Source organism: Campylobacter sp. CNRCH_2013_0855 (genome assembly GCF_025773025.1).
Classification (GTDB): domain Bacteria; phylum Campylobacterota; class Campylobacteria; order Campylobacterales; family Campylobacteraceae; genus Campylobacter_D; species Campylobacter_D jejuni_C.
Genome location: NZ_JAKMTE010000001.1, coordinates 1 through 115,343, shown reverse-complemented (window position 1 = coordinate 115,343; position 115,343 = coordinate 1). Strand labels below are relative to the sequence as shown.

113 protein-coding genes, 1 tRNA gene and 2 pseudogenes (1 of these 116 running past the window's edge) are annotated in these 115,343 nt (G+C 29.7%); 77 read left to right on the top strand and 39 right to left on the bottom strand.

Going from position 1 to position 115,343, the window contains the following annotated elements; genetic code table 11:
* Together L8X40_RS00575 and L8X40_RS00570 are read left to right on the top strand one after the other, a co-directional pair.
* A protein-coding gene (locus tag L8X40_RS00575; RefSeq protein ID WP_263667083.1) for a capsular polysaccharide biosynthesis protein crosses the window boundary here: on the top strand, positions 1-568 show its 3' portion. It extends 1,460 nt beyond the left edge of the window; the window shows 568 of its 2,028 coding nt (coding positions 1,461-2,028); its start codon lies beyond the left edge, outside the window; the stop codon is at positions 566-568.
* The gene (locus L8X40_RS00570) at positions 565-1,743 is read left to right on the top strand and encodes a capsule biosynthesis protein (RefSeq protein ID WP_087700332.1); all 1,179 of its coding nucleotides are present in this window, start codon (positions 565-567) and stop codon (positions 1,741-1,743) included. Before L8X40_RS00575 ends, L8X40_RS00570 begins: the two co-directional genes overlap by 4 nt.
* On the opposite strand, the gene L8X40_RS00565 is transcribed toward L8X40_RS00570, so the two are convergent.
* A complete protein-coding gene (locus L8X40_RS00565) occupies positions 1,740-3,248 on the bottom strand; it encodes an SGNH/GDSL hydrolase family protein (protein ID WP_263667082.1) in 1,509 nt (502 codons plus the stop codon). The two genes, L8X40_RS00570 and L8X40_RS00565, sit on opposite strands and share 4 nt — an antisense overlap.
* 161 nt (positions 3,249-3,409) lie before the next feature.
* Here L8X40_RS00565 and L8X40_RS00560 point away from each other — a divergent pair, with 161 nt between their 5' ends.
* From L8X40_RS00560 to L8X40_RS00550, 3 genes are read left to right on the top strand one after another with little or no spacing between them, the layout of a single operon-like run.
* On the top strand, positions 3,410-4,540 hold the full coding sequence (locus tag L8X40_RS00560) for a DUF829 domain-containing protein (RefSeq protein WP_214099891.1): 1,131 nt from the start codon (positions 3,410-3,412) through the stop codon (positions 4,538-4,540).
* 9 nt (positions 4,541-4,549) lie between these two features.
* On the top strand, positions 4,550-5,923 hold the full coding sequence (locus tag L8X40_RS00555) for a cytochrome P450 (RefSeq protein ID WP_263667081.1): 1,374 nt from the start codon (positions 4,550-4,552) through the stop codon (positions 5,921-5,923).
* Entirely contained in the window at positions 5,920-6,273 is a 354-nt protein-coding gene (locus L8X40_RS00550; protein WP_039627957.1) for a membrane protein, read from the top strand. The genes L8X40_RS00555 and L8X40_RS00550 overlap by 4 nt, the downstream gene beginning before the upstream one ends.
* Here L8X40_RS00550 and nusA read toward each other — a convergent pair.
* A complete protein-coding gene (nusA, locus tag L8X40_RS00545; RefSeq protein ID WP_039617565.1) occupies positions 6,270-7,361 on the bottom strand; it encodes a transcription termination factor NusA in 1,092 nt (363 codons plus the stop codon). The two genes, L8X40_RS00550 and nusA, sit on opposite strands and share 4 nt — an antisense overlap.
* Before the next feature lie 123 nt (positions 7,362-7,484).
* Here nusA and L8X40_RS00540 point away from each other — a divergent pair, with 123 nt between their 5' ends.
* Genes L8X40_RS00540 through L8X40_RS00515 form a run of 6 tightly spaced genes read left to right on the top strand, consistent with a single transcriptional unit; the run spans position 7,485 to position 11,675 of the window.
* Entirely contained in the window at positions 7,485-7,727 is a 243-nt protein-coding gene (locus tag L8X40_RS00540) for an HP0268 family nuclease (RefSeq protein ID WP_039617566.1), read from the top strand.
* Complete coding sequence (gene miaB, locus L8X40_RS00535; protein WP_263667080.1) at positions 7,724-9,022, top strand: tRNA (N6-isopentenyl adenosine(37)-C2)-methylthiotransferase MiaB; 1,299 nt, start codon at positions 7,724-7,726, stop codon at positions 9,020-9,022. The genes L8X40_RS00540 and miaB overlap by 4 nt, the downstream gene beginning before the upstream one ends.
* Entirely contained in the window at positions 9,006-9,629 is a 624-nt protein-coding gene (locus L8X40_RS00530; RefSeq protein WP_087700341.1) for a lysophospholipid acyltransferase family protein, read from the top strand. The genes miaB and L8X40_RS00530 overlap by 17 nt, the downstream gene beginning before the upstream one ends.
* 5 nt (positions 9,630-9,634) lie before the next feature.
* Positions 9,635-10,600: a hypothetical protein gene (locus L8X40_RS00525; RefSeq protein WP_263667079.1), complete on the top strand. Its 966-nt coding sequence runs from the start codon at positions 9,635-9,637 to the stop codon at positions 10,598-10,600.
* Positions 10,597-11,139 (top strand): hypothetical protein, encoded by a 543-nt coding sequence (locus L8X40_RS00520; protein ID WP_087700345.1) that lies wholly within the window; start codon positions 10,597-10,599, stop codon positions 11,137-11,139. The genes L8X40_RS00525 and L8X40_RS00520 overlap by 4 nt, the downstream gene beginning before the upstream one ends.
* Positions 11,136-11,675, top strand: a complete 540-nt coding sequence (locus L8X40_RS00515; RefSeq protein WP_087700347.1) for a hypothetical protein — start codon at positions 11,136-11,138, stop codon at positions 11,673-11,675. The genes L8X40_RS00520 and L8X40_RS00515 overlap by 4 nt, the downstream gene beginning before the upstream one ends.
* Here L8X40_RS00515 and L8X40_RS00510 read toward each other — a convergent pair.
* Positions 11,662-12,453 carry a membrane lipoprotein lipid attachment site-containing protein gene (locus L8X40_RS00510; RefSeq protein ID WP_087700348.1) on the bottom strand — a complete coding sequence of 264 codons (792 nt, stop codon included), beginning with the start codon at positions 12,451-12,453 and terminating at the stop codon, positions 11,662-11,664. The two genes, L8X40_RS00515 and L8X40_RS00510, sit on opposite strands and share 14 nt — an antisense overlap.
* A gap of 72 nt (positions 12,454-12,525) precedes the next feature.
* On the opposite strand from L8X40_RS00510, the gene lgt reads away from it, so the two are divergent.
* From lgt to L8X40_RS00480, 6 genes are all read left to right on the top strand, one after another.
* The gene (lgt, locus tag L8X40_RS00505) at positions 12,526-13,341 is read left to right on the top strand and encodes a prolipoprotein diacylglyceryl transferase (protein ID WP_087700350.1); all 816 of its coding nucleotides are present in this window, start codon (positions 12,526-12,528) and stop codon (positions 13,339-13,341) included.
* A 77-nt stretch (positions 13,342-13,418) separates the two neighbouring features.
* Positions 13,419-14,198, top strand: a complete 780-nt coding sequence (locus tag L8X40_RS00500; protein ID WP_074692639.1) for a fumarate reductase cytochrome b subunit — start codon at positions 13,419-13,421, stop codon at positions 14,196-14,198.
* The gene (locus L8X40_RS00495) at positions 14,182-16,173 is read left to right on the top strand and encodes a fumarate reductase flavoprotein subunit (protein WP_039617579.1); all 1,992 of its coding nucleotides are present in this window, start codon (positions 14,182-14,184) and stop codon (positions 16,171-16,173) included. The genes L8X40_RS00500 and L8X40_RS00495 overlap by 17 nt, the downstream gene beginning before the upstream one ends.
* On the top strand, positions 16,166-16,891 hold the full coding sequence (locus L8X40_RS00490) for a fumarate reductase iron-sulfur subunit (RefSeq protein WP_012661078.1): 726 nt from the start codon (positions 16,166-16,168) through the stop codon (positions 16,889-16,891). Before L8X40_RS00495 ends, L8X40_RS00490 begins: the two co-directional genes overlap by 8 nt.
* On the top strand, positions 16,869-19,094 hold the full coding sequence (locus L8X40_RS00485) for a dynamin family protein (RefSeq protein ID WP_263667078.1): 2,226 nt from the start codon (positions 16,869-16,871) through the stop codon (positions 19,092-19,094). Before L8X40_RS00490 ends, L8X40_RS00485 begins: the two co-directional genes overlap by 23 nt.
* Entirely contained in the window at positions 19,084-20,901 is a 1,818-nt protein-coding gene (locus L8X40_RS00480) for a dynamin family protein (protein WP_263667077.1), read from the top strand. The genes L8X40_RS00485 and L8X40_RS00480 overlap by 11 nt, the downstream gene beginning before the upstream one ends.
* On the opposite strand, the gene L8X40_RS00475 is transcribed toward L8X40_RS00480, so the two are convergent.
* Positions 20,891-21,475: an NAD(P)H-dependent oxidoreductase gene (locus L8X40_RS00475; protein ID WP_263667076.1), complete on the bottom strand. Its 585-nt coding sequence runs from the start codon at positions 21,473-21,475 to the stop codon at positions 20,891-20,893. The genes L8X40_RS00480 and L8X40_RS00475 overlap by 11 nt on opposite strands.
* A gap of 230 nt (positions 21,476-21,705) precedes the next feature.
* On the opposite strand from L8X40_RS00475, the gene L8X40_RS00470 reads away from it, so the two are divergent.
* From L8X40_RS00470 to L8X40_RS00455, 4 genes are all read left to right on the top strand, one after another.
* Positions 21,706-22,434 carry a gluconate 2-dehydrogenase subunit 3 family protein gene (locus tag L8X40_RS00470; protein ID WP_263667075.1) on the top strand — a complete coding sequence of 243 codons (729 nt, stop codon included), beginning with the start codon at positions 21,706-21,708 and terminating at the stop codon, positions 22,432-22,434.
* 3 nt (positions 22,435-22,437) lie between these two features.
* Entirely contained in the window at positions 22,438-24,159 is a 1,722-nt protein-coding gene (locus tag L8X40_RS00465; protein ID WP_263667074.1) for a GMC family oxidoreductase, read from the top strand.
* Between the two features lie 225 nt (positions 24,160-24,384).
* Positions 24,385-24,714, top strand: coding sequence for a MarR family transcription factor RrpA (gene rrpA, locus L8X40_RS00460; protein ID WP_087700365.1), 330 nt, complete (start codon positions 24,385-24,387; stop codon positions 24,712-24,714).
* On the top strand, positions 24,711-25,163 hold the full coding sequence (locus L8X40_RS00455) for a lipocalin family protein (protein ID WP_263667073.1): 453 nt from the start codon (positions 24,711-24,713) through the stop codon (positions 25,161-25,163). Before rrpA ends, L8X40_RS00455 begins: the two co-directional genes overlap by 4 nt.
* Here L8X40_RS00455 and L8X40_RS00450 read toward each other — a convergent pair.
* The 6 genes from L8X40_RS00450 to L8X40_RS00425 all read right to left on the bottom strand — a co-directional run bounded on the left by L8X40_RS00450 (position 25,160) and on the right by L8X40_RS00425 (position 31,226).
* Complete coding sequence (locus tag L8X40_RS00450) at positions 25,160-26,242, bottom strand: NAD(P)-dependent alcohol dehydrogenase (protein ID WP_263667072.1); 1,083 nt, start codon at positions 26,240-26,242, stop codon at positions 25,160-25,162. The two genes, L8X40_RS00455 and L8X40_RS00450, sit on opposite strands and share 4 nt — an antisense overlap.
* 162 nt (positions 26,243-26,404) lie before the next feature.
* The gene (locus L8X40_RS00445; RefSeq protein ID WP_263667071.1) at positions 26,405-27,448 is read right to left on the bottom strand and encodes a hypothetical protein; all 1,044 of its coding nucleotides are present in this window, start codon (positions 27,446-27,448) and stop codon (positions 26,405-26,407) included.
* A 368-nt stretch (positions 27,449-27,816) separates the two neighbouring features.
* Positions 27,817-28,998 (bottom strand): molybdopterin molybdotransferase MoeA, encoded by a 1,182-nt coding sequence (locus tag L8X40_RS00440; protein ID WP_263667070.1) that lies wholly within the window; start codon positions 28,996-28,998, stop codon positions 27,817-27,819.
* A 1-nt stretch (position 28,999) separates the two neighbouring features.
* Positions 29,000-29,446: a molybdopterin synthase catalytic subunit gene (locus tag L8X40_RS00435; RefSeq protein ID WP_039627992.1), complete on the bottom strand. Its 447-nt coding sequence runs from the start codon at positions 29,444-29,446 to the stop codon at positions 29,000-29,002.
* 3 nt (positions 29,447-29,449) lie between these two features.
* Positions 29,450-29,671 carry a MoaD/ThiS family protein gene (locus L8X40_RS00430; protein WP_087700377.1) on the bottom strand — a complete coding sequence of 74 codons (222 nt, stop codon included), beginning with the start codon at positions 29,669-29,671 and terminating at the stop codon, positions 29,450-29,452.
* A 10-nt stretch (positions 29,672-29,681) separates the two neighbouring features.
* Positions 29,682-31,226: a multicopper oxidase family protein gene (locus L8X40_RS00425; protein ID WP_263667069.1), complete on the bottom strand. Its 1,545-nt coding sequence runs from the start codon at positions 31,224-31,226 to the stop codon at positions 29,682-29,684.
* A gap of 145 nt (positions 31,227-31,371) precedes the next feature.
* Between L8X40_RS00425 and nspC the strand changes: the two genes are divergently transcribed.
* From nspC to putP, 11 genes are all read left to right on the top strand, one after another.
* Positions 31,372-32,535 carry a carboxynorspermidine decarboxylase gene (nspC, locus tag L8X40_RS00420; RefSeq protein ID WP_214099908.1) on the top strand — a complete coding sequence of 388 codons (1,164 nt, stop codon included), beginning with the start codon at positions 31,372-31,374 and terminating at the stop codon, positions 32,533-32,535.
* Positions 32,536-32,671: 136 nt separating this feature from the next.
* Positions 32,672-33,601: a formate dehydrogenase subunit gamma gene (locus tag L8X40_RS00415; protein ID WP_263667068.1), complete on the top strand. Its 930-nt coding sequence runs from the start codon at positions 32,672-32,674 to the stop codon at positions 33,599-33,601.
* A gap of 63 nt (positions 33,602-33,664) precedes the next feature.
* Positions 33,665-34,345, top strand: coding sequence for a molecular chaperone (locus L8X40_RS00410; protein WP_263667067.1), 681 nt, complete (start codon positions 33,665-33,667; stop codon positions 34,343-34,345).
* Between the two features lie 175 nt (positions 34,346-34,520).
* The gene (locus tag L8X40_RS00405) at positions 34,521-34,724 is read left to right on the top strand and encodes a twin-arginine translocation signal domain-containing protein (protein WP_012661099.1); all 204 of its coding nucleotides are present in this window, start codon (positions 34,521-34,523) and stop codon (positions 34,722-34,724) included.
* 16 nt (positions 34,725-34,740) lie between these two features.
* Positions 34,741-37,563 (top strand): formate dehydrogenase subunit alpha, encoded by a 2,823-nt coding sequence (locus L8X40_RS00400; RefSeq protein ID WP_263667066.1) that lies wholly within the window; start codon positions 34,741-34,743, stop codon positions 37,561-37,563.
* Positions 37,564-37,573: 10 nt separating this feature from the next.
* Entirely contained in the window at positions 37,574-38,143 is a 570-nt protein-coding gene (gene fdh3B, locus L8X40_RS00395; protein WP_039662920.1) for a formate dehydrogenase FDH3 subunit beta, read from the top strand.
* A 55-nt stretch (positions 38,144-38,198) separates the two neighbouring features.
* On the top strand, positions 38,199-38,927 hold the full coding sequence (locus L8X40_RS00390) for a winged helix-turn-helix domain-containing protein (protein WP_263667065.1): 729 nt from the start codon (positions 38,199-38,201) through the stop codon (positions 38,925-38,927).
* A gap of 48 nt (positions 38,928-38,975) precedes the next feature.
* Complete coding sequence (gene yedF / locus L8X40_RS00385) at positions 38,976-39,554, top strand: sulfurtransferase-like selenium metabolism protein YedF (RefSeq protein ID WP_263667064.1); 579 nt, start codon at positions 38,976-38,978, stop codon at positions 39,552-39,554.
* The gene (gene selD, locus L8X40_RS00380) at positions 39,551-40,582 is read left to right on the top strand and encodes a selenide, water dikinase SelD (RefSeq protein WP_263667063.1); all 1,032 of its coding nucleotides are present in this window, start codon (positions 39,551-39,553) and stop codon (positions 40,580-40,582) included. Before yedF (L8X40_RS00385) ends, selD begins: the two co-directional genes overlap by 4 nt.
* A gap of 140 nt (positions 40,583-40,722) precedes the next feature.
* A complete protein-coding gene (locus L8X40_RS00375) occupies positions 40,723-44,220 on the top strand; it encodes a bifunctional proline dehydrogenase/L-glutamate gamma-semialdehyde dehydrogenase (RefSeq protein WP_263667062.1) in 3,498 nt (1,165 codons plus the stop codon).
* Positions 44,221-44,237: 17 nt separating this feature from the next.
* The gene (gene putP / locus L8X40_RS00370) at positions 44,238-45,719 is read left to right on the top strand and encodes a sodium/proline symporter PutP (protein ID WP_039617615.1); all 1,482 of its coding nucleotides are present in this window, start codon (positions 44,238-44,240) and stop codon (positions 45,717-45,719) included.
* A 17-nt stretch (positions 45,720-45,736) separates the two neighbouring features.
* Here putP and yedF (L8X40_RS00365) read toward each other — a convergent pair whose 3' ends face one another.
* Together yedF (L8X40_RS00365) and yedE are read right to left on the bottom strand one after the other, a co-directional pair.
* A complete protein-coding gene (yedF, locus tag L8X40_RS00365) occupies positions 45,737-45,964 on the bottom strand; it encodes a sulfurtransferase-like selenium metabolism protein YedF (RefSeq protein ID WP_087700396.1) in 228 nt (75 codons plus the stop codon).
* A complete protein-coding gene (yedE, locus tag L8X40_RS00360) occupies positions 45,961-47,175 on the bottom strand; it encodes a selenium metabolism membrane protein YedE/FdhT (protein WP_263667061.1) in 1,215 nt (404 codons plus the stop codon). The genes yedF (L8X40_RS00365) and yedE overlap by 4 nt, the downstream gene beginning before the upstream one ends.
* Before the next feature lie 191 nt (positions 47,176-47,366).
* On the opposite strand from yedE, the gene L8X40_RS00355 reads away from it, so the two are divergent.
* The 29 genes from L8X40_RS00355 to L8X40_RS00215 all read left to right on the top strand — a co-directional run bounded on the left by L8X40_RS00355 (position 47,367) and on the right by L8X40_RS00215 (position 74,644).
* Positions 47,367-48,260, top strand: a complete 894-nt coding sequence (locus L8X40_RS00355; protein WP_214099917.1) for a PhzF family phenazine biosynthesis isomerase — start codon at positions 47,367-47,369, stop codon at positions 48,258-48,260.
* A 42-nt stretch (positions 48,261-48,302) separates the two neighbouring features.
* Positions 48,303-48,400, top strand: a tRNA-Sec gene (locus L8X40_RS00350).
* Between the two features lie 24 nt (positions 48,401-48,424).
* Positions 48,425-49,675 (top strand): adenylosuccinate synthase, encoded by a 1,251-nt coding sequence (locus L8X40_RS00345; RefSeq protein WP_263667060.1) that lies wholly within the window; start codon positions 48,425-48,427, stop codon positions 49,673-49,675.
* Complete coding sequence (locus L8X40_RS00340) at positions 49,672-50,094, top strand: flagellar FliJ family protein (protein WP_087700404.1); 423 nt, start codon at positions 49,672-49,674, stop codon at positions 50,092-50,094. Before L8X40_RS00345 ends, L8X40_RS00340 begins: the two co-directional genes overlap by 4 nt.
* On the top strand, positions 50,088-50,609 hold the full coding sequence (locus tag L8X40_RS00335; RefSeq protein WP_261529632.1) for a MotE family protein: 522 nt from the start codon (positions 50,088-50,090) through the stop codon (positions 50,607-50,609). The genes L8X40_RS00340 and L8X40_RS00335 overlap by 7 nt, the downstream gene beginning before the upstream one ends.
* 61 nt (positions 50,610-50,670) lie before the next feature.
* A complete protein-coding gene (locus L8X40_RS00330) occupies positions 50,671-51,222 on the top strand; it encodes a DUF507 family protein (protein ID WP_087700408.1) in 552 nt (183 codons plus the stop codon).
* Positions 51,219-52,337, top strand: a complete 1,119-nt coding sequence (gene carA, locus L8X40_RS00325; protein WP_263667059.1) for a glutamine-hydrolyzing carbamoyl-phosphate synthase small subunit — start codon at positions 51,219-51,221, stop codon at positions 52,335-52,337. Before L8X40_RS00330 ends, carA begins: the two co-directional genes overlap by 4 nt.
* Positions 52,334-52,996: a sulfite exporter TauE/SafE family protein gene (locus L8X40_RS00320; RefSeq protein WP_214135702.1), complete on the top strand. Its 663-nt coding sequence runs from the start codon at positions 52,334-52,336 to the stop codon at positions 52,994-52,996. Before carA ends, L8X40_RS00320 begins: the two co-directional genes overlap by 4 nt.
* A 116-nt stretch (positions 52,997-53,112) precedes the next feature.
* Positions 53,113-54,579 (top strand): cytochrome-c oxidase, cbb3-type subunit I, encoded by a 1,467-nt coding sequence (gene ccoN / locus L8X40_RS00315; protein WP_087700414.1) that lies wholly within the window; start codon positions 53,113-53,115, stop codon positions 54,577-54,579.
* 11 nt (positions 54,580-54,590) lie between these two features.
* Positions 54,591-55,256: a cytochrome-c oxidase, cbb3-type subunit II gene (gene ccoO / locus L8X40_RS00310; protein WP_087700416.1), complete on the top strand. Its 666-nt coding sequence runs from the start codon at positions 54,591-54,593 to the stop codon at positions 55,254-55,256.
* An 8-nt stretch (positions 55,257-55,264) separates the two neighbouring features.
* Positions 55,265-55,468, top strand: a complete 204-nt coding sequence (locus tag L8X40_RS00305; RefSeq protein WP_039617636.1) for a cytochrome c oxidase, cbb3-type, CcoQ subunit — start codon at positions 55,265-55,267, stop codon at positions 55,466-55,468.
* Complete coding sequence (ccoP, locus tag L8X40_RS00300; RefSeq protein WP_087700420.1) at positions 55,468-56,346, top strand: cytochrome-c oxidase, cbb3-type subunit III; 879 nt, start codon at positions 55,468-55,470, stop codon at positions 56,344-56,346. Before L8X40_RS00305 ends, ccoP begins: the two co-directional genes overlap by 1 nt.
* The gene (locus tag L8X40_RS00295) at positions 56,346-56,558 is read left to right on the top strand and encodes a DUF4006 family protein (RefSeq protein ID WP_087700422.1); all 213 of its coding nucleotides are present in this window, start codon (positions 56,346-56,348) and stop codon (positions 56,556-56,558) included. The genes ccoP and L8X40_RS00295 overlap by 1 nt, the downstream gene beginning before the upstream one ends.
* Positions 56,559-56,560: 2 nt before the next feature.
* Positions 56,561-56,662, top strand: coding sequence for a hypothetical protein (locus tag L8X40_RS00290; protein ID WP_087700424.1), 102 nt, complete (start codon positions 56,561-56,563; stop codon positions 56,660-56,662).
* Positions 56,659-57,234 (top strand): hypothetical protein, encoded by a 576-nt coding sequence (locus L8X40_RS00285; protein ID WP_263667058.1) that lies wholly within the window; start codon positions 56,659-56,661, stop codon positions 57,232-57,234. The genes L8X40_RS00290 and L8X40_RS00285 overlap by 4 nt, the downstream gene beginning before the upstream one ends.
* Positions 57,235-57,747: a FixH family protein gene (locus L8X40_RS00280; protein WP_263667057.1), complete on the top strand. Its 513-nt coding sequence runs from the start codon at positions 57,235-57,237 to the stop codon at positions 57,745-57,747.
* Positions 57,747-60,134: a PD-(D/E)XK nuclease family protein gene (locus tag L8X40_RS00275; protein WP_263667056.1), complete on the top strand. Its 2,388-nt coding sequence runs from the start codon at positions 57,747-57,749 to the stop codon at positions 60,132-60,134. The genes L8X40_RS00280 and L8X40_RS00275 overlap by 1 nt, the downstream gene beginning before the upstream one ends.
* Entirely contained in the window at positions 60,131-62,875 is a 2,745-nt protein-coding gene (locus L8X40_RS00270) for a RecB-like helicase (protein WP_214135705.1), read from the top strand. Before L8X40_RS00275 ends, L8X40_RS00270 begins: the two co-directional genes overlap by 4 nt.
* The gene (locus L8X40_RS00265) at positions 62,868-63,530 is read left to right on the top strand and encodes a hypothetical protein (protein WP_087700434.1); all 663 of its coding nucleotides are present in this window, start codon (positions 62,868-62,870) and stop codon (positions 63,528-63,530) included. Before L8X40_RS00270 ends, L8X40_RS00265 begins: the two co-directional genes overlap by 8 nt.
* A gap of 79 nt (positions 63,531-63,609) precedes the next feature.
* Entirely contained in the window at positions 63,610-64,035 is a 426-nt protein-coding gene (gene rplM, locus L8X40_RS00260) for a 50S ribosomal protein L13 (RefSeq protein WP_039617653.1), read from the top strand.
* Between the two features lie 2 nt (positions 64,036-64,037).
* Complete coding sequence (rpsI, locus tag L8X40_RS00255) at positions 64,038-64,427, top strand: 30S ribosomal protein S9 (protein ID WP_039617655.1); 390 nt, start codon at positions 64,038-64,040, stop codon at positions 64,425-64,427.
* 247 nt (positions 64,428-64,674) lie between these two features.
* Positions 64,675-65,661, top strand: a complete 987-nt coding sequence (locus tag L8X40_RS00250) for an OmpA family protein (RefSeq protein WP_263667055.1) — start codon at positions 64,675-64,677, stop codon at positions 65,659-65,661.
* Positions 65,662-65,667: 6 nt separating this feature from the next.
* A complete protein-coding gene (locus L8X40_RS00245; RefSeq protein WP_263667054.1) occupies positions 65,668-66,309 on the top strand; it encodes an HAD family hydrolase in 642 nt (213 codons plus the stop codon).
* Positions 66,310-66,425: 116 nt separating this feature from the next.
* Positions 66,426-69,980: a pyruvate:ferredoxin (flavodoxin) oxidoreductase gene (nifJ, locus tag L8X40_RS00240; RefSeq protein WP_263667053.1), complete on the top strand. Its 3,555-nt coding sequence runs from the start codon at positions 66,426-66,428 to the stop codon at positions 69,978-69,980.
* A gap of 3 nt (positions 69,981-69,983) precedes the next feature.
* Positions 69,984-70,307, top strand: a complete 324-nt coding sequence (locus L8X40_RS00235) for a hypothetical protein (RefSeq protein WP_087700440.1) — start codon at positions 69,984-69,986, stop codon at positions 70,305-70,307.
* Positions 70,279-71,670, top strand: coding sequence for a pilus (MSHA type) biogenesis protein MshL (mshL, locus tag L8X40_RS00230; protein WP_263667052.1), 1,392 nt, complete (start codon positions 70,279-70,281; stop codon positions 71,668-71,670). Before L8X40_RS00235 ends, mshL begins: the two co-directional genes overlap by 29 nt.
* The gene (locus L8X40_RS00225) at positions 71,651-71,980 is read left to right on the top strand and encodes a hypothetical protein (protein ID WP_261529498.1); all 330 of its coding nucleotides are present in this window, start codon (positions 71,651-71,653) and stop codon (positions 71,978-71,980) included. Before mshL ends, L8X40_RS00225 begins: the two co-directional genes overlap by 20 nt.
* Complete coding sequence (locus L8X40_RS00220; protein WP_261529492.1) at positions 71,973-73,487, top strand: GspE/PulE family protein; 1,515 nt, start codon at positions 71,973-71,975, stop codon at positions 73,485-73,487. The genes L8X40_RS00225 and L8X40_RS00220 overlap by 8 nt, the downstream gene beginning before the upstream one ends.
* On the top strand, positions 73,484-74,644 hold the full coding sequence (locus L8X40_RS00215; RefSeq protein ID WP_263667050.1) for a type II secretion system F family protein: 1,161 nt from the start codon (positions 73,484-73,486) through the stop codon (positions 74,642-74,644). Before L8X40_RS00220 ends, L8X40_RS00215 begins: the two co-directional genes overlap by 4 nt.
* On the opposite strand, the gene L8X40_RS00210 is transcribed toward L8X40_RS00215, so the two are convergent.
* Genes L8X40_RS00210 through L8X40_RS00160 form a run of 11 tightly spaced genes read right to left on the bottom strand, consistent with a single transcriptional unit; the run spans position 74,641 to position 82,560 of the window.
* Positions 74,641-75,393: a TSUP family transporter gene (locus L8X40_RS00210; protein ID WP_263667049.1), complete on the bottom strand. Its 753-nt coding sequence runs from the start codon at positions 75,391-75,393 to the stop codon at positions 74,641-74,643. The genes L8X40_RS00215 and L8X40_RS00210 overlap by 4 nt on opposite strands.
* A complete protein-coding gene (locus L8X40_RS00205) occupies positions 75,378-76,127 on the bottom strand; it encodes a TIGR02757 family protein (protein WP_263667048.1) in 750 nt (249 codons plus the stop codon). Before L8X40_RS00205 ends, L8X40_RS00210 begins: the two co-directional genes overlap by 16 nt.
* Positions 76,127-77,956, bottom strand: coding sequence for a flagellar hook-associated protein FlgK (gene flgK, locus L8X40_RS00200; RefSeq protein WP_214099933.1), 1,830 nt, complete (start codon positions 77,954-77,956; stop codon positions 76,127-76,129). Before flgK ends, L8X40_RS00205 begins: the two co-directional genes overlap by 1 nt.
* A gap of 10 nt (positions 77,957-77,966) precedes the next feature.
* Positions 77,967-78,401, bottom strand: coding sequence for a flagellar export chaperone FlgN (gene flgN, locus L8X40_RS00195; RefSeq protein ID WP_087700450.1), 435 nt, complete (start codon positions 78,399-78,401; stop codon positions 77,967-77,969).
* A gap of 42 nt (positions 78,402-78,443) precedes the next feature.
* Positions 78,444-78,650, bottom strand: a complete 207-nt coding sequence (locus L8X40_RS00190) for a hypothetical protein (RefSeq protein WP_039625456.1) — start codon at positions 78,648-78,650, stop codon at positions 78,444-78,446.
* 60 nt (positions 78,651-78,710) lie between these two features.
* Positions 78,711-79,076, bottom strand: coding sequence for a rod-binding protein (locus tag L8X40_RS00185; RefSeq protein WP_039617679.1), 366 nt, complete (start codon positions 79,074-79,076; stop codon positions 78,711-78,713).
* Positions 79,076-80,122 carry a flagellar basal body P-ring protein FlgI gene (locus L8X40_RS00180; RefSeq protein WP_087700451.1) on the bottom strand — a complete coding sequence of 349 codons (1,047 nt, stop codon included), beginning with the start codon at positions 80,120-80,122 and terminating at the stop codon, positions 79,076-79,078. Before L8X40_RS00180 ends, L8X40_RS00185 begins: the two co-directional genes overlap by 1 nt.
* 57 nt (positions 80,123-80,179) lie before the next feature.
* Complete coding sequence (locus L8X40_RS00175) at positions 80,180-80,836, bottom strand: RsmD family RNA methyltransferase (RefSeq protein WP_087700452.1); 657 nt, start codon at positions 80,834-80,836, stop codon at positions 80,180-80,182.
* Positions 80,829-81,224: a hypothetical protein gene (locus L8X40_RS00170; RefSeq protein ID WP_263667047.1), complete on the bottom strand. Its 396-nt coding sequence runs from the start codon at positions 81,222-81,224 to the stop codon at positions 80,829-80,831. The genes L8X40_RS00175 and L8X40_RS00170 overlap by 8 nt, the downstream gene beginning before the upstream one ends.
* Positions 81,208-81,912: a hypothetical protein gene (locus L8X40_RS00165; RefSeq protein WP_087700454.1), complete on the bottom strand. Its 705-nt coding sequence runs from the start codon at positions 81,910-81,912 to the stop codon at positions 81,208-81,210. Before L8X40_RS00165 ends, L8X40_RS00170 begins: the two co-directional genes overlap by 17 nt.
* 9 nt (positions 81,913-81,921) lie before the next feature.
* Complete coding sequence (locus tag L8X40_RS00160; RefSeq protein WP_087700455.1) at positions 81,922-82,560, bottom strand: DUF5644 domain-containing protein; 639 nt, start codon at positions 82,558-82,560, stop codon at positions 81,922-81,924.
* Between the two features lie 97 nt (positions 82,561-82,657).
* Between L8X40_RS00160 and L8X40_RS00155 the strand changes: the two genes are divergently transcribed.
* The 5 genes from L8X40_RS00155 (at position 82,658) to fldA (ending at position 86,169) form a co-directional block, all read left to right on the top strand.
* The gene (locus L8X40_RS00155; protein WP_214099935.1) at positions 82,658-83,479 is read left to right on the top strand and encodes a thiamine-phosphate kinase; all 822 of its coding nucleotides are present in this window, start codon (positions 82,658-82,660) and stop codon (positions 83,477-83,479) included.
* A complete protein-coding gene (gene truD / locus L8X40_RS00150) occupies positions 83,448-84,581 on the top strand; it encodes a tRNA pseudouridine(13) synthase TruD (protein WP_261529631.1) in 1,134 nt (377 codons plus the stop codon). The genes L8X40_RS00155 and truD overlap by 32 nt, the downstream gene beginning before the upstream one ends.
* A gap of 84 nt (positions 84,582-84,665) precedes the next feature.
* Positions 84,666-84,983: a DUF2325 domain-containing protein gene (locus tag L8X40_RS00145; RefSeq protein ID WP_087700457.1), complete on the top strand. Its 318-nt coding sequence runs from the start codon at positions 84,666-84,668 to the stop codon at positions 84,981-84,983.
* A gap of 1 nt (position 84,984) precedes the next feature.
* Positions 84,985-85,677 carry a hypothetical protein gene (locus tag L8X40_RS00140; protein ID WP_261544980.1) on the top strand — a complete coding sequence of 231 codons (693 nt, stop codon included), beginning with the start codon at positions 84,985-84,987 and terminating at the stop codon, positions 85,675-85,677.
* The gene (gene fldA / locus L8X40_RS00135; RefSeq protein ID WP_087700459.1) at positions 85,678-86,169 is read left to right on the top strand and encodes a flavodoxin FldA; all 492 of its coding nucleotides are present in this window, start codon (positions 85,678-85,680) and stop codon (positions 86,167-86,169) included.
* Positions 86,170-86,202: 33 nt separating this feature from the next.
* On the opposite strand, the pseudogene L8X40_RS08535 reads toward fldA, so the two are convergent.
* From L8X40_RS08535 to gap, 10 genes and pseudogenes are all read right to left on the bottom strand, one after another.
* Positions 86,203-86,595, bottom strand: a pseudogene (locus tag L8X40_RS08535) (methyl-accepting chemotaxis protein); the annotation flags it as partial.
* 951 nt (positions 86,596-87,546) lie between these two features.
* Positions 87,547-88,200, bottom strand: a pseudogene (locus tag L8X40_RS08530) (cache domain-containing protein); the annotation flags it as partial.
* Positions 88,201-88,330: 130 nt separating this feature from the next.
* Entirely contained in the window at positions 88,331-88,738 is a 408-nt protein-coding gene (locus tag L8X40_RS00125; RefSeq protein WP_087700289.1) for a pyridoxamine 5'-phosphate oxidase family protein, read from the bottom strand.
* Positions 88,731-89,441, bottom strand: coding sequence for an EI24 domain-containing protein (locus tag L8X40_RS00120; protein ID WP_261544978.1), 711 nt, complete (start codon positions 89,439-89,441; stop codon positions 88,731-88,733). Before L8X40_RS00120 ends, L8X40_RS00125 begins: the two co-directional genes overlap by 8 nt.
* A complete protein-coding gene (locus tag L8X40_RS00115) occupies positions 89,438-90,130 on the bottom strand; it encodes a dUTP diphosphatase (RefSeq protein ID WP_214099940.1) in 693 nt (230 codons plus the stop codon). Before L8X40_RS00115 ends, L8X40_RS00120 begins: the two co-directional genes overlap by 4 nt.
* Before the next feature lie 12 nt (positions 90,131-90,142).
* Positions 90,143-90,688 carry an ATP-binding protein gene (locus L8X40_RS00110; protein ID WP_214125874.1) on the bottom strand — a complete coding sequence of 182 codons (546 nt, stop codon included), beginning with the start codon at positions 90,686-90,688 and terminating at the stop codon, positions 90,143-90,145.
* A gap of 125 nt (positions 90,689-90,813) precedes the next feature.
* Positions 90,814-92,448: a hydrogenase small subunit gene (locus L8X40_RS00105; RefSeq protein WP_214125872.1), complete on the bottom strand. Its 1,635-nt coding sequence runs from the start codon at positions 92,446-92,448 to the stop codon at positions 90,814-90,816.
* A gap of 3 nt (positions 92,449-92,451) precedes the next feature.
* A complete protein-coding gene (locus tag L8X40_RS00100; protein ID WP_214099943.1) occupies positions 92,452-93,132 on the bottom strand; it encodes a triose-phosphate isomerase in 681 nt (226 codons plus the stop codon).
* Positions 93,129-94,331: a phosphoglycerate kinase gene (locus L8X40_RS00095; protein ID WP_087700278.1), complete on the bottom strand. Its 1,203-nt coding sequence runs from the start codon at positions 94,329-94,331 to the stop codon at positions 93,129-93,131. Before L8X40_RS00095 ends, L8X40_RS00100 begins: the two co-directional genes overlap by 4 nt.
* Position 94,332: 1 nt before the next feature.
* A complete protein-coding gene (gene gap / locus L8X40_RS00090; RefSeq protein WP_263667044.1) occupies positions 94,333-95,328 on the bottom strand; it encodes a type I glyceraldehyde-3-phosphate dehydrogenase in 996 nt (331 codons plus the stop codon).
* Positions 95,329-95,387: 59 nt separating this feature from the next.
* Between gap and nadD the strand changes: the two genes are divergently transcribed.
* Genes nadD through L8X40_RS00075 form a run of 3 tightly spaced genes read left to right on the top strand, consistent with a single transcriptional unit; the run spans position 95,388 to position 98,661 of the window.
* Complete coding sequence (nadD, locus tag L8X40_RS00085) at positions 95,388-95,933, top strand: nicotinate (nicotinamide) nucleotide adenylyltransferase (protein ID WP_214099945.1); 546 nt, start codon at positions 95,388-95,390, stop codon at positions 95,931-95,933.
* 13 nt (positions 95,934-95,946) lie between these two features.
* On the top strand, positions 95,947-96,276 hold the full coding sequence (rsfS, locus tag L8X40_RS00080) for a ribosome silencing factor (protein WP_012661160.1): 330 nt from the start codon (positions 95,947-95,949) through the stop codon (positions 96,274-96,276).
* A gap of 9 nt (positions 96,277-96,285) precedes the next feature.
* Positions 96,286-98,661 carry a tetratricopeptide repeat protein gene (locus tag L8X40_RS00075; RefSeq protein WP_263667043.1) on the top strand — a complete coding sequence of 792 codons (2,376 nt, stop codon included), beginning with the start codon at positions 96,286-96,288 and terminating at the stop codon, positions 98,659-98,661.
* Between the two features lies 1 nt (position 98,662).
* Here L8X40_RS00075 and L8X40_RS00070 read toward each other — a convergent pair whose 3' ends face one another.
* The 6 genes from L8X40_RS00070 to L8X40_RS00045 all read right to left on the bottom strand — a co-directional run bounded on the left by L8X40_RS00070 (position 98,663) and on the right by L8X40_RS00045 (position 106,770).
* Positions 98,663-99,037: a DUF1090 domain-containing protein gene (locus tag L8X40_RS00070; RefSeq protein WP_263667042.1), complete on the bottom strand. Its 375-nt coding sequence runs from the start codon at positions 99,035-99,037 to the stop codon at positions 98,663-98,665.
* A gap of 49 nt (positions 99,038-99,086) precedes the next feature.
* Entirely contained in the window at positions 99,087-100,439 is a 1,353-nt protein-coding gene (locus tag L8X40_RS00065; protein WP_263667041.1) for a DUF4153 domain-containing protein, read from the bottom strand.
* A 196-nt stretch (positions 100,440-100,635) separates the two neighbouring features.
* The gene (locus tag L8X40_RS00060; protein WP_263667040.1) at positions 100,636-101,010 is read right to left on the bottom strand and encodes an HIT family protein; all 375 of its coding nucleotides are present in this window, start codon (positions 101,008-101,010) and stop codon (positions 100,636-100,638) included.
* Between the two features lie 43 nt (positions 101,011-101,053).
* Positions 101,054-102,445, bottom strand: coding sequence for a class II fumarate hydratase (gene fumC / locus L8X40_RS00055; RefSeq protein ID WP_087700264.1), 1,392 nt, complete (start codon positions 102,443-102,445; stop codon positions 101,054-101,056).
* 128 nt (positions 102,446-102,573) lie between these two features.
* Positions 102,574-104,373 (bottom strand): glutamine--fructose-6-phosphate transaminase (isomerizing), encoded by a 1,800-nt coding sequence (gene glmS, locus L8X40_RS00050; RefSeq protein ID WP_214100746.1) that lies wholly within the window; start codon positions 104,371-104,373, stop codon positions 102,574-102,576.
* Positions 104,374-104,376: 3 nt separating this feature from the next.
* A complete protein-coding gene (locus L8X40_RS00045) occupies positions 104,377-106,770 on the bottom strand; it encodes a nucleotidyltransferase (RefSeq protein ID WP_412175578.1) in 2,394 nt (797 codons plus the stop codon).
* A 76-nt stretch (positions 106,771-106,846) separates the two neighbouring features.
* Between L8X40_RS00045 and mqnE the strand changes: the two genes are divergently transcribed.
* The 8 genes from mqnE to L8X40_RS00005 form a co-directional block, all read left to right on the top strand.
* Positions 106,847-107,911: an aminofutalosine synthase MqnE gene (gene mqnE / locus L8X40_RS00040; RefSeq protein WP_263667038.1), complete on the top strand. Its 1,065-nt coding sequence runs from the start codon at positions 106,847-106,849 to the stop codon at positions 107,909-107,911.
* An 8-nt stretch (positions 107,912-107,919) separates the two neighbouring features.
* A complete protein-coding gene (locus tag L8X40_RS00035) occupies positions 107,920-109,236 on the top strand; it encodes an NCS2 family permease (RefSeq protein ID WP_263667036.1) in 1,317 nt (438 codons plus the stop codon).
* 9 nt (positions 109,237-109,245) lie between these two features.
* Complete coding sequence (locus tag L8X40_RS00030) at positions 109,246-109,686, top strand: phosphoribosyltransferase (protein ID WP_263667035.1); 441 nt, start codon at positions 109,246-109,248, stop codon at positions 109,684-109,686.
* Positions 109,687-109,750: 64 nt separating this feature from the next.
* Complete coding sequence (locus L8X40_RS00025; protein ID WP_263667034.1) at positions 109,751-112,150, top strand: molybdopterin guanine dinucleotide-containing S/N-oxide reductase; 2,400 nt, start codon at positions 109,751-109,753, stop codon at positions 112,148-112,150.
* Positions 112,151-112,152: 2 nt separating this feature from the next.
* Positions 112,153-112,686 (top strand): hypothetical protein, encoded by a 534-nt coding sequence (locus L8X40_RS00020; protein WP_263667033.1) that lies wholly within the window; start codon positions 112,153-112,155, stop codon positions 112,684-112,686.
* Positions 112,687-112,692: 6 nt separating this feature from the next.
* The gene (locus tag L8X40_RS00015; protein ID WP_263667032.1) at positions 112,693-113,850 is read left to right on the top strand and encodes a hypothetical protein; all 1,158 of its coding nucleotides are present in this window, start codon (positions 112,693-112,695) and stop codon (positions 113,848-113,850) included.
* Complete coding sequence (locus L8X40_RS00010) at positions 113,847-114,587, top strand: Tfp pilus assembly protein FimT/FimU (RefSeq protein ID WP_263667031.1); 741 nt, start codon at positions 113,847-113,849, stop codon at positions 114,585-114,587. The genes L8X40_RS00015 and L8X40_RS00010 overlap by 4 nt, the downstream gene beginning before the upstream one ends.
* A 73-nt stretch (positions 114,588-114,660) precedes the next feature.
* Positions 114,661-115,343: cache domain-containing protein (locus tag L8X40_RS00005; protein WP_263667030.1), on the top strand; the 683-nt coding region annotated here is incomplete at its 3' end.

The window sequence follows — 115,343 nt, the reverse complement described above, 5'->3', positions numbered from 1 at the left end:
TTCTATGATCTTAGGTGGTGCAGACTTTGATACCTTAAAACTTTTACAAAGCGTAAGAAAGGCAGATAAAAATGCCTTTATAGTTTTTAAACCTCACCCTGATGTTTTAAGTGGCAACCGCAAAGGTTTAAAAGATAAAAGCATTATTTTAAAATATTGTGATGAGATTATAGAAAATGTCAGCATAGATAGTGCTATAAATGCTTGTGATGAGGTGCATACTATAACCTCTACAAGTGGTTTTGATGCTCTTTTGCGTGGTAAAAAAGTAGTGGTGTATGGCAAGCCTTTTTATACAGGTTGGGGTTTGACAAGCGATTTACATGAAATTTCAAGACGCACAAGAGTGCTTAGTTTAGAAGAACTTGTTGCTGGTGTTTTGATCCTTTATCCAAGGTATATCCATCCAAAAAGTAAAAATTTATGTGAAGTTGAGCTTGCTTTAGATATAATGTTAAAAATGCAAAAAGATTATTTTTCTAAATTTTATTTGCGTTGGTTTATAGATATAAGAATTTATATATTAAGAAAAATAAGAAGATTGATAGAATTTATTTTGATTAGATGAATTTAAGTAAAAAGTTAAAAAAATTTTCTGGTAAAAATGTTTTATTGCTTCAAGGACCTGTGGGAGGGTTTTTTTATAAAATTGCTACAAAAATTCCAAAAGCTAAGGTTTATAAAGTAAATTTTAATGGTGGAGATTTTTTCTTTTACCCTTTTAAAAGCATTAATTACACTAAAAGCTTAGCCGAGCTTGAAGACTTTTATAAAAAGCTTTTTGAAGAAAAACAAATTCAGGTTATCATTATGTATAATGATTGTAGAAAAGTACATGAGATAGCCATTAATGTTGCTAAGCAAATGGGTATTGAAGTATGGATTTTTGAAGAAGGTTATATAAGACCAAACTTCATTACTTTTGAAAAAGATGGAGTGAATGCAAACTCCACTTTACCAAGAGAAAAAGAATTTTATCTAAGTCAGAAAAAATTTGATAAAGATTTTAAATTTAAAACTTTCTCAAGCACTTTTAAAAATATGGCTTTTGCTTCATTTTTATACTGGCTTTTTGCTTTTTTATTTTCTTGGTATTTTAATAATTCTTTACATCATAGAAGTTTAAAGCTATTTGACTTTTTACCTTGGCTTTGTTCAGTATATAGAAAAAACAAATACAAAATTACAGAAAAAAGTTTAAATGAAAAAATTCTTTCCCTAAAACAAAAGTATTTTTTAGCTATTTTGCAAGTACACAATGATACTCAACTCTCCCATCATTATAAAAAAACTACAGAAAAATTTATAGAAGAAGTGATTATCTCTTTTGCTAATCATGCCAAAGCAAAGTCATACCTAGTTTTTAAACACCATCCTATGGACCGTGGTTATAGGGATTACACAAAACTTATAGAAGATTTGAGCTTAAAATACAATGTCGAGGGCAGAATTTTATATGTACATGACTTACACTTACCTACGCTCTTAATCAATGCAAGGGGTACTATAGTCATAAATAGCACAGTAGGATTTTCTGCTTTATATCACAATAGCCCTTTAAAAGTTATGGGAAAAGCTTTTTATGATATAGAAGGTTTGACTTATCAAAAAAGCTTGCATACCTTTTGGAAAGAGTGCAGGGCATATAAACCTGATGCTGTTTTACACGCTAAATTTAGAAATTATGTGATATATAAAACCCAAATCAATGGAAATTTTTTCAAAAATACTAGTTTAGATTAAATTTTCTTTTTATAGTTTTTTGCAATTTTTTTTAGTTTAAAAGGTAAGCTTAAATAGCCTATTTTAAAAGGGGTTCTTGAAGCTTGCAAAAGTGCATTACCTAAAAGATAAGGCAAGTGTGTTTTGGCTATTTGAGCGTGTTTGTAGTCTGCATAGGCTTTTAGCGGTGGTAGATTTTTTTGATCTTTTTGATTTTTAAAATGCTCTTTTTTGACTTTTCTTAGTTCAAAGGGTATTTTAAAGCAATCCAAATAACTTTTGCTATTTTTCATGATAGCTTCCCCAAGTTTATAGCTTAATCTATCTTTTATCCTTAAACTAGCTCCATAAAGTTTATTATTTTGGTGGATGAATATTTCATATTCATTTTTTAAGCCTTTGTGATTTAAAAAACGCAAAAGATTATGATTTTGACTTTGTAAAAATGTTTGTATATCAAGTTTTTTTAGTTCATGGTACTCTAGTGCTAATTCTTTATAAAATGCTATAGGTGGTATTAAAGAATCATGGGTATTTGTAAGATGAATTTTGCATTCAATTTTTTTATCATTATCATTTTCTAAAAGTAAAATTCCTATTAAGTCCACATAATCAAGCCTTGGTGTTTTTTCATTTGCTATGCTTAAACCTGAACTTTCCTCACTTTGCTTGATAATTTGTGTATTAACATACAAAAAGGTTTGCTCATCACAAATTGCTTTTTCATTTTGTATATCTTGAAAAGTATTGATAAGTCCAAAATTTTTTATTAATTTAAAAGATGAGTTTTCAATACTTATAGATGATATAGCATGGGTTGATGAGTTAGTGTGATTCCAAGTATGTATGCCTAAGATTTGATAGTCTTTTAACTCTTTTGGAAAAATAATTTTTTCATTAGCTTTAATCTTTGTAGTTTTTTCACAAAAAAATGAGTTTTTATGCTCTATTTTGGTTAAATTTGAAGGTGCAAAGATATGATATTTTCTTTTTGAGCAAATGATATTTTCTTTGGATTTTTTAAAGTTATGTAAATTTTTAACGATGTTTTTTCCAAGCTCTTGCATAGCTAGTGGCATAGGATGGAATTTATAGCTTTGATCAAAATCATAAAGATTATTTTTTTGGTAGTAAAAGTCTACATCGATTAGATTAAAACCATAATAAGCACAATTTTTCCTATGAGCTTCATTGATAGCTTTTGATTTATCATTACAAGCTGGTATGGGGAGTATAAGTACTATTGTAGTTTTATTTGCTTTGTAAAGTTCTTCGTAAAAATAGTCAATATTTCTAAGTATGATATTTAAATTCATAGGACTTAGATAATCGTTGATATTTGATTCGCTAATGAGAAAATCACTTTTGATTATAGTTTTTTCATGGCGTATTAACTCATAAAGATTTTGTAAAGAAGTGCTAAGCCCTAAAGCGTAATTATGTAGTGTAATGTCTTTATTTTCAAGACCTATTCTAAGACCATTTTTAACTACACTATTGCTACCACCTAGTAAGATTACATCCATAAGTTCTTTCTTGTTTATAAATTTTTATTTATTTTATAAAATATTTTTTAATGAATAATTTCAGAGTAAAAACCCCTCATTTTGCCTTTAAATAAGCATTTGACAAAGATAACAACTTTAGCTATATTTTTAAATTCATTTTGAGTTTATTTGGGATTTTAATGGATAAATTGTGTCAAAAAAGAGATGTTTTTTATATAGCTGGTTATGATCCTAGAGGATATAGGCATTATTATGCTATGTTTAAAAAAAATTTAGCTGAGCAAAATACACTTTTAAATTATGATTATACTTTATCAAAAGCTCAAGTTAATGCATATGCTTTTTGGCAAATTCAAACTCCATATACAAACACCACTTATACTTTTTTAAGCTGGAATGATATAGTCAAAAAAAATTGGTCAGAAGGTATAAAAGATGCTTTGAGTGATTGCTATAGTTTTTTTAGAATTTATACTATAACAGGGCTTTTTTTAAAATTTGGCAAAGAATCCCCGCACCAACTCATCACAGGCTATTATCCATTTTTTTATGTACTTTTGAGTTTGATTTTTACTTTAGTTTGTGCTTTTGGAAGCTTGTTTTATTTGCAAAATTTTCATACTGTTTTGGGAATTTTGGTTTTTATTTTATCATTAGTATTTTTGCCAAAAATGCTTTATAAACTAGGCAAGAAATTAGCTGTTTTTTGGATAGCTAGAATTTGTTCTTTTTGTGCAAACTGGGAGAAAAATTCTCAAGGTGAACTTGAATTAAGAATGGATGATTTTGCTAGAGTTATTTTTGAAAAACTAAAAGAAAATGCAAATGATAAAAACTATGAGCTCATCTTAAGCACACATAGCGTAGGAACGGTGCTTTGCATAAATGTTTTAGCAAAAGTGCTTAGAAAATGTGAAGATGAAAATATATCTTTTGAAAATTTAAAAGTCTTAACTTTAGGTGAATGCATACCTTTAGTAAGCTATCAAAAAAAATCTTTTGAGTTTAGAAAAGATTTAGAGTATTTAGGAAGTAAAAATTTAATATGGTATGATTTTACTTCTATTATCGATGGGGCTTGTTTTGCACAAGTTGATTTCATACGCACAAGCGGAGTAAAAGCACAATTTAGTCCAAAATACCTTTCGGCTAAATTTCATACCTTATATAAAAGCATAGATTATAAAAAAATCAAAAAAGACAAATATAAAGCACATTTTTTATATTTATTTGCCACGCAAATTCAAGGGGTATATAACTTTTTTGAATTTATCATAGGTAAAAATAAATTAGAAGAAAAAATCAAATAGGAGAAAAACATGGGTCAGTGTCCTTTTCATCCAAAGCCTTATAAAAATAAAGCTTCTACATTAACTACTTTTTTACTAAAAAGAAGATCATGGCTTGATGGGCTTTATGAGCGAAGCTATAAGATGATGATGGGTAGAGTAAAAATGCCTGGATTTGATCTATATGTAGTAAATGATCCAAAAGAAGTTAGACGCATTATGGTAGATGAGGTTAGAGAATACCCAAAAAGCCAACTTTTACATGAACTTTTAGAGCCACTTTTAGGTATAAGCATTTTTACAACTAACGATAGAGTATGGGAAAAGCAAAGAGAGCTTTTAAGGCCTTCTTTTGAAATGACAAGGATTTCTAAGGTTTTTGATTTGATGAGTGAGGCGGCTTCTGATATGATGGCAAGATTTGCAAAATATGAAGATAAAGCAGTTATAGAAGTAGATGAAGCTATGACTTTTGTAACTGCAGATGTGATTTTTAGAACTATCATGTCATCAAAACTTAATGAGCAAAAAGGTAAACTTGTTTTGGATGCTTTTGTAACTGTGCAAGAAGAAACAGTTAAAACAGCTATGCGAAGAATGTTTCGCTTCCCAACTTGGCTTTCAAATCTTTTGGGCGAGAGAAAAAGACTTAAAGCGGGTGGAGTAATACGTAAGGTTTTATCAGATATTATAAAACCAAGATATGATAATGCCCTAAATGATCAAGGAAAATATGAAGATATTTTATCATCATTGCTTATGGTGGTAGATGCAGATACTAATGAGAGATTTTCTTTTAATGAAATTTTAGACCAAGTTGCCATGCTTTTCTTAGCAGGCCATGAAACTACTGCAAGCTCGCTAACTTGGACACTATATATTTTAAGTATTTCTTCAAATGAGCAACAAAAAGCTTATGAAGAAATCATGCAAGTTGCGGGTGATGAGGAGTTTAAAATAGAACATATTAGAGCAATGAAATATCTTACAAATGTGTTTAAAGAAAGTTTAAGACTTTATCCACCAGTTGGTTTTTTTGCTAGAGAAGCAAGAAATGAAAGCAAAATGAGAGATAAACTTATTAAAAAAGGTTCAGGCGTAGTAGTAGCTCCATGGCTTATCCATAGACATGATAGTTTTTGGGAAAATCCACATGAGTTTGATCCAAGTCGCCATGAAGACAAAAGCAAGATTAAAAAAGACACTTATATGCCTTTTGGTATGGGAGAGCGTGTGTGTATAGGGCAGGGCTTTGCTATGCAAGAGGCTGTTTTGATTTTAGCTAATATTTTAAGGACTTATAAGTTAGAATTAGAAGAAAATTTTGTACCTGATATTGTAGGAAGACTAACTATAAGATCAGCAAATGGTATGAATATAAGATTTATAAAAAGGCAAAAATGAAAGAAAAATTAGCAGGAACCATACTACTTTGTGCTATCGTTCCTTTAGCAGTGATTAGTTATCTTTTTATTGTTATAGTGGGTACTTTTGGTAATCCTGCTAGGGTTAGACAAGGTGTGAGAGCGCTTGATCATTTTGTCAATGCTACTTTGTTTAATGGCTATGCTTGGGAGTCTTTATCATCTCATGCTTGGAGAGAACGCGATAAAAGATGGGCTAAAATAGTTATTAAAATCACAGATTTTTTTGATAAAAATCACTGCCAAAAGGCAAATAAAAGAGAACAACCTATAGTAGATTTAGTTTTAGAAAGAAAGCTTACCGAACAAACCGTCGGCAAGCAGCTTTAATTTTCTCCAAATAAAGCTTTAAGGTTTTTAAACGCTTCTTCTTGGTTATTAGTTTTGTCTTCATTATTTACTTCATTAAGCTCTATCTCATATCCAAGAAGCATGCTAGCTAAGCGTATATTAATACCACTTTTTCCTATGGCTTTGCTTTTTTGTTCGCTATTTAGCGTTACAATGGCTTTTTTATCTTCAATACTAACTGAGTTTATAATGGCTGGAGCTAGGCTTCTAGTGATTAAAATTGCCATTTCATTAGAATACTCAATGCAGTCAATATTTTCATTTTTTAATTCTTTGCTTACAGCATTGATTCTAACTCCTTTTATACCCACAGTTGCTCCTACTGCATCAACGCTTGGGCTATTAGCTTGTAAGATGATTTTTGCTCTCTCGCCCGGAATTCTTGCACTTGCATAAATATTTATAAGACCATCTTTGATTTCAGGAACTTCAGCTTTTAGTAAAGCTTCTAAAAATTTTGGGCTAGTTCTACTAAGCTCCATTCTCATACCCGATTTATCAATATATACATGTCTAATAACAGCTTTAATCACATCACCTACTTTAAATTTTTCACCTTTGATACGATTTTTTCTAGGTAAATATGCACGAAACTCATCAATTTCTACATAAGTATTTTCTTCACTATCTACTCTTACTACGCTACCAAAAACCATATGTCCTACCATTTTTTGGTATTTTTCATAGATTTTTTCTTCTAAGAGTTTTTGAATGTTATATTCTAATTCTTTATGTAAGATATTTACAGCAGTGCGACCTAAATTTTCTAAAGAACACTCATAAGTTAACTCATCGCCAATTTCTACATCTTTAGCTTCAGCCCTTGCTTTACTTAAAGCGATAAAATGCTCATTTTCATTTTCTAATCTTTCATCATTATCAGCTACTACGATGATTTTTTGATAAAGTTGTAAATTTTTACCTGAATCAACAAAAAATTCATACTTATCACCATAAATTTTCTTAGCAGTATTAATAAGTGCTTTTTTAACTCTTTCTCTTACATCTTCTATTTGTAAATTTTTCTCATTAGCAATGGATTCAATTATATCTGTGATTTTTTCCATAATGACAATACAACCTTAATTTTGGATTTTAAAAGTTTGAAGAATAAAATTATATCTTTAATAAGTTTAATTAAAAGTAAAATTTGATATAATTTCAGATTAAAAAAACTTGAGGATGATGATATGGATTTAAAAATAGCAAGAACCTCTGTTGATGAAAAGCCAAAAAGTATAAGTTTGGAAAGTATTGAAAAGGCTGTAGATAAAGAAGGTCAAAAATTTTTCTATTTTGATAAAGACAATGCGCATAAGCAATTAATTGCTTTAGTAGAGCATTTTGAAAAAAAAGGAAAATGTGTTTATCATAGAACGATCAAATATGGTTTAGATGATACAGATTTTATGTATGAGGTACACATTCTTTGAGTAAAAAACTTTTTATACAAACTTTAGGTTGTGCTATGAATGTGCGTGATTCAGAGCATATGATAGCCGAACTTAAAGAAAAAGAAAATTATGAATTAACTCAAGATGCAAAAGAAGCAGATTTGATTTTAATCAATACTTGCTCAGTGCGTGAAAAACCTGTACATAAGCTTTTTTCGGAAGTTGGAAGCTTTGAAAAAATCAAAAAAAATGGAGCTAAAATAGGAGTTTGTGGTTGTACTGCTTCGCATTTAGGAGATGAGATTTTTAAGCGCGCTCCAAATGTGGATTTTGTTTTGGGCGCTAGAAATGTTTCTAAAATTACAAAGGCTGTAAATACGCCAAAATTTTTAGGTAATGATATAGATTTTGATGAGAGTAATTATGCTTTTGCGGATTTTAGAAATAGTCTTTATAAAACTTTTATTAATATCTCCATAGGTTGTGATAAGCATTGTACTTATTGTATAGTGCCACACACAAGAGGAGATGAAATTTCTATACCTTTTGAGATTATTAAAAATGAAGCACTAAAAGCTGTTTCTAAAGGTGCTAAAGAGATTTTTTTATTAGGGCAAAATGTTAATAATTATGGTAAAAGATTTTCTAATACACATGAAAAGATTAATTTTTCAGATCTTTTGGAAAAGTTAAGTGAAATCGAAAGTTTGGAGCGTATCCGCTTTACAAGCCCACATCCATTGCATATGGATGATAGATTTTTAGAAGTTTTTTCTAAAAATCCTAAAATATGTAAGTCTATGCATATGCCTTTACAGAGTGGTTCAAGTGAAATTTTAAAAGCTATGAAACGCGGTTATACTAAAGAGTGGTATTTAGATAGAGCATTGAAATTGCGTTCTATGTGTAAAGATGTGAGTATTTCTACTGATGTGATTGTGGCTTTTCCAGGAGAGAGCGATAAAGACTTTGAAGATACCATGGATGTGCTTGAAAAAGTGCGTTTTGAGCAAATGTTTTCTTTTAAATACTCTAAAAGACCACTAACTAAAGCTGCAACTATGCCAAATCAAATTCCTGATGATATAGCTTCAAAACGCTTGAGTATTTTACAAGCAAGACATACAGAAATTTTAGATGAAATTGTTGCAAAGCAAAAAGATAAAGAATTTGAAGTTTTATTTGAAGAATTAAGAAGCGAAGGTTTTGTAGCAGGTAGAAGTGATAATAATTTTTTGATTCAAGTTAAAGGTAGTGAAGAGTTATTAGGACAAATGAAAAAAGTAAAAATCACCAATCCTAGACGTATGGTGTTAAATGGCGAAATCCTTTAAGATTAATCTTTTAGCTTTTGGAATTTTTTTATTACAATGGTTAATTTTTTTAACTTGTAGAAAGGTTTATTTAGGACAAAAGCTTCCAAAAAGATCGTGTGTGATACTTTTTTGGCATGGGCGTCTTGCTCTCATGCCTTTTGCTTATCGTAAGATGGGCATTAAAGGAAAAAAAGCTTATGTGATGATTTCACATCATAAAGATGGGGAAATCATTGCTAGAAATATTGCTTTGTTTGGTTTAGATACTCTAAGAGGTAGTACAAGTAAAGGTGCTTTGGCTTTGCTAAAACAATCTTTTAAAATTTTAGATCAAGGTGATGATGTGATTATTACTCCAGATGGCCCAAGAGGACCTTATCATAGTGTTTCTGATGGTTCTGTGATGATTGCTTTGAAAAAAAATGCTCCACTTTTTTTACTAAATTATGAGGCAAGTTCCTTTTGGGAATTTAAAAGTTGGGATAAAATGATTTTACCTAAACCTTTTTCTAAAATTACTTATAGATTGAGTAAAGAAATAAAAATACAAAATTTAAATTTAGAAGAAGCTAAAGTATTGATAAAAGAAAAATTTGATATGATAAGTCAAATAGATAAAGGATAAACATTATGTTATCTTTTTTTAGAAAATATATTTTACAGCTTTTAATTAGTATTTGTTATGATGAAAAACGGTATATTATAAGATGTCATACTTGGAAAAAATCTCAGCCTATTGATACTTTTGAAAAGAGCTTTGAAGATAAAGAAAAAGCTATAGAATATGTTAAGAATTTAGTTAAAGATTTTCAAATTTATTATATTTGTGCTTTTTTTACTCCTATTGCTCAAGGAGTAGTGCCAAGTTTAAATTTTAAGGAACTTTCTAAATTTGGTGTAGATGCGAATAGTGTTAAATGCATTTCTTTTAGCAATAGTTTGTTGTATGTTTCTCATAGTTCTTTAAAATCTTACCAAGAAGATTATGAGGTTTTTGGTGGTTTAGATTTACTTTATTCACCTTTTTCTTTACTTTATTATTGTATAACAAATAGAGGTTTTGAAGAAAAAATAGGCCTTTATGTGTATAGATACCATGATTTTGTTGCGATGTTAATTTGTAAAAATGAAACTATATTATTTGGAAGCTATTTTAATATAGCAAGTCAAAATTATGATGAAGATGATTTTTTTGATGATATTAAAGAAGAATTTGACTTACAAATTGATGATGAAAATCAAGAAGAAGAAAATGAACAAAATTATGATTTAAAAAGTTTAGAAGAAATGAGTCAAGAGCTTGATAAACTTGAAGAATTAGAAGATGAAAAAGAAGATAGACCTATAAATTCTTTAGAAAATTTTAGTTCTGATATGAAAATGATAGAATATATTATTTCAAGTGTTAAAGAATTTTATCATAATCCTTTATATGAAAATAGTTTTTTAGAAGAGATTGTGATTTTTGATGAAGAAAGTTTTAGTTCAACCTCTTTAGATTATTTAGAGAACGAGCTTTTTATCAAACCAAAAATTGAATTTGTAGATACTTTAAATTTAATGAATGATCTCATGGTGAAGGATTTAAGATTATGAGATATAGTTTAATTAAACCTAAGACAAAGCCAATTTTTAATCTTTTTACCAGAATTTGGATTTATTTTACAAGTATTAGTGTAGCTTTAATTTTTCTATTATTCATAATACTAGTTTTTAAAAATTATTCTACACGGCTACAACTAGATAATAAAAAAGAAGAATTGATTCAAACTATAACTCAAATTAATGCTGGTAAAATTAAATACAAGGAGTTGTTGAGACAAAATGATAAAGTAGAATTGATTTTGGGTAGTTTGACAAAAGAAAATAGAGAAGGTAAAAATAAAACACTATTAAAAAGTATACAAAACCTTTTTGCATTAGTTCCCAAGGATATTTCTCTTGATGAGGTTTTAATGGAGAATAATTCTTTAATACTAAGAGGTATTACACCTTCAAAAGAAATGTTCGCATTGTTATTGGAAACACCTTTAAGAAGTATTTTTTCAAGTTCTCAGGTTAGCTATTATCAATTAGAAAATGGTTGGTATCGTTTTGTTAGTGTTAATATTACCATACCAGAGGAAAATTTATGAATAAAAATGATAAAAGCTTAGAAGAAGCAGATGTATTAAAAATATTAATTTATTCTTTTTCTTTTATTGGACTTTGTGCATTATTGATTTTATTTTTAATTATGCCTTTTTTAAAAGATTATAAAATTGAACATTCAAAATTAGCTAAACAACAAATTCAAAATACTAAAGCTTTACATGAATTACAAGCTTTGGAGAAAGTTATTGCTGATTTTCAAAATGCTAATATGCAAAATTTAAATCAAATTAGTACTGATTTTTCTCAAAAAGAATTAATGAATTTTATGAAAAATTATTTTGATGATATAAAAATTAATCTTATTCCTATACAAAAAGAATCGGAGTATTTGAAATATCAATTTGGAGTTAATGTGAAAATGAAAAAACCTCAAGCTTTTTATTCTTTCTTAAATGACCTGAGAAATTATAAAAATTTAATCGAAATTTCAACTCCGATAGAATTTAAAGCAGAGGAAAAGCATATTAACTTAAAATTTAGAATTAAAGTATTTTATGCATCACCTATTCAAAAATAATTACTTCATTATTTTGATAAGGAGTAACTTCTTCTTTATTGCTTTGTTTTGCATCTTGAACTTCTGAGTTTTTTTGTGCTTTTGGCTCTTCTTTGATTTCTTTGATGTTAGTTTTTAAACTAGATGTGATTTCTTTATAAAAAGCAACAAAAACTTTATCAATTTCTAAAGCACTTGCTGCAAGACTTTCATTAAGCTGAGTAGGAACAGCACTGTATACCTCTCTAAAGCTTTCTATGCTTGCTTGACCTTTTATAGGATAATTTAAGATAATAGGATCGTTTAATTTTGCTGAGCTTGTTGTGCTTTGGAAAGTATCTTCTTGATGTAAATTATTTAAATGACTTTGAGCTTCTAAAATAATCATAAAAGAAGACTCTACACTATCACCTCTAAGACTTGAATTTCTTGTAACCTTATCTTCATATAAATTAGCATTAATAACTATATTAAAGGCATAATCAGGATTTTCATTATCTATAATATATCCTTTACTTTGAAGCAATACTTTGCTATCTTCTAAAAGTTGTTTTTTGAGTAATTCTAGGCTTTTATTGATTCTTTGATTTAGAGTAGATTGCTCAAAATATGAACTATAAAAAGTACTTTTTATAATTTCTACATTATTGATTTTGACTTTAGGGTTATTAGCATTTGTGTGGTTGTGTTCTTCAAAAGTGCTTTTAAAATTTGGCATAGAAATATAATATGTTTTTTGATTACCAGTGCAAGCACTTAAAAATAAGATTATGCTAAAAAATAATAATATTTTTTTCATTTTCTCTCCTTGCGATTTTTATAATTATAACAATTTTTTGCTATATTATATGTTTTATAATAAAGGCTTTTTATGGAATTTTGGCAAAATATTTATGCAAATTTTGATGTGGTAGCTTTTGAAATTTTTGGTTTAAAAGTGCATTGGTATGGCATTATGTATGTGCTAGCTTTGCTCGTTGCTTTAATGGTTGCAAAATACTATGCGATTAAAGACAATATGGGAATTTCTAAAGCTATGCTTGATAGCTATTTTATATGGGTAGAAATAGGGGTGATTTTAGGTGCAAGAATAGGTTATATTTTAATTTATGATGCACATACTTTATGGTATCTTACACATCCTTGGCAAATTTTTAATCCTTTTTATAATGGAGAATTCGTAGGGATTAGGGGTATGAGTTATCATGGTGCTGTTGTGGGATTTTTGATAGCAACTTATGCCTTTTGTAAAAAAAATAAGCAAAATTTATGGAAATATCTTGATTTGGTAGCTATTAGTGTGCCATGTGGTTATATTTTTGGCCGTATTGGAAATTTCTTAAATCAAGAATTATTTGGTAGAACTACAGAAGCACCTTGGGGTATTTATGTAGATGGAATATTGCGTCATCCATCGCAGCTTTATGAGGCATTTTTAGAAGGTTTTGTAGTTTTTGCTATTTTACTACTAATAAAAAAATATAAAAAATACAATGGAGAATTAATTGCTTATTATACGATTTTGTATGCTCTAGCACGCTTTGTATGTGAGTTTTTTAGAGAGCCTGATTTTGGTATAGGCTTTGTTGCTTTTGGTATGAGCATGGGTCAAATCTTAAGCTTATTAATGTTCTTATTAGGACTAATTTTATCTTTTTATTTAAGAAATATTAAAAAAAATTTATAAATTTTTATTTATTTTAAGAATAAAAGTTCTATAATTGCTCCGATATTAAAACTTATCAACTTTTAAAAGGAGTAAATATGAGCCAACTCATTGAAGGTTTTTTAGGCAAGAGTGTTGATGGCAAAAAAAGTAAAATGCCAGCAAAACTTGACTATATTCAAAGTGCAACAGGCTTAATCTTAGGTTTGTTTATGTGGGCACATATGTTGTTCGTTTCTACCATTTTGGTTAGTGATGATTTTTTTGATTCAGTGGTTCACTTTTTAGAACTAAAATTTATCATTAATAGCCCTATGATGAGCTACATCACTTCTTTCTTAGCTGCCTGTGTTTTGGTTATTTTCTTTGTGCATGCAGGTCTTGCAATGAGAAAATTTCCTATTAATTTCAGACAATACCAACTTTGTAGAACACACTTAAAATATATGAATCATGGCGATTCTTCTTTATGGTGGGTCCAAGCTGCAACTGGTTTTGTAATGTTTTTCTTGGGTTCTGCACACTTAATTTTTATCATTACTAATGCAGATAAGATTAGTGCTGATATGTCAGGTGATAGAGTAGTAAGCCATTTTATGTGGTTATTTTATATTGCATTATTAATCTGTGTTGAATTACATGGAAGTATTGGTCTTTATAGATTATGTGTAAAATGGGGTTGGTTTGAAGGAAAAGATGCAAAAGAAAGTCGTAAAAAACTTAAAAAAGCAAAATGGTTTATTAGTATTTTCTTCTTAGTTTTAGGTGTATTAAGCTTGGCTGCTTTTGCAAAAATAGGCTTTAATAATTACCAAAACAACTCTGTGGCACAAATAGTAAAAACTTATGATGGAGCTAAATATGAACATACAATATAGTGATGCTTTAGTTATCGGTGGTGGTCTTGCAGGTTTAAGAGCTGCTATTGAAGTTGCAAAAAGTGGTCAAAGTGTAACTTTATTAAGTATTTGTCCGGTTAAAAGATCTCACTCAGCTGCTGTACAAGGTGGTATGCAAGCGAGTTTAGGAAATAGTGTTAAAGGTGAGGGAGATAATGAAGATGTGCATTTTGCTGATACAGTAAAAGGGTCTGACTGGGGCTGTGATCAAGAAGTTGCAAGAATGTTTGCACAAACTGCTCCAAAAGCTGTACGTGAGCTTGCTGCTTGGGGTGTACCTTGGACTAGGGTTACAAAAGGACCTAGAACTGTTGTTATCAATGCTCAAAAAACTACCATTGAAGAAAAAGAAGAAGCACATGGTCTTATAAATGCAAGAGACTTTGGTGGTACTAAAAAATGGAGAACATGTTATATCGCTGATGCAACAGGACATTGTATGTTATATGGTGTGGCAAATGAAGCGATTAAACATCAAGTTAAAATCATCGATAGAATGGAAGCAGTAAGAATTATCCATGATGGTAAAAAATGTCTAGGGGCTATCGCTAGAGATTTAACCAATGGAGAATTAATTGCTTATGTTGCTAGAGGAACTATGATTGCAACAGGTGGTTATGGTAGAATTTATAAACAAACTACAAATGCAGTAATTTGCGAAGGTACAGGAGCTGCTATCGCACTTGAGACTGGACTTTGCAGACTTTCAAATATGGAAGCAGTACAATTTCACCCAACTCCAATCGTACCAAGTGGTATCTTACTAACTGAAGGTTGTAGAGGTGATGGTGGTATCTTAAGAGATGTTGATGGTTACCGCTTTATGCCTGATTATGAGCCTGAGAAAAAAGAACTTGCAAGCAGGGATGTTGTAAGTCGTAGAATGATGGAGCACATTAGAAAAGGAAAAGGTGTAAAAAGCCCTTATGGAGATCATTTATGGCTTGATATTTCTATCCTTGGTCGTGCTCATGTTGAAAAAAATCTTCGTGATGTTCAAGATATTTGTAAGACATTTAATGGTATTGATCCTGCTGATGAGGGTCCAAAAGGTTGGGCACCAGTTTTACCTATGCAACATTACTCAATGGGTGGTATTAGAACTAAACCAACTGGCGAAAGCCAATGGTTAAATGGTCTTTTTGCATGTGGTGAAGCAGCTTGCTGGGATATGCACGGATTTAACCGCTTGGGTGGAAATTCATGTTCAGAAACTGTTGTTGCAGGTATGATTGTAGGGGATTATTTTGCACAATATTGTAAAGAAAATGGTAATGATATTGATACAAATATCGTTAAATCTTTCCTTTCTAAGGAGTATGATTACTTAAAATCTCTTGTAAGTAAAGAAGGAAAACATGATGTATTTGAAATCAAAAATAGAATGAAAGACATTATGTGGGAAAAAGTAGCTATCTTTAGAACAGGTCAAGGTCTTGAAGAAGCGGTTAAAGAGCTTGAAGAGTTATATCATAAATCACTTGATTTAAAAGTACATGATAAAGAATTAAAATGTGCAAACCCAGAGCTTGAAGAAGCTTATAGAGTTCCAAGAATGCTAAAAATTGCTTTATGTGTTGCTTATGGTGCGCTTTTAAGAACAGAAAGCCGTGGGGCTCATTATAGAGAAGATTATCCAAAAAGAGATGACTTAAATTGGATGAAAAGAACAAATACTTACTGGGTAGAAGGTGAAAGTATGCCTAGAGTTGAGTATGAAGATCTTGATATTATGAAAATGGAAATTCCACCTGCATTTAGAGGTTATGGTGCTAAAGGAAATATTATTGAAAACCCATTAAGCGAAAAACGTCAAGCTGAAGTTGATGCGATCCGTGAAAAAATGGAAGCAGAAGGCAAAGGTAGATATGAAATTCAACATGCTTTAATGCCTTATGAATTACAAGCTAAATTTAAAGCACCAAATCAAAGAATAGGAGTTGATTATGAGTAGAAAATTAACAATAAGAGCATTTAAATATAATCCATTAAGTAAAATTTCTAAGCCTCATTTTGTTACTTATGAGCTTGAAGAAACTCCATTTATGACGATTTTTGTGTGCTTAACTCAAATCAGAGAAAAAATGGATGCGGATTTGAGTTTTGACTTTGTATGTAGAGCAGGGATTTGCGGAAGCTGTGCTATGATGATTAACGGTAAGCCAAAACTTGCTTGCAAAACATTGACAAAAGACTATCCAGATGGCGTTATAGAACTTATGCCTTTACCTGCATTTAGACACATAAAAGATTTAAGTGTTAATACAGGTGAGTGGTTTGATGGTATGTGCAAACGCGTTGAAAGCTGGGTGCATAATGAAAAAGAAACAGATATTTCTAAACTTGAAGAGCGTATTGAGCCAGAAGTTGCTGATGAGACTTTTGAACTTGATCGTTGTATAGAGTGTGGAATTTGTGTTGCTTCTTGTGCAACTAAGTTAATGAGACCTGACTTTATCGCAGCTACTGGGCTTTTAAGAACAGCTAGATATTTACAAGATCCACATGATCACAGAACCATAGAAGATTTTTATGAATTAGTGGGCGATGATGATGGTGTATTTGGATGTATGTCTTTACTTGCATGTGAAGATAATTGTCCAAAAGAACTACCTTTACAAAGCAAAATCGCTTATATGAGAAGACAGCTTGTCGCTCAAAGAAACAAATAATCCTAGCCCCCAAGAAAAGGGGGCACTTAAAACCTTACTAAAACAAATTTGGCAAAATCATAGTGTTTATCTTGATACAAATACACTTTTTGATGAAAGTTTAATTGATGTTCAAAAAGCAGCAATTCTTTTAAGTACTAATCTTGATAATTATGAAAGATTTAGCGCTTTAAATGAATTTAAAAATTTGATGAAAAGTTTAAATTTACGCTTAGATCTTTATGGTATACAGTATGCACAGGTTTGTTTTATTAATGCTTTAAATTTGGGAATTTTAGACAAAAACGAGCTTTTAAAAGCCTTGGAAAAACTTCAAAAAATCACCGATAATACTTTAATATGTGCTTTTGTATCTAGGCAAAAAGTTATTCAAAAAGATTACAAGCAAGAAGTTAAAAACTCATATCAAACACTAGATCTCATTAATCAAAACTTACAAGAGCTTTGCGAGGATGAAAAAGCTCAAAAACTCTTACAAGAAGCTTTGGTTAAATTTAGCAATATTGATTTTTCTATCGCGGTAACGGGTGTGGTAAATGCAGGTAAATCAAGCATGCTAAATGCGCTTTTAAAAAAAGATTTTTTAGGTGTATCTAATGTGCCTGAAACTGCAAATTTGAGTGTTTTAAAATACGGCAAAGACCAAAAAGCTAAGATATATTTTTGGAATGATGAAGAATGGCAAGATATTTTAAAAAGCTCTAAAGATAATCAAGATATGCAAGAACTTATAAAACAATTAGAGCAAAATTTCAATCTAAATGAATATATTGAAAAAGAAAATAAAAATATAGAAATAAAAATTGAAGAATTAAAAAATTACACTAGTGCAAAAAACAAAATCTCAGCACTTATTAAAAAAATAGAGCTTTTTGCATCGCTTGATTTTTTAAAAGATAATGTTTGTATAGTTGATACTCCAGGACTTGATGATGTGATCATCCAAAGAGAGCTTTTAACAAAAGCGTATATAAGCAAGGCTGACTTTTTAATCCACCTTATGAATGCTTCTCAAAGTCTTAGCCAAAAAGATTGTGATTTTATTATAGAATGTTTGCTAACTTCAAGGGTAAGTAAGCTTTTGATTGTGCTTACTAAGGCTGACTTGCTTAGTCAAAAAGACTTGCAAGAAGTAATTAGCTATACTAAAAATAAACTCAAAGAAAATTTAGTACAAAAGCAGCTTAGCCAAGAATTATTAGATAATTTAGATTTTGCGTGTATCTCTTCAAAACTAGCCAATGATTTTTATCAAAAAAAAGGTGGAAATTTAGAACAAAGTAATATTTTAACACTAGAAGAACTTATAGCTAAAAGCTTATATGATAAAAACAAAATTGCTCTAAGTGCTTATAAAAAAGAATTATTATTACATTTAGAAAAAATAGAAGAAAAAATTAAATTTTCTAATAAAATGCTAAATTACGAAAGCTTTGAGCTTGATAAACAAAATCAAACTATTATCAATAATTTTAAAGTAAAAAAAGAAAAATTAATGCAAGTAAAAGCAGAACTAAGTGCTATTTTTAACACAAAAGATGAAAATACTCAAGAAATTTTAACACTTTTGCATTTACTAGCTAAAAAATTAAAAGAAAAACTTATAGATGAGTTAAAATATAATCAAAATAATAAAATCAAAAACAACACTCAAAGACTAAATACCATCATCGATACGACTTTAAAAGATGGAATTTTTGATCTTTTAAGAGAGCTAAAACAGCAAAGTGAGTATAAAATTAATGAGCTTAAAAACACTCTAAGTGTGAAATATGATTTTTTAAAAGCTATTTTAGAACAAAATTGTGATGATTTTAAAAGTAAGGTGGAAACAAAAATAGAAAGCATTTTTACCAATGATCTTTTTATGGCATTAAAAGCGGAACTTTTAAAAAATTTAGAATCCACGCAAGATATTTATAAACTAGAAAGCTCTTTAGAAAATCAAATTTTAGAAAAATTACAAACATTTAATATAGAAAAAATTGCCCTAGATTTAAAAAATAATCAAGAATTTTTTGCTAATTTAGAGCTTAGTTTAAATTTATATGAAAAAGAGCAAGAAGAACAAATCAAAGACTTAAAAGACTTGATTTTGCAAATAGAACAAAATGAACAAAATTCCAAAGAGTTTTTAGAAAAAAACAATACAAAATTACAAAGTTTAAAGACTTTAAAAACGGAGCTTTTAAATGCAAAATGATTTGATTAATGATTTTTTAAAAGCTTATGAAAATGCTTATTGTAAAAGCTTTGATGATAGTTTTGAAGGAAAAATCTTAGCAATCAAAAATGCATTTTTGGAACCAAGTTTGCATTTAAATGATGTCTTTTTAAAAGATCTTGAGATGATTATAGCTAGCTATAAAAGAGCCATCAATGTGGCTATTATAGGGCAATTTTCTAGTGGTAAATCTACGCTTTTAAATTTAATTTTACAAAAAGAATGCCTGCCAACAGGCGTGATTCCAGTGACTTTTAAGCCCACTTTTTTACGCTATGCTAAGGAGTATTTTTTAAGAGTTGAATATGAAGATGGCAGTGATGAGATTGTTGATATAGACGAACTTTCTAAATTTAGCGATCAAAGAAATGAGTTAAAAGAAACTAAAAGTTTGCACCTTTTTGCACCTATTGAGCTTTTAAAAGATATCACACTTATAGATACCCCAGGTTTAAATGCAAACACCACCGATACGCTAACTACTTTTAAAGAGCTTTCTTTTATGCATAGTGCTATTTGGCTTAGTTTGATTGATAATGCAGGTAAAAAAAGTGAAGAAGATGCTATAAAAGCAAATGCCAAGCTTTTAGAGCGTGGTGGGATTTGTGTGCTTAATCAAAAAGATAAGCTAAGTCAAGATGAGCTAGAAAATGTTTTAAATTATGCTCATTTAGTTTTTGATAAGTATTTTGAAAAAATCATCGCAATTTCATGCAAAGAAGCAAAAATTGATTTGCAAAAGTCAAATTTACCTTTGCTTTATGAGTATTTAAAAGAGCTTGATTATGAGCGTATTAAAAAAGATTTTATCAAAGAAAAACTTAGTAATTTATGCGAACTTTTATCAAATCAATATGATTTGTTTCAAAATGCACTAGAGCAATTAGAGCTTAAATTTAATACTATTTTGCAAACTTTCAAAGTAAGCAAGCTAGAGCAAAAAATAAAAATTTTAAATCATAATTGTTTAGATAAATTAAAACTTGTTGGAGAAAAAATTTCTCAAGAAATTTTAAAATTTATCAAAGAAAAAGATAGTAGTTATTATAAAGAAGCTAAGGGTTTGTTTAAGAAAAATCTTTATGAAAAAGTTGCTTATAAAGCGCCATATCTTTCAAGTGATGATGCGTTTTTGGCTATGTTTTATAATTCTGAAGCAATGAATAAGGAATTTAAAAGATTAAAAAATGAAATCGCTTTAGAATTTAGTCAAATTAAAGATGATTTTTCCTTATTTTTTACTCATTTAGAAGAGCAAATTTTGCTTTTTAAGGCTCAATTTTCAAATTTACAAAAAGAAAATGCCTTAGAAAGTGAAAAAGAATTTGCTAGTTTTAGAAGCTTTGCTAGTGCTAGTGAGGAGCTTTTTTTAAAAGATTTTAAGCAATTATTATTCAAAAGCCAACTTGAACTTGATCTATTTTTAGAAAAGCTTAATCTAAAAGCTTTGGCAAATTATGAAAGTGCTACTAAGCTTACTTTGGGATTTTTTAGCACTAAAATGAATGCAAGTAAAGAATTTTACGAGCTTGATAGTACTGAGTTTAGCTTGTATCATCCAAAAGCAAGTGAGGTGCATCAAAGAGTATTAACCGAGCTTAATGTATATGAATTTGAAGATTTACTTTTAAATAAGCCTGTAGTTTTAAAAATTTATAAAAATTATATGCAAAGCTTTAATGATTTTGTAGAAGCTAAAAGACAGATTATTTTGAATTTAAAAAGTGAATTTGAGGCTAAAAAATCAATGATTTCTAGCATCAAATCCCAAATTTCTAAGCTTTAAAAATTTTTTCTAGGTGTGTTTTGTAGTTGGTAAAATATTCTTGTATTTGAGGATTTTTGATTACATCATTTACTATGAAAGTAGGTAAAGCACTCATACCTAAGAACTCATGTGCTTTGTGAAAGTGTAAATACACTCCATCAACTCCGGTTCCATTAAAAAATTCATTCTTATCATCAAAAGCTTGCATTGGAGCATTCCAAGTTAGTGAAAGCATGTATTTTTTATTTTTTAAAAGCCCGCCTGTGCCATAATTCTTAGTAGGTTCATTATGACTTCTGCCATCGTTTTTATAAAATACTCCATGTCCTGCTGTGAAAACATCATCAATGTATTTTTTTACTATCCAAGGCTCACCCATCCACCAACCAGGCATTTGCCAAATCAAAACATCAGCATTTAGAATTTTTTCTACCTCATCGTTTGTGTTATAGCCTTGATCTATATGTGTTTGTTGAGTTTGTAAACCAAGTTCTTGTAAAGTTTTAAGTGCAAGCTCGTGTAAGCTTGTATTTAGTTTTCCTTTAGAATGCCCAAAATCTTTTGCACCATTTAATAATAATATTTTTTTCATATTCATCCTTTGTGTTTTTAGAAATTATAATTTAACTATAATTTTATGTCAATACTAAAATTTATGTAAGATACTATACTATAAGAAAGTGTAAAATAAATATGTTACTTTTTATGATTAATTTTTTTAAAATCATATAAAAATAGTATTATTTTTTTTATTTAAGACCATATTAAAAAAGCAAGGAATAGAATGGATATAATGATACTATCAACAAAAAGGAGGAAAATATGCAAGATAATGTCATTGATCGTAGAAATTTTTTTAAATTAAGTCTTTTGGGTGGTGGTGTGGTTGCTGCTAGCACTATGAGTGGTGGAGCTATATTGCATGCTGCAGAATTAACTCATGTGCATAAGAAAACACAGGGAAGCTCAAATAAAATAAGAGGAAAAATGTTTTTTCAAGTACAGACTGATTTTGATAATCTAAGCGCAGCGTGTGAGAGAATTTATCCAAAAGATGAGCAAGGTGATGGTGCTATAGGCTTAGGCGTGCCTTATTTTATTGACAATCAATTAGCTTCAGCTTATGGTTATAATGATAGAGAATATCTACAAGGACCATTTATAGAAGGAATTGCTGAGCAAGGTTATCAAACCCCAATGAAACGCAATGAGATTTTCTTAGAGGGTGTTAAAGCTTTGGAAATAATATCTCAAAAGCGCTATAAAAAAACTTTTTCATCTTTAAAAGGAGTTGAGCAAGATAAAATTTTAGTTGATTTAGAAAAAAATAAAATCGATTTCATAGGATTTAAATCTTCTGAATTTTTTACTCTTTTAAGGGATATGACAATAGCTGGAGTTTTGTCTGATCCAATTTATGGTGGTAATGATAATAAAAATGGTTGGAAAATGATGCAATATCCTGGTGCTCAAATGAGTTATATTGACAAGATTACAAGCGATGAGTTTTTTGACATAGAGCCTATGAGCTTAGCTGATATGGAAGGATAAATTATGGCAGAAGTATTAAAAAAAGCAGATGTGGTAACAGTAGGGGCTGGTTGGACAGGTGGTATAGTTGCAGCAGAACTTACCAAGGCTGGATTGACTGTCTTGAGCTTAGAGCGTGGTATGATGCAAACTACGGAAAATTTTGCGATGATTCACGATGAGTGGAGATATGGTATTAATTATGGTTTAATGCAAGATTGCTCAAAAGATACAGTAACTTTTCGCCATAATGTTAATGGTTTAGCCTTACCATATAGAAAAATGGGATCTTTTTTGCTTGGAAGTAATGTTGGTGGTGCAGGGGTTCATTGGAATGGTTGGACCTTTAGATTTTTACCTTATGATTTTGAGATTAAAACAAAAAGTTTTGAAAGATATGGCAATAAATTAGGTGATGATTATACTTTGCAAGATTGGGGTTTAACCTATAAAGATATGGAACCTTATTATGATAAGTTTGAAAAAACCTGTGGAATTTGTGGAGAAGAAAACCCACTTGCTGAAAAAATGGGTTTGTTTAGATCAAGTCCTTATCCGCAAGAACCTTTAGAAAACACTAAAATGCTTAAACGCTTCGAAAAAGCTGCAAAAGAAATGAAATTGCACCCATTTAGATTACCTGCAGCTAATTCAAAAGGCGGTTATACTAATCCAGATGGTCAAGATCTAGCTCCATGTCAATATTGTGCTTATTGTGAGCGTTTTGGTTGTGAGTATGGTGCTAAGGCTAGTCCTATCAATACTGTCATACCTAAAGCTATGAGCACAGGAAAATATACTATAAGAACTCATAGTAATGTTATAGAAATACTAAAAAAAGATGGCAAAGCTACAGGAGTTAGGTTTGTAGATACAAGAACTATGAAAGAATATATTCAGCCAGCAGATATTGTAGTGCTTACAAGCTATATGTTTAACAATGCTAAGCTTTTAATGGTAAGTGGTATAGGTGAACAATATGATCCAAACACAGGCAAAGGAACTTTAGGTAAAAACTATTGTTATCAAATCAATATGGGAACAACAGCGTTTTTTGATGAGCAATTTAATACATATATGGGTTCAGGTGCTTTGGGTACAACTTGCGATGACTATAATGGGGATAATTTTGATCACTCAAAAGAGAAGTTTTTACACGGAGCTATGATTTATAGTGTGCAACTTGGAAATCGCCCTATCCAATCAGCTCCGCTGCCAAAAGGAACTCCAAGTTGGGGAGCTGAATTTAAAAAAGCTTTAAATTATAATTTTACAAGAGCTATCACAGTAGGAGGACAAGGCGCATCTTTACCACACAAAAGCAATTATTTGAGTTTGGATCCAACCTATAAAGATGCTTTTGGAATGCCACTGGTAAGACTTACTTATAATTTTACAGATCAAGATCGTGCTTTGCATAAATTTATAACAGATAAAACAGCTGAAGTAGCTAAAAAAATGCAAGGAGTGAGATCGATTAAAAAAGGAGCTTATTTAAAAGATTATAGTATAGTGCCTTATCAATCTACACATAATACGGGTGGAACTACTATGGGTGCTAATCCTCAAACAAGTGTTGTTAATACTTATTTGCAACATTGGGATATGGATAATCTTTTTGTTGTTGGTGCGGGAAATTTTCAGCACAATAGCGGATACAATCCTACTGATACAGTTGGAGCTTTGGCTTATCGTTGTGCAGAGGGTATTTTAAAATATCATAAAAATGATAGACAATTAGTATAGATATACGTGAAGCATTTTGCTTCACGTATTATTTTTCGCTACTGTCTTTTTCTTTTTTCTTTTTCCACAAATGAAGCGCAACTCCACATGCACCACCAACAATAGCAGCAATGATAAGATTTGTGATGAAATCCATCGAAATCCTTTTTAATGTGTTTCATTTTGATAAAAAATGATTTTGGATTATAATATAAAAAAGCATAATACTATATTAAAGGAAAGTATATGGAAGAAAAGTGCGATTTTACAGAATGTGGGTTTAACTATACCTTGTCTTTGATTTCGGGAAAGTATAAGATGAGTGTTTTGTATTGTTTATTTCGCTATGAAGTTGTAAGATATAATGAGCTTAAAAGATATCTTGGCAATATTTCTTTTAAGACTCTAACGCATACTTTAAGAGAGCTTGAAAATGATGATTTAATCACGCGTAAAGAATACCCACAAATCCCTCCAAAAGTAGAATACCGCCTTGCTAAAAAAGGACAAAGTTTGATCCCTATTTTACAAGCGATGTGTGATTGGGGTGAGGCAAATCAAAAGGAAGAAAAATGATAGAATTATTAGATGGTATAAATTTAGAAAAATACATGGGTATATGGTTAGAAATGGCTAGAAAACCTGCATTTTTTCAAAAAACTTGCAAAAGTGCTAAGGCAGAATATGAGCTAGAGTATGAAGGCTCTACGCCTATAATTAAAGTCAAAAATATATGCACTAAAGAAAATGGAGAAATCTCTCAAGCAAATGGCAAAGCTAGGGTAAAATCTCCAAGGGCTTTGGCGGTTAAATTTGGTATATTTATGAATATTTTTAACAAGCCAAATTATGAGATTATTTACATTGATACAAATTATCAAGTTTCTATTGTAGGTAGTCCTGATAAAAAATATTTATGGATTTTATCAAGAGAGATTTTAGCAAAAGAGCAAATAAATTCTTTGCTTGAAATAGCCAAGCAAAGAGGTTTTGATACTAGCGATGTGATTTTTGATGAGTATTAATTTTCTGCACTCATATCGATTACATAGCGGAATTTGGCTTTTCCTGAAGTGAGATTTTCATAAGCTTTGTCAATCTCACTTGGTTTGATGATTTCAATTTCAGGATAAATTCCATGTTCTAAAGAAAAATCAAGCATTTCTTGAGTTTCTTTAATGCCCCCAATAAGCGAACCATATACTTTTTTACCTGCTTTATGTACAAAATGAATGATGTTAATGCTAGGACTTACTTCATGTGGAGGTAATCCTACTATAGCCATCTCACCACCAAATTTTAATAAATCCATATAAGCTAGCGGATCATAAGGGGTTGGTATGGTAGAGATGATAAGGTCAAATCTTTCTTTTACTACGCTTTTATCGGTACTAGTATAAAAATTACTCACTCCCATAGCTAGAGCTTCTGCTTTTTTGTTTTCATTTCTTGCAAAAACACTTACTTTTGCGCCCATTTTTACAGCATATTTTACTGCCATCATACCAAGCCCACCAAAACCTGCTACGGCTACACTTGAGTCTTCTTTGATATTTGAAAATTTAAGCGGTGAGTAGGTAGTAATGCCTGCACAAAGTAAAGGCGCTACTTTGTCAAGTGGTGCATTTTTTGGCACATTGATAGCAAATTTTTCACTTACTACGATGTTATTTGAGTAGCCTCCATAGGTGTTTTCATTATCATGAAATACATCTTTGCAGTTATAAGTGTAGATGGTTTTACCATTTTCGCAAAATTGTTCTTGAGATTTTTTGCATGCCTCGCATTCTCCACACGAGTTCACCATACACCCAACCCCAGCAAAATCACCTACTTTAAATTTACTCACATTTTCACCCACTGCGATGACTTCTCCTGCTATCTCATGGCCAGGTACGCAAGGGTAGGTTGCTTCGCCCCATTCGCTTCTTGCAGTGTGTATGTCGCTATGGCAAATTCCTGCGTATTTGATAGCGATTAAGATGTCGTTTTTGCCTACTTTATGGCGTGTAAATTCAAAAGGTGTGAATTTAGAATCTTTGCTAAGCATGGCATAACCTTTGCTTTTAACACGACCATTTTCTAAAAAGATTTTTGAGTCCATTTTCTCTCCTTTGTGATTTTTGAAATTATATTAAAGCTAGGTTTTTATTGCAATAGGGAAAATAAAGTAAGATACTATACTTAAGGTGCGTTTGAGGGTTTTGTAAAAAAACATATAATTTAACTACCGAGTTTTTCTCGGTAGTTGTGAATTTTTCAAAAATTAAAAATTTTTATCTAAAACATATTTTTTATCTATTATAAATGATTTTTCTGTGGATGTATTATTTTCTTTTTTACTTTGTATATAATAAACATCTTTTGCATCCGATAGAATGTGTAAATTTTCTACTTTTATACCTTCTGCATTTTCAATAAAGCTGATATTATTATCTATTAATTTATCTTTTAGAGTTTTATTTTTGCTTAGTAATAATTCCGCGTTAAAATTACCTATTTTTAAATAGGAAATAATATTTTTGTTTAAAGCAAAAAGAGAAAAAATCAAGATGATAGCATTGGCAAGTATAAAAAATTTAAAATCATTAATGTAAAATAAAAAGCTGAATAAAATATAAAAAACAATACAGATAAGAAGTAAATAAAAATAATAATAACAATAATTATCATTAGTTATTTGTGTATTAATAATAACAAGGGCATAAATAAAAGCAATAACTGCATATAATATAAATATTAATATGGTTTGTATTGCGTAAATTTCTATCATGTTTGATGAAATTATATATTTTCTCCCAAAAAACCATAGCATTATATTTGCAACAATTAATACAATTAAAATTAAAGATAAAATTGCTATACTAAGACTGTTTAGTGTAAAAAAAACCATTATTGATGCAGCAATACAAATTATTGCAGGAATACTTTTTGGTATTTTAAGAAAATATTTATGTAATTCTCTTGAAAAAACGAATACTGCTATATAGAAAAAACAAAAAATACCTCCAAATACAATACCTGTTATTGCCAAAGAGATTATCTTTTGGCTATCTATAAAAGGAATAGTTTTTGTTTGTATAAAATGCTGTGTTAGTATGAATATGACTATAAAAAATCCTACGATATTAATCAATGAAAATAAATCTTTTGAATTTTCTAAAACTAATTTTGAAATATTGGTAAAATATTGTGTATCTTTTCTTGTTCTATAAGATTCTTTATATTTTATAAATTTGGATTCAGATTTAAAAATTAACTCTTCTGATTTTTTAAAAATTGATTTTAATGTATTAGTAAAATCTTGCATATATTTTCTTATTCTATGAGATTTTGTAAGTTCGGATTTATGTTTATCGAGCTTTTCTAGTTTTATTTTATCAATATTCTTTACATATAAATTAAAATAAAAATAAATTTCATCTTCTAAATCATTGATTTCATGAGGGTTGTTTTTAAATTTTGTGTATTCTAAATTATTAAAAAATAATATTTCTTTATTTATAAGTTCTTGTAATCTTCTATTTATTATCTTTATATTCTCATGGTTTAAAATTTCTTCTTCTTTTTTAAGTTCTTCAATTAATTCTTGACAATCTTGTAGCTTTTTTTCTTTTGTAGCTAACAGGGTTTCAAAATTCATTAATAATCCTTATTTTATATTATCACAATATAGCATTAAGGCATTAAAACAATATCCACCAAATCATTTTCTTTTATATCATCATGTGCTATCATTAATGCGGCTTTGTTGTTTAAGTTGTTGATGATAGCACTTGAGCCTTGTTTTTTGCCTTTTAAATTGGCATAAATTTTTCCATCTTTAAATTCCACATTACAAGCTACAAATTCTAAATGCGAACTTTTTTTCTTATAGTCAGTATTTGCAAATGCCTTAAATACATAGTCTTTTTCTTGTAAAAGCCAAGCATTTAAAAGTTCTCTTACATATAAATTAAACATCACCATAGCCGAGTACGGAAAACCCGGTAGCGCAAAGATGAATTTATCTTCAAATTTGGCTATTTTGATGTGTTTGCCAGGCTTTACATCGACCTTGTCTATGATGATTTCATATTCTTTAACAGCTTGCTTTAAAAAGTCAAAATCCCCCATGGAAACTCCACCGGTGGTGACTAAAATATCACACGCATTAAGTGCTTGTTTTAAAACACTTGGGGTTTTTTGCATATCATCTTTTAAAAGTGGAAAAATTCTAGCTTCAGCACCAAGTTTTTTTGCCATATTAGCTATGGCTACATGGTTTGATGAGCGAATTTGCGCAGGGTGTTCTAAGCTTTCGCCCAAGTCTTTGATTTCACTTCCACTACTTAGCACACCTATGATAGGTTTAGCAAAAACGCTAATGTGAAAATATCCAAGCTCGGCTAAAAGTGCTATTTCGCTATAGCTTAGCTTTGTGCCTTTTGTGAGTAAAATTTCACCTTCGGTGTAGCTTTCGCCCACCTTTCTCACAGCAAAGCCTTGTGGAACTTTTTCTTTTATATAAACCACACCGTTTTTAACCTCAACTTTTTCCACAGGCACTAAGGTATCACAACCATCACTCATCAAAGAACCTGTAAAGGTTTTAACGCATTCTTTATTTTGTATTTTAAAGCTTGGAAAAACTCCCGCAGGTACTTCGCCTATGATAGACAAAGGCTCATCTTGCTCGCTAAATTTGATCGCATAACCATCCATAGAAGCAGTAGGAAATTGAGGGTTGTTAGTAGAAGCTTTGATGTCTATGGCTAAAATTCTATCTAAGCACTGTGTTAAAGCAATGTTTTCTATCTTTTCATATGTTTGTATGTGTGAATGAAGTATGTCTAAACTTTGGCTATAAGAAGTTAGCATTTTAGTCCTTAGTGCTTAAAATTCCTGCTCCTTGAAGTTTCAAAGAGCGTTCTTTGGCATAAATTTTTTCACCATTAATGATATCATATTTCCATATAGGTGCGCTTGCTTTAAAATCTTCTACAAAATCATTAATTAGTTTTAATCCTAATTTTCTTTGTTTGCTTAAAACCCCAGCAAAATAAGAACTCTCATGCACCTTAACCTCGCCGATAGAGTGAGCAAACATCAAACTTACATTTTCATTTGCAAGTTTTTGGCACCACTTTTCAAACCAAGTTTTTAATAAAGGCTCATATATATCAAAACTCAAAGCCTCAATCTCATCTTCAGCCCTCACTATACCACAAAATGTGATCAAAGCTCCGCAGTTTTTATCTTTAGCATATTCATACCATCTAGCATAAATGCTAGGAATTTCTAAGGCTCCTTGATGTAATTCAAACATAACTCATCCTCCACAAACCGGTGGTAATAAACAAATTTTATCCCCATCTTTTAAGGTAGTTTCATCATCAAAAACCATTTCATCATTTAAGGCAACTGCACAAAGATCAAGCCATTCTTTTAAGCTTTCATCTTGCCCTAAAATTGCTTTTAATTCTTTAAGATTGCTTACGTTTAGTTCTAAGCTTTCTTTGTTAATTGGCCCTAGAAATTCAACTTTTACCATTTTTTTACCTTTATTCTTTGATTTCTAAAATTCCCATCATTCCAAGATCTTCATGCTCTAAAATATGGCAGTGAAACATTCTAATACCGGTAAATTTTTGACTCATTCTAAGTCTTAATTCTTCTTTAGGTCTTACATTAATCGTATCTTGCAATGCTCTGAATTTTGCTTTTGTTATTTTACCCTTAAATTTAGAAGATATGAGTTCAAATTGTGTTCCGTGTATATGGAAAGGATGATCCATATGCGATTTGTTTTTTACTACCCATTCTTCTACCTCATTTAATTTTGAGGTTAAATCCGTTCTATTCATATCAAATGTTTTACCATTGATTAAAAACATAGAAGCAAGGCTTTTTTTGATTTCTTCTTCGCTTTTTTTACTAATACCATGCATTTGCATATGATCTTCGCTCATAATCACTTCTTTAAAGCTTGTAGCTTCTTTTAAAGGTGGAAATTCGCGTAATTTTTCTGGTATGTTTTCTATAGTTTTTTCTATTTTAAGATCAGCTAACATAAGAGTGTAAGGTTTTTCTTTAACAAGCATTTTATCGCGGTCATAATAAGTACTTTCAAGTTTAAAATCGCCCTTACTTGCTTTGATTAGCACTTCTACTCTTGAAGCAGGACTTAAAAATAACTCATCTAATTCAACACCTTTTTCTATAAGCCCTCCATCAGTTCCTACTAAAATAAATTTAGCACCCTTAATGCGTAAATTTAAATATCTTGCCGCACAAAAATTATAAATACGAATTCTTTGAGCTTTATCAAGTGTTATTTTTGGTTTTAATTGTCCATTAATAAGAACTAAATTTCCTTCTCTACCATTTAGCCAATCAAATAAATTATTATCAGGAATTTGTGCGTTTTCATCTAAACGCAAATCACTAATCACCCAATCTTGTTCTTGTAAATGCGACAACGCGTCTTTTTTGGCTTTTACTACAAACACCCCTGCTAAGCCTTTATAAACTTGCTTTGCTGTGGTGTAGTGTGGGTGTGGATGATACCAGTAAGTTCCTGCTGAATTTTCTCCAAGTTTAAAGCGATAAATTCTTTCTCTGCCAGGCATGATAGGATCGTGTGGGTTGCCATCTTGCTCAGGTGGTATGTCAAGTCCATGCCAGTGGATAGTAGTTGGCTCTTTTAAACTATTTTTTACCAAAATTTCCACAGTATCACCTTCATAAACTTCTATTTTAGGTCCAGGTATAGAGCCATTGTAAGTAAAGCATTTTGTTTTTTTACCTTTAATAAGTTCTATTTGACTTTCTTTGATTTCTATACTTGATCTAAAGAAATTTTTCTTTGTACTTGTGTTTTTTAGAAGTTTTAAATTTGCTAATGCTCCTCCGCTAGGAAAGTCTTTTTCATCGAGTAGTTTAATGTTTGGATTTTCTAGTTTTATAAAAGAAGTATTGATTTCTTTTACATCTTTTTGTGTATGTTTTGAGTGCATATTATGATGAGAATGATCTCCCATTGCATAAGCACTGCTAATACTTGCTAAACCTAAAGCATTAAATTTTAAAAATAACCTTCTGTCCATTAAATTTTCACTCCTAAATTAATTTTGATTTGGATTTTGATTATAACTATTATTTGATTAATGATGGTAAATTATAAAAACAAGATATAATTTTAATATGATTTGTTATACAAGTGGTTTTAAATTAAAAAATTAAGGACAAATAATGCTAATTAAAAATCATCTAGATAAAGACTTTCAAACTCCTGCTTATATTTTAGAAGAAGATAAACTTAGAAAAAATTGTGAGCTTTTGGCTAAAGTGAGCGAGCAAAGTGGAGCAAAAGTTTTGCTTGCCCTAAAGGGTTTTGCTTTTTCAGGTGCTATGGATATAGTGGGCGAGTATTTATCAGGTTGTACTTGTAGCGGGCTTTGGGAAGCTAAATTTGCAAAAGAATATATGAACAAAGAAATTCATACTTTTTCACCTGCTTTTAAAGATGATGAAATAGATGAAATCATAGATCTTTCACACCATATAGTATTTAACTCTTTTAATCAGTTTAAAAAATTTAAAGATAAAGCAAGCCACAAATTTCTTGGTTTGCGTTGTAATCCAGAGCTTTCAGTGGCTCCAAAAGAACTTTATAATCCTTGTGGTAGATTTTCAAGATTAGGAATTCGTGCGATTGATTTTGAAAATGAAGATTTAAGTGCTTTAAGTGGGCTTCATTTTCATGCTTTGTGTGAAGAAAGTGCGCATTCTTTAGAGCTTGTGTTAAATGCTTTTGAAGCTAAATTTTCAAAATTTATTAAAAATATGAAATGGGTTAATTTTGGTGGGGGTCATCATATCACAAAAAAAGGTTATGACGCGCAAAAACTAATTGATCTTTGTAAAAAATTTAGCGATAAATACGGTGTACAAGTGTATCTTGAGCCAGGTGAGGCTGTGGGTTGGCAGTGTGGAACTTTAGTCGCAAGTGTGATAGATATAGTAGAAAATGAGAAAAAAATAGCTATTTTAGATACTTCAAGTGAAGCTCATATGCCAGATACTATCATCATGCCTTATACAAGCGAGGTTTTAAATGCTAGAATTTTATCAAGTCGTGATGGACAAAATTACAGCGAGTTAAAAGAAGATGAATTTGCTTATTTACTTGGCGGTAATACTTGCCTAGCAGGAGATATTATGGGTGAGTATGCTTTTAATCAAGAGTTAAAAATAGGACAAAAAATAGTATTTTTAGATCAAATTCATTATTCTATAGTTAAAAACACCACATTTAATGGAGTAAGGCTTCCAAATTTAATGTTCTTAGATAAGAATGAAAATTTATCTATGGTAAGAGAATTTGGTTATGAAAATTATTCAAAAAGAAACTAAAAATTGAGTTTTTTTGTAGTTTTTTGCAAATTTATGTTTTTTAAATAAAACTTTTTTTAAAATAAAAATGGAAACTGAAAATTAACAAAACTACAATGCTAAGCTTTAGCTAGCGTGTAATGTTTAGGAGTAATTTATGCATAGAGTTATACTAGCTCTTTTAGCCTGTTTTAGCTTTCTATTTGCTCAAGAAAATTTTGAAGTTAAAAATACTCAAATTTGGGATGTACAAAGAGTAATGAATATAGAAAGTTATCAAAATTTTGGTGCTTTGTGGACTAAACTGCAAGGTGAGTATATTGCAAGTGCTGTTTTGATTATACTTATAGTGGTAATTTCAGCTTTTGCTTTGCACTATATGGTCATAGGTCCAAAGAAATTTTCCCATGATGGTAAGAAAATTTATGCTTTTTCGGTATTTGAAAGATTGTTTCATTTTGTAGCAGCAATCTCTTGGATTATCCTTGTGCCAACCGGACTTATTATGATTTTTGGATCATATTTTGGTGGTGGATTCTTTGTAAGAATGTGTAAAAACTTACATGGCATTGCTACTATTTTATTTATCATTTCTATCATTCCTATGCTTTTGTGTTGGATTAAAAGAATGCTTCCTGCAAGTTATGATCTAAGATGGATGATGATAGTAGGTGGATATTTAAGCAAAGAGAAAAAACCTGTGCCTGCGGGTAAGTTTAATTTTGGTCAAAAATCTTGGTATTATATAGCTGTTTTTGGTGGATTTTTGATGATAATCACCGGTGCGTTTATGTTTTTCCTTGATTTTAATTCTACTTCTTTGCAGTCTATTTTTGGAATTTCTCATATAGATATTTTAAGAGCTTCAGCTATCATCCATAATATTTTGGGTATTTTATGTGCGGTATTTTTTGCTATTCATATTTATATGGCTGTATTTGCTATTAAAGGAAGTATTCACTCTATGATTAGTGGTTATAAGGAAGAAGAAGAAGTTTATATTTTACATTCTTATTGGTATAAAGAATTAAGCGATAAAAAACAAATCAATCCATCGTTTACTTATGATTCTAAAACAAAAATTTAAAATCTCACTTGATTTTTTTAAATTTTCCTTGTTATAATCAAATAAAAATAACAAGGAAAATTAATGATACAAGATATTGATCTTTCGCGTAAATATTTTTATGAATTTTTTTCAAAAGCTTTTAATTTTATCGATGAAAAAGAGTTTAAAATTTGGCATGAACAAGTTTTAGTTTTAGCTCAAAGTCCTTTAGATGATAGCCTAAAACCTGATTTTGAAAAACTTAGTGCATGCGATTTTGTAAATTTTAAAGAAGAGCAAAATGCGGTGTTTTTTGATTTTTCTTATGTGAATGTACCTATTAGTGCTTCTTTTTACGATGAGGGTAGAGATGATGGTAAAATGAAACTTCAAGCTTGTGAAATCATTAGAAAAACCAAATTTAGAAAAAAAGAAGATTGCAGACAAAGTGAAGATGAATTTGGCTTTTTGTTTGCTTTTATGGCAAGTATTATTGAGCATGATTTAAAAGTTGCACAGCAATTATTTCGTTTTGTGATAAATCCTGTAGTAGATGAGTTTATAGAAAAATTACAAATCCACAAAAACTCAAATTTTTACATTGCTATTGCCAATATTATGAAAGTATTTTTTGCAAATGAAAGAGCTTATTTAGAAGTGCAAGTGCCTATAAAAAAAGAAGGTAAAAGTATAGCAGATGAGGCTTTACAAAGACTTCCTTATGAACCAAGACTTCCTACTAAATTTAGCAAAACAAATATAGAAGAACTTAGCAAATTATAAAAATTAATATGTATTTTGTTACCAAAATACATATTATCAAAATCATCTTTTTATGAAAATAGAAATTAAATAAAATCTTAAGTGAAAATATGCAAAATTTACTCTGTTAAGTGTGTAAATACTTTGAAAATAAGTATTTATAGTTATTCTTTACTTTTATTTCAAAGGAGAGAACATGGAGGCCAATCAAAGAAGGGATTTTTTAAAAAAATCTTTGAAAATTGGTGCTTTAGGGGTAGTAGCTGGGGCAAGTGTGAATGCTTTAGCTAAAGATGATTACCAAGAGCAAAATACCGTAGTTTTAGGAAAAAGTACTAAAAAAGAAGTGCTTTATAAAAAAACTATGCATTGGGAAAAATACTACAAAATAGCTTATTAATTAAGAAAGGAAGAAGATGGCATTAGCAAGAAGAAATTTTCTTAAGCTTGCTGGTATTGCTGGTCTTGGAAGTGCGGCTTTTGGTAGTGAAAACAAAGCTATTAGAGTTGCAAGTGAACAAGAAGTAGCAAATCCTTATCCAGATTCTAAGATTGTTAGAACAATCTGTAGTATCTGTAGTGCAGGCTGTGGAATTAAAGCAGAAGTGCAAGATGGAGTTTGGGTGCGTCAAGAAAACGCTATAGAACATCCTATTTCACAAGGATCACACTGCTGTAAAGGGATAGATCAAATCGATCTTACTAAATCAAAACAGCGTATTAAATATCCTATGAAAAAAGAAAACGGCAAATGGGTACGTTTAACTTGGGAACAAGCTATCAATGAAATTGGTGATAAAATGCTTGAAATCCGTAAGGAAAATGGGCCTGATAGCGTTATGTTTTTAGGTTCGGCTAAATTTAATAACCAACAAGCTTATTATTTTAGAAAATTTGCAGCATTTTGGGGTACTAATAATATAGACCACGTTGCTAGAATTTGACACAGCGCAACAGTCGCCGGTGTGGCGAATACATGGGGTTATGGCGCTATGACAAATCATTTTGGTGATGTGACTAAACATTCAAAAATGATGATTATTTTTGGTGCAAATACTGCTGTGGCTAATCCTATTGGATTTAAACACTTATTGCAAGCAAAAGATCGTAATAATGCTAAATTAGTAGTTGTAGATCCTGTATTTACAAAAACTGCAGTGCATGCTGATGAATACGTAAGAATTCGTCCAGGTACAGATATAGCTTTAGTTTATGGTATGCTTCATTTAATCTTTAAAAATGGTTGGGAAGATAAAGAATTAATCAAAACTAGAACTTATGGGGTTGAAGAAATAAAAGCAGAGGCTGCTAAATGGACTCCTGAGGTTGTAGAAGATGTAACAGGTGTTCCAGCTGCTCAACTTGAAAAAATCACAAGAATGCTAGCTACAATCAAACCTGCTACGCTATTCTGGGCTTTAGGTATTACTCAACACTCAGTAGGTAGCTCTAATACAAGAATTCTAGCTATCTTGCAACTCGTTCTTGGTAATATAGGCAAACCAGGTGCAGGAACAAATATTATCAGAGGTCATGATAATGTTCAAGGTGCTACTGATATGGGTTGTTTAGCTGATACTTTACCAGCTTATTATGGGCTTGATGATAATGCTTGGAATCATTTTTCTAATGTATGGAATGTTGAGAGAGAGTATTTAAATTCAAGATTTTATTCTAAAGAATGGATGCATGAAAAAGGCTTTTCACTAGCAAAATGGTGGCAAGGCGTTTTACATGAAGAAAAAACTTATTCAAACTCACCTATCCGTGTGCTTTGGGTTCAAGGAACGGGTATTACTTCTATGGCGCATACGGTAAAAATTCAAGAAGCGCTTAAAAAACTTGATATGATTGTAATCGCTGAACCTTTTGTAAATGAAGTAGCAGTTTTAGCAGACCGTCCAGATGGAATTTATATTATTCCTGCTTCAACCCAATTTGAAACAGAAGGTTATGTGACTGCGACTAACCGTGCTATGCAATGGCGTTCTCAAGTAGTAAAACCAATTTATGAAAGTAAAGAAGACCAAGAGATTATGTTTGCTTTTGCTAAAAAATTTGGTTTTTATAAAGAATACACTCGTGGTATGAAAATGGAATTAAAAGATCATAAACTTGTGCAAACAAGAGATGATAATGATGATAATTTCATATGGCCTGATGATGCTACAAGAGAAATGAGTAATGGTCTTTTAAGCATAGGCTTAAGAGGTATTTCAGCTGAACGCTTAAGAAAACACCAACAAAATTGGGAACATTTTGATCCTGATACTCAAAGAGGTCTTGGTGGTGAAGTTAAAGGCGAATACTATGGCTTACCTTGGCCTTGTTGGGATGAACAACATCCGGGAACTTCTATATTATGGAATACTGATGTGCCTTATGAAGAAGGCGGTATGGGCTTTAGAAACCGCTTTGGTTTGGAGCATGAAGGGCATTCTCAATTAGCAGATGAAGCCTTTACTCCAAAAGGATGTAAAGTTAAAGGTGGCTACCCACAAATTACTAAAGAAAATATCGAAAAAGTGTTTAATATCAAACTAAGCGATAAAGAAAAAGAATTAATGGGTGCTAGCTGGAGTACAGATATTTCAGGTATAATCTTAGAAAAATGCAGGGAAAAAAGTGCTTGTTGTTTAGGTAATGCAAGAGCTAGAATGAAAGTTTGGGAATTTGCTGATCCTATTCCACTACATAGAGAGCCTATTCACTCACCTCGTTGGGATTTGGTTAAAAAATATCCTACTTGGGGTGATCAAGAGAAAAACTTTAGAGTTGAGAGTAAATTTATCAGCGAGCAACAAAAAACAGATTGGAGTAAAGAATTTCCAACTATTATTTCAAGTATGCGTTTAGTAAATTTAAGTGGTGCGGGTATGCTTGAGCGAACTAGTAAATATCTTGCTGCAATCACACCTGAGATGTTTGCTAATGTACATCCTGAACTTGCTTTAAAATATGGCATAAATGATGGTGATATGATGTGGATTCACTCACCACAAGGCACTAAGATTAAAGTAAAATGTGTGCATAATCATTCAGTTACACCAGATAGAATTTGCTTGCCTTATAACTTTGCGGGTATTATGCAAGGAGTGGATTTAAGTTACAATTATCCTGAAGGTACTAAACCTTATACTATAGGGGAAAGTTCTAACACGGTTACTAACTATGGTTTTGATATAAATACGCAAATTTCTGAGTTTAATGCAGGACTTTGCAGACTTGAAAAGGCTTAAGGGGTAAGTTATGGCTAGAATGAAATTTTATGTAGATAATAATCGCTGTATTTCTTGCTTTGCTTGTCAAGTAGCTTGTTCAAGTGCGCACGAAGTGCCAGTGGGGATTAATAGAAGAAAGGTAATCACTCTAAATGAAGGTATAGAAGGTAAAGAGTTTTCAACAACTCTTGCCTGCCAACACTGTACAGATGCTCCATGTGAGCAAGTTTGTCCTGTAAAATGCTTTTATATTAGAGCTGATGGTATTGTTTTACATGATAAAAAAACTTGTATAGGTTGTGGGTATTGTCTTTATGCGTGTCCTTTTGGTGCTCCACAATTTCCAAGAGATGGTGCTTTTGGTATTAAAGGTGAAATGGATAAATGTACTATGTGTGCAGGTGGTCCTGAGCCTACCAACTCTCATGAAGAAAGAGAACTTTATGGACAAAACCGTATCGCAGAGGGTAAAGTACCTATGTGTGCTGCGGTTTGTTCTACAAATGCACTTTTGGTTGGTGATGCAGCTGAAGTTAGTGCGATGTATAGAAAAAGAGTTTTACTTAAGGGTCAAAATTTAGGACTTGATGCAAAATAACTCAAAGGGTGTTTACAAACACCCTTTTTTACTACTTATAATCCAAGGTTAATTCATGGAAGAGCTAATTTTACAAATTCAAAAAAATCTTGATGAAAATAATAAACTTACTTGTAAAAAAGCGTTAGAACTTTTAAAACAATATTCTAAAGAAGATTTTCAAACTGCTATAAAAGAATTAAGTATAAAAATTTCAGATTGTGAGCTAGGTCAATTTGGAAAGTTAAATAAAAATATAGCAAAAAGTGAAATTTTAGAAAAATTAGAAACAAAACTAGATTCTAAGCGTCGCATATCATGTAAAGATGCTTTAGAATGTGCTAAAAACTTTAATATGGCTGATATTAGAGCTACACTTAAAACTTATAAAATTGATGTTAAACATTGCGAACTTGGTTGTTTTGAAGAAAAAAAAGGTAAAAAATTTCATATAAAAAGTAAAATTTGGGTAGAAAATCCTGATGGAGAATTGCTTTTTGGTAAAGGGAAAACAGATATTTTAGAATTAGTAGGAGAATGTGGAAGTATTTCCCAAGCGGCTAAACAACTAGGGATTAATTATAAAAAAGCTTGGCTTTATATACAGGATTTAGAAAAAAATATGAAAGAAGAATTACTTATTGCTAAAAAAGGAAGGGGAAGTCAATCAGGTAGCAAACTTACTCCTAGAGCTTATGAGTTAATTCAAAATTTTAAAATTTTACAACAAGATGTAGAAGAATACACCAATAAACGCTTTAAAGAATTATTTTTCAAAAAAAATCAAGAAAAAGACAAAACTTAATTTGAATACAAGTTATAACAATATATCATTAAATAAAAAAGGTAAAAAATGAAAATTGATTGTAGAGATTTAGCTTGTCCGCGTCCTGTGATAGAAACAAAAAAAGCTTTAGAAGAGTTAAAAGAAAATGAAAATTTAGAAATTCTTTTAAATTCTCAAGCTTCTAAAGAAAATGTAATGAGATTTTTAAAATCTTTAAATTTGAAATTTAATGTTAAAGATTTAGATGATGAGAGTATTATTAGTATTGTAAAAGATGGCGATATAGTTCATACTCAAGAACAAAATTTACAAGAATACAATGTATTATTTTTAAAAAGTGATAAAGTAGGCGAAGGGGAGCTTGGAAAAAATTTAATGCTAGGCTTTTTAAAAACTTTAAAAGATTTACCTAATAAACCCGCAAAAATCCTTTGTGTTAATGATAGTGTTTTGATGAATATTGATTGCTCTCATATGGCATTTGAAGCTATGAAAGAACTTGAAAATTTAGGAGTTGAAATTTATAGTTGTGGGGCATGTTTGGAATTTTTTGGCAAAAGCAAAGAGCTTAAAATAGGTAAAATAGGTAATGCTTATGAAATTTTAAATGAACTTTTTGGAAAGGCAAAGATTATTTCTTTATGATATATAAAGATCAAAAACTAACTCAATACGTAAAAGCTGCGGGTTGAGCTGCCAAATTAGACTCGGTGGGTCTTGACAAAATTCTTGGCATTTTAAAACCGCATGAAAATATTTTAAGTGGTATTAATAATAACGAAGATGCAAGTGTTTATAAGCTAAATGAAGATTTAGCTTTAGTGCAAACTCTTGATTTTATCACACCTGTGGTTGATAGTGCGTATCATTTTGGCGCTATAGCTGCTGCAAACGCCTTAAGTGATGTATTTGCTATGGGCGCTGAGGCGATTAATGCTTTAAATATTGTAGGCTTTGATACTTGTCATTTTAATAATGAAATTTTACTTGAAGTTTTAGAAGGTGCTAGAGTTAAGGTTGAAGAAGCAGGAGCTGTGCTAGTAGGTGGGCATACTATAGAAAATGATGAATTTATTTTTGGTCTTAGTGTAACAGGTGTAGTTCATCCTAAAAAATTTATAGCTAACAATGGTGCAAAAGATGGTGATGTGATTTTACTTACTAAGCCTATAGGTAGTGGTATTATTAGCACTGCTATTAAGGCTGGTTTGCTAGAAAAAGAAAATATTTTAAAAGCAATAGAGCAAATGAGCTTTTTAAATTTATACGCAAGTCGTATTTTAAGGGAATTTAAAAGTCTTAGTGCTTTAAGTGATGTAACAGGTTTTGGTCTTTTGGGGCATTTAAAAGAAATGTTAAATAAAGAGATTATGATAGAAGTATATAAAAATGAAATTCCTTTGATGGATGGAGTTTTGTCAATGGCTAATATGGGGATTATCCCAGCAGGAGCTTATAAAAATAAAGATAGTCTAAAAAATTGGATTGAAAATTTAAACGAAAAAGATGAGGATATAGTATATTTTGATCCTCAAACTTCAGGTGGACTTTTAGCTATCATAAATGAAAATGAAGCAAATAAAGCTTTAAAAATCCTAAAAGATCACAATATTGAAGCAAAGATTATTGCTAGATGTGTAAAAAATACTCATAATTATTTATTATTACGCTAATATTTTATTTACAATTAAAAATATATGTTTATATTTGTTACTTTTTCACATAAAAAAATAAATTATAAATAAATATATGTTGATTTTCGTTGCATTTTTTGTATCATAAATACATATTAACTATTAAAGTGGAGGAAAAAATGATACAAAAAGCTTTGCAATTAGCTGAAGAATTACAAAGAAAGATAGAAAGTAATATCTCTCAAAGCGAAAAAGAATTTCATGCCAAAATGCAAAAACTTTTAAACAACCCTAAAAATAAAGTAATGTTGATTGAGCTTTTAGATCGCTCTTTTAGATGTAAAGATAAAAGTGCTAGTTTTGAGCTGATAGAATATACTTTAAACAAATATGGCATAGCAGATTTTTTTAGTGCTTTTGAAAAATTTTTACTTTTTTCATTTTTAAATTTTGGAAAATTTGCACCAACTCTTAGTGTGCCATTTTTCATTAAGCATTTAAGAGAAGATACTAAAGCTATGGTTTTAGATGCAAATCCTAGTGTTTTAGAGCCTCATATGCGTAAAAGAAAAGATGAAGATAAAATCACCTTAAATGTAAATTTAATTGGTGAAGAGGTTTTGGGTGAAGCTGAGAGTGCTTATAGGATGAAAAAATACGAAGAAGCATTAAAAACAAGCTATATTACTTATATTTCTATTAAAATTACTACCATTTTTTCCCAAATCAATATTATTGATTTTGAATACTCTAAAGATGAGGTGGTAAAAAGATTGGATAAATTATATGCTCTTGCTTTAGAGGAAGAAAAAAAGCAAGGTGTGTCTAAATTTATCAATCTTGACATGGAAGAATTTAGAGATTTGGAATTAACCGTTGAAGCTTTTATGGAGAGTGTTGCAAAATACGATATTAAAGCAGGTATTGTTTTGCAAGCTTATTTACCTGATTCTTATGAGTATTTGAAAAAACTTTTTGCTTTTTCAAAAGAAAGAGTTTTAAAAGGTATGAAGCCTATAAAAATTCGCTTTGTAAAAGGTGCAAATATGGAAAGTGAAGAAACTATAGCTTCACAAAGAGGTTGGGCTCTGCCTACTTTTTATAAAAAAATTGACACCGATAGTAACTATAAAAAAATGCTTGATTTTGTCTTAGAGGGAGATAATCATAAATATATTAATGTAGGTATTGCAAGCCATAATTTGTTTGAAATTGCTTATGCTTATACTAGAATTTCACAAGCTGGAGCTTTATCATCTTTTACTTTTGAAATGCTTGAGGGTATGAGTTTGCAATGTTCTTATGAACTTTCTAAAATGCATGATCTTATACTTTATGCTCCAGTTTGTGATGAAGCACATTTTAATAATGCTATTGCATACTTAGTAAGAAGACTTGATGAAAATACTAGTGAAGATAATTTCATGAGATATTTTTTCAATCTTAAAGTTAATGATAAAAATTGGCAAATGCAAAAAGAATTATTTATAAAATCCTTAGAAGGCGTTGCTAGTTTGGATAATTCTACTCATAGAACTCAAGATAGAAACAATGAAACAAAGGCTATTAGTTCTTATGAGAGTAAAGAATTTAAAAACGAACCTGATACAGATTTTATCTTAAAAGCAAATAGAGAGTGGGCTAAAAATATAAGAACTAAATATGAAAATTTAGAAAATTATGATGTATATCCGGTTGTAAAAGAGGAAATTAAAAACGAAAATTTACAAGTAGTAGAAGTTAAAGATAAAATCAAAAATCGCACTATAGGTAAAGCATATTTAGCAGGCCAAAAAGAGATTAAACACGCTTTAGATGTAGCTAAGAGCTCAAATTTTAGTGATTTAAGTCATGATGAAATTTATAAAATTTTAGCAAAAACTGCCCAACTTGTTAGAGATCGTAGAGGAGATTTAATAGGTATAGCAGCCTTAGAAGTAGGAAAAACTTTCTTAGAAATTGATCCTGAAGTAAGTGAGGCTATAGACTTTTTAGAATTTTATCCGCATTCTTTGGAAAAACTAAAAGAGCAAAATCCAAATACTACTTTTAAAGCAAAAGGTATAGGTGTGGTGATTGCGCCATGGAATTTCCCAGTGGGTATTTCAGTAGGAACCATAGCAGCACCTTTAGCTGCAGGCAATAGAGTGATATATAAGCCATCATCTTTATCAATGCTAACAGGTTATATGCTTTGTAAATGTTTTTGGGATGCAGGAATTCCTAAAGATGCTTTGATTTTTTTACCTGCTAAAGGTAGTGATATATCAAAATACTTGCTCGTTGATCAAAGTGTAAAATTTTCAGTATTAACCGGTGGGGAAGAAACTGCTTATGCAATGCTCAAAGCCAATCCAACTTTACTTTTAAGTGCTGAAACAGGTGGTAAAAACGCAACTATTGTTTCTAAATTTGCTGATCGTGATAGTGCGATTAAAAATATCATTCATTCAGCATTTTCAAATTCAGGTCAAAAATGCTCTGCTACTTCTTTACTTGTTTTAGAAGAGGAAGTTTATGAAGATGAAGAGTTCAAAAAGACTTTAGTAGATGCTGCTAGTTCTATGGCGGTTGGAAATCCTTTTGCATTTAAAAATAAACTTGGAGCTTTAGCAGATAAGCCAGATGCAAAATTACAAAAAGCTTTAGATGAGTTAGCTCCATATGAAAGTTGGGCTTTAAAACCTAAATTTATAGATGATAATCCTTATCTTTTAACTCCAGGGATTAAGTATGGTACTAAAAAAGGTGATTTTACACACATGAATGAGCTTTTTGCACCAATTTTAACTGTGATGAAAGCAAAAGATTTAAAAGAAGCTATTGATATAGTAAATTCAACAGGTTATGGACTTACAGCAGGATTTGAAAGTTTAGATGAGAGAGAATGGGAGTATTTTCATACTCACATAGAGGCAGGAAATATTTATATTAATAAACCAACAACAGGAGCTATAGTTCTTAGACAGCCTTTTGGTGGTATTAAAAAATCAGCCATTGGTTTTGGTAGAAAGGTTGGAATTTATAATTACATCACTCAATTTTTAGATATAGAGCAAAGTCAAGCTGATCAAAATGTTTTGGACAATGAATTAGTATCAAATTTAAATGCTTTAAGCTTAGATTTAAATGAAAAAGATAAAGCCGATTTTGAAGTCGTTAAAGCTATGGCAAGAAGTTATGCTTATCATGCAAAGCATGAATTTGCAAGTGCGAAAGATTATGTCAATATAAGAGGTGAGGATAATCTTTTCTCTTATACAAAGGTTAAAAATATCGCTTATAGAGTGCATAAAGATGATAGCTTAAAAGATATTTTGGGAGTTATTTTAGCAGCTAGTGTGCTAAATATTGATCTTATTTTAAGTTATGATGAGCATGAAAAAATAGATCTTGTACAAAAGATTAATCAAAAAATTAGCTCTAAAACTTTATTCCTTAAAGAAAGTAAAGAAAATTTCATTAACAAGATAGCTAATTATGAAAGAATCCGTTATTTTGCTCCATTGGATGTTAATGATGAAATTTTCATAAAAGCAGCAAGTTGTGCAAAAATCATCGCTAATGCTAAGCCTTTAATAAACGGACGTTTTGAGTTGCTTTTATATCATAATGAAAAAGCTTTAAGTATATCTTTCCATCGTTATGGAAATCTAGGCATTCGTGCTTTAAAATAATATAAAAAGGAGATAAAATGGAGGTTGTTCAAATTAATACTCAAATTGCGATAATGTTTGTCGCATATTCAGCATTAATGCTTTTTATCGGATTTTATTTTTATAAACAAAATAAAAATTCAGAGGACTATTTTTTAGGTGGCCGTTCTATGGGACCGGTGGTTTCTGCACTTAGTGCAGGAGCTTCTGATATGAGCGGTTGGCTTTTAATGGGTTTACCAGGAGCTTTATATGTAAGCGGTTTGGCTGAAAGTTATATTGCAATAGGTCTTAGTATAGGAGCATTTTTAAACTGGGCTTTTGTAGCAAAAAGACTTAGAATTTATACTAGTGTGATTGCAAATTCTATTACAATTCCTGATTATTTTGAAACAAGATTTGATGATGATAAGCATATATTAAGAGTGGTTTGTGCTATTGTTATTTTGATCTTCTTTACTTTTTATGTTTCTTCGGGGCTTGTAGGTGGGGCAAAACTTTTTGAAGCAACTTTTGGAATTCAATATGATTATGCACTTACTACAGGAACTGTGATTATAGTTGCTTATACATTTTTGGGTGGATATAAGGCAGTTTGTTGGACAGATTTAATTCAAGGTTTATTAATGATGAGCGCCTTGATTGTTGTGCCTATAGTGATGATTTATCATTTGGGTGGATTTAGTGAAGCTGTTAATATAGTTAAAGAAATCAAGCCAAATACTTTTTCCATGGGAGAAGGGTTGAGCTTTTTGGGTATAGTTTCAGCACTTTCATGGGGACTTGGATATTTTGGTCAACCGCATATTTTGGTACGCTTTATGTCTATAAGATCAACTAAAGATATCCCAACTGCTACTTTTGTAGGAATTTCTTGGATGGTTATATCTTTAATTGGTGCTTGTTTGATAGGTATTTTAGGTATAGCTTATGTGAGTAAATTTGAGCTTAGTTTGCAAGATCCTGAAAAGATTTTTATCGTAATGTCACAATTACTTTTTAATCCTTGGATAGCAGGCATTTTACTTAGCGCTATTTTAGCAGCTATCATGAGTACAGCAAGTTCACAATTGCTTGTTTCAAGTTCAACTATAGCAGAAGATTTTTATAAAAGAATTTTTAATAAAGAAGCATCTAATAAAACAGTGATGACTTTGGGTAGATTTGGTGTTTTAGCAGTAGCTGTGATAGCTTTTATCATTTCTACTGATAAAAACTCAAGTGTATTAAGTATAGTAGCTTATGCTTGGGCAGGATTTGGAGCAAGTTTTGGTTCTGTAATGCTCTTTTCGTTATTTTGGTCAAAAATGACAAGATATGCTGCTATTGCAGGTATGATTACTGGTGCAGTTGTAGTTGTAGCATATAAAAATTTCTTGGCCGAGTGGCTTAATTTTCCTATTTATGAAATCATTCCGGGATTTTTAGCTGCTTCTGTTGTGATTGTTTTAGTGAGTTTGGTAACTAAAGTGCGCCCAGGAACTAAAGCAGCTTATGAAACAATGTTAAAACATCTTTAATATATATTCAAAAGCCTTTAAGGCTTTTGAATTAAAAATCTAAGCGTTGGGCCATCTTGATTTATTTCTAGAATTTCAAAACCACGATTTTTAGCATCTTGAGGTATAGAATTGATACTTTGCGGACAGTCGCATAAAATTTCTAAGATTTCACCTGATTTTAGTTCTTTTAAGGCATCAATAGTAGCTATAGCAGGATATGGGCAAGCTTCACCTTCTAAATTTAAACTATAATGAATAATCATATTTTTCCTTTTTTATTTTGTTTGAAAAAGAATGATTTTTTAAACTTTAATATAAATAAAAATAAAATTGCAAATAAAGTTAAATTGATTACTAAGCCATTAAAATAACCAAATTCATTTAAAAGATGAATCTTTACTCCATCTGTTAAGAAATTTGGAAAATAATCGTAACTTAAAGCTAATATCATAGTACCAATAATATTTGCAATACCCACTATAATAAAATGACTTTGTCCTTCACAAGCTCGATACATCCAGCCACACTCGCATCCTCCGGCAAAAACTATCCCAAAGCCAAATAAAAAAGCACCTAAAGCAATATTTGGTGATATTTCTATTATTTTGCTAGTGTGTCCTTGTAAGATAAATGCAAAAGCTATTAAACAAGCTATAATCATACCTATTAAAGCACCTTTTATAGCATTATCTCTACCAAATAAAAATAAATCTCTAAAGCAAGAAGTGAAGCAAATTTGAGCTCTAGATATGATAAAACCAAAAACAAAGCCAAATATTAGCGCTAAGGGGAGAATACTTTCTTTGTTTTTAATATTTAAAGGTTGTTTTTGTATTATAAATCCAACATAAGCAATAAAAATTATAAATAAAATAAGTCCTGTATAAAAATATATCTTTGCGGTTTTATTTTGTGTTTTTAATGGTTGGTTTTCTTTACAAACGCGTTGTAATTTGGCTTTTGGCTTAAAAAGTGCTAGGTTGCAAACTTTAACAGCTAAATAAATCCCTAAAATCATAAACAAAGTAAAAACCCAAGTATGTAAAGAAAAATAAGGCAAGCCTGTAAAAAAATTTGCTAGGTTGCAACCAAAGGCAAGTCTTGCACCAAATCCAGATAAAATTCCGCCTATAATAGCTTGAAAAATTCGAATTTTGCTAGCAGGTAAGCGCCATTTGAATTTATTTGCTAAAAACGCAGCACTTAAACACCCTATAAACATACCTATAAGCATAATACCATCAATTCTTGTTAAGGGAGTGCCACTTAAATTTTGCTTTTGATAATAAGAATAAGAGCTTAAGTCTATACTAAAAAATTCTAAAAACTCTCCACCCCAGCGTGTCATTTCGCCAGTGACTGCCCAAACACTACCAAAAATTCCAAAATAAATAGCACTTAAAATTCCAAGCATGATCATGCCTTTGGAATTATCCCAAAAATTTATAAAAAAAGATTGTTTGAAAGAATGCATTGTTGTATCCAAAAATTGTGATTGTCAAAACTTGACACTAAAATAAAGTGTTATTATAGCTAAGAAATTTGATAAGAAAATAAAACAAAGTCTCCCATAACTTTAGATATTTAATTTTTATTTTAATTAAAAATATTAAGATATAATAATTATTAATCTAGCGATGGTTGTTAAATAGTTGGAGATTGGTTATGAAAGAATATATTGTATACCAAATTGATGCTTTTACTAGAGAAAAATTTTATGCAAATCCTGCTGGAGTCGTAGTAAATGCAGATGGTTTAAGTGATGATTTAATGCAAAAAATCGCAAGAGAACTTAATAATTCAGAAACAGCTTTTGTTTTTAAAAATCCAAATAATAATTTTTCACACGAGGTAAGATTTTTCACTCCAAGTACTGAAGTTCCTATATGTTCGCATGCTACTATTGCAACGCATTATGCTTTAGCTTTAGAAAAAAATATTAGTCAAAATACTATTTTTGAACAAAAATGCAAGGCAGGCGTTTTTGATGTTGAAGTAAAAATAGAAGATGATAATTATTTTATGACTATGACTTATGACGAGATTGAATTTTTAAATAAATTAAATCAAAAAGAGATAGAAATTCTAACCAAAGCACTAGGTTTAAAAGAAGAGGATTTGATTAAGGAATTACCAATACAAGTAGTTTCTACAGGACATTCTAAAGTTTTAATAGCTATAAAAGATTATCATGTTTTAAATGCTTTAAAGCCTAATATGCAAGAGTTAGCAAAGCTTAGTGAATGTATAGACTGTAATGGATATTTTGTTTTTACTTTTGATACTAAAGAAGAAAATGTTTTAACACAAGGAAGGATGTTTGCGCCAGCTATTGGTATAAATGAAGATCCAGTTACTGGAAATGCACATGCACCTTTAGCTCCCTTTTTGCACAAATATAAATTTTCAAACATAAAAGATACTTTTTCATTTTATGCTAAACAAGGAAAAGCTATAGGACGAGAAGGAAAGATTTTAGTAGAATTTTTCCCTAAAGAAAATAAAGTTAAAATTACAGGTGAGGCAGTTGTTGTTTTTAAAACAAAGTTGTTTATTTAATTTTTATTTCAATTAAAAATATTAAGATATAATATCTTTTTTGGAAGGTTAGCTTATCTGGTGATGGCCACTGACTTCAAATCAGATGAAAGAGTAGTTGACTACTTTTTGGGGAGTTCGATTCTCTCACCTTCTCGCCAAATTTAAGTCAAAATGGAGTTTTTATGAGTAAAGCAGATATTGTCGTTGGTATCCAATGGGGTGATGAGGGTAAAGGTAAGATAGTTGATAAACTATGCGAAAATTATGATTATGTTTGTAGGAGTGCAGGTGGTCATAATGCAGGTCACACTATATGGGTTGATGGTATAAGATATGCTTTACATTTAATGCCATCAGGTGTTTTAAATAAGCAATGTATTAATGTCATAGGTAATGGAGTTGTAGTTAATCCTGATGTGCTAATTAGCGAAATGGCTCAATTTGAAAATTTAGAAGGAAGATTATTTATAAGTGATAGGGCTCATTTAAATTTAAATCATCATGCTTTGATTGATCAAGCAAGAGAAAGACTTAAAGGCGATAAAGCTATAGGAACAACAGGCAAAGGTATAGGGCCAAGTTATGAAGATAAAATAAGTCGTAATGGACATAGAGTAGGGGAATTGCTAGAGCCTGAAAAACTTTGTGAAAATTTAATGAAAGATTTTGAACTTAAAAAAACTTATTTTGATATTTTAGGTATTGCAATGCCTAGTTATGATGAAATTTTAAAAGATTTAAAACGCTTTAAAGAAGTGCTAGCGCCATATATTACAGATACTACAAGAATGCTTTGGAAAGCTTTAGATGAAGATAAAAAAGTATTATTAGAAGGCGCGCAAGGATCAATGCTTGATATTGATCATGGAACTTATCCTTATGTTACTAGTTCAACGACTATTTCAGCTGGAGCTTTAAGTGGTTTGGGATTAAATCCAAAAGAAATTGGAAAAGTTATAGGTATAGTAAAAGCTTATACAACAAGAGTGGGAAATGGAGCTTTTCCAAGTGAAGATTTAGGTGAAGATGGTGAAAAAATAGGACTTATTGGTAAAGAAATCGGAGTAAGCACAGGTAGAAAAAGAAGATGTGGTTGGTTTGATGCGGTTGCGGTAAGATATTCTGCAAGATTAAACGGCTTAGATACTTTATCATTAATGAAACTTGATGTGTTAGATGGTTTTGAAAATGTTAAAATTTGTAAAGCTTATGAGTATAAGGGACAAGAAATAGACTATGTGCCTTGTGATTTAGAAAATGCTAAACCTATTTATGAAGTAATGGAAGGTTGGGACAAAGTTGCAGGGATTAGAGATTATGATTTATTGCCTGAAAATGCAAAAAAATACATTAAACGTTTGGAAGAATTAAGTGGTGTTAAAGTAGGCTATATCTCTACAAGTCCCGAAAGAGAAGATACTATCATTTTATGAAAAGCAAATATTCTTCTGTAATTAAGCTTAGAAAACAACAGCTTGATAAAGCAGAAGCAAATTTAACCAAAACAAGACAAAAGCTTTTGCAGTGTGAAGAAGAGCTTAAGGAAGCCTCAAAAACTTGCGAAAGCTTAACTTTAGCCGATAAGGGCTCGATAGCTTTGTTAAGATCGTCTTTAAAATTGCAAGAAATTGCAAGAGAAGGCAAGCAAAGGGTTAAACAAAAATTAGATTTAACCAAAAAAGAATTAGCACATCATCAGCATTTATATAAAAAAGCTCATTTGGAATTTGAAAAAATCAAAGTTTTAGAAAATGAAGAATTAAAAAAGATTCAAAAAGCTTTACAAAAAGAAGAGGAAAAGTTTATAGATGAACTTGCTATAACAAGGCATTTTAATAAGGACAAATCATGAAAAAAATAATATATTTCTTTATTTTTATAGTAAGTATTTTACATGCTCAGCAAAATTGTGAGCAGTATTTCGAAGCTAGAAAAGAACAAATGCAAGAACAAATTAGAGAATATGACGAGGCAAGACAAAGTTTAGAGGCATATAGAGCATCTTTTGAAGCTTTACAAAAAGAAAAAATGCAAGCTTTGGTGCAAAAAGAGGCTGATATTAATGCAAGTTTAGAACAAATCAAAACCTTAAAAGAACAAAATGAGCGTATATTGAAAGCAACTAAAGAAAATCTTCAAGCGATTAATGATAAAACTATGGGGCGTATTACAGAAATCTATGCAAAAATGAAAGATGTGGCTGTTGCAGGTATATTAAGTGAAATGGAACCTGATGAAGCTTCAAAAATTCTACTTTCGCTTGATCCTAGAAAAATTTCATCTATTATGGCAAAAATGGAACCTAAGAAAGCTTCAGATTTAACACTGCTTTTGAAAAATTTAGATCAAAATGTAAGTTTGCAGTAAGTTTTAAGCAGTTTTTACCTTTTTTTTAGTATTATTTCAATAAAAATAAAAAGGTGAATAAATGCGTATCAAACCAGCTCATATACCTTATATAGCAAATAAAATAATACTTGATTTAATGCACTCTTCTTTTGTAAAAATCAAAGATGATAGCCAAAAACTTTTAAAAATAGCAAAAGAAATTATAGAAATAGATGTTTTAAACGAGCGTAAACTTGATGAAAAAGCAAAAGAGCTTTTAGAAAGTCAAGAGGATGAAATAGAGTTTATGCAAATAGATAGAAAAAGTATGTTTTGGATGATTAAGAAAAAACTAGCAAGTGAATTTAAATTTATGCTTGATAGTGAAGATAGATATAATAACCTTTCTCATAAAATTTTAGAAAATTTAGTAGAAGAGGACTTGATAAATTATAATGTATCAGAAAATCGTGTGAAAAATTTGATTTTTTCAAGTATTATGTCTTATTTAAAAGAGTATGAAAATTTAGAAGATTTAGTCTATGAAAAAATTTCAAATTATAAAAGAAAACTTATCCCAGGTTCTGAAGAATATGAATTGGTATTTGAAAAGTTATATCAAGAAGAGCTTAGAAAAAAGGGACTTTTATGAAAGCATATATTTATATAGAAAATGATGTTTTTTTAAGCGCAAAAGCTTTTGGGGAAGGTGGAACTTTTTTTGGTGAGCTTGTTTTTAATACCTCTTTAACTGGTTATCAAGAGATTATTTCTGATCCTTCATATGCGGGTCAATTTGTAGTTTTTTCAATGCCAGAAATTGGTATAGTTGGTGTTAATGATGAAGACAATGAAAGTAAAGAAATTTTTGCTAGCGGTATGATTATAAGAGAATTAAATGAAGATTATTCTAATTTTAGAGCTAATAATTCTTTAAATGCTTATTTGAAAAACCATGGCAAAATAGGACTTTGTGAAATTGATACAAGATTTTTAGTTAAAATGATTAGAGATCAAGGCAATTTAAGAGCCGTTGTTTCTACTGAAATCAAAGACAAAGAAGAACTTAAGAAAATGCTTCTTTCTAGTGCTAAAATTGATGAGGTAAATTATGTAGCTCAAGTTAGCACTAAAAGCTCTTATAAGCATAGTAAAGGTGCTTGGGATCATAGTAAAAAAGCTTATGAGAACGTAAAAGCAAGTGGTAAAAAAGTAGCTGTGATTGATTATGGTGTAAAAGAAAATATTTTAAATGAGCTTGTAAGCGTAGGACTTGAAGTAGAAGTTTTTCCTTATAATACCAAGGCAAAAGATTTGATTGATTTATATCAAAAAGGTGTAATTCATGGGGTGTTTTTATCCAATGGGCCAGGTGAGCCAAGAATTTTAAAAAATGAAATTGCAGAGATTAAAAAATTAGCAGAAGCAAGAATTCCTATGCTAGGTATTTGTTTGGGGCACCAACTTTTAAGTAATGCTTTTGGTTATGAAACTTATAAGATGAAATTTGGTCAACACGGTGCAAATCATCCAGTAATCAATCTTACAAATAACACAGTAGAAATTACAGCACAAAATCACAACTATAATGTTCCTGAAGAAATAGCAGAGGTTGCAACTATTACTCATAGAAATTTATTTGGTGATAATGTAGAGGGTGTAAGATATAAAAACTATCCTATTATATCAGTACAACACCATCCAGAAAGCTCATCAGGGCCACATGAGAGCAAGTATATCTTTAAAGAATTTTTAGAGCTTTTGTGAATTTAGATTTCATTGCTTTAGTGAGTATAGCTTTTCTTTCTAGCTTTGGACATTGTTATGGAATGTGCGGAGGTTTTGTTTTAGCTTATACTCAGCTTTCAAAGCAAATAAAACTTCCTTTTTCTCTTTTAATCTTTTCTTATCATTTATCTAGAATTTTTGCTTATGTTTGTTTAGGCGTGTTTTTTGGATTTTTTGGAAATTTATTTTATTTTAGTGAATTTGCAAAAGGTATAATGCTTTTTGCTATCGGGATTTTTATGGTAGTTTTAGCTTTTGCTTTAATTTTTAAAGGAAAATTTTTAGCTTTTTTTGAAAGCTCTTTAATTTTTGATTGTGTCATTAAAAAAAATATTTCAAGATTAATTCAAAACAAGTCTTTAAAAAGTACTCTTTTTTTGGGATTTTTAAATGGTTTTGTGCCTTGTGGATTGGTGTATTTTTATATAGCCTTTGGTATGAGTATGCAAAATGTCTATTTAGCGGCATTAATTATGCTTATTTTTGGACTTTCAACCTTACCTGCTTTGATATTTTTTGCTTATTTTTCTAAAACACTAAATGAAAAATTTCAAAAAATAGCTAGTTTGATTTCTTATATTTTAATCTTTTTTTACGGTATGTATTTTTCTTATACTGGTTTTATGCTCACGCGATAACATTATTATTTATTAATAAATAATAAATAATTAGACATAATTTAAGCTAAAAAAGATATTAAATATCATATAATATAAAGATTGCATATTTGCAGAAAAAAAATTAAGGAGAGGAAATGCACCCAGGAAATGCATTAAACTATGACTATACGGTTGCTAAATATTTTATGTTTGCTACCTTATTGTTTGGTGTTATTGGTATGGCTATTGGAACGCTTATTGCCTTTCAAATGGCTTATCCGGATTTAAACTATTTAGCCGGTGAGTATGGTACTTTTTCAAGACTTAGACCATTGCACACTTCAGGTGTAATTTTTGGTTTTATGCTCTCAGGAATTTGGGCTACTTGGTATTATATTGGTCAACGCGTGCTAAAAGTTAGTATGGCAGAATCAAGCTTTTTAATGTTTGTTGGTAAATTACATTTTTGGCTTTATATGATTACTATGATTATAGCTGTTATTACTTTGTTTGCAGGTGTTAGTACTTCAAAAGAATACGCAGAGCTTGAATGGCCACTTGATATATTGGTAGTTTTAGTTTGGGTTTTATGGGGTGTAAGCATTTTTGGACTTATTGGAATTCGCCGTGAAAAAACTTTATACGTTTCACTTTGGTATTATATAGCTACTTTTTTAGGTATAGCAATGCTTTATCTATTTAATAATATGGCTGTACCAACATACTTTGTAAGTGGAATGGGCGATTGGTGGCATAGTGTTTCTATGTATGCAGGAACAAATGATGCGTTAGTTCAATGGTGGTATGGACACAATGCTGTTGCATTTGTATTCACTGTTGGTATTATTGCTCAAATTTATTATTTCTTGCCAAAAGAAAGCGGTCAACCAATTTTCTCTTATAAATTGTCTTTATTTGCATTTTGGGGCTTAATGTTTGTTTATCTATGGGCAGGTGGACACCACTTGATTTATTCTACCGTACCTGATTGGATGCAAACTATGGGTTCAGTTTTTTCAATTGTGCTTATTTTACCTTCTTGGGGTTCAGCAATTAATATCTTACTTACTATGAAAGGTGAGTGGAGTCAATTAAGAGAAAGCCCATTAATCAAATTTATGATTTTAGCTTCAACTTTCTACATGTTCTCAACTTTGGAAGGTCCTATTCTTTCTATTAAATCAGTTAATGCATTAGCGCACTTTACAGATTGGATTCCAGGACATGTTCATGATGGTACTTTAGGTTGGGTTGGCTTTATGACCATGGCTGCACTTTATCACATGGTACCTAGAATGTTTAAAAGAGAGTTATATAGCAAATCATTAATGGAAGCTCAATTTTGGATTCAAACCACAGGTATAGTATTGTACTTTAGTTCTATGTGGATAGCAGGTATTACTCAAGGTATGATGTGGAGAGCTACAGATGAGTATGGTAACTTACTTTATACTTTCATCGATACTGTTGAAGCTATTATTCCTTACTATTGGATTAGAGCTGTGGGTGGCTTGTTATACTTAGTAGGATTTTTCATGTTTGTTTATAATATTTACAAATCAATCGCAGTGGGTAGAGTACTTGATAAAGAACCAAAAAGTGCTTCACCTATGGCAGCATAAGGAGGAAAAATATGTTTAGTTGGTTAGAAAAAAATCCATTCTTTTTTGCTGTAGCGGTATTTATTGTAATTGCGTATGCAGGTATTGTAGAGGTTTTACCTGATTTTGCTCAAAATGCAAGACCAATTGAAGGTAAAAAGCCTTATACGGTTTTACAACTTGCAGGACGCCATGCTTATATTAAAGAAAGTTGTAATGCGTGTCATTCACAACTTATTCGTCCTTTTAAATCAGAAACAGATCGTTATGGTATGTATTCAGTTAGTGGTGAATATGCTTATGATAGACCATTTTTATGGGGTTCAAAAAGAACCGGACCTGATTTATTGCGTATAGGTAATTTTAGAACTACAGATTGGCATGAAAATCATATGTGGGATCCAGTTTCAGTCGTTCCTGGTTCTATTATGCCAGCTTATAAACATATGTTTAGCAATAATGCAAACATAGAAACAGCTTATGCAGAAGCGCTAACTGTAAAAAAAGTTTTCAATGTGCCTTATGATGTTGAAAATGGTACAAAACTTGGTACTTGGGAAGAGGCTCAAGCAGAAGTTAAAGCAGAAGCTCAAGCTATAGTAGATCAAATGAAAAATCAAGATGTTAAAGATGCGTTTGCTAGAGGCGAAATTAGAGAGATTGTAGCTTTAATCGCGTATCTTAATAGCTTAAAATAGGAAAAACTATGGATTTAGAACTAATAAGAGAGCTACAAGCTTATGGTTTTTTTGCTCTTGTAGTGTTTTTAGTGGTAGTTTTGTATTCTTATTGGTTTCATTTATATAGATCTGAAAAAACAGGTAGAAGAAACTATGAAAAATATGCTGATTTAGCATTGCATGATGAAATCAGCGATCGTGTTTTAGAGCAAAATAAAAGGAGTGCTTAATGCAATGGTTGAACTTACAAGATAATGTTAATTTATTATCTTTTATTGGAGCAATTCTTATCATCTTGATTACACTTGTTGTGGTAGGAAAATTATTTAAAAGTATGAAAGAAGAAAAAAGCCAAGGTGAGCTAAGCGAGCATAGTTGGGATGGTATAGGTGAGTTTAAAAATCCTATACCACTTGGTTGGGCTGTTGTATTTTTCTTAGCTATAGTATGGTGTATATGGTATTTTCTTTGGGGATATCCTTTAAATAGCTATTCTCAAATTGGTGAGTATAATAAAGAAGTACAAGCACATAATGAAAAATTTGCGCAGAAATTTGCAAATTTAAGTGCACAAGATAAACAAGAAATGGGTAAAAATATTTTCTTGGTTCAATGTTCTTCTTGTCATGGAATTACTGGTGATGGTATCAATGGAAAAGCACAAAATCTTAACATTTGGGGTTCAGAAGAAGGACTTATAGAAGTAATTACTAAAGGTTCTAAGGGTATGAATTATCCTATGGGTGAAATGTTAAGTGCAGCAGACAATGGCATAGATGAAGCTGATATCCCTGCAATTGCAGCTTATGTTGCTTCTGAAATTTCAGTGATTAAAAAAACTGAAAATCCTCAGCTTGTAGCAAAAGGAAAAGAACTTTTTGTAACTTGTGCAGTATGTCATGGTGAAGATGGAAAAGGAACTATTGATGGTCAGTTAGTAGCTCCAGATTTAACAAAATATGGTAGTGCTGAATTTGTGGTAGAAGTTTTAAATCGTGGTAAAGCAGGTAGTATAGGTGTAATGCCTCATTTTAATAATGGTTTATTAAACGAGCTTCAAAAAGAAGCAGTTGGCGAATATACAATTTCTCTTTCAAGGGGTGAATAATGGAAAATTCAAATAGATGTGTATTTTCACTTTCAGGTGTTAGTGGAATGTTAATAGCAACTGTTTTATTGTTATCAATTTTAGCTGGACTTACTATTTGGGGTTTAAAAGCACAACAAGATGTAATGCAAAAACCTTATAAATTAGAAAATGCAGAGCAAATTAAAATGTTTGACTCTAAAAGAGAAGAACATATCATCATAAAGGAATGATCATGGCAAAAGTTCTTGAATACTTAATCATAGCTGGCTTAGTTATAGCAGCAGGAATTACTGCTTGGTCAGTTTTAACTGTAAATCATCTTTTTATAGGATGAAAAATACATTTAAAGGCGGTTTTTTAACCGCCATTTTTATTTGTTTTGCTAATTTCTTACATGCTGAAATATTGTTAAATGATAACATCTTAAACACTGCAATAGAGCAAAATATCACTTCAAGTTCTAAACAAATTCGTGAGTTAACTGGAGTAAATATCGCTTTAGCATTAAGTGATAAAAAAGATTTTGAAAGTTTAAAAAATTATGAAGCCAATTTGAGTAAGCCATATATTTTGCTTGTATTTTCTAAAGCTTCACATAAGGTAGATATACTTGCAAGTGATGATGCTATGAAGTATTTTGATAAAGAAGGTGTCTTAAGTCCTTATCCTGAAAAAGGAACGATTTTACCTATACTTGCAAATCCTAAACAAAAAGACATTTACAATGCTGCTATTTTAAATGGTTATGCAGATATTGCCGATCAAGTGGCAAATCATTTTAATATAAAACCTTTTTATGGAAATTCAAATCGTGATACTTTAAATATTATGAGAATTTTAATTTATGGCTTTTTATGTGTCGCAATTTTAATGCTAGTTCAAAGAAAAATCAAAAGGAGAAGATAAATGCAAAATCAAAAAACATTTTGGCCTTATGGCATTTTGATTTCTTTAGGGCTTATTGTTGTAGCTTGTATTGCTACGATTTTTATTGCAAGCAAAGCCCCTGTGTATGAAGATAATTTTTATTTTGATTCTTATCAAAATGTAGAGTTAAATTATAATGAAATTCAAAACAGACAAAAGACTTTTGATGAAAATTTTAAGCTAAGCATTAAAGATAAAGAAAGCTTTATGCATAAGAAAAATCAAGTTTATTATATCAATGAAGGGCAAAATGAGCTTAGAATTGCTATTGAAAATTTAAAAGATTATGACTTAAGTAAGCTTCAAATCCAAACTTTACTTTCACGCCCACATACAAATGTAAATGATGAGAATTTACAAGCTAAATTAGAAGGAAGTGATTTGGTATTTGATTTTAATATCAAAGAAAAAGGTGTTTGGCAAATACTTTTAAAAATCACTCAAGATGAAAATAGTGTAGGATTTTTTAAATTCTTTTTACAAACTAAATAATGAAGCTTTTTGTTTTTAGCTCACTAAGAGCTTTAAGAAAGTATTATGAGAAAAAACTACAGATTGATAGTTTAGTAGAACCGGCTATGAGTATAGCCGAATTTATGCAAAAATTAGTTTTTTCTCCACATTTTCAAGCAACTCATTATGAATGTTTGCTTTTGATGAAAAAGGCTTGCGAGCAAACTAAAAATTTAGAGCAAAGTTTAAAAATATCGAGTAATTTTTTTGCTTTCTTAAAAAACAATGCTTATTTATTTAGTTTTTTTAAAGAGCTTAGTTTAGAAAAAAAAGATATCAACTCATTAAAATTTCATGATGCTTATGCTCAGTATGAAGAGCATTTGCAAATTTTAGAAGAACTTTTTAAAAATTATCTTACTTTATTAAAAGAGCAAAATTTATATGATGATATTTCTTTGCCACTAGATTATGAAATTAATAGCGATTTTTTAAAAAATTATGATGAGATTATTTTTGATTTTCAAGGTTTTTTAAATGCCTTTGAAGTAGAGCTTTTGTTAAAAGTTAAGGAAATACTTCCTCTTAAAGTGCAGTTTAATTGCACTAAATTTAATAAAGATTTTTTAAATACTCTTAGCTTTTTACAAGGACTTTATCTTAAGGAAAATCATGCTTATTTGTTTGATGTAAATCAAAAAACAATTTTAAAAGAAAAGTGCTTTTTTAAAGAAAGTAAAATTTGTTATAAAAGTTTTCATTTAAGATCTTTACAAGCTGCTTTTGTTTTTGAAAAAATTAATTCTTTTTTAAAATCTGGTATAAGTGCAAAAGATATTGTAGTGATTACTCCTGATGAGAATTTTGTAGATATTTTAAGACTTTATGATAAAAACAATGTTTTAAACTATGCAAGCGGAGAGAGTATTAAAAACACACTTTTTTATCATAGATTAAAGACTTTATATGAAAGTGCTAAAGATGATGAGTTTGAGTATGAAGAAAATGAAGAATTTTATGAAAGGTGTAATTTAAACAAACATTTGTGCAATTTACACTTTTTTTCTTCTAACGTTGATTTTATAGAGTTTAAAAAGCTTTTTGATGAAAATATTTCTTATGATTTTTTTGAGAATTTTATTTTTAATTTGCTAGAAGATAGTGAAGAGGAATTAAAAAATTATATATATCAAGAGCTTATTTTTATCAAAGAGCTTGTAAAAACACACAAGTTAAGCTTTGTGCAAATTTTAGAATTATTTTTTATGCAAATTGATGGTATAAAATTAAGTAGTGTTGGTGGTGGTGAAGTTACTGTAATGGGGCTTTTAGAAAGTAGGGGGCTTAGATATGATGGGGTAATTATAGTTGATTTTAATGATGAGTTTATCCCAAAAAGAGTTTCAAGTGAATTATTTTTAAACAATGAAATTCGCAAAAAAGCAGGACTTATCACTCATGCTCAAAGAGAAAATTTACAAAGACATTATTATTATACTTTAATAGCCAAGGCAAAATTAGTTGGAATTTCTTATGTGGAAAATGAAGAAAAAATCAAATCAAGATTTTTAAATGAACTTGAACTTCCACTTTATGAAGATAAAACTTATAGCAATAATGCTTATGTGAAGTATTTTCAAACTTATCCATGTGCTTTTAATCTTGAACCTATTGTAAGTATTAAAGCAAAACATGATTATTTTCAAAGCGATCTTTCTTTTTCAAGATTTCATCTTCTTGTGTATTATGGTTTGGATTATTATTATAAGTATGTTTTAAGATTAAAAGAGCCAAAGACTTTAGATGATACACTTAGAGCAAATGAGTTGGGGAGTTTTATTCATAAGGCTTTAGAACTTTATTATACACAAAAATCTAAAAATCATTTTGATTATGAAGTTTTTATGCAAGTAGTAAAAAGCATTAAACAATACCGAGTTGATGCGCTAAATTTAGCTTTAATACAAACTATATTTAAAGAATTTCAAACACTTGAAAATGAGCATTTTAAGCAAGGTTATGTGGTGGAAAAATGTGAATTTAATCCACCAAGAAAAGAATTTATCACAGAAAATGGAGTGAAAATTCATGCCATAGGCTTTTTAGATAGAGTAGATAATAATGGCAATGAAAGATTGATTATAGATTATAAAAGTGGCAAAGCAGATGAAAAGTCTTATCAACTTGCTTTTTATAAGTTTTTATTAGAAAATCAAAATACCTTATTAAATACAAAAGCTTGTTTTTATGATCTAAAAAATATCAAAATCATACATGAAAATGCTAAAAGTAAGAGCGTACAAGAACTGAAAGATTTACTTAATGAACTTGCTAAAGAACCTTTGGAAAAAGAATTTTTTAATCAAAAAAACGACAATACTTACAGCCCTTATACCATGCTTTATAAAAAGGAGTTTAAACTTTGAGTTATCATTTTGAGCCTTTTTTAGCTTTAGAAGCTAGTGCAGGAAGTGGGAAAACTTTTGCATTAAGTGTGCGTTTTATAGCTTTGGTTTTAATGGGAGCTAAGATTAATGAAATTTTAGCCCTTACTTTTACTAATAAAGCTACAAGCGAAATGAAAGAAAGAGTTTTTAAAACCTTTTTAGAATTTGATGTGCTTGAAAATGGAGAGAATAAAGCAGAGTGTAATGAGCTTATGAAAATGCTAGGTAAAAGCAAAGATGAGCTTATAGCTTTAAGAGAAAAATATAAAGAGGAATTTTTAAGATCTAAGCTTAATATCTACACTTTTGACAGCTTTTTTTCACAAATCATTCGTTCTTTTGCTTTAAATTTAGGTCTTATGAGTGATTTTGACATTATAGAAAGTCAAGATAGTTATAAAAATTTCATTTCTAAATTAGACGAAGAAGAATTAAGAGCTTTAGCTTATTACATTGTCCAAACAAAAAGTAAAAGTGATTTTTTGCAAAATCTTGAAAGTTTGTATGAAAGATCTTGTGAGATAAAATCTATACAAAATGCACATTTTCCAAATAAAACTTTTTTAGAAAAAAGCTTAAGTGAGTTTATAACTTATGCAAGAAATTTAAGCACAGATAAAAACTATCAAAAAAATTTTGAATTTGAAAACACAGAAGATTTCTTTACTAAACCTATTATTTGTGATTTAGATAAAAAGTATTTTGTAAAAGTCATCGATAGTGAATTTTTACAAAAAAGAGCAGAGTTTTTACAAAGCGCAAAAGAGTATTTTACTCAAATGGAAAATTATCGCATTAGTATGCTTGCAAAGCTTTTGAAGCATTTTAAAGAAGCAAAAAATGAAAATAATACCAAGCAAAATGCATTGACTTTTTCAGATATAGCTTTAAAAACTCATGAGTTAATTAGTGATGAGACTAATAAAGATTTGATTTATTTTAGACTTGATGGTTATATTTCGCATTTATTAATTGATGAATTTCAAGATACTAATGTTTTGCAGTATCAAATTTTAAAACCCATCATTGCTGAGCTTGTTTCAGGCGAGGGAGTGAAAAAAAACAGAAGCTTTTTTTATGTGGGGGATAAAAAGCAAAGCATATATGGTTTTAGAGGGGGTAAAAAAGAGCTTTTTGATAAGCTTTTAAAAGATTTTCCACAAATTAAATTAGAGCATTTAGATACTAATTATCGCAGTAAAAAGATTATTGTTGATTATGTAAATGAAGTCTTTAAAGATAAATTTTTTGATAGCTTTTTAAATCCTAGCTTTACTTTGCAAAAAAGCGTTAAAGATGGTGGATATGTGGAAGTTTTACAAAATCATATCCCGCCAAAAAGTTCTTTGCATGAAGCAAGTGGTAAAGAAGTTTTAAAAATCATCCAAAAGCTTTTAGAAAAAGGTATAAAGCTTAGTGAAATTTGCATTTTGGTGTGGATTAATAAAGATGCTACTTTAATGAAAGAATTTCTTGAAGAAAATGACATTAAAGCTTATACGCAAAGCAATGTAGCTTTGATGGATTGTATTAGCGTAAGAGTGCTTTTTGAGTATGCAAAGGCTTGTGTACTTAAAGATGAGTTTAGTTTGTACTTTGCAAGTAGTATTTTAGAAAAAGAGCTTGAGTTTATAACGCTTGATTTAAACCGCAGTGTAGGTGAGATTTTAAAATACTTAGTACATGTTTTAAAACTTGACTTAAGTGATGTTAATCTCATCACATATTTAGAGTATGCAAGTACTTTTGATAATTTTTTTGATTTTTTATTTGCTCCATGCGAGTTGAAGTCTTTACAAGCTCAAGATGATGGAGTAAGTATTATGACCGTGCATAAGTCTAAGGGGCTTGAATTTGAAAATTTAATCGTACTTGATAGACTTAGTAAAAAAGCTCCGGATAATGAAACTTTAATGTTTGAGTATGATTTAGAGCAAGGTTGGGAAGTAAAATACAGGCATAGTGCTAGAAAATATCTTGAAGATGAAAATTACAATACCTTTTTGGCTAAAAGAGAAAAACTTCAAGCAGAAGATGAGATAAATTGTCTATATGTAGCGCTTACTAGAGCTAAAAATTCTCTTTTTATCATAAAAAACGATGAGAGTTTTAAAACCTTTAAGAGTTATTTTCAAGACTACGAGGAAAAGCAAATAGGCATTATAGAAGAACAGCTTTCAAAAACAAAAGAGCCTTTAGAAAATTTAGAACAAATAGAAAACTTCGAAGAATTTCAAAAGGTAAATTTGCAAGAAGTTAAAGCAAAAAGTCATCTTTCAAGCACGCAAATACATTTTGGCTTGGCTTTGCATGAGTTTTTGCAATATTTTGATTTTAACACTAAAAGTAATTTTGAATTTTGCAAGCAAATGGTGTATAAAAAATATCGTTTTTACTTAGATGATGAAGCTTTTAATGAGCTTTTTAAAAGACTTACTATGCTTTTAAAAGATGAGAGCTTTAACGCGCTTTTAGTGGGTAAAAAGCTACTAAAAGAGCAAATCATCACTTATAAAGGCGAACAAAAACAACTTGATATGCTTGCATTTGATGATAATGAAGCTATCATTATAGACTATAAAACAGGCTTAAATTTAAGCGAGCATAAGAAGCAAGTTTTACTTTACAAAGAAGCCATAGAAAAAATCTTAGCCAAGACTTCCACTAAGGCTTTTTTGGTGTATATTTTAAAAAATAAAGTGGAGGTAATATATGCGTAGTATAGATGAAAAACAATTTTATAATAATGTTTTATCTTTTCATAATCAAACAAAAGAAACAGATAATCATCGATATTTATCTTGGGAGCATTGCTATGAATATTTTTATATCTATAGGAAAGATATAGATTATGATTATGCTTCTTTGATGTTATCTTTTTATTTAGCTAGTTGGGGTATGTATAGGGGTTCTTCTTTTTTATTGCGCCATGATTATAAAATATATAAAACAATGTTAGAAGAGTTGTTGGTTATTGATTTATGGGATAAGCATGATTGGAGTCAAATAATCAAAGCAAATGAAATTATAGAAAGAAAATTATCACCCTATAAAAATAATAAAGAAGATAAAAATAATAAAAACAAAATTAGCAATACACTGATCACAAAAATTTTGTTAGGAATTTTTGGCTGTACTCCTGCTTACGATAGATTTTTTACAAATGGTTTAAGACAATACAATAGTAAAAATAGCAATGAGATATCGATAAGTTATGGTGAAAATAGCTATAAAGGAATTGTAGACTTGATAGATAGATGTAAAAGTAACTTTGAATTTCCAAAAATAAAATTAAAATTCAATGAAGATATATACTATCCGGATATGAAAATTATGGATATGTATTTTTGGATTTTAGGACAACAAAAGCTTTAAATATTCTTAAATTAAGTATTAATTAAGCTAAAATAATTATAATCTCATTTTTAAAAAAATTTTTGGCAAAGGTAAGATGATGACAAAGATAACAAAGCCAAACGAAGTAAAACGCGAATGGATCGTTTTAGACGCTGAAGGAAAGCGTTTTGGTCGTCTTTTAACAGAAGTAGCGACTATTTTAAGAGGTAAAAATAAACCTTGCTATACTCCAAATGTTGATTGTGGAGATTATGTAATCATTATCAATGCTTCTAAAGCAGTTTTCACAGGTGCAAATAAAGCAGAAGATAAACTATACCACAGACATTCAGGGTATTTTGGAAGCGTAAAAAGTGAAAAATTTGGTGATTTATTAGAAAAAAATCCAGTTAAATTATATAAATTAGCAGTTCGTGGTATGCTACCTAAAACAAACCTAGGTAGAGCTATGCTTAAAAAATTAAAAATTTATGCAGGTAGCGAACATCCTCATACTGCTCAAATTGCTAATAAAGGAAAATAATCATGGCAACAACATACGCAACAGGTAAAAGAAAAACCGCTGTAGCTAAAGTTTGGGTAAAAGCTGGTAGTGGTAAAATCATCGTTAATGGTATGGATTTAAACACTTGGCTTGGCGGACATGAAGCTATAAAATTAAAAGTAGTTCAGCCTTTATTAGTAACTAAACAAGAAACTTCTATGGACATTAAAGCAACAACTTTAGGCGGTGGCTACAGCGCTCAAGCTGAAGCTTTAAGACATGGTATTTCAAGAGCTTTAGCTGCTATGGATGCAGATTTTAGAGCATTATTAAAACCAAAAGGACTTCTTACTAGAGATAGTAGAACTGTTGAACGTAAAAAATACGGTCGCAGAAAAGCAAGAAGAAGCCCACAATTCTCTAAACGTTAATTTTTTGGATCCATTTTTTGGATCCACTCTCTCTTTTATTTTTTAAAATCACATTTTTTTATATATTTTTATTTTGTTTAAAATCAAAGGATTTTTTGTTTAGAATAAACTTTTATAATTTCAAAGTCCGATCAGGGAAACCTCCTTTTTGTAGTAAATTTAAGCCCCTTACCCAAAGGGGCTTATTTTATTTTAATATTCTTTTTATATAATATATCCCATTTATTTTAATTTTTAAGGATAGTTTATGAAAAAAATTATAAGCTTAGTTAGTTTAGCTAGTGCTTTATTTGCTTTTGATACTAGTAAAATAGAAATCACTCCAACCTTTAACTATACAACACCAGAAGGAAATTTAGATCTTAAAAATTATGGCGGAGTGGGTTTAAGATTTGGTTATCATTATGATGATTTATGGATAGATCAAGCTGAGCTTGGTTTAGAATATTATGATAATGCAAAATACAATAATCCAAACGATAATACACACACAGATACTAGTGTTTCAAGGTTTTATGTGAATGCCATTAAAGGAATTGATTTAGCTAATCATGTATATTTATATGGTTTGTTAGGAACAGGTTATGAGTATTTAAGCCATGGAGCTTATGAAAATAAAAGTGGTATGTTTGCTCAATATGGTGCGGGTTTTAAATTTGCACTTGGAGAAGATTTGGCTTTAAGACTTGAAGCAAGAGATCAAATTAAATTCAATAATGGTGAGCATAATTTGATTTCTAGTGTTGGTTTGAGTTTTTATTTTGGCAATAAAGCTCCAAAAACTCCTCAAACCACAACTAAACAAATCGAAGAAAAAACACAAACAATACAAATTGATAATTCATGTCCAGAACCAAGAAAAGGTGCTTTGCTTGATCATATAGGTTGTGAAAAAACAATAGCGCTCGAAGGGCATTTTGGATTTGATCAGACTGATATAAATCCTGAGTTTGCGCAAAAAATTCAAGAAGTAGGTAAGGTTTTAGAGGAAAATTCTCAATATTATACTATTTTAGAAGGTCATACAGATAACATAGGCCCTAAAGCTTATAATCAAAAATTATCATTAGAGCGTGCTAAGGCAGTTGCAAAAGAACTTGAAAAAACAGGTGTCACTAAAGAAAAAATTGCAACTAAAGGCTATGGTTTTGATAAGCCAAAAGCAAGCAATGATACTAAAGAAGGCCGTGCGCAAAATAGACGTGTGGAAGCAAAATTTTTCATTAAAGAATAAGCTTTGTTGAAAAAGACGATTTTACTTGACTTAGATGGCACTTTGATAGACTCTACAAGTGCCATTTTAGATGGTTTTGATGCTGCTTTTAAAGCTTTTGGTGAGCCTTTAAGAGATCATGAAGCCATTAAAGCTTTAATAGGCTTTCCTTTAGATGTAGCTTTTGAAAAACTTGGAGTGCCAAAAGAAAAAACAAGTGAGTATATTAATGCTTATAGAAGTGTATATCAAAAAATCTATATAGAACAAACTTCTTTGCTTTCTTTGGCAAAAGAAAGTGTATGCGAGGCTAGTTTATTTGCTGATTTAGCCGTTGTAACAACTAAAAGCTCTAAATTTTCCAAACCTTTGCTTGATCATTTGGGTATAGGAAAATACTTTAAAGTTATCATAGGTAGAGATGATGTAACTTACCCAAAACCAAATGCTGAACCTATTTTATTAGCTTTAGAAAAATTATCTAAAAGCAAAGAAAATGCATTTATGATCGGAGATACTCATTTAGATATTCAAGCAGCTTGTAATGCAGGTATTAAACCCATAGCAGTAAGTAGTGGTTATGAAAGCAGAGAAAGCTTAGCTAAATTTAAAATTCCACTTTTTGAAAACACCTATGAGGCTATAAAACATATAAAAAATATCCGATAACTTCACATTCAAGCTTTATATACCTAAATATAAAAATTTTTTATCATTGTTTAAGACAATTAAAGATAAAGTAGCTATTGATTTTAAGTAATTATTTTAATTATAAGGATAATTAAATGAGTAAAATAATGAAAACGATGGATGGTAACGAAGCGGCAGCTTATGCTGCCTATGCATTCACAGAGGTTGCTGGAATTTATCCTATTACCCCAAGCTCTCCTATGGCAGATTATACTGACATATGGGCTTCTCAGGGTAAAAAAAATCTTTTTGGAGTACCGGTTAAAGTCGTAGAAATGCAAAGTGAAGCAGGAGCAGCAGGGACAGTTCATGGTTCTTTACAAGCAGGTGCTTTAACTACTACTTATACAGCATCTCAAGGGCTTTTATTAAAAATACCAAATATGTATAAAATCGCAGGTCAGCTTTTACCTGGGGTTATCCATGTGGCAGCTAGGGCTTTAGCTTCTCAAGCATTATCTATTTTTGGAGATCATCAAGATGTTTATGCTGCAAGACAAACAGGCTTTGCTATGCTTTGCTCACACTCTGTGCAAGAAAGTATGGATTTAGCAGGTGTTGCGCATCTAGCAGCTATTAAAGGTAGAGTGCCTTTTATGCATTTTTTTGATGGTTTTAGAACAAGCCATGAAATTCAAAAAATCGAAGTAATGGATTATGCGCATTTTGATCGTTTGCTTGACCGTGAGGCTTTGTTAGAATTCAGAAATTCCTGTCTAAATCCAGAAAATCCAAAAACAAGAGGCACGGCTCAAAATGATGATATTTATTTTCAAACAAGAGAGTTGGCAAATAAATACTATGAAGCTATTCCTGATATTGTTAATGAATATATGCAAGAAATTTCAAAAATCACAGGAAGGGAATACAAGCCTTTTGTGTATTATGGGGATAAAAATGCAACACGCATTGTAGTAGCAATGGGTTCAGTAACCGAAGCTTTAAAAGAAGTTGTAGATCATCTAAACAGTAAAGGCGAAAAAGTAGGGGTTTTAAAAGTTCATTTATATAGACCGTTTAGTTTAAAATATTTATTTGATGTAATGCCTCAAAGTGTTGAAAAAATAGCTGTTTTAGATAGAACTAAAGAGCCAGGAAGTTTAGGTGAGCCACTTTATTTGGATTTAAAAAGTGCATATTATGGAAAAGAAAAAGCACCTTTAATCGTTGGTGGTAGATACGGGCTTTCTTCAAAAGATGTTGATCCTGCTCAGTTAATAGCAGTTTTTGAAAATCTAAATCAAGCAAATCCAAAAGATGGTTTTACTATAGGAATTAATGATGATGTAACCTTTACTTCATTGCCTGTGGGAGAAAAAATTTCTTTAGGCGATGAAAGTACTATAGAGTGCTTATTCTATGGACTTGGTGCTGATGGTACTGTAGGAGCAAATAAAAACTCTATTAAAATCATAGGGGATAAAACAGACTTTTATGCGCAAGCTTATTTTGCTTATGATTCTAAAAAATCAGGTGGTTATACAAGAAGCCATTTAAGATTTTCTAAAAAACCTATCACTTCAACTTACTTAGTTTCTACGCCGCATTTTGTAGCGTGTTCAGTTGCTGCTTATTTAGAAATTTATGATGTTTTAGCAGGTATTAGAAAAGGTGGAACTTTCCTTTTAAATAGTATTTGGAGTGCGCAAGAGACTATTAAAAAAATTCCAAATGCAGTAAAAAGAGTTTTGGCACAAAAAGAAATTAATTTTTATATCATTAATGCTACAAAACTTGCTAGGGAAATAGGACTAGGTAGTAGAACAAATACAATCATGCAATCAGCATTTTTCAAGCTTGCTAATATCATTCCTTTTGAAGATGCGCAAAAATATATGAAAGAATTAGCTTATAAATCATATGGGAAAAAAGGCGATGCTATAGTTGAGATGAATTACAAAGCTATTGATGTAGGTGCAGATGGACTTGTAAAAGTTGATATTGATCCTTCTTGGGTAAATTTAGCCGATGAAGCAAAAGAAGAAACTATAGCTTATAAAGGCACTGAGTTTGTTGAAAAAATCGCAAAACCTATGAATGCGGCTAAGGGTGATGATTTACCAGTTTCGGCATTTTTGGGCTATGAAGATGGTAGTTTTGAGCATGGTACTACTGAGTATGAAAAAAGAGGCGTTGGTGTTATGGTGCCAAGATGGATAGAAACTAATTGTATTCAGTGTAATCAATGTGCTTCAGTATGTCCACATGCAGTTATTAGACCATTTTTAATAGATGAAAAAGAATTAGAAAAAGCTCCAGTAGGTGTAAAAGAACATAGCTTAAATGCAAAAGGTGTAAAAGAGCAAAAATTAAATTTCAAAATTCAAGTTTCACCACTTGATTGTACAGGTTGTGAGCTTTGTGTGCATGAGTGTCCTACTAAAGAAAAATCTTTAGTAATGGTGCCACTAGGCGAAGAGCTTGATCATGGTGAGCAAGAAAATGCAGATTATTTATTCAAAAAAGTAAGCTACAAAGATAATATCTTAAATAGAGAAAATGCAAAAGGTATTCAATTTGCACAACCTTTATTTGAGTTCCATGGTGCATGTCCAGGGTGCGGGGAAACTCCTTATATCACTTTAATTACTAGATTATTTGGTGAAAGAATGATTATTGCTAATGCAACGGGTTGTAGTTCTATTTATGGTGGTTCAGCTCCTTCAACTCCATATAGAAAAAGTAATAAAAATGGTCATGGGCCTGCTTGGGGTAATTCTTTATTTGAAGATAATGCTGAATTTGGTCTTGGTATGAAAATAGCAACTGAAACAACAAGACATAAAATAGAGCAAATCATGAGTGAAAGTATGCAAGAAGTTCCTAATGCACTTTCTGCATTATATAAAGAATGGATTGCAAATAAAGAAGATTCTAAAGCTTCTTTAGAACTAAGAGATAAATTAGTTCCATTATTAGAAGAAAATAAACAGATTAAAACTGTAAATGATATTTTGGAGCTTAAAAGCTATTTGAGTAAAAAATCACATTGGATTTTTGGTGGTGATGGTTGGGCTTATGATATAGGTTATGGTGGGCTTGATCATGTTTTAGCAAGTGGTGAAAATGTTAACATTTTAGTGCTTGATACTGAAGTTTACTCTAATACAGGTGGTCAAAGTTCAAAATCTTCAAGAACAGGTTCAGTAGCGCAGTTTGCTGCAGCAGGTAAGCCAGTACAGAAAAAAGATCTAGGTCAAATTGCTATGACTTATGGTTATATTTTTGTAGCTCAAGTAAATTCTAATGCAAATTATGCGCAATTGTTAAAAGCAATAATAGCAGCAGAAGCTTATGATGGGCCTTCTTTGATTATCGCTTATTCTCCTTGTATAGCTCATGGTATTAAAGGCGGACTTGGAAATTCAGGAAATCAAGCAGAACTTGCTACAAAATGTGGATATTGGCCAACTTATATTTATGATCCGCGTTTAGAAGCTGAAGGTAAAAATCCTTTAACAATTTCTTCTAAAGAGCCTGATTGGGATTTGTATGAAAGCTTTTTAATGAATGAAGTGCGTTATAGTTCACTTAAAAAATCAAATCCTGAGCAAGCAAAAGAATTGTTTGAAAAAAATAAAGCAGAAGCACAACGCCGTTATAGACAACTTAAACGTCTAGCAAGTGCTGATTTTAGTAATGAAAACTAAAATTTGCTTCGATTTTTACTTGTGAGTTTATGGGTGCTTAGTGCTTTTGGCGCTAAGTATCCATTTTTGAATCAAAGCTGTAATAATGTTGATTTTTCTTTGATTCAAGATCCTTTTTTTCAAAAAACTATAAATATAAAATCTGATTTTTCTTTGCAAGCTATTGTTTCTAATAAAGTTAAGATTAATGATAAATGGTATGCTTTAAATGATGATATTGAAGGTTTTAAAATTGTTGAGATAAAAAATTCTCAAGTTATATTGATAAAGGAAGAAAAAATCATGGTTTTAAAATTGTATGAAAAAAATAATATTTTTATTTATTAGTATTTTAACTTTTACAAATGTTTTTGCTTCACAGTGTCATCAACGCTTTTTTGATATAAGCGTAGAAAATAAAACTTCTTTGATTGAAATTTTAAATGAACTTGGTAGAGAATGTGGTTTTAGCATTATAATAAAAGATTTATTAGCTAGAGAAAAGTTAAATCATACTCAAAATTATTTACACATAAGAAAAATGTCTTTAAGAGAAATTTTTAAACTTTTATTAAAGGAAAATAATCTTGCTTATGAGTATGAAAAAAATATTTTAAAAATTTATGGAAGACAAGTTAAAACTTTTAAAGTGCATTATATAAGCTCTATTAGAGAAGGACAAAGTATTACTAAAGCTTCAGTGGATTCAAGACCTAAACAAGGCGATTATGATAGTACTAAAGAAGCAGATAATCTAGTTATTAGCACAGATAAATTTGATTTTTGGGAAAAAATTTCAGAAGAAATACAAGCTTTATTGGATGAAAATACAACTAAGCCTATTATTAATACTAATGCAGGGATTATTACTTTAAATGCTACTTTGTATGAGCTTGCAAGGGTTGAAAAATATTTAAAAGATTTAAATAAAAGACTTAAAAAGCAAGTTTTAATTGATGTAAGTATAGTTGCGGTACATTTAAATAAAAGTCATTCAAGCGGGATTAATTGGCAAGAGCTTGCTTTTAAACTTAATGGTGATGATAATGATTTTATAATCAATAAAGGTGGTGTTAGAAATATCAATCTTAAAGCCAATGTTGAAACTAAGGCTATTTTAAATTTATTACAAGAAAACGGCAAAACCACTGTGCTTTCAAATCCCAAGCTCATGGCACTTAATAATCAACAAGCTATTATATCCATAGGCGATACGATTAATTATCAAGTAAAAGAAAGTTCTAAGGGTACTGAAAATGGTACGATCATTAGTGAAACTTATAATAATTATTCTATTTTTGTAGGAATTTTACTAAATATTTTGCCTGAAATTTCAGATGATCACAAAATTATGCTTAGAATTAATCCTAGTTTGAGTGATTTTAAATATAGTGTTGATAATTATAGGCAAAATAAACCAAGAAATATAGCACCAGATACCATACAAAAAAAGCTTTCTACTGTAGTTGAAGTTGATGATGGACAAACTTTAATTTTAGGTGGATTGATTAGTAAAAATACGATTAGTAATCATAATGAAGTAAGTGCTTTATCTAAAATACCGCTTTTTGGAGTATTATTTCAAGGAAAGCAAAATTTAGAAGATATTAGCGAAATAGTTTTTATTATCAAGCCAAGTCTAATAAGAGCTGATAAAAAAGTATTAAGTTTAAAAGAATTAGGTTTTGAACATGAAGATGATATGTTTTAATTTTTTAATTTGTTTGTCTTTTTTAAATGCAATAAATATTCAAAATGAAAGTTTTGAGCAAAATGTATTCTATGAAAAATTTATTAATCACCCAAGTTATGAAAATGCTTTAAATTTAGCTAAGTATTTCTATCAAATCAAAGATTATCAAAAGGCTATCTTTTGGGCTGTTGAGGCAAATGAATTTGAGTTGTTAGAAAAAGAAGCATGGCTGGTTTTTATTAATGCTAAATTAAAACTTGGAAAACATGAAGATGCTTTAAGAGCTAAAGAAGAGTATGAAAAACTTTTAGGAAATTATTTTGAATGACACAAAAGTAATAAAAACTTTAGATAAATTTACTTTACAAGAATTGGCTTTAGAGTATAAATTAGAAATTTTAGATTTAGATCAAACTCTCAAAATAGAAAAGTATCTTCATGTTTTACCTTTTTCTTTAATAGAGCAATATAATATTTTTTGTTTTTATGAAGATGATGAAAATATTCATATAGCTTCTTCTAAACCTTTAGATGAGAGTATTTTAGAAAAAATACAAAATTTATACCGCCTAAAGATGATTAAAATTTTTCTTTGTGACTTTACACAATTTAAATTCTTGTTAGAAAGAATTAAATTTTTAATTTGTTTTCAAAACTATCTTGATAAATTAGAGCTTAATTTGACAAGTGATGAAAATAAAGATGAGTTTTTATTAGAGCAGTTTTTGAATTTAATTTTAACTTATGCTTGTTTTTTAAGAGCAAGTGATATTCATTTGGAGCCTTTGGAAAATGAAGTTTTGATAAGATTTAGAATAGATGGAGAATTAAAATATATCCATAGTCTTGATGCAGGTTCTTATCAGGCTTTATTAATGCATATAAAAATCATTGCCTTGCTTAATGTAGCTGAGCAAAGACAAGCTCAAGATGGGAGTTTTTCTAAGATTATTTTAGAGCAAAAATATGATTTTAGAGTTTCAATCATGCCTTTGTTGTTTGGACAAAGTGCAGTGCTTAGGATTTTGAAACAAGATGAGCATGTTTTAAAACTTGATAGACTTTTTATTAAAGAAGAAAATTTAAATTCGTTAAAAACATATATGAATGCACCCTATGGTTTGATTTTATTTTGTGGACCAACAGGAAGTGGTAAAAGCACTTTTATGCATGCTATTTTAAGCGAGATTGATCAAAATAAAAAAATTATTACTCTGGAAGATCCTATAGAATACAAACTTAAACATGCTCAGCAAATTTTGTTAAATTCTAAAACCGGCTTTGATTTTCATAAAGCTTTAAGAGCGGTTTTAAGGCAAGATCCTGATGTGATTATGGTAGGTGAAATTAGAGATGATGAGAGTTTGGATATAGTTTTAAAAGCTTCTTTAAGTGGACATTTAGTTTTGAGTACCTTGCATACTAATGGTGCTATAGAAGCTATTTTTAGAATGAAGCACATGGGTGCAAAAGAATATTTAATAGCTTATGCGTTTAATTTGATCATAGCCCAACGCTTGGTAAGAAAGCTATGCGAATGTAAAGAAGCTAGTGATGAAAAATTTCATTTTCAAAATCAAGTTTTTGAAGGAAAACTTTATAAAGCAAAAGGTTGCTCTAAGTGTATGTATAGTGGATATAAAGGGCGTTTAATGGTGGCTGAGTTTTTATTTTTAGATCGCAATTTAAAAAGTATGATAGAAAATAATGCAAATTATGAAAATATTTTAACTTATGCTTTAAAAAAAGGTTTTTTAACTTTAGGCATGGATGCTTTGGAAAAAGTTAAGCTTGGTTTAACAAGTATAGATGAGTTAAGAAAGATTAGTTTTTGAAAAAATTTATAATTTTTTACATTTTAAATCAAGAACAAAAACAATGTATAATTAAAGCTAAAAATTTATATGAAGCTAGAAATCTTGCGCAAAAATCATTTGAAAATATTATTAGTGTTGAAGAGTATTTTGGAGTAATAAAACATAAAATTAAAGAAGAAGAGCTTATTTTTATCCTTAAAGATTTATATATGGTTTTAAAAGCGGGATTAAGCTTGCAAGAGGCTATTTTAGAGTTTGCAAGATCAAATCATGATATGTGTATAACCAAGATATTTAGTGTAATTTATAATAAACTCAAAAATGGAAGTTCTTATAATGAAGTTTTTAGAGATATTTTAAATTCTAGAGAATGCGCTATTTTAAAAATTTGTGATGGTAAGGAGGATTTATATAAGGCTTTTGAGATTATCATTGAATTAAAAGAAAAAAACCTTCATAGTTTTAAGCAGTTTAAAAAGGCTATAACTTATCCGCTTTTCGTTTTTATATGTATTATTTTAGCTTTTTTTGTGCTGATGATTTTGGTTTTGCCTGAATTTAAAACTTTATTTTTGCAGTTTGAATTAGATTTGCCAAAAATTACTCAAATTCTTTTTATTGTAGGAGATTTTTTTAAACATTTTTATGTATTTATTTTATTGAGCGCAGGAATTTTTATAATACTTTTATATTCTTTTAGAAAATCTTTGTTTTTTCATAAAATTCTTTTTCATTTTCCTGTTTTTGGAAAAATAATATTTTATCAAGATAAATTTTGTTTTTTCTTGATTTTTTCGTATTTATTAAAAGCAGGGGTGGATATAAAAAGAGCTTTTGAGCTTGCTTGTGAAGGTATAGAAAATCAATTCTTTAAAAATAAAATGCTTATTGTAAAGACTTCATTTGAATCAGGACTTGATTTAGCTCAAGCTTTTTTCGAAATAAAGCTTTTTGATCCTTTTGTGATAAGAATGTTAAATTTAGCTTTAAAAAGCGCTAGGTTAGATGAAAGTACTTATGAGCTTGCTTTATTTTATGAATATAAAAAAGAAAATTACACCCAAAGACTTTTGGTTATTTTAGAACCTTTAATGACAATTTTTATGGCGAGTTTGATTTTAGTTTTAGCCTTGGGTGTGTTTTTACCTATGTGGCAAATTAGTCAAGGAATTTAAGCAAGATAATCATAAGCAACCTTAGCTATAGTTAAAGCAACCATAGTTAAAAAGAGTTTTTTGATAAAAGTTCCTTGTGTTTTTAAGACTAGTTTTGAGCCTATAAAAGCCCCTAAAATTTGGCCTATACCCATTAAAATACCAACTTTCCAAAGTACCTCATAAGAGTATAAAAATACTCCTAAGGCTACTATATTGCTAGTGAAATTTAATATTTTGGTATTAATGCTTGCATTTTTCATACTAAAACCAAGAAATATCACGCAAGTAAAAATCCAAAAAGACCCTGTTCCAGGTCCTAAAAAGCCATCGTAAAAGCCAAGTAATAAACCAAAAGTGATTTGAAAACTTGTGGTGCTCATTTTAGCTTTATTATGTACATGGCCTAAATCAGGTTTGAAAATAGTATATAAAAAGATCAAAATAAGACAAATTAATACAATGATTTTGACAGCATTTTGATCTATTAATAAAACCGCATAAGTTCCAATGGCTGCACCAATAGCAGTAAATACAATTCCTAAAGCTATCTTCTCTATATGCATAGATTTTCTATAAGCTAAAACTGCGGTGAGTGAGCCAAAAGTGCTTTGGAGTTTATTAGTAGCTAGGGCTAAATGAGGAGGAATTCCACAAGCAAATAAAGCAGGTATGGTAATAAGTCCACCACCACCTACAATCGCATCAACACAACCTGCAAAAGCTGCAACAAAAAATAAAATCACATAATAAGTTAATTCAAGCTCCATAAGCTTTCCTTGTTTTGTCCGATTCTATAAAGAGCAAAATCATATTTTATAGGATCAATAGGATCGAATTTTTTAAGACTTTGCGTAAGTTCTAAAACACTTTTAAAATCATAAATCTTACGCTTTAAAAGCTTAAGTTTTAATGAAACTTTATGAGTGTGGGTATCTAGGGGTATGAGTAAGTCTTTTTTGTCTATATTTTTAAACAAACCTAAATCTAACTCATCTTTTCTCACCATCCACCTAAGATACATATTGTATCTTTTTAAAGGACTTTTTGGAATGCGAAATTCTTTCGAAAAGAAAAACTCATAACCATAACTTTTATAAGGATTAAGTTTATAAATTGTTTCTATGAAAGTTTTTATTGCATGTGTGATATCTTGATCTTTTTGATAAGCCTTGGTAAAAATATTTTCTATGCTATCTTCATTTTTTAAGCGTTTGAGTGTGATGAAAATTTGAGCTATATCTTGAGAGTTTTGAAAGCGGTATTTTAGATTTTTACATTCTTTTTTAATAACTTCATCATTTCTTTCAAGCAAGGAAAAATCAAGTTTATTTAAAAAACTTACAATATTTTTAGCATTTCCATAAGCAAATAAAGCACAAAGCAAGGCTATATTTTCATCTTTATAAACACTTGCAATTTGCAAAGGATCAGGATGAGAAAAAAGCTCTTTTTGAGTGTTTTTGTTTAAAATTGCTTCATCTAAAAGAGCTTTAATTTGCATTAAGATTTTAAACCAAGCAAGGTTTCAAGCATTTGATCAACGGTGGTTACGATTTTAGCTGCAGCGCCATAACTTGCTTGATATTGTATGAGTGCTGCTAATTCTTCATTAGTATTTACACCACTTTTTGATTGATATTCTGCATAAGCTGTATTAAATACTGTCATATTAGTTGCATGTGCAAAGCTATTACTTTCAGCATCTGAAGCAATTTGACCTGTAAATTTTCTATAATATCCATCTAAAGTCATAGTATCTACTGTACCATCTTTATTATAAAAATTTACTTTTTGATTTTGAAGTTGTAACATAGCATTTGCTACATCATTATTCCCGTCAACTCCATTTGAGCTTGCTTTTAGGCTATTTGGGTCATTTCTAATGCTTGAATTTACATTGATATTGCTTGCATCTTGACCATTAAAAAATGAAGATACATTTAAAGCACCTGGGAAATTTGTGCCATTGTCTTTAAAAGCTATTTTATAACCTTTTTTTAAGCCATTGATTTGGAAATTTCCACTATCACTTTGTCCATCATAATGATAAAAAGCTTGAAAATAATCATTTAAATCATTACCACCAACACCATCTTTGTTATCATCTATATCTGCATTGATTTGTTTGACGACATCTTCTATAGTAGTATTAACATCAATTTTTATAGTTCTTGTGGCTACTGCATTACCTTTTTCATCATAAATTGTAATGTCAAAGCTTCCTGCTTGAATATTTTTGTCATAACTCATTAAAGAAGTATCAGGTTTTAAACCTTTTAAATCATCTGAATTGACTCTATCTGTAGCTGCTTGAGCATAGACATTATTAGTTTGAGTTATAAGTGTTTTTGTAAAGGTATTGAGCATATCTTTATACTCTTGTAATTTTCCATCGCTATAAGTATCATGATTACCATCATAATTTCTACCTCTAAGATCAAGTTGAGCTCCAAGCTGTCCGCCTGAAATTTTGCTTGTTAAATCATAGCGGTTTTCATCATTTACTTCATAATAAATTTGATAAAAACCATTAGGGTTGTTATTGTCTAGTTTTAAAGGGTGAAAGCTAGAGCCATTGACTATACTAAAGCCTTGAATGCTTAAATCATAGTATCTTCCAGAATCAGTCATGGTAGATTCTAAAGTGCTATCTTGAGAGCTTGTTCCTTTCCAAGCTACTGCATTGACTAATTTTGAAAGTCTAAGTTCAAGCTCATCTCTTTTATCTCTTAATTGATTTGCATTATCGGTAGGTAAAACTTCTTCATTTTCAAGTTGTTTGTTAATATTTGCAATTTCTTGACCAATGTTGTTAATTTCATCTACAGTTTGTTTGATTTGCTCATTGACAGTTTGTTGCATTTTATTAAGATCTTGTAAGGTTTTTTGTATGTTTTGAGTTAATGTATTTGCGCTATTAACAAGATCTATTTTACTTGCTCCATCACTTGGATTAGAAGCAAAGTTATTCCACGCATCATAGTAGTTTTTATAATCTTGTAAAATACCAGTTCCTTGCATATCAGGAAATCTTTGGCTTGCTTCTTGTAAAATTTGTCCTAAGTAATTTGTATAGTTTTGCTGGGTGGTAGCGTTTTTTAACTCATAATAAGAATGCTCATCATGTAATCTTTTAATAGTATCAATTTGCGTACCTGTTCCTAGGTGTAAGCCACCTCTATCAAGAGACATGCCCGAACTTTGCACAGCTCTTTGTCTAGTATAAAACACCGCATTTGCATTAGAGATATTATTACCTGTTGTGTTAATTTGAAGTTCAGCAGCTCTAATACCGCTAACTCCTGTATATAAGCTATCAAAAATTCCCATGACTTAACCTTTAAACATTGATCTTAAATAATGAATCTGGAATTGTTTTTTGATCTCCATAAGCATTATTTGTTCCATTTTGTTCAAACATTGTATTTAAAAGATTGTCGTAAAAATTTTTAATAATAAGAGCTAATTTAGCGTATTCTTTATTTTTTTGATGTAAGGTGTTTAAATTTTGCTTTAAAAGTGCAAGTTTTTCTTTATCTTCATCGTCTAAAAGCTCATCTAAGCCTTTATTATTTCCTTGATTGCTAAGTTCTATTAAAGCCTTATCAAGATTTTTTTTAGCAATTTGAAAGTCATTTACAAGTTTAGTTTTTTCCTCTACGCTTTTGCTTACATGTTGGTGATTAGCAGCTTGAATTTGGGTTATATCTTCTAAAGTAAGATTGATGAGTTTTTCTAAAATAGAATTTGTTTCGTCTAAGTGTTGTTTAACCATTTTTTATCCTTTCTTAGGCACTAACCCAAAAAAGGATAAAAATTATAATAAAGAATCTGCTATTGCTTTAGAAGTGGCTTGTAAGTCTATTTTATACGCGCCATTTTTTATTTGTGAAGCAATCAAAGATGCTTTACTTTCCTCTGTTTTTTGAGTTTCTTTTGCCTTGTTGTTTTCTTTGTTTTCTGTTTTATTTAAATCATTAGTAGCAACTTGAGCTACATAACTTTGATGTATAGGGTTTATCATTTTAAGCCTCCAGTTCTATTGAAAAACTCTAAGAACTATATCGACACTTAAAAAAATAACTTAACCCCTTTCTTTTAAATAATCAAATAATAATTTTGAAAAACCTAACCCCCCGCTTAATGCTTTACTCATAGTATCATTATACATAGATGAATAAATTTCATCACTTGCGTCTTTTCCAAATAAAGAATTTTCTTGTTTTAAAGAAATATCCAAAACGCTTTTGATTAAAAAAGCTTCAAAAGCATCGGTTTGTTCTTTTAAAGCTTTATCTTCATCGTTTAATGCTTGTATATGAGTTAAATCGTTTTTAAAAGCACTATCTGCATAGTTTTTAGCAGCCTTGTAGCTATTGTTGTGTTTAGTAATACTTTCATAAAGCTCACTGCTATAATTTTTGCTCGCTAAATAATTATCAACTCTCATCATATCACCTCTAATTCAGCACTAATTGCACCGGCTCTTTTTAGATTTTGCATAATAGCTATGATATCATTTGGTGCTGCTCCAAGTTTATTTAGCATTCTAGCTATGTTTGCCACTGTTGTTTTATTGTTTGTGATTTTTAAAGTATTAGATACGGGATCTAAAATACCACCATCTTTCATATCGATTTCATTTTGTCCTAAAGCTACGGTATTGTTTGGATCAATTTTTATAGTAATATCTTTATGAGTGATTAATATAGGTTCAACTTCTATATTTACACCTGCTACTATAGTTCCTGTTCTTTCATCGATGATTACTTTACTTTCTGGAGTATAAGCTATATCTTGTTCTAATACTCTTGCCATAAATTCAACATGAGAAAATTCTTCAGGTTTTGTTAATTTTATAGTTCTAGAATCTAAAGCCTTTGCTATATCTGTATCAAAAATAGTATTTAAAACTCTTTCTATATTGTTAGCTGTTTTAAAGTCCGCTTCTTTTAAGCTTAAAACTAAATCTTCACTTTGGCTAAAATTTTGTGGAATTTCTCTTTCTACTACCGCACCATTGATAACATTTGCTGAGGTTGAGTGTGTTCCTGCTGCACCAGGTCTTGGACTAAGTCCGCCTATTGCCAAAGAACCTTGGGCTACTGCATAAATTTCTCCATCAACACCTTTTAGAGCTGTCATAAGTAAGGTTCCACCTTGTAAAGATTTTGCATCGCCTAAAGAAGCTACACTTACATCAAGCTTATCCCCACTTCTTGCAAAAGCAGGAAGTTTTGCTGTTACCATTACTGCTGCTGTGTTTTTTGATTTTATATCGCCCGGGCTAATTTTTACATTCATACCTTGAAGCATATTTGAAATAGATTGTAGAGTAAATTCGCTACTTGTACCATCTCCGCTTCCATTTAAGCCAACAACCAAACCATATCCTATAAGTTGGTTATCTCTAACACCTACCACATTAGTAAGTTCTTTGATAGTAGCTGCAAAAACACTTAGACTTAGCGTTAAGCTTAAAAATAATATTCTCATCGATTCTTCCTTTAATCTATGCTATTTTCATAAATTAAAGCAAAAAAAGTTCCAAATTTATATAAAGGAGTAAAAGCTTAGAGTAGTTGAGCCAAATTTTTTTTCTTTAGTTTTTTCATAATTTTGTATTTTAATTGGAGTTTTAAAAGTGCTGTGATGTTCTATAATAATGATTTTTACATTTGAATTTTGTATATTTTCTATCAATTTTAAAGTTTTTTCATAAATATCAAAAAAACCTTCTCTAATATCAAAAGGCGGATCAAGATATAAAATAATATCTTCTTTGGAATTTTGAATAATTTGAGGAGTTTTTTTAAAAGTATCATCATTAAAACAAAGAGTATTTTGATCAACACTAGAAGCGTTTTTTAAAGCTATTTCATAAGCCTTTTTATCTTTTTCTATGGCATAACTTTTTAAACAACCATTACTTCTTGCTTCTAATGCCATCAAAGCGCTTCCTCCAAAGGCCTCTATAAAAACCTTATCTTGTAAAGAAAAACGCAAAACATTAAAAACACATGATTTTACTATGCTTTTAGTGCTTCTTGTGGTATCTAGGCCAGGAAGTAAAATTTTTTTACCCTTATAAATTCCACTTTCTATGGTGGTGTAAATTTTTTGAGTTTGTTTTTTTGAGTTTGTTTTTTTACCTTCTTTGTAATTTTTCAAAAAATCTTTTACGCTTTGATATTCTTGTGTTTTATACATTATTGTTTTCTTCTTTGATGAGGTTTTTTAACTCTGTTTTGTAAAGATTAAATATTGCATCGATTTTTTCATGACTTTCTTGACGCAATTGCTCTAAAATGGCTTCACATTTTTGATTCATGATTTTTTTCTCACGCATAGCTATTTTATAGGCAATATTTTGTAAACTTGTATTAAAATCATTTAAAGCATTAATTAATTCCTCTATATTAAAAGGATGAGATAAAAAGTTTGATTTTTTATTAATGATAAATTGTGGTTTTTGCATGTTGATTTTTTCATCGCACACCAAAAAATCACAATCTTTTTTTAAAACCAAAAAATCTTTTAAAGCAATTTCCAAAGTTTTTTCTAAAATTAAATCTTTACATTCAAGAGCGATTTTCATTGATTAAACTCACTTTTAATTTATGTTTTTTCAAAGTATATGGTACTATACCTAGAGCTAAATTTGCAAGTTCTGCAAAACTTAAAATATAAAAATCTTCAAAATTCCTATTTGAAATAGTTTGTAGTTCTTTGGAGCATTTATCAAACATATAAAAAGAGTAAAAATCTTCAACTACTAAAAAATCACAACCGCTATCATAAGCATCTAACATAATAGCGGCTGCATTTTTATAAGCTAACTCAGCGTTTAAATTTAAAAAACTATAACCGCAACTTTTGTATTTTCTTTCAAAATCTATTATATTTGCTTTAAGTATTTTAGCAAGCTCTAAAGAACAACTTGCATTCGAAAATCCTTGGTATATGCCTATATTAAATTGATTAAAAAAATACTTAATATGCTCTTGTTTAAGGTAATCTAAAAAAACTTTTGGGGCATATTGAATTTTTTCAATTTTACTCATAATCTCATAAGAGCTGTATTCGCAAGCTAAGATATTATCCTCACCCATCATTCTTGAATATTCATCTAAAATGTCTTTAGGATCATAATCAATAATAAAATAATTTTTTCCTAAAGGTTTTTCATAAAGAGCATTTTCAACATTAATTTTATCTAAAATATTTTTGATAATATCAAAATGGCAGAATAAATCATTGTTGCTGTTAGTATAAATTTTATACATTTTTATTCCTTAAAATATATTTCTTGCAAGACCTGATTTTACAAGCATAACTTTTAATTCTTTAATATAAGATTCATAATCAAGTTCATTGGATGAAATAAAATTTTTAAATTTAGTGTGATAATAAATCCCTTTTTCTTCGTCTGCGACTAATTTTAAAAATTGCGGTGCTTTTTCTGGATATTTAAGTAACATCTTATAAGCAAATATAAAAAAGCTATCACCTAGATATTCAGGTAAAAATTCTCTAGCTTCACTTGTATAATATAAAAAATCATATTGTTTGTAAAGTTCTACATCGTGTATATCAATAAGTCCTTTAAAAAGTTCTAATTTTTCTAAAAAATCGCCTTTATCCATGATTAAATCTTTAATAGCTCTTTTAGTATCGAGTGGTTCTATGATGAGTTCTTTTCCAAATTTTTCAATGATATTATTTAAATCTCTTCTTTGTCTAATAGCAACTTGGTTGATTTTAATGCAACTTTCTGGATTTTCTTCAAAGTCAAAATATATATCATCTTTTTTCACTTGCACTAAAATATCATAAACACTTTTAAAATTTTTACTATCATAAACATAAGGTTTATAATAAGCTAAATAATCACTATCTTTATCAAAACGAAAAATTCTTAAAGTTATTTGCATATTTTATCCTTGGTATTATTTTTCATTATATACATTTTAAACTTATAAAAATTTGATTATTATATAAAATTAAAAGCTTTTTGTATAAAATACTCACATGGATAAAGAAAAATTTATTATCAATGCCTTTGCTAATCCTATCAATGGAGATGATGGGGCAATCATCGATGGATATTGTTATTCTAAAGATTTATTTTGTGAAGATGTGCATTTTAAACGCTCTTGGATGAGTTTAGAGCAAATTGGTGCAAAGGCTATGCTTGTTAATATTTCTGATACAATTGCTATGAATGCTACACCAAAATACGCTCTTTTGGGGCTTTCTTTACCAAAATGTTTAGATATGAAACAAGTTAAAGCTTTGCAAAAAGGTTTGCTAGATAGTGCAAAAGAATTTGGGGTGCAAATTATAGGCGGAGATACCATAGCAGATAAGAAAATCAATATTAGTGTAACTATTATTTCTAAAGTAAATAAAAGGGCTATTTTTAGAAAAGGTTTAAAAAAAGGAGATTTGTTTGCTTTTAGTGGGAAATTAGGTGAGAGTTTAAAAGGTTTAAATATACTATTTCGCGGTGGAAAATTACATTCTAAACATCGTTTTATAAAACCAAATTTAAGGCAGAAATTTTTTTACGATATAGCAAAAAAAGTTAGAGTGAGTATGGATATTTCAGATGGTTTGAATAAAGACTTATCAAGAATGTTATTTCAAAACCAACTTAGTATAAAATTCCTTAAAAAATTAGATAAATTTAGCTTAAATAGTGCAGAAGAATATGAAATTTTATTTGCTTTTGATAAAAAACATAAAGCATTTATACAAAATATAGCTAAAAAGCATAGAGTTAAACTAAATATTTTTGCAAAAACAACAACAGGAAGGTATAAATTTTATGGAAGAGAACATCATTTTTAAACCCCTATATGCTTTAAAACATAGCCCGATAAATGTGTATTTTTCGAAAAATAGCAATGATTTTGTAGTAAGAGAAAAGCCTTTGTATGAATTTAGTGGTAAAGGTGAACATTTAATTTTGCATATACAAAAAAAGGATCTTAGCACTAGTGAAGCTTTGAGAATTTTAAGTGAGCAAAGTGGTGTTAAAATGAAAGATTTTGGTTATAGTGGTTTAAAAGATAAACAAGGTTTAACTTTTCAATATATTTCTATGCCTAAAAAATTTGAAGAAGGTTTAAAAAATTTTAAACATGATAAGATGAAAATTTTAGAAAGTTTTTATCATGATAATAAACTTAGAATAGGGCATTTGAAAGGAAATTCATTTTTTATAAGATTAAAAAAAGTTTCAAAAGTAGATGCTTTAAAAATAGAACAAGCTTTCAAAAATATCCAAGAACAAGGTTTTGCTAATTATTTTGGATATCAGCGTTTTGGTAAATTTCAAGATAATTTTTCACAAGGACTAGAAATTTTAAAAGGTAAAAAAATCAAAAATAAAAAAATGCAAGAATTTTTAATTTCTGCTTTTCAAAGTGAGCTTTTTAATAGATATTTGAGCAAAAGAGTAGAATTATCACATTTTATCAATGATTTTAGTGAAAAAGAAATAAAACAAATTTATGATTTAGAAAAAGATGAAATCAAAAGTTTAAAAAATCAAAAGCAGTTTTTTAAGCTTTTAAAGGGCGAAGTTTTAGGACATTACCCTTTTGGTAAATGTTTTATATGTGAAGATTTATCAAGTGAAGTAGAAAGATTTAATCAAAAAGATATTAGCGCAATGGGTCTTTTAATAGGTTCTAAAGCTTATGAAGCAAACGAAGGTTTAGCTAAAAAATTAGAAGATGAGATTTTTTCTTTTGCATATGAGTTTAAAGATAAGATACAAGGTTCAAGACGCTTTATGTGGTCTTATTTGCAAGATTGCAAAAGTCATTATGATGAAGAAAAAGCTCATTTTACTTTGGAATTTTTCTTACAAAAAGGCTCGTATGCTACGGTAGTCTTAGAAGAAATTTTACATACAGATATCTTTGAACAAACCCATAATATATAATTAAAAATGATATTGAGTATCAGTTAAAATTTATCTTTTATAAATTATAATAACAATTATCATTTTTATAAAAAGGAAAGCTCAATGTCAGTTTTGGTTATCGGAGCAGATGAAATAACTCCAATTAAGGCAGTTTTAACAAACCTAGGTGCAAAAAATATAGAGCATTGGGATGCTAGAAATGAAAATAGGGTAAATAGAAAACCCATTCCTCAAAATACTGAATGTATAGTTATGCTTACTAGTTTTTTAAACCATAATACTATGAAAAAAATCAAAACAGAGGCAAAAAAACGCAATATACCTTTAGTTTGTGCTAAACGCAGTGTGAGTTGTGTGTATTGTGAATACTGTAAGGTTTTTGGTCTTGATCAAACATATGAGTGTTCAAAAAAGGATTAATATGTTTGGATTTAATGAAAAAGAGGATTTTATACCTAAAATATTTAGAGATTTAGAGCGAAAAAGTATTCATTATATTTTTTTAAATTTATATAATTCTTTGGTTGAAAACGAATTAAAAATACCTTATATCTATGCAAAACAAGCTAGTTGTTTAAGAAATATTTTTGAGTTAAAAATTCAAAATATGAGTACAGAAAGAACTTTGAGATTTAGTAAAGTAAAGCAATTTTGTCCATATTCTCATAAAATCATCAAAGCATATAAAGAAGGAAATTTAAATAAAATACAGCTTGAATCAAATATACCAAAATATGCTTTAGCTAAATTAATACAAAATGTGTTTTTATCATCTAGTTTTACTTTGCCTTTGCAAGTGGCTTTTGAAGCTTTTGTGTATGATAAAATTTGTAAAAGCAATACTAAATCCAAAGTAAAGATTTGTAAAAATATTATTATCATCAATGAAAAAATAGCGGTTATGCCTTTATTTTATAAAGATAATGATAAAGATATAGAGCTTGCCTTGCAATTTATAAAAGATAATTCTTTTGAAAGGTTTTATATTGTGTATCCAAGAAATAAAAATTTCACTCAACACAAAGAAATAAGACATAATTTATGTGAAAATAACAAAACTTTGCTAAAATTAGTCCCCTATACTATTAATAATCAAATTTTAAGGAGATGTTAAATGTCAATAGCAGTAATTTATGGTAGCTCTATGGGTAATACTGAAAGTGCAGCAAATATGATTGCTCAAAAATTAGGAATTTCTGATGTATTAAATATTGCAGATATTAATGCAGAAAAAATAAATTCTTATGATAAATTAATTTGTGGTACTTCTACTTGGGGAAGTGGTGATTTTCAAGATGATTGGGATGGTTTTGATTTTTCTGCTTTAAATCTTAGTGGCAAAACTGTTGCAGTTTTTGGTATGGGAGATAGTGAAAGTTATTCAGATACTTATTGTAGTGCTATGGGTAAACTTGCTCAAGCTTTAAAAACAGCAGGCGCAAATTTAGTTGGTGCTGTTTCTACAGGTGGTTATACTTTTGAAGCAAGTGATGCTGTAGAAGGTGATAAATTTGTAGGATTAGCATTGGACAATGACAATCATGAAGATTTAACAGAAAGTAGAATTGATGCTTGGCTAGAGCAAATTAGACCTTCTTTTTCTTAATAAAAAAGATGCCTAAAAGGCATCTTTTGTGTTTTAGAATTTTCTTTTTTTAGTTTCGCTTAATATATCTTGTGCTAAGGAATCTACTTCATTGGCAATAGCATTAGTTCGTATAGCTGTTTGAGAATTTTGCTGTGTAAGTTTTTCTATAGTAGCAACCGATTCGTTGATTTGACTAATATCATTTGCTTCCTCTTTGATAGAATCTCCCATATCGCTAATGGATTGAGCTAAGATATTAGTATTAGCTTCAATCTCACCTAAAGACTTTTGAGTTCTTTCTGCTAGGTTTCTAACTTCCTCCGCAACAACAGCAAAGCCTCTACCGTGCTCACCTGCACGTGCAGCTTCAATAGCAGCATTTAATGCAAGGAGATTAATTTGCTCAGCTATATCTGAAATTACTGTGGTTACGCTTTTGATGTCATTGCTTTGTTTTACCACATCTTGTGCTTTAATGGAAATTTCACTCATTGCTGAGTTCATTTGCTCTAAAGCCCTTGCACTTTCTTGCAATGATGATGTTTGATGGGTAGCATCATTGGTAAGCTCTTGCATGCTTTGTTTGAGTGCTTCAGCTTTTTGATTTAGTAATTCACCTTGATTAAGTGATTGTGAGAGCATATTCTTAATTTCATTTCCTAGTGCATTGATTGCTTTTTCTACATCGCCTTTTGGTGTGTTGATAGCTGCTGTAAAATCTAAATGTTTATAACTATCAAACACGGCTTGAATTTCGTTTAAATCACGACCTATTTTTGCTTGTAAGGTGGTAAGCATTTTGTTTAAAACTTCTATGAGTTCTTGAATTTGAGGGTTGTTGGCGTGAGAGCTAATGTGCAAATCAAGCTCACCTGTTTCTATTTTTCTAGCAACACTTACAGATTCTTCAATAGCTTTTGCATCTTTGCTTAACGCCTCTTTAATAATTTCAATATTTTCATTGATTTCATCAGCCATTTTTCCAAATTCATCTTGTGTTTTAAGTTTGATAGGATGAGAATGGACATCTTTATGATTTAGATAGTTAAAGAAATTATGTAATCCTGATGAAATAATTGCAATAGGTTTAAGATTATAAGAAATAATCATTCTAATAAATACTAAAGTTATGAAAATAGCAATTAATGAAATAATAATTTGTTCTATTAGTGTTTGTTTAGCTGTGTCACTATAAAAGTCATAATCAGCTATACTACAAATAGTATATTTTGGATTAATACTACCATTACAAATTAAAGCTTTAATTCCTTCTTCTTTAGTTTGAACTTTGAAAATGTCTTTAGAAAGAGTTTTATTTAAACCTTCAGGTGTTTTAAAATAACTTGAAATAATATCTTTGCTAATTTCAGTCGATGTTAAAATTCTAGATGAATCAGTGTGAAAAAGATAAGTTCCATCATGAGCCAAAACCGCTGCATGTGAATAAGGTGTTTTACCTATGGCTAAAACTTCCTCTGAGAATTTTTTCAAATCATAATCAGCAGCCACTACTCCTATAACTTTTCCATTTTCTATAATAGGACTAGCATAAGAAATTGTAGGTTTTTTCATACTAGATGATATATAAGGTTCTGTAACAATTAACTCTTTTTTTTCTTTAGCCTCTTTGTACCAACCTCTAGCTCTAGGATCATATCCACTTTCTGGAGTTTGGTTGTTTCCATTGGATCTGTATATTTTACCATCTTCAAAGCCTACATAAGTTAAGTCAAAACCTAAAGAATCTCCTATGGATTTTAGTAAACTAGTGTATTGTTCTGGTGTTAGATTGTTTTTATTTTCTTTAATGTATTTTGTTAAGGAATTAATCACATTGCGTCTGTCGCTTGCATATAAATCAAATCTTTTACTCACATCAAAGGCAACTTTTTGTTGAAACTGAACTAGTAGTGTATGGCTATTGGATTTAGACTTAACATAGTTAAAAATACCTAAAACGCATAGTAAAACTACAACAAAGATACAAACCAAAAAGGCTATTTTATTAGAAAAATTACCTAGTAGATATTTTTTTGCTGAAGAGAGCATATTTTCTCCTTGGAAAGCTAATTTTTAGCTTTGTGATTATAATAATTTATAAGATTTTATTCAAAAAACATTTAAATAATTATAAAAAATATTTATTTTAATTAAAAAATATTATATTTTTAATATTATTTTAAATAAAAAATTCTAATTTTTTGGAGAGTAGAATTTTGTTATCAGTGTATTTTGCCCATTGTATATTTAGAGCAAAAACACAAGCTTTTGCAAGTTTTGCAAAGGGAAATTTTTCATAATATATTTTTTCTTGTTCTTTGGTAGCTTTTTGAAAAAGAGCTTTAATTTGCACCCCTTTAATGAGATTAATAATATCTGTATCTAATGCTATATTAACTGCTACTTTGGGTGCTTTGTGAGCAAGCTGAACGTGTTTAGTGCGTTCTTCACTAGCAAAGATTAAAGCTAAATTTTGACTATCAAAGGCATAATAACAGCTTGCACAATATACTCCACCATCCTCATCAAGCATACTTAAATTTAAAAGTTTTTGAGAAAGGATGAAATTTTTAATTCTTTCATCCATTATTACTAGCTTTAAGTTTTAAAATTTTTTGATAACTTAAGTGAGTTAGAAAAATCACATAAAATACTTGCAAAAATAAACCAAGCAAAGGAATACTTGATAAAGCAAAAAAGATTAGAGTGATGATTTTAAAGTATAAAGGTGATGAGTCTTTATAAAAATCATCAAAGTTGTTTTTATCTAAAACATTGCTTAATACGTCTAATAATAAAAGTTTGTGAAATAAATAATAAAATACTCCATAATAAATCACAATACTAATAAAAGGTATAATTAACAAGAAAGTAGCTATCACAAATAACACACATGAAATGAGTATAATTTTGAATGTTTTAAGTAAAACTTCTAAAGAATTTACTTCTTTTTGTATGGGATAGTTGTAATATTTTTGATTAATCTTTTTAACAATATAAGGAGTTAAAAAAGAAATTATCAGCATGGTAAAAAACACTGAGGCAAATACCACTATAAAAAACCCACCTATGGCACTCAAAAATGCAAGTGAAAATTGCACTATGGAAAAACTAAAAAACCAAGCCATAAAAGATCCGCTAACTACATCTTCTATATAAGAAAAAAATATATCATAACTATAATATATAAGAAAAGCAAAAATAATTATACTGATTAAGAAAGGCAAAAGAGAAAATTTTAAAAATGGCTTGCTAAGAAAATCTTGCAAGCTTAGATATAATATACTCATTTAATTTGATTGTAATTTTCTTGAAGTTTTCGATAAATTTCTTTATAATCTAGTGTTTCTTTTAAAATTCGATTTAAAACTTCGTTATCTTCTGTGCCATTCCATGTTTTTTTATAAGTACCTTCTTTGTAGCCATTTTCTTGTCTGAATTGATTTAAAATATTTTTTCCAATATAGATTTTATAAAGTTCATAGAAATTTAAACCACATTTTCTAGCTAAAACAAAATACACACTCAAAAGCTCACCTAAATCATAATCAAAACCACTGCACTTATGGATAATAAGTTCAATATCATTTAAAATTCCATAAATATCTGCTTCATTTGGATTGGAAGTTTCTTTACAAAAATCATCAAAAAAAGTTACAGAAGAAACTTCTTCCGCGATAAAATTTTTATCATTGATTTGTTTTTCTTTATATTCTTCTAAAATCAAACTTAAAATAAAATGCCATATATCCACTATTTCAATGCGTACATTGTCCCAGTTTGCAGGAGTGTATATGCTTTTCCAGTGTTTCCAAGCAAAAGAATCAATAAGCTCAGCACACTCCATATAAATGCATCTTCTAAAACTAATTAATTTACCCTCTTTAGTATAACCATTTTCCCAACCTATGCCATTGGTATCATCGTTTAATTTTTGCTGGAGTTCTAGCATGCTTTTTAAAATATCTTTTACTTCCATTGCATTTCCTTTTTAAGCATAAAATCCAAATTCTTTGTTATCTTCTTTTTTTTCTTCTTTTTGCTTGTTGTATTGTTCCCAAATTTCTTCTAATAATTTAGCACTATCTTGGAAAATTTGCTTTTTAATATCTTCAAGGTCTGTTTTATTTATTTCTTTGTTTAAACTCTTATCCATGGTGTTAAATAATTCATGTAAAGTAGCTTTTTTATGTTCTTCATTTTTTGGTTCAGGTAAGGCATTGCCGATTTTCATTGCAGTGGTGATAAGCTCTTTTGGTTTTAAGGTTCCTACTCTTGAGTTTTTCATAAATTCATCTATTTGTGGTTGTACTTTAGCTACTGCTTCTTTTATTTCTTCAATTTCTTCTTGTGAAAGTTTGGTTCCATTATATGAGAATGAAAAACCAAATTGATTTCTAAGACTTAAAGAAGCCGAGTTACCATCTTTGTCTAATTTTGCTTCTTTTTTGTCATACATGGAAAAAGAAAGATGATTGCCATTTTTTGTTTTAATATCCATAGAAAAATTTTGAGAATTATAACTAGAAATTTGCATAACATTCCTTTCAAGTCAAGATAAAGTTATATCGTCAAAATAACTCAATCTTAAACAAATTTGCAAAGTTTTTATACTTTGCAAATTTCAAATATTAGGGAGATAAATATTTTAACATTAAGTCTTTAAATGCTCGTTAAATCCCAAAATAATTTTAATAATTTTTCATTTTTTGCACATATTAAAATTTGCTTTTTATTGTGTATTTTTTTGCATGCTTTTAAAGCTTGTTTTAAATGTTCTTTTAAAGAAAAAATCAATCCAAAAGCAATAGCTTCTTTATCTAAGCCACCTAAAATGTAAATCAAAGGCATACGCATAGATTTAGAAACATCAAGCTTTGCTTGTTCATTAATTGTGATTTTAAAATCAAATTTGCTAGGATGTTTAAACTTATAAGCTAAAGCAAGATCTAAAAACTCATCTAAATGGCTTAATTTTTTTCCGCTAATAATTGGATAGATAAAATAAAATAAATCTAAGATATTATTGCTAATTTTGCTTTCATCATCATAATTTTCTTGTATAAAATCATAATATGTTTTAAATTGCTCTTGGTAATTTTGCACTAAAGTCATAGCCATTTTGGTTTTTGCGAAATTATTTAAAAAAACTTTAGGATTAGCTTCAAAACTAAAATCTAAAAAATTAATCTTTGTATCATTTTGATAAAAAATCCCACTAATTTCGCTTTCTAAATCTAGTAAAATATTATCTGAATTAAGCTCGTTGATAGAACTATTATGAATTATTTTATCATCTAATATAATAGAAAAATCATTATAAGCAAATTCATTACTCATAGGTTTTTCATAAAAACCAAAATCATCCCAAAAATTTTCTTCACTACAGGCAATACAGCCATGTCCTGCAGCTACTGGCCAAGAGGTTTTGGAGTTAAATTTAACTTTAGGGCAGTTATTGTAAGCATAAGGTCCTTTGCAACCTACTTTAAAAAGACAATAGCCTTGTTTTATATTCTCATCATCAAAACTTTGAGCGAAATTTCCTGCTTCAAATTTAGCTTTTCTTTCACATAAATCATGCAAGCATTTTCCATAAAAGGCTAAAGGTCTATTTTGCTCATCTAAAGCCATGTCTTGTTCAAATAATATATAAAAGCAAAGCGCTGCGATGATATTTACATCACTTGGGGGACAACCTGGTATATTGATTACTTTTTCTTCTAAGACTTTAGAAATTCCTATGCTTTTGGTGGGATTTGGATGTGCAGCTTGAATTCCTCCATAGCTTGAGCAAGTTCCCATAGCAAAGATTGTTTTAGCATTTTTAGCACATTTTTGTAAAATTTCATATCCATTTTCACCATGTGCTCCTATAGTTAGATAAAAAGGATCTATAGCACAAACCCCACCTTCAACAGCTAAAAGAAAATCTTTTTTTTCTAAAACTTCCTCTAAATGCGATTCTGCTTGATGCCCACTTGCACTCATGAAGGTTTCATGGTATTCTAAAGAAATAAAATCAAAAATCAGATCTAAAAAGTCAGGCAATGAAGTTCTAAGCAAACTTTCACTACACCCTGTACATTCGCTTAAATGAAGCCATATAAGGCTAGGTGGGGTGTGAAGTTGGAAATATCTATGTGCCAAAGGGTTAAAATCACTTGGCAAACCTAAAATTTTAATGATAGAATTTACAGCCTCTAATGAGATATTTTTTTCTTCTTTGTGTGAGTTTTCTAATAGAGCGATTTTATGCTCTAATATGCTTTTTAACTCTTCATTGCTTAAAGACATTTTTTAACCTTTGGTTATTTGTATCATATTTAAAAAATCATTTGCATTTAATGCAGCTGAACCTATCAATACTCCATCACAATTTTTTAAAGCACAAATTTCTTTAATATTGCTTTGATTAACACTTCCACCATATAAAAGCTTAGCGTTAGTAAATTCTCTTAAAAAATTAAGTATGGTATTAATATCATCAAGATTAGCACTAACTCCTGTGCCTATAGAATAAATAGGCTCATAAGCTATAATAAGTTTTTTATAAGATAAGTCAATATTTTCAATTTGTTTTTTTAAAAAATCCAAACTTTTGTTGGCATTCTTAGTTTCTAAACTTTCACCTATGCAATAAATGATGTTAAAATCAAGATTTTTTGCAAAATCAAATTTAGCCTTTAAAAAGCTTTCATCTTCACTTAAAGCTCTTCTCTCAGAATGACCGATTAAAACACTCTTGATGTTAAATTCTTCTAAGTGAATTTTACCTATTTCTCCAGTATACGCTCCATTTTCACAAGGGTAGAAATTCTGCGCGCCTTGTTGAAAGGAAAAATTTTCTTTTAAAAAAGCTATACTAGGAGGGAAGATGAAAATTTCATCTTCTTTGTTTAAATTTTGATTTAATTCTTGAGCATAAAGTTCAAAGCTTGATCTTGTATGATTGCACTTTAAATTTGCTGCAAAAATCATTCATTATCCTTTATGGTTAAAGGTTTTACACCAGGAAGCTCTTTGCCTTCTATAAGTTCTAATGATGCTCCACCGCCAGTTGAAATGAAAGTCATCTCATCAGCATCACCTGCTCTTGCCACAACATCAGCAGTATCACCACCACCTATTACAGTTGTTGCATGAGATTCGCTAATATAATGGCTCATTTTAATGCTACCTTTTGAGAATTTATCAATTTCAAAAACCCCCATAGGTCCATTCCACCATATAGTTTGAGCATCAGAAAGTGCTTCTTTAAATAATCTTACACTAGCAGGACCTATATCAAGTCCCATCCAACCGGCAGGAATTTCTTGTACAGGGGTGTATTTCATCACTGCTTCTTGAGAGCAAGTTTGTGCTGCTGTAACATCTACAGGAAGATAAATTTTTACCCCTAGATTTTTACCTTTGAGTAAGATTTTATTTGCTTCTTCAATTAAATCTTCTTCTAAAAGAGAATTTCCTATATCATAACCTTGAGCTTTTAAGAAAGTAAAGGCCATACCTCCACCTATGATGAGCTTATCTACTTTTGGAAGTAAGTTAGTTAAAGCTTGTAATTTCCCACTTACTTTAGAACCACCCACTACCGCTACAAAAGGTCGTGCAGGATGTTTGATGAGATTGCTTGCAAACTCGATTTCTTTTTGGAGTAAAAATCCCGCACCTTTGTTTGTATTGTCAAAGTATTTAGTGATAGCTTCAACACTAGCATGGGCTCTATGACAAACCCCAAAAGCATCATTAATATAAACATCAGCCATAGAAGCAAGTTCTTTAGCTAAGTTTTCATCATTTTTAGTTTCACCCTTTTCAAAGCGTAAATTTTCTAAAAGTAAGATTTCGCTCGGCTTTAATTCACTAGCTTTTTTCTTTGCATCTTCACCTATAACATCTTTGGCCATGATGACTTCTTTAGCCATTAAACGCGCAAGTCTTTTTGCAACCGGTTCTAAAGAGTATTTTGAAGCTATTTCTTTTGGACGCCCTAAATGTGAAGCCAAAATAACTGCACAACCATTGTCTAAACAATATCTTATAGTAGGGATAGCTGAGCGAATACGACGATCATCGGTAATATTTAAAAATTCATCTTGAGGAACATTAAAATCACATCTTATAAATACTTTTTTCTTTGCAAGATCAATATCTTTAATCGATAAAATACTACTCATCTTAAGCCTTTGCCACAAATACTGCCATATCTACTAAACGAGAAGAATATCCCCATTCATTATCATACCAAGCAACCACTTTAACAAAATCATCACAAATTACTTGAGTTAAATCACTTGCTACAATTGCACCATAAGAGCAAGTTATAAAATCACTTGAAACTCTTTCTTCATCATCTACTAATAATATACCTTTTAAATTACCAGCAGCTGCTTTTCTAAAGGCTTCATTGATTTCTTCTTTACTTACTTTTTTCTTTAAAGTTGCAGTTAAATCCACAGTTGACACATCAGCTACAGGTACACGCATGCTTTGACCATGTAATTTTCCATCAAGCTCAGGCATAACAAGCTTCATAGCCTTTGCTGCACCAGTTGAAGTAGGGATGATATTTTGTGCAGCAGCACGTGATCTTCTTTTATCTCTTGCTTTTGCATCAATAATGCTTTGTCCGTTTGTATATGCATGAATAGTTGTCATTAAACCTTTTTCTATGCCAAAATTATCTTGTAAAACTCTACAAATTGGACCTAGACAGTTAGTAGTACAACTTGCATTTGAGATGATGTTTTCGCCTTTGTATTCGTGAGCATTTACCCCTAAAACATAAGTTGGAGTTTTATCTTTTGCAGGTGCGCTCATGATAACTTTTTGCACCCCATGATCTAAAAATCCTTGACATTTTTCCATAGTTAAGTGTGCGCCAGTACATTCTAAAACAATTTGTGCGCCATATTTTGCAAAGTCTAAATCAGCTACATTTCTGCTTTTTAAAACTTTTATTTTTTTATTATCAATTATTAAATCATCACCTTCATTTTTAACACTACCATCATATACCCCATGAACAGTGTCATATTTAAAAAGATATTTAGTAAGCTCTATATCAGTAGTATCATTAATCGCTACAAGTTCGATATCATCGCGTTTCATGATAATTCTTGCAACGCATCTTCCAATGCGTCCAAAACCATTTATTGCAACTTTTACAGCCATTTTCATTTCCTTTTTATGATTAAGTAGGTAAAATTCTACTAAAAAAAGGTTAAATTTTAATGAAAATCGCACTTTTTGGTGGCAGTTTTGATCCACCTCATTTAGGGCATAATGCTATAGTCTTTAATGCACTAGCAAATTTAGAGCTTGATAAGCTCATTATTATGCCTACTTTTATTAGTCCTTTTAAGCAAGAATTTACCGCAAATGAGCAAAGACGCTTAAAATGGTGTGATATGATTTGGGGAGGTTTGGAAAAAGTTGAAATTTGTGATTTTGAAATAAAAAAACAAAGACCTGTGCCTAGTATAGAAAGTGTTGATTTTTTGTATAAACAATATACAATTTCTAAATTTTATCTTATTTTGGGGGCTGATCATTTACAAAGTCTTGAAAAATGGCATGAATTTGAAAGATTGCAAAATTTGGTAGAATTTGTTGTAGCTAAAAGAGATGATATTTTTATACCAAAACATTTTAAAACCTTAGATACTAAAGTAAATATCTCTTCTTCTTTTATAAGACAAACCTTGCAAACATCACAAGTTTGTGAGCAAATCAAAGAAGAAGTTAAGCTTTATTATTCTAAATTTAAAAATATTTAGCAAAAGGAAAACAATGCAAGAAAGAATTAACAATATAGTGCAAATTTTAGATGATAAAAAAGCAGACTTAATAGAAACTTTTGATATGCAAGATAAGGATTATTTTGTCAAATTTGTAGTGATTGCTACCACTATGGGAGAAAGACATGCACTTTCTTTGATTGATGATTTAAAAACTAATCTTAAAAGTAAAGGTGAAGAGTTTTTAAATATAGAAAGTAGTGAAGAATGGACTGTACTTGATTTGGGAGATATTTTGATTCACTTAATGAGTGAAACTTATAGGGCAAAATATAATATAGAAGAATTTTTAAAAAGTTTAAACAAAGAAAATCAGAACTAGGAAATAAAATTGGATAATTTAATTACTGAGTTATCAGATTTAGCTAAAGAATATTTTGAAAATTCAGAATTTGAAAAATGTGATGAAGTCTTAAGTGAGCTTATAGCTTTTTGCAAGGGTGAAGTTACGCTTGCTCAAGATGGTAAAATGATTTTTATAGATGATGAAGATAAACACCGTTTGCTTTTAGAGGCTTACCATAATAGAGCGTTTTGTAGATTTAATTGCTTGAAATTTCAAGAAGCGCTTGAAGATGCAACTATAGCTGTAGAATTTGATCCTAGTAATGTATTTTTGTTTAATCTTTTGGGCTTGTGTAATTTTAAGTTAGATTTATTACAAGAAGCACTTTTGGCTTTTAATAAAACTATAGCACTGGATAATACATATTATTTAGCATATTTTAACAGAGCTAGGGTTTATATACTTTTAGATGAGCAAACAAAAGCTTTAAAAGATTTACAAACTTGTATCGATTTAGCTCCAGAATATTATATAGCTTATTATACTAGAGCCATTGCCCTGCTTAGTGTTGATCCAAAACAAGCTTTGCTTGATTTTAAGAAGTCTCAAGATTTGGGTTTTGAATCTTCGCAGATTTTTTATTATCAAGGGGTAGCTTATGAGAATTTAGAAGATTATCAAAAAGCTATAGAATTTTTTACTAAGATGATTGAGCAAGATGAGAGTTTTTCTGATGCGTATTATAAAAGGGCTAATAATAAACGTAAAGTCGATGATTTAGAGGGGGCTATGCAAGATTGCTTAAAATCCATTGAATTAGATAATGAAAATGCAATGGCATATTTGATTTTGGGACATATTTATAAAGACTTAGAAAAGATAGAATTATCAATAGATGCTTTTAAAAAATCAATCGAATTAGATGAAAATTTACAATATCCATGTTTTGCATTGGCTAGAGTTTTGTATGATTTAGAAGATTATGAGCAAGCTTTGAAATATTATGATAAAACAATTGAGCTTTATGAAGAATATGCTCAAGCATATATTAATAGAGGCAATACTAAAATTAATCTAAAAATGATTGAAGAAGCTATAGAGGATTTTGACTTAGCAGCTAAATATTATCAAGAAAGAGCAAGAAAGCATGATTTTACTCCATCAGAATTAGCAGAACTTGAACACGCAGTTCCTTATGGTTTTTATCATTTAGGTAATAGCTTATATAAGATAGACAAATATGATGAAGCTTTGATAAGTTATGAAAAAGCTTTGAAATATCAAAAAGAATATCCTGATGTGTTTTTTAATAGGGCTTATTTAAAATCTGATCTTGAAAAATACGAGGAAGCTTTAAAAGATAGCGAACTAGCTGTTAAATATTATAAAAAACAAAATAATACCCAAGATTATGCTAACTCCCTTTCTCAAAGAGCTTGGATTAAAAGCAAGCTTGAAAGATTTCAAGAAGCTATAGATGAATATAATGAGCTTATAAAAACATATAAAGATTATATTGATTTAAAAGATGTATTATTTGAAAGAGCATATTGTGCAAAAGAGCTTGAGTCTTATGAAGAATTAATAGCTTATTGTAATGCAGCACATAAAGTGGATAAAAATAATTTTAAGCTTTATTTTTGGCGTGGAATTGCTAAATATAATTTAAGCTTAGAAGAAGAAGCTATAGAAGATTTAAATAAGGCTTTAAAAATTGATAAAAATCATAATGGCGTAAAGTATTATAAGGGACTTTGTTATGAAGATCTTTATATGTTTGAAGAAGCGATAAAATGTTATGATAGTGTGATTTTAAGCAACGAAGAAGATGATGAATCGTATTTTCATAGAGCAAAATGTAAAAGAAATCTTGAAAAATACAATGAAGCTTTAAAAGATATCAATGAATGCTTAAAAATAATTGATGATGTTGCGGAATATTGGATAGAAAAAGCACAAATTTTAAGCTTTTTAGGAAAATATGATGAAAGCTTTGAAGCAGCAAAAAAAGCAAGTGAGCTTGAACCAAAATCATATGAGTGTTATCATTTTATGGGTGCGGTTAAAGTGTATTCACAAGATTTTAAAGAAGCTATAAAATATCTTAATATGGCTTTAAATTTAGATGAAAGTCAAAATTGGACACATTATTATAAGGCAGAGTGTTTAAGAAATTTAGGTGATTTTCATGATGCATTGCAATGTTATGAAGATTGTTTAAAGATAGTAAATGAAAATACCGATGCTTTAGTGGGAAAAATTCAGTGTTTAGAAGAGCTAAAAGAATATGAGCAAGCTTTAGAGTGCACTAAAGAATTGTTAAAGCTTGATGAAGAAAATGAGTTTGCATTAAAAAATCAAAATATTTTAATGCAAAAATTAAAACAACAAAATAAAAAATGGTGGCAAATTTGGAATTAAATTAGAGTTTGTTGATATATTCTTCAATCTCTTTTTTAATTTTGTCTTTTTTGTCTTTTAAAGCTTGTTTTTTATTTTTATACTCTGTTTTACTCATATAATCTTTTTGTTTTTTTAATTCTTTTAACTCTTGTTCGATTTTTTCTATCTCTTGCTCTTTAAGTTTTTTAGCCTCTAATTTTTTATCATAAAAAAGAGGATCTTTTGCACAATTTGCCTGAACTTCTTTTAAGGCTAATTCTAAACTTAAAGCTTTTTCTTGATGATTGTAATTTTTAGTATAAGCTATTTCTTTTTGAATTTGCTTTATTTTAACCTCACATTGCGTGGAAAATGCAAGTGAGCAAAGTGTAAGTAAAAATAACAATTGCTTCATAGTTTAAACCTTTCTTTTTTTGATATTTTAGTTTGTTATATTAAATAATTTATTTGCTGTTTTTAATAAAAACATGAGTTTTAAAAAAAGTTATTTGACCTTTTATATTGATATTAAATTCTAAAGGGATAAAAATCAAAGATGAGCCATTGTTAAGTTTGTAGCTTAACTGTGAATTTTTTTGGTAGTTTTTTAAGACTTTGTCAAAATTTTCAAGTTTTAAAAGTTCTTTTTCTTGAAGTAAAAAATACAAGGTGTTATCATCAATTTTCATAAAATATTTAAAGTTACTTGAATTAGCAATAAAATCAAATAATACTTCATCATAATTTTCTTTTAATTTGGAGTATTTTGGATGAAATTTTTTAGACATATTATGAAATTTTATTTTTTGTGGTTTTAAATGAGTTAGATTATATGTTTTTAAAAAATCATCAAAACTATAGTTGTTATTATAATTTTTATCAAGATCATGTAAGGTATTTTTGATATTTTTAATTTGATTGTAGTATTGCTTACTTTGAATATAGTCAAGCTCTAAAGAGTGTATAGAGCTTTCTAGTTTTTGTAATTGGTATTTTTGTGAAGAGAAGCTTATGTAATTTGCAAAAAATCCTAAAAATAAGGATATAAGTGCAAGTAGATAAAAAGAAAATTTTAATGCTATGTTTTGTTTAAATACACTTAGATAATTTGCAACCAAAAGCCATAAATTTAAAGCCAATACCGCTAAGCGTTCCGGTGTAAAGCCATATTGTGCAATTCTAATTATAATAGCATAAAATACGAAAATATTTAATAATAGTACTATAACAAAAAAGACATAGAGTAATGCTTTTTTGATTTTATAAGAAGATAAATTTATCCAAAGATTAATTAATAAAAAATTACCAAACCAAAGACATAAATGAACTATACTAAGATTTTTTAAAAGATTAAATAATACTCCTAAACCATAGGTAAAAAGCATGATTATATATAAAATACTAAAACTATTTAGTATAAATATAAAAATTTTATTAAAAATATATGAAGTAAAATTGCCAAGTAAAAACAAAGAAAAAATTCCAGCACTAAAAATCCATAATGACAAAACATGAGAATTTAGTTTACTTGAAGAAATATCAAATAAAAAATCAAACGAACCATAAAATATAGCCAAAAATACACCAAAAATTAGCCAAAAACTTATACTAAAAGAAAGGGCAGCTAAAAAATGATGAAAATAATTAAAATCACATAATTTTCTTGCACATACTAAAGCTATAAGAGCTGTTGCTAAAGAAATATATAAAGAATTATTAGTAAAAAATATTAAATAATTTTCTATGCCATCTTTAAAGATAAAATTTAAAAATATATAAAAAATTAGTCCAAAAAACCCAACCCATAAATTTTTCAAGTTTTTATAATTTTGTATTAAATTGTTTTTTGGGTTAGTGAATGTTTCGCAAAAAATTATAAATAGGGTTAAAAGTAAAAAAATACTAGTTTGATATGAATTATAAAAAAATGCTATAAAAAACCAAAAACATAAATAAAAAATAACTCCAAGTGGATGATGTAATAAAGCTATATAGCTAGAATTAATAAATTTTTTAAACATGAATATTTTTTATTTTTTTAAGTAATATTGATACAAATCCATCAAAATCAGGTAAATTTAAATTTTTAATTTCTCTTTGCTGTTTTCCCCACATGCATTCAGGAAAAAACCCATCTTCTTTAAAACGTGCCATAACATGAAAATGCACTCTTGGCACATAGTTTGCAAAGGAAGCTATGTTGATTTTTTCTGGGTTATAATACTCTCTAAGGCTTAATTCGCAAGCTAAAACATATTGAAAAAGCATATTTTGTAAAAAGGTTGGACAATCACTTAATTCTCTGTAATTTTCTTTAGTAAAAATTTTCACCCAAGGAATTTGAGAATTTTCTTTTTCTATAAATAAATAATCATTTTCATAAATCATACTAACTCTTAAGAAAAGACTAGGATTATTCCTAGTCTTTTGATTATTTTTTTGGTCCTATCATTTTTGTAGGATCTACAAATTTAGCAAAGTCTTCTTCGCTTACTAAGCCAAGCTCCATAGCACTTTCTTTTAAAGAAATGCCTTTTTTGTGGGCATTTTTTGCTACTTTAGCTGCATTTTCATAACCAATGTGTGGATTTAGTGCAGTTACTAGCATTAAAGAATTATGTAAATTATGATCTATTTTTTCTTTATTTGGTTCTATACCAACAGCACAGTGGATATTGAATGAATGCATAGCATCAGCTAATAAATCAAGGCTTTGCAAGAAGTTATAAATAATCACAGGTTTAAAAACATTAAGCTCGAAATTTCCTTGACTTGCTGCAAAACCAATTGCTGCGTCATTTCCCATAACTTGTACAGCAACCATAGTTAAGGCTTCGCACTGAGTAGGATTAACCTTACCTGGCATGATAGAGCTTCCTGGTTCATTCTCAGGTATGTTTAACTCTCCAAGACCACATCTAGGGCCACTTGCTAGCCATCTAATATCATTTGCTATTTTCATTAAATTTGCAGCTAAACCTTTCATAGCTCCATGTGTAAAATTAATGGCATCATGGCTTGTTAATGCATGGAATTTATTTGGACTTGAAACAAATTTAGTACCTATTAGCTTGCTTAATTCTTCGCTTACTTTTTCACTAAGTTCTGGATGAGCGTTTAATCCTGTGCCAACAGCCGTTCCACCTATTGCAAGTTCTCTTAATGTAGGCAAAGAAGCGATGATTTGCTCTTTTGAGTGAAGTAACATAGAAAGATATCCACTAAATTCTTGAGCTAGGGTAAGTGGTGTAGCATCTTGAAGGTGAGTTCTTCCTATTTTAATAATTCCTTCAAATTCTTTTACTTTTTTCTCAAAAGTTGCAATAAGCTCATCTAAAGCAGGGATAAGTTTTTTTTCTACTTGCTCTACTGAAACTATACTCATAGCAGTTGGAAAAGTATCATTTGAGCTTTGGCTCATATTTACATGGTCATTTGGATGAACAAGTTTTTCTTTTCTAAAATCACCGCCCATAATTTCAGTGGCACGGTTTGCTATAACTTCATTCATATTCATATTACTTTGAGTACCTGAACCTGTTTGCCATATTGCTAGTGGGAAATTATCATCAAATTTTCCTGCTACGATTTCATCGCAAGCTTGCACAATGGCATTTTTTTTAGCTTCGTCTAATTTACCAAGTTTGTTATTAACTAAAGCCAAAGATTTTTTAAGATTTGCAAAAGCATAAATTAAAACTTTTGGCATTTTTTCGCAACCAATTTTAAAATTTTCAAAACTTCTTTCAGTTTGCGCACCCCAATATTTATCATTAGGAACTTTAATCTCTCCCATAGTATCGTGTTCGATTCTATATTCCATGGCTTTTCCTTGTAATAAAATAAGATGTAATATTTAAACCAAATAATCCCTAAAGTTTGCTTATAATTTAAGAAGTATTTATAAAATTTTTTAAAAAAGTGTAGTTTTTTCAAAACTACACAAAATATTTATTCTACGGTAACACTTTTTGCTAGATTTCTTGGCATATCTACATCATTGCCAAGTCTTATAGAAACTTCCAAAGCAAGAAGTTGTAAGATTACCATCATTTCGAAAAATTCACACATATAGTGTTCTTGTTTTGAAGTTCTTATAAAATCATCGCTTAAATCAAAATCAAGCGGGGAAATAGCAAGCAAGGTAGAATCCCTTGCAGCTAATTCTTCTACATTTGATTTAGTTTTTTCATAAAGACAATTTTGTGGCATTAATGCAACGGTAAAAAGCTCACTATCTGCTAGAGCAATAGGTCCATGTTTCATCTCTCCTGCTGGATAGCCTTCAGCATGTAAGTATGAAATTTCTTTAAGTTTTAAAGCACCTTCTAAAGCTAATGGATAAAATACATCTCTTCCTATAAAGAAAAAGCCATGACCGTGTAGGTATCTTTTTGAAATTCTATGTACTTTTTCATGTAAGTTTTGTTCAACTTTAACTATACTTGGTAAGCTTCTTAGAGCTTTGATTTCTTTACTCATATCCAAATTTGCTTTTTGCGCAAGATAGATTGCAAGCATCCATAAAGTTGCCACTTGAGTGGCAAAGGCTTTAGTTGAAGCTACGCCTTTTTCAATGCCCGCTCTAGTAAGTAAAGATATATCAGCTAAACGCACGATGTTGGAATTGTCTACATTGCATATTGCTAAAGTTTTAACTCCTTGTGCTTTTGCTATTTTTAAAGCTTCTAGTGTATCAGCCGTTTCGCCACTTTGAGAGATTACTACAAAAAGAGTGTTTTTACCTATAATAGCTTCTCTGTATCTAAATTCACTCGCTACTTCAACTTTAGTTTTAATTTTTGCAAGTCTTTCAAGTAAATAAGCTCCACTTAATGCTGCATGATAGCTTGTGCCACAAGCACAAAGCGTGATTTCATCTATATTTTGCAAAAGAGTTTCATCTATATCTTCAAAAACAATCTGCTCACCTTGTAAGCGTCCCATTAAAACTTCACCTAAAACTCTACTTTGCTCATAGATTTCTTTTTCCATAAAAAATCTATAACCATCTTTTTGAGCATAGCTTTTATCTTTACTTAAAGCTACAAAAGTAGGTTGTATGCAAGCTTGATCATGGCAAATTTTGCATTCGTTTAAATTAACATATCCATAATCTCCATCTTCAAGATAAGCTACTTTATCCACTAAAGAAATTAAAGGCGCATCACTTGATGCAAAATAATATTCATTTTCATCACCATTTTTTCCGATGATGAGTGGCACTGCATTTTTAGCAAAATAAATTGTATTAGGATCTTTTTTACTTACAAGTAAGATTGCAAAAGCACCTTTTAGTTCAGCTATGGTCTTTTTAAAAGCTTCAAATGGTTCTAAATTACTTGCATGGTATTCAAATAAATGCACAATAACTTCAGTGTCAGTTTGACTTAGAAAATTAATACCTTCTTGTGTGAGCTTTGTTTTTAATTCTTGGTAGTTTTCTATGATTCCATTATGTATTACACAAGAGTATTGTCCCAAATGTGGATGCGCGTTTATTTCGGTTGGTTTTCCATGAGTTGCCCAACGCGTATGGCCTATAGCAAGTCCAAAGCCATCACTATTAAAATTAGCAGTTTTATTAGCTAAATTTTCTAATTTTCCAACCGCTTTAAAAAAGTCTAACTCACCATCTTTCATCACTGCTATACCAGCACTATCATAACCTCTATACTCAAGCTCTTTTAAGCCTTCTAATATGATTTTTTTCTTTTCTTTAGTTCCTATATAACCTACTATTCCGCACATCTTTTACTCGCTTATTAGTGATTTAAGAATTTGATCTTTATGATCTTGCAAGCTTTCATTTTTATGCAAAATCAAAACATTTCGCGTTCTTTCTTTTATGGTTTGAATTTTTGCTGCGCTTAAGATAATATCATATCTTGCAAGCACATCCATCACATAAGCCATCAAACCTTTTTGATCTTTTGTGTTTAAGGTTATTTTGGCATAGCTTTTGGAATAATTCATATCTAATTTTAATTCATCTTTTTTAATGTTTGGTTTTTTTGCCTTTTTTTGTACTTTTAAATGTAATTTAGAATTTAGTAAATTTTCTAAACTTTGCTTTTGAGTATCGCTTACTATATCTGAATATTCAAATTTCAAATAAACTTTTTCATCAAATAATTCAAAGAAACTCATAAAGACTAAATTTAAAGAACTTAAGGTATTGAGTATATTTTCAAGATTATTTTTTCTATTCATTATAAGCTCTAGGGTAAAATTATCTTGATTATCAAGCCAAAAAGTAAAATTTTCTTTTTGTGCAATTTGTGTTATTTTGATGATTTTTTCAAAACTATTTTTTATAAAAAATAGATTGGATTTAATATGAGTGATATTATCTTGAGTTTGCTCATCAAGATCTAAAAAAGCCTTACTTCTTTTTAGGGTTTGTTCTTTTTTTACTCTTCTTTGACTCTCATCAATTAAATTCTCATCCTCAAAGCCTTCTAATGCATTTTGAAACAATCTTTCTAAACTTTTATAATAAAAATGATTTTCTATACCCAAAGCTTTAGCATTGCAAAAAGATAAAAGATGTAAGGTTTTTAAGGTATTTATATCATTTAATTTGGAAATAAAATTTAAAACAATAGTAGAATTATAGATATCTTCTTTTTCTATAATGTCTTTAAAAGCGTTAAAATTTTTATATAATCTTAAGCCAAAATCTAAAAGTTCATTGTCAATTTCGAATTTTCCCACATAAGCTCTATAAATATTTGCTAAAGAAATTTCATTTTCTTCATGAATAGCACCTAAAAGTATGGTGAGTTTTATTATTAAAAGTGTATTTTCATCAAAGTCATAATCTTTTTCTTCAAAGTATTTTAAGCAAAGTAGTGCTCTATCTAATGCACTATAAATACCTTCTTCTTCGAGTAAAAATTTACTTTGAGTAAGAGGTTTGCAAAAATCTTTTAAAATATTAGCATCAGCAAGAAGTTTTAAAAGAGCAAAAGAATGTTTTCTTTTTAAGATCTTTTTGAATAATTCTAGATTTTCATCTTTATTTTCTGCTCTTTTTAATGCAAAAATGAGTTTGATATCAAAATTATAATCTTTATCATCTAATTTTAAAAGTTGATTTAATATCAAGCTTAGGTTTTCACTTTCGCTAGAATAAGTAAAAAAGCTATCTTGTGTTTCATAAAGCTTACTATCTTTATAGTGTTTTTCTTGGATACACCTTGCTAAAAATTGCGTATAAATTCCACAAGTTTGCATGCATTGCATAGCTTTTTGAATAAGTATGGATTTAAGATCTAAATTTTTCTTTTCTTTTTTTTGCATTAAGTTAGCAAGTTCTTGTGAATTTTGTATTAAGAATAAATTAGTGTTTTTACCTTCTAAAAGATTCATTGCACATTTAAGTGAAAATAAAAAATCACTTGCAAGTTTAAATTCACTTAATTCTTTTTCGTTGATAAAATTAAGCATATAATTTTTAGGAGAATCTTTAAATAATATACTTAAATTTTCTATATCAAGTTGCTCATCTAAACCGCCAAAATTTTTATTAATATCAAATTCTTGCTTAATTAAAGGTTGATGATATGGGTTAAATTCTTGCAAAATTTTCAAAGCAAATTCTTCTTTTAACTCATCTTGAGCTTGAGAAATTTTTTCTTTGATTTGTTTGAATAAAATCTTAGATCCACAAATATAACGATATTGTAAAATATTTTGTTTTAGCTCATTTTTGGCTATATTATAAAGTCCATTTATTTCACAAATTTGATAATTGATATTTAAATTAATATCATTTAAAGAAGTAATAAATGCTTTCATTAAAGGCTTGATATTATAAGCTTTTATATCTTTATAAATAAGCAATAAATCAACATTTTCTTTTATACTTAAATTCATTTTAGCATATTGTTTAATAGCGATGATACAAAAAGGGATTTTATCATTATGCGGAAAATAATCATCGAAAAAATCATTCAAAACAAGCTCATAAACATCTTCTATAAAACGATCAATTTCTTTAGAGTGATAAAAACTAAATGAACCTTGTTTTAAAAAAAGTCTAGAGCAATAAGCTTCATAATCTTTTAAAGAATTTTTTAATTTTTGAATTTTTTGCATATCCATAACTTGACAATAATCCTTATTTAATTTTACTAGTATCATACCAAAAATACTTTGTATTAAATTTTAAGTAAGTTAAAATTATAATTGTAATTTAAATTTAAAAAATGGTAAGAATATGCAAACAATTATAGAAAAACTAGAAAATCAAGAAAGATTAAATGAAGAAGAAGCTAATAAACTTTGGGATTTAGAGCTTTTTACTCTAGCTAAATACGCACAAAGAATTCGTACTAATTTACACGGTAAAAAGGTGTATTTTAATATCAATCGCCATATTAACCCTACAAATATATGCGCAGATACTTGTAAATTTTGTGCTTTTTCAGCACACAGGAAAAATCCTAATCCTTACACTATGTCGCACGAAGAGATAATGAAAATAGTCGATGAAACAGTTTTAAGAGATACAAAAGAAATTCATATTGTTTCAGCACACAATAAAAACACATCATGGCAGTGGTATTTGGAAATTTTTAAAATGATTAAAGAAAAATATCCATTTTTGCATATTAAAGCCTTAACTGCTGCTGAGATTGATTTTTTAAGCAGGGCTTTTAATATGAGTTATGAAGAAGTGATAGAAAAAATGCTCGAGTATGGTGTTGATTCTATGCCAGGTGGCGGGGCTGAAATTTTTGATGAAGAAGTTAGAAAAAGAATTTGCCATGGTAAGGTAAGTAGCGAAAATTGGTTAAAAATTCACAAACTTTGGCATGAAAAAGGCAGACAAAGTAATGCCACAATGCTATTTGGGCATATAGAAAGTAGAGAAAATAGAATCAATCATATGATAAGATTAAGAAATCTTCAAGATCAAACCGGTGGGTTTAATGCCTTTATACCTTTAGTTTGGCAACAAGATAATAGTTTTATTATAGGTAAAAAACCACTTGGCTCGGTAGAAATTTTAAAAACCTTAGCTATTGCAAGAATAGTGCTTGATAATATTAAAAATATCAAAGCTTATTGGGCAACCATGGGTATAAATTTAGCTATGGTGGCTCAAGATTTTGGTGCAAATGATTTAGATGGTACTATAGAAAAAGAAAGTATACAAAGTGCAGGTGGGGCAAAAAGTTCAAATGGCTTGAGTTTAAAAACTTTTATAGAAATGATTCAAAGCTCAGGTTATATAGCAATAGAGCGAGATAGTTTGTATAATGAATTAAAAACTTACTAAGGATAAAAATGGATTTTTTTAAACTTAAAGAGCATAATAGTGATGTAAAAACTGAAATTTATGCAGGTATTGCTACTTTTTTAGCAATGATTTATATCATACCGGTTAATGCGAATATTATGAGTAATTCAGGTATGCCACTAGAAGCTTTAATTGTTGCAACTGCTTTAGTAACTATTATAGCTACTACTTTTAGTGCTTTTTTCTCTAATACTCCTGTGGCTATGAGTGTGGGTATGGGGCTAAATGCGTATTTTACTTTTAGCGTGTGTAATACTTATCAAATTCCTTGGCAAAGTGCTTTGGGGGCTGTGTTTTTATCAGGTATTGTTTTTACTTTGCTATCTTTTACTAATTTTAGAATTTGGGTGATAAAAAGCATACCAAATGATTTAAGAAAAGCCATATCAGCAGGTATTGGAACTTTTATAGCTTTTATGGGGCTTGTGCAAATGGGGATGATCACTAAAAGCGAAGCAACTTTAGTAGGTTTGGGTGATTTTTCAAGCACTAAAGTGCTTTTTGGATTGTTTGGCTTGTTTTTGGTTTTTGTTTTTTGGGCTTGGAGGATTAAAGCTGCATTTATCTTAGCTGTTTTTGTCAGTGCTTTGTGTGCTTGGATTTTTGGTATTGATGGGGCTAAATTTCCAGAGCAACTTTTTTCTATGCCAGTTATAAGCGGAGATAATGGTTTAAGTGCAATATTTGGTAAACTTGATATAAAAGGAGCTTTAGAGCTTAGTATGATTCCTATAGTGCTTACTTTTTTTGTTACACAGCTTTTTGATAGTGTAGGTACAATCACAGGTGTAGGCTCAAGAGGAAAAATCTTTGATGATCCAAAGCAAGGTGAGAAAAAATTAGGCAAAACCTTGGGCGCTGATGCGGCTAGTTCGGCTATGGGAGCAGTTGTTGGTACCTCTACTGTAACTGCTTTTGTGGAAAGCTCAGCAGGGGTAGAGGCAGGAGGTAGAACAGGACTTACAGCTTTAGTTACTGCTATATGTTTTGTTTTTACTTTATTTTTATTGCCAGTATTTAAAGCTATTCCTGCAAATTCTATTTATCCTATTTTAGTGCTTGTTGGTGTTTTAATGTTTATGGAAGTTGCAAATATTAATTTTAAAGATAAAGCTATAGCAGTGAGTGCGTTTTTTATTATTATCATGATGCCACTGACTTATTCTATTACCACAGGTTTTGCTTTTGGTTTTATTGCATATTTATTTATGCGTATCATGCAAAAAGAATTTGATAAAATCAACCTTGGTATTATTGTATTAAGTGCGATTTCATTGCTAGTATTTTTATTACAATTTTTATAGGAAGTGATTATGTATTATTATGCTTATGAAGAATTTCAAAAAGAAATTATTCCTTTTACGCGCAAAATTAAGGAAGAATTTAACCCTGATGTTTTACTTGCTATTGCAAGAGGTGGTATGACTTTAGGTCATTTTTTAGCAGAAGGTATGGGAAATAGAAATTTATTTTCTTTAAATTCTATTCATTATGAAGGTACTCAAAAATTAGATACGATTAAAATTTTTAATATTCCTGATCTTAGTTCATATAAAAAAATTCTTTTGGTAGATGATATTATAGATAGTGGTGAAACTATGATAGAAATCAAAAGAGTTTTAATGGAAAAATATCCTCATTTAGAGCTCAAAGTAGCAAGTGTTTTTTATAAACCTTCAGCATTATTAATCCCTGAATTTTATATAAAAGAAGCTAAAGAATGGATTGACTTTTTTTGGAGCATTAAAATTTAGCTTTAAATCAAATACAAATGTTATAATATTATTTTGACTTTATTTTGTTAAGAAAGGATGTCTTATGAGTTTAACAAGAAGAAAATTTCTAAAAGGACTTGCTGCTACTTCGGCGATTGCTTCGGTCAATCCTTTAATGGCTGCAAGCGAGGGAACTAAATTTTATGATACCAAAAAAATTCCTCACGCAACTCACTTTGGTGCTTTTTGGGCTGAAGTAAATTCAGAAGGAAAACTTGTAAAAGTTACTCCACAACAATCTGACAAACATCCTTCTATTATCACTGATGCTATCATTGATAGAACTTATTCAGATACTAGGGTAAAGTATCCTTGTGTTAGAAAAAGTTTTTTAGAAGGAAAAAAAAGACCTAAATTAAGAGGTAAAGAACCTTTTGTAAGAGTAAGCTGGGAAAAAGCTTTAGAGCTTGTATTGCAAAAATTAAAAGAAACTCCTATTGAAAATTTATTTAATGCAAGTTATGGTGCTTGGGGGCATGTAGGTTTATTGCACAATTGTAACTCAGTAGCAGGAAGATTTTTTAACACTGCTTTAGGTGGTCACATCGGCACCGATGGAGAGTATAGTAATGGAGCTGCCGGTAAAGTTAATGCTAGTATAGTAGGGGATTTAGAGGTTTATTCTTTACAAACTTCTCACGAGGTTATCTTAGAAAATACCCAAGTTTATGTTTTATGGGGAGCTGATCTTTATAAATGTAATCAAATTGATTTTAAAGTTGCAAATCGTGGTAATGATGAGTATTATAAAAAATACAGCAAATCAAATATCAAATTTATTACCATTGATCCTCAATATACTCAAACAGCAGAGATTTTAAATGCCCAGTGGATTAAAATTCGTCCAAATACCGATGTAGCTTTAATGCTTGGTATGATGAATTATTTATATAAAAGTGGAAAATACGATAAAAAATTCATTGAAAAATACACCGATGGTTTTGACAAATTCTTACCTTATTTACTTGGAAAAACTGATGGTATTGATAAAACTCCAGCTTGGGCTGCAAATATTACTGGTGTTGAAGAAAAAGTTATTACTGCATTAGCAGATACTTTTGTGAAAAATAGAACTTTCTTAGCAGGCAATTGGGCTATGCAAAGAGCGCATCATGGCGAGCAAGCTGATTGGACTTTAATGGTTTTAGCTTCAATGATAGGTCAAGTAGGTTTACCTGGTGGTGGATTTGGCTTTTCTATGCATTATTCAGGTGGTGGGCAAGCATTTTCAGGCGTAAGATTACCGGTAGGCTTACCACAAGGTAAAAATAATCTTGATACTAATATCCCTGCGAGTAGGGTTTCAGAGGCAATTTTAAATCCTGGTAAAACAGTTAAATTTAAAGGCAAAGAAATTACCTATCCAAAAATCAAAATGATGTATGTAGTGGGTGCTTCTGTCTTAGGCCATCATCCGGATACAAATGAGCTTATCAAAGCTTTAAGAACACTTGACACATTAATCGTACACGAGCCTTGGTGGACACCTATGGCAAAAATGGCTGATATTGTACTGCCTTCAACTACAACTTTAGAAAGAGATGATATTAGTTTTGGTGGTTCTTATTCTCAAGATTATGTTTATGCTATGAAAAAAGTAATTGAACCTTATTTTGAAAGTAGAAATGACTATGATATTTTTGAGGAATTAGCAAAAAGAATAGGTGAGAGAGAACATAAAAAATTCACCGGTGGTAAAACTAAACAACAGTGGCTTGAAGGTTTTTATGGTAGAAGTGATTGCCCTTATTATATGGAATTTGCTGATTTTTGGAAACAAGGTTTTATTCATTTTGAAACTCCAAAAGAAGCTTACAACTTCGTAAGACATTCTGAATTTAGAGCTGATCCTATAGCAAATAAACTTGCAACAGAAAGTGGAAAAATTCAAATTTATTCACCAAAATTTGAAAAATATAACTTGGAAGACTTTAAAGCACATCCAACTTGGTTTGAACCAGCTGAGTGGTTAGGTAATGAAAAATTAGTTAAAAAATATCCTTTCCATTTAGTAAGCCCACATCCAAGATATAGAGTGCATTCTCAACTTGATAATACTTGGGTAAGAGATTTGTATAAAATTCAAGGTAGAGAGCCTGTGATGATTAATACTAATGATGCTAAAAAGCTTGGTATTACTCATGGAGAAGTTGTAGAAGTATATAATGATCGTGGATCACTTTTAGCAGGGGCTTTTGTAACAGATAATATTATGGAAGGGGTTATTAGCATTCAAGAGGGTGCTTGGTATGACCCTGAAGATGTAAGCGATAGCAAGCCAAGATGTAATGCAGGTCATGTAAATGTTTTAACAAGTTCAAGACCAACTTCAACTATGGCTCAAGCAACTAGTGTAAATACTTGTCTAGTGGGTATTAAAAAACTAAAAGAAGTTATAAAACCTTATAACTCAACTACACCACCAGAAATTATAGGAGCTTAATAATGAAGAAAATTATATTAGTATTGACTTTTTTAGCTAGTGCTTTATTTGCTAAAGATATGTTTATTTTTAATGAAAAAGTAGATCTTTTAGATAGTGCTAGTAAAAAAGTAGTAGGACAAATTTATGAAGGCTCTAAAGTAGAGCTTGTAAAAGAAGAGGGTGAATATTCTTTGATCAAAGTTAAAGGCGAGGTTGTGGAGTCAAATCCAAAAAGCCTTGCTTATACCAAAGATGGAATTTATCTTTTACTTACTTTAAATGCTAAAAATGCAAGTAATGAAATGGAATTTTTAGTCAAAAGTAAAGATTTAACCGATCAAGAAATTCTTGCCTGGGATGAGATAGAATTAACTTATTATGATACTTGTACAAGTTGTCATGCAGCGCATAAACCAAAAGAACATTTAATGGAAGAATGGGATGCATACTTATCTGCTATGCAAGGTTTTGCAAAAATTACTGATGCAGAAAAAGATAGAATTTTAAGATTTTTACAATCTCACGCAAGTAATGGGCCTGTAAAGCTTGACTAATTAAAAATGAAAAGGTATTTATTAGCCGTTTTATTTTTTGATTTTTGTGCTTTATTGTATGGCATAAGCACTTTATCTATAAGCTACAACGAAGCACAAATTTATTTTTATGATCATAGTTTAATTGCTATGATCGCTAGATTTGGGACTACTCTTTTTGGTCAAAATGATTTTGGATTAAGACTCCCTTTTGTTTTATTACATTCTTTAAGCTGTGTTTTATTATATATTTTAGCTTTAAAATATACCAAAACTTCCTTTGATGCCTTTATTTCTGTTGTGCTTTTTATATTGCTTCCTGGTAGTGTGGCTAGTGCTTTGCTTGTTAGTGAATCAAGTATTGTGATATTCTTTACCCTTTTAATTTTAGTATTATTTGAATATAAAAAAATATTTTTATTTTATGTTTTATTGGTTTTAGTTCTTTTGGTAGATGCAAATTTTGCAATTTTATATTTATCTTTTTTCTTTTATGCTATTTATAAAAAAGATAAATTGCTTATTATATGTTCTTTAATTTTATTTGCTATTGCAATGAGTGTCTATGGATTTGATGCAAGTGGAAAGCCTAAGGGGTATTTTTTAGATACTTTGGGTATTTTTGCAGCTTGTTTTTCACCTTTAATTTTCCTTTATTTTTTTTATGTTGTTTATAGAATTCTTTTGCAAGATGATAAGCCACTTTTATGGTTTATTAGTGCAACTACTTTTGTTTTTTGTTTAATTTTTTCTATAAGACAAAGACTTTTTTTAGAAGATTTTTTACCTTTTTGTGTAGTTTGTACTCCTTTGTTAATTCGTTATTTAATGTCTTCCTATCGCTCAAGGATGCCACAGCTGCGTTTAAAACATAAAATTTTTATAGAATGTTCTTTGGTATTTTTATTATTTTTTTATCTTGGTATTATTTTTAATCAAAGTTTTTATTATTTATTAAAAGATCCCAAAAAACATTTTGCCTATGATTATCATATAGCTAAAGAATTAGCGTTAAATTTAAAACAACACAATCTCACTCATATTTTTGCTCAAGATAAAGAACTAGCTTTAAGACTTAAATTTTATGGTATTTCTAAAGGCAAATTAGAGCTTCATTCTAGTAAAAAAGCTAGTAGGATTTATGTTAGTTTGGGTAATCATAAAGTTTATTATTCTATAAAATGAAGCAATCTTTTACTTCAATAGAACTAATTTTTGTTTGTATTATATTATCTTTATTATTTTCTATGGCTTATGTTTATTATAAGCCTGATTATTTGCGTTTAGGAGCTGAGCAAGTTTTAAATGATATTAAATACACAAGACATTTAGCTTTAATACAAAATGATTTTAGAGCAAAAGAATTTAACATTGCTAAACGAGAGTGGTTTAAGGCTAAATGGCAATTATATTTTATACGCTCTAAATCTGCTACCAACAATGAGCAAACTTATACCATCTTTTTAGATAAAAATGGCGATGGTAATGCAAACATAGGTAAAAATATGATTAATAAAGATAGAGAAATAGCTGTTGATCTTATCAACCCTGATATATTAATGAATTCAGGTCAAAGTGGAGTGATAAATCAAAATGATTTTAAGGCAAATTTAAAATACAATATAGAAAAAACTTATGGTATATCTAAAGTTTTATTTGAAGGTGTTTGTAAAGGAAGTACGCGTTTAGTTTTTGATGATTATGGCCACTTATATACACCTTTGAAAAATGCCACGCGTACTTATGATAAACTTGCTTCTTTTAATAATGATTGTATTATAAGATTATCTAATAACCAAAATCAACATATATGTATTGTTATAAATCCTATTAGTGGCTATGCTTATATTCCTAAATTTACCTCCCATAAAGAACAAAATATAATTTTAAATAATAAACAAATATTTTGTCATAATTTGTAATTATTTTTTATTTTATTAGTAATTTATTTTATTTTTACTATAATTTTTAATAAAATTATTACAAGGAGTATCAATGTTTAAATTTAATAGCTTGTCTAATAAATTAACTACAATAGCTTGCGTTTTGATAGCAATTATATTAATAGTTGTAAATATAATTAGCTATTATGAATCTAAAGAAAGTACAAGTTATTATCTAGAAGAAATACAAAAGAAAACCATGTTTGATGTTAACTATATGTATTCAAGTTATTCAAATAGCAAAAGAAGTATTATAGAATCGCTAGCATATAGCTTAAGTAATATTGTGCATAATGCTAATGATAGGGAAATTTTTAGTGTTTTAGATACCGCAAAAAGATCGGGTGGCTTTGATACCATTCATTTTGGTTTGGAAGATTCGGGTAAAGATTATCAAATTGACACCAAATTTAATCTTCATAATGATCCTAGTAAATTTGATCCAAGAACAAGGCCATGGTATAAAGAAGCAAAAGTAGCAGGAAAGCTAATTGTTACCGATCCTTATAAGAGTATAGTTTTAAACGGACAAATGGTTGTAACGTATTCTATTCCAGTATATAGCGACAAGGGGGGGGGTAAGTTTATAGGTGTAGTAAGTGGAGTTTATAATCTCAATACTTTCTCTAAAGATGTGTTAGCATTAGGTCATTCTGATAGCTCTTATGCAGGTGTGTATGACAAAGAAGGTATGGTGATATTTCATGAGGATCAGGAAAAAATGCTTAGTAAAAC

Bases quoted from the DNA above. Each gene is read 5' to 3' on its own strand.
- L8X40_RS00480 (WP_263667077.1), top strand. From the start codon at position 19,084: ATGCAAAATGATTTGATTAATGATTTTTTAAAAGCTTATGAAAATGCT.
- L8X40_RS00140 (WP_261544980.1), top strand. From the start codon at position 84,985: ATGTTTGGATTTAATGAAAAAGAGGATTTTATACCTAAAATATTTAGA.
- L8X40_RS00375 (WP_263667062.1), top strand. From the start codon at position 40,723: ATGATACAAAAAGCTTTGCAATTAGCTGAAGAATTACAAAGAAAGATA.
- L8X40_RS00210 (WP_263667049.1), bottom strand. From the start codon at position 75,393: ATGGAGCTTGAATTAACTTATTATGTGATTTTATTTTTTGTTGCAGCT.
- L8X40_RS00415 (WP_263667068.1), top strand. From the start codon at position 32,672: ATGCATAGAGTTATACTAGCTCTTTTAGCCTGTTTTAGCTTTCTATTT.
- fldA (WP_087700459.1), top strand. From the start codon at position 85,678: ATGTCAATAGCAGTAATTTATGGTAGCTCTATGGGTAATACTGAAAGT.
- L8X40_RS00100 (WP_214099943.1), bottom strand. From the start codon at position 93,132: ATGATTTTTGCAGCAAATTTAAAGTGCAATCATACAAGATCAAGCTTT.
- L8X40_RS00175 (WP_087700452.1), bottom strand. From the start codon at position 80,836: ATGTATAAAACACAAGAATATCAAAGCGTAAAAGATTTTTTGAAAAAT.
- L8X40_RS00425 (WP_263667069.1), bottom strand. From the start codon at position 31,226: ATGGACAGAAGGTTATTTTTAAAATTTAATGCTTTAGGTTTAGCAAGT.
- L8X40_RS00010 (WP_263667031.1), top strand. From the start codon at position 113,847: ATGAAGCAATCTTTTACTTCAATAGAACTAATTTTTGTTTGTATTATA.
- L8X40_RS00435 (WP_039627992.1), bottom strand. From the start codon at position 29,446: ATGTTTGAATTACATCAAGGAGCCTTAGAAATTCCTAGCATTTATGCT.
- nifJ (WP_263667053.1), top strand. From the start codon at position 66,426: ATGAGTAAAATAATGAAAACGATGGATGGTAACGAAGCGGCAGCTTAT.
- L8X40_RS00025 (WP_263667034.1), top strand. From the start codon at position 109,751: ATGAGTTTAACAAGAAGAAAATTTCTAAAAGGACTTGCTGCTACTTCG.
- L8X40_RS00510 (WP_087700348.1), bottom strand. From the start codon at position 12,453: ATGAAAAAAATATTATTATTTTTTAGCATAATCTTATTTTTAAGTGCT.
- L8X40_RS00410 (WP_263667067.1), top strand. From the start codon at position 33,665: ATGATACAAGATATTGATCTTTCGCGTAAATATTTTTATGAATTTTTT.
- lgt (WP_087700350.1), top strand. From the start codon at position 12,526: ATGGAATTTTGGCAAAATATTTATGCAAATTTTGATGTGGTAGCTTTT.
- L8X40_RS00465 (WP_263667074.1), top strand. From the start codon at position 22,438: ATGGCAGAAGTATTAAAAAAAGCAGATGTGGTAACAGTAGGGGCTGGT.
- yedF (WP_087700396.1), bottom strand. From the start codon at position 45,964: ATGATTATTCATTATAGTTTAAATTTAGAAGGTGAAGCTTGCCCATAT.
- L8X40_RS00290 (WP_087700424.1), top strand. From the start codon at position 56,561: ATGGCAAAAGTTCTTGAATACTTAATCATAGCTGGCTTAGTTATAGCA.
- fdh3B (WP_039662920.1), top strand. From the start codon at position 37,574: ATGGCTAGAATGAAATTTTATGTAGATAATAATCGCTGTATTTCTTGC.
- L8X40_RS00445 (WP_263667071.1), bottom strand. From the start codon at position 27,448: ATGCAAGATTTTACTAATACATTAAAATCAATTTTTAAAAAATCAGAA.
- L8X40_RS00355 (WP_214099917.1), top strand. From the start codon at position 47,367: ATGAAAGAATATATTGTATACCAAATTGATGCTTTTACTAGAGAAAAA.
- L8X40_RS00450 (WP_263667072.1), bottom strand. From the start codon at position 26,242: ATGGACTCAAAAATCTTTTTAGAAAATGGTCGTGTTAAAAGCAAAGGT.
- L8X40_RS00490 (WP_012661078.1), top strand. From the start codon at position 16,166: ATGAGTAGAAAATTAACAATAAGAGCATTTAAATATAATCCATTAAGT.
- nadD (WP_214099945.1), top strand. From the start codon at position 95,388: ATGAAAATCGCACTTTTTGGTGGCAGTTTTGATCCACCTCATTTAGGG.
- L8X40_RS00035 (WP_263667036.1), top strand. From the start codon at position 107,920: ATGGATTTTTTTAAACTTAAAGAGCATAATAGTGATGTAAAAACTGAA.
- L8X40_RS00340 (WP_087700404.1), top strand. From the start codon at position 49,672: ATGAAAAGCAAATATTCTTCTGTAATTAAGCTTAGAAAACAACAGCTT.
- L8X40_RS00305 (WP_039617636.1), top strand. From the start codon at position 55,265: ATGGATTTAGAACTAATAAGAGAGCTACAAGCTTATGGTTTTTTTGCT.
- rrpA (WP_087700365.1), top strand. From the start codon at position 24,385: ATGGAAGAAAAGTGCGATTTTACAGAATGTGGGTTTAACTATACCTTG.
- L8X40_RS00570 (WP_087700332.1), top strand. From the start codon at position 565: ATGAATTTAAGTAAAAAGTTAAAAAAATTTTCTGGTAAAAATGTTTTA.
- L8X40_RS00190 (WP_039625456.1), bottom strand. From the start codon at position 78,650: ATGATAAACCCTATACATCAAAGTTATGTAGCTCAAGTTGCTACTAAT.
- L8X40_RS00470 (WP_263667075.1), top strand. From the start codon at position 21,706: ATGCAAGATAATGTCATTGATCGTAGAAATTTTTTTAAATTAAGTCTT.
- L8X40_RS00555 (WP_263667081.1), top strand. From the start codon at position 4,550: ATGGGTCAGTGTCCTTTTCATCCAAAGCCTTATAAAAATAAAGCTTCT.
- L8X40_RS00250 (WP_263667055.1), top strand. From the start codon at position 64,675: ATGAAAAAAATTATAAGCTTAGTTAGTTTAGCTAGTGCTTTATTTGCT.
- L8X40_RS00275 (WP_263667056.1), top strand. From the start codon at position 57,747: ATGAAGCTTTTTGTTTTTAGCTCACTAAGAGCTTTAAGAAAGTATTAT.
- ccoN (WP_087700414.1), top strand. From the start codon at position 53,113: ATGCACCCAGGAAATGCATTAAACTATGACTATACGGTTGCTAAATAT.
- mshL (WP_263667052.1), top strand. From the start codon at position 70,279: ATGAAAAAAATAATATTTTTATTTATTAGTATTTTAACTTTTACAAAT.
- L8X40_RS00550 (WP_039627957.1), top strand. From the start codon at position 5,920: ATGAAAGAAAAATTAGCAGGAACCATACTACTTTGTGCTATCGTTCCT.
- L8X40_RS00185 (WP_039617679.1), bottom strand. From the start codon at position 79,076: ATGAGAGTTGATAATTATTTAGCGAGCAAAAATTATAGCAGTGAGCTT.
- nusA (WP_039617565.1), bottom strand. From the start codon at position 7,361: ATGGAAAAAATCACAGATATAATTGAATCCATTGCTAATGAGAAAAAT.
- L8X40_RS00045 (WP_412175578.1), bottom strand. From the start codon at position 106,770: ATGATACTAGTAAAATTAAATAAGGATTATTGTCAAGTTATGGATATG.
- ccoP (WP_087700420.1), top strand. From the start codon at position 55,468: ATGCAATGGTTGAACTTACAAGATAATGTTAATTTATTATCTTTTATT.
- ccoO (WP_087700416.1), top strand. From the start codon at position 54,591: ATGTTTAGTTGGTTAGAAAAAAATCCATTCTTTTTTGCTGTAGCGGTA.
- rsfS (WP_012661160.1), top strand. From the start codon at position 95,947: ATGCAAGAAAGAATTAACAATATAGTGCAAATTTTAGATGATAAAAAA.
- fumC (WP_087700264.1), bottom strand. From the start codon at position 102,445: ATGGAATATAGAATCGAACACGATACTATGGGAGAGATTAAAGTTCCT.
- flgK (WP_214099933.1), bottom strand. From the start codon at position 77,956: ATGGGAATTTTTGATAGCTTATATACAGGAGTTAGCGGTATTAGAGCT.
- L8X40_RS00280 (WP_263667057.1), top strand. From the start codon at position 57,235: ATGCAAAATCAAAAAACATTTTGGCCTTATGGCATTTTGATTTCTTTA.
- L8X40_RS00495 (WP_039617579.1), top strand. From the start codon at position 14,182: ATGAACATACAATATAGTGATGCTTTAGTTATCGGTGGTGGTCTTGCA.
- L8X40_RS00225 (WP_261529498.1), top strand. From the start codon at position 71,651: ATGAAGATGATATGTTTTAATTTTTTAATTTGTTTGTCTTTTTTAAAT.
- glmS (WP_214100746.1), bottom strand. From the start codon at position 104,373: ATGTGCGGAATAGTAGGTTATATAGGAACTAAAGAAAAGAAAAAAATC.
- L8X40_RS00405 (WP_012661099.1), top strand. From the start codon at position 34,521: ATGGAGGCCAATCAAAGAAGGGATTTTTTAAAAAAATCTTTGAAAATT.
- flgN (WP_087700450.1), bottom strand. From the start codon at position 78,401: ATGGTTAAACAACACTTAGACGAAACAAATTCTATTTTAGAAAAACTC.
- L8X40_RS00155 (WP_214099935.1), top strand. From the start codon at position 82,658: ATGGATAAAGAAAAATTTATTATCAATGCCTTTGCTAATCCTATCAAT.
- L8X40_RS00330 (WP_087700408.1), top strand. From the start codon at position 50,671: ATGCGTATCAAACCAGCTCATATACCTTATATAGCAAATAAAATAATA.
- L8X40_RS00180 (WP_087700451.1), bottom strand. From the start codon at position 80,122: ATGAGAATATTATTTTTAAGCTTAACGCTAAGTCTAAGTGTTTTTGCA.
- L8X40_RS00145 (WP_087700457.1), top strand. From the start codon at position 84,666: ATGTCAGTTTTGGTTATCGGAGCAGATGAAATAACTCCAATTAAGGCA.
- L8X40_RS00440 (WP_263667070.1), bottom strand. From the start codon at position 28,998: ATGCTAACTTCTTATAGCCAAAGTTTAGACATACTTCATTCACACATA.
- L8X40_RS00540 (WP_039617566.1), top strand. From the start codon at position 7,485: ATGGATTTAAAAATAGCAAGAACCTCTGTTGATGAAAAGCCAAAAAGT.
- L8X40_RS00110 (WP_214125874.1), bottom strand. From the start codon at position 90,688: ATGCAAATTTCTAGTTATAATTCTCAAAATTTTTCTATGGATATTAAA.
- nspC (WP_214099908.1), top strand. From the start codon at position 31,372: ATGCTAATTAAAAATCATCTAGATAAAGACTTTCAAACTCCTGCTTAT.
- L8X40_RS00095 (WP_087700278.1), bottom strand. From the start codon at position 94,331: ATGAGTAGTATTTTATCGATTAAAGATATTGATCTTGCAAAGAAAAAA.
- mqnE (WP_263667038.1), top strand. From the start codon at position 106,847: ATGCAAACAATTATAGAAAAACTAGAAAATCAAGAAAGATTAAATGAA.
- L8X40_RS00285 (WP_263667058.1), top strand. From the start codon at position 56,659: ATGAAAAATACATTTAAAGGCGGTTTTTTAACCGCCATTTTTATTTGT.
- L8X40_RS00515 (WP_087700347.1), top strand. From the start codon at position 11,136: ATGAATAAAAATGATAAAAGCTTAGAAGAAGCAGATGTATTAAAAATA.
- L8X40_RS00530 (WP_087700341.1), top strand. From the start codon at position 9,006: ATGGCGAAATCCTTTAAGATTAATCTTTTAGCTTTTGGAATTTTTTTA.
- yedF (WP_263667064.1), top strand. From the start codon at position 38,976: ATGAAAATTGATTGTAGAGATTTAGCTTGTCCGCGTCCTGTGATAGAA.
- L8X40_RS00295 (WP_087700422.1), top strand. From the start codon at position 56,346: ATGGAAAATTCAAATAGATGTGTATTTTCACTTTCAGGTGTTAGTGGA.
- L8X40_RS00525 (WP_263667079.1), top strand. From the start codon at position 9,635: ATGTTATCTTTTTTTAGAAAATATATTTTACAGCTTTTAATTAGTATT.
- L8X40_RS00430 (WP_087700377.1), bottom strand. From the start codon at position 29,671: ATGGTAAAAGTTGAATTTCTAGGGCCAATTAACAAAGAAAGCTTAGAA.
- L8X40_RS00390 (WP_263667065.1), top strand. From the start codon at position 38,199: ATGGAAGAGCTAATTTTACAAATTCAAAAAAATCTTGATGAAAATAAT.
- L8X40_RS00160 (WP_087700455.1), bottom strand. From the start codon at position 82,560: ATGCAAATAACTTTAAGAATTTTTCGTTTTGATAAAGATAGTGATTAT.
- L8X40_RS00475 (WP_263667076.1), bottom strand. From the start codon at position 21,475: ATGAAAAAAATATTATTATTAAATGGTGCAAAAGATTTTGGGCATTCT.
- L8X40_RS00500 (WP_074692639.1), top strand. From the start codon at position 13,419: ATGAGCCAACTCATTGAAGGTTTTTTAGGCAAGAGTGTTGATGGCAAA.
- yedE (WP_263667061.1), bottom strand. From the start codon at position 47,175: ATGCATTCTTTCAAACAATCTTTTTTTATAAATTTTTGGGATAATTCC.
- L8X40_RS00020 (WP_263667033.1), top strand. From the start codon at position 112,153: ATGAAGAAAATTATATTAGTATTGACTTTTTTAGCTAGTGCTTTATTT.
- L8X40_RS00205 (WP_263667048.1), bottom strand. From the start codon at position 76,127: ATGCAAATTAAAGCTCTTTTAGATGAAGCAATTTTAAACAAAAACACT.
- carA (WP_263667059.1), top strand. From the start codon at position 51,219: ATGAAAGCATATATTTATATAGAAAATGATGTTTTTTTAAGCGCAAAA.
- rpsI (WP_039617655.1), top strand. From the start codon at position 64,038: ATGGCAACAACATACGCAACAGGTAAAAGAAAAACCGCTGTAGCTAAA.
- L8X40_RS00060 (WP_263667040.1), bottom strand. From the start codon at position 101,010: ATGATTTATGAAAATGATTATTTATTTATAGAAAAAGAAAATTCTCAA.
- L8X40_RS00170 (WP_263667047.1), bottom strand. From the start codon at position 81,224: ATGAAAATCGCTCTTGAATGTAAAGATTTAATTTTAGAAAAAACTTTG.
- L8X40_RS00345 (WP_263667060.1), top strand. From the start codon at position 48,425: ATGAGTAAAGCAGATATTGTCGTTGGTATCCAATGGGGTGATGAGGGT.
- L8X40_RS00520 (WP_087700345.1), top strand. From the start codon at position 10,597: ATGAGATATAGTTTAATTAAACCTAAGACAAAGCCAATTTTTAATCTT.
- L8X40_RS00565 (WP_263667082.1), bottom strand. From the start codon at position 3,248: ATGGATGTAATCTTACTAGGTGGTAGCAATAGTGTAGTTAAAAATGGT.
- L8X40_RS00560 (WP_214099891.1), top strand. From the start codon at position 3,410: ATGGATAAATTGTGTCAAAAAAGAGATGTTTTTTATATAGCTGGTTAT.
- L8X40_RS00165 (WP_087700454.1), bottom strand. From the start codon at position 81,912: ATGTATAAAATTTATACTAACAGCAACAATGATTTATTCTGCCATTTT.
- rplM (WP_039617653.1), top strand. From the start codon at position 63,610: ATGACAAAGATAACAAAGCCAAACGAAGTAAAACGCGAATGGATCGTT.
- L8X40_RS00105 (WP_214125872.1), bottom strand. From the start codon at position 92,448: ATGTCTTTAAGCAATGAAGAGTTAAAAAGCATATTAGAGCATAAAATC.
- L8X40_RS00015 (WP_263667032.1), top strand. From the start codon at position 112,693: ATGAAAAGGTATTTATTAGCCGTTTTATTTTTTGATTTTTGTGCTTTA.
- L8X40_RS00120 (WP_261544978.1), bottom strand. From the start codon at position 89,441: ATGAGTATATTATATCTAAGCTTGCAAGATTTTCTTAGCAAGCCATTT.
- L8X40_RS00115 (WP_214099940.1), bottom strand. From the start codon at position 90,130: ATGGAAGTAAAAGATATTTTAAAAAGCATGCTAGAACTCCAGCAAAAA.
- L8X40_RS00455 (WP_263667073.1), top strand. From the start codon at position 24,711: ATGATAGAATTATTAGATGGTATAAATTTAGAAAAATACATGGGTATA.
- L8X40_RS00030 (WP_263667035.1), top strand. From the start codon at position 109,246: ATGTATTATTATGCTTATGAAGAATTTCAAAAAGAAATTATTCCTTTT.
- L8X40_RS00265 (WP_087700434.1), top strand. From the start codon at position 62,868: ATGCGTAGTATAGATGAAAAACAATTTTATAATAATGTTTTATCTTTT.
- putP (WP_039617615.1), top strand. From the start codon at position 44,238: ATGGAGGTTGTTCAAATTAATACTCAAATTGCGATAATGTTTGTCGCA.
- L8X40_RS00070 (WP_263667042.1), bottom strand. From the start codon at position 99,037: ATGAAGCAATTGTTATTTTTACTTACACTTTGCTCACTTGCATTTTCC.
- L8X40_RS00125 (WP_087700289.1), bottom strand. From the start codon at position 88,738: ATGGATGAAAGAATTAAAAATTTCATCCTTTCTCAAAAACTTTTAAAT.
- gap (WP_263667044.1), bottom strand. From the start codon at position 95,328: ATGGCTGTAAAAGTTGCAATAAATGGTTTTGGACGCATTGGAAGATGC.